Source organism: Parapedobacter composti (assembly GCF_900112315.1).
Lineage (GTDB): Bacteria > Bacteroidota > Bacteroidia > Sphingobacteriales > Sphingobacteriaceae > Parapedobacter > Parapedobacter composti.
Map to the genome: position 1 here is coordinate 1 of NZ_FOLL01000009.1, position 115,343 is coordinate 115,343.

At 48.6% G+C, this 115,343-nt stretch carries 96 protein-coding genes (1 of these 96 running past the window's edge); 35 read left to right on the forward strand and 61 right to left on the reverse strand.

Annotated elements, in window-relative coordinates; genetic code table 11:
- Positions 1-260: 260 nt before the first annotated feature.
- Positions 261-1,250, reverse strand: coding sequence for a hypothetical protein (locus BM030_RS10625; protein WP_090973583.1), 990 nt, complete (start codon positions 1,248-1,250; stop codon positions 261-263).
- Positions 1,251-1,272: 22 nt separating this feature from the next.
- Positions 1,273-2,616 (reverse strand): deoxyguanosinetriphosphate triphosphohydrolase, encoded by a 1,344-nt coding sequence (locus tag BM030_RS10630; protein WP_090973716.1) that lies wholly within the window; start codon positions 2,614-2,616, stop codon positions 1,273-1,275.
- 163 nt (positions 2,617-2,779) lie between these two features.
- Between BM030_RS10630 and galK the strand changes: the two genes are divergently transcribed.
- Genes galK through BM030_RS10660 form a run of 6 tightly spaced genes read left to right on the forward strand, consistent with a single transcriptional unit; the run spans position 2,780 to position 11,002 of the window.
- Positions 2,780-3,955, forward strand: coding sequence for a galactokinase (gene galK / locus BM030_RS10635; RefSeq protein WP_090973584.1), 1,176 nt, complete (start codon positions 2,780-2,782; stop codon positions 3,953-3,955).
- A gap of 7 nt (positions 3,956-3,962) precedes the next feature.
- Positions 3,963-5,036, forward strand: a complete 1,074-nt coding sequence (locus tag BM030_RS10640; protein ID WP_090973585.1) for an aldose epimerase family protein — start codon at positions 3,963-3,965, stop codon at positions 5,034-5,036.
- A 58-nt stretch (positions 5,037-5,094) separates the two neighbouring features.
- Positions 5,095-6,213 carry an ATP-binding response regulator gene (locus BM030_RS10645; protein WP_090973586.1) on the forward strand — a complete coding sequence of 373 codons (1,119 nt, stop codon included), beginning with the start codon at positions 5,095-5,097 and terminating at the stop codon, positions 6,211-6,213.
- A 33-nt stretch (positions 6,214-6,246) separates the two neighbouring features.
- The gene (locus BM030_RS10650) at positions 6,247-9,801 is read left to right on the forward strand and encodes a response regulator (RefSeq protein WP_090973587.1); all 3,555 of its coding nucleotides are present in this window, start codon (positions 6,247-6,249) and stop codon (positions 9,799-9,801) included.
- A 12-nt stretch (positions 9,802-9,813) separates the two neighbouring features.
- A complete protein-coding gene (locus BM030_RS10655) occupies positions 9,814-10,179 on the forward strand; it encodes a response regulator (protein ID WP_090973588.1) in 366 nt (121 codons plus the stop codon).
- Entirely contained in the window at positions 10,169-11,002 is an 834-nt protein-coding gene (locus tag BM030_RS10660; RefSeq protein WP_090973589.1) for a CheR family methyltransferase, read from the forward strand. Before BM030_RS10655 ends, BM030_RS10660 begins: the two co-directional genes overlap by 11 nt.
- Positions 11,003-11,007: 5 nt before the next feature.
- On the opposite strand, the gene argH is transcribed toward BM030_RS10660, so the two are convergent.
- Positions 11,008-12,339 carry an argininosuccinate lyase gene (gene argH / locus BM030_RS10665; RefSeq protein ID WP_090973590.1) on the reverse strand — a complete coding sequence of 444 codons (1,332 nt, stop codon included), beginning with the start codon at positions 12,337-12,339 and terminating at the stop codon, positions 11,008-11,010.
- Positions 12,340-12,718: 379 nt separating this feature from the next.
- Positions 12,719-13,306 (reverse strand): Crp/Fnr family transcriptional regulator, encoded by a 588-nt coding sequence (locus tag BM030_RS10670; protein ID WP_244518858.1) that lies wholly within the window; start codon positions 13,304-13,306, stop codon positions 12,719-12,721.
- 125 nt (positions 13,307-13,431) lie between these two features.
- Between BM030_RS10670 and BM030_RS10675 the strand changes: the two genes are divergently transcribed.
- Positions 13,432-14,370 (forward strand): ring-cleaving dioxygenase, encoded by a 939-nt coding sequence (locus tag BM030_RS10675; protein WP_090973592.1) that lies wholly within the window; start codon positions 13,432-13,434, stop codon positions 14,368-14,370.
- Between the two features lie 9 nt (positions 14,371-14,379).
- Entirely contained in the window at positions 14,380-15,003 is a 624-nt protein-coding gene (locus BM030_RS10680; RefSeq protein WP_090973593.1) for an alpha/beta hydrolase, read from the forward strand.
- Between the two features lie 3 nt (positions 15,004-15,006).
- Here the strand turns inward: BM030_RS10680 and bglX are convergent, their stop codons facing one another.
- From bglX to BM030_RS10735, 11 genes are all read right to left on the reverse strand, one after another.
- Positions 15,007-17,247 carry a beta-glucosidase BglX gene (gene bglX, locus BM030_RS10685; protein WP_211657583.1) on the reverse strand — a complete coding sequence of 747 codons (2,241 nt, stop codon included), beginning with the start codon at positions 17,245-17,247 and terminating at the stop codon, positions 15,007-15,009.
- A 97-nt stretch (positions 17,248-17,344) separates the two neighbouring features.
- Positions 17,345-19,075, reverse strand: a complete 1,731-nt coding sequence (locus tag BM030_RS10690) for a family 43 glycosylhydrolase (protein WP_090973594.1) — start codon at positions 19,073-19,075, stop codon at positions 17,345-17,347.
- Complete coding sequence (locus tag BM030_RS10695) at positions 19,075-20,568, reverse strand: sulfatase family protein (protein WP_090973595.1); 1,494 nt, start codon at positions 20,566-20,568, stop codon at positions 19,075-19,077. The genes BM030_RS10690 and BM030_RS10695 overlap by 1 nt, the downstream gene beginning before the upstream one ends.
- Positions 20,569-20,580: 12 nt before the next feature.
- The gene (locus tag BM030_RS10700; RefSeq protein WP_090973596.1) at positions 20,581-22,347 is read right to left on the reverse strand and encodes a family 43 glycosylhydrolase; all 1,767 of its coding nucleotides are present in this window, start codon (positions 22,345-22,347) and stop codon (positions 20,581-20,583) included.
- A gap of 102 nt (positions 22,348-22,449) precedes the next feature.
- Positions 22,450-23,808 carry a glucoamylase family protein gene (locus tag BM030_RS10705; protein WP_090973597.1) on the reverse strand — a complete coding sequence of 453 codons (1,359 nt, stop codon included), beginning with the start codon at positions 23,806-23,808 and terminating at the stop codon, positions 22,450-22,452.
- A 58-nt stretch (positions 23,809-23,866) separates the two neighbouring features.
- Positions 23,867-24,859: a metallophosphoesterase gene (locus BM030_RS10710; RefSeq protein ID WP_090973598.1), complete on the reverse strand. Its 993-nt coding sequence runs from the start codon at positions 24,857-24,859 to the stop codon at positions 23,867-23,869.
- A gap of 54 nt (positions 24,860-24,913) precedes the next feature.
- Entirely contained in the window at positions 24,914-26,440 is a 1,527-nt protein-coding gene (locus BM030_RS10715; protein WP_090973599.1) for a RagB/SusD family nutrient uptake outer membrane protein, read from the reverse strand.
- 20 nt (positions 26,441-26,460) lie between these two features.
- A complete protein-coding gene (locus BM030_RS10720; protein WP_090973600.1) occupies positions 26,461-29,541 on the reverse strand; it encodes a SusC/RagA family TonB-linked outer membrane protein in 3,081 nt (1,026 codons plus the stop codon).
- A gap of 139 nt (positions 29,542-29,680) precedes the next feature.
- Positions 29,681-31,165, reverse strand: coding sequence for a DUF4886 domain-containing protein (locus BM030_RS10725; RefSeq protein ID WP_090973601.1), 1,485 nt, complete (start codon positions 31,163-31,165; stop codon positions 29,681-29,683).
- A gap of 11 nt (positions 31,166-31,176) precedes the next feature.
- The gene (locus BM030_RS10730) at positions 31,177-32,676 is read right to left on the reverse strand and encodes a RagB/SusD family nutrient uptake outer membrane protein (protein ID WP_090973602.1); all 1,500 of its coding nucleotides are present in this window, start codon (positions 32,674-32,676) and stop codon (positions 31,177-31,179) included.
- A gap of 18 nt (positions 32,677-32,694) precedes the next feature.
- Positions 32,695-35,703: a SusC/RagA family TonB-linked outer membrane protein gene (locus BM030_RS10735; protein ID WP_090973603.1), complete on the reverse strand. Its 3,009-nt coding sequence runs from the start codon at positions 35,701-35,703 to the stop codon at positions 32,695-32,697.
- A 526-nt stretch (positions 35,704-36,229) separates the two neighbouring features.
- On the opposite strand from BM030_RS10735, the gene BM030_RS10740 reads away from it, so the two are divergent.
- On the forward strand, positions 36,230-36,934 hold the full coding sequence (locus BM030_RS10740; RefSeq protein ID WP_211657574.1) for a mechanosensitive ion channel family protein: 705 nt from the start codon (positions 36,230-36,232) through the stop codon (positions 36,932-36,934).
- Here BM030_RS10740 and BM030_RS10745 read toward each other — a convergent pair.
- From BM030_RS10745 to BM030_RS10760, 4 genes are all read right to left on the reverse strand, one after another.
- Positions 36,931-39,786 (reverse strand): triple tyrosine motif-containing protein, encoded by a 2,856-nt coding sequence (locus BM030_RS10745; RefSeq protein ID WP_170845703.1) that lies wholly within the window; start codon positions 39,784-39,786, stop codon positions 36,931-36,933. The two genes, BM030_RS10740 and BM030_RS10745, sit on opposite strands and share 4 nt — an antisense overlap.
- A 97-nt stretch (positions 39,787-39,883) precedes the next feature.
- Positions 39,884-42,310, reverse strand: a complete 2,427-nt coding sequence (locus BM030_RS10750; RefSeq protein ID WP_090973605.1) for a TonB-dependent receptor — start codon at positions 42,308-42,310, stop codon at positions 39,884-39,886.
- A gap of 81 nt (positions 42,311-42,391) precedes the next feature.
- A complete protein-coding gene (locus tag BM030_RS10755; RefSeq protein ID WP_090973606.1) occupies positions 42,392-44,044 on the reverse strand; it encodes a PspC domain-containing protein in 1,653 nt (550 codons plus the stop codon).
- A 28-nt stretch (positions 44,045-44,072) separates the two neighbouring features.
- Positions 44,073-44,441, reverse strand: coding sequence for a PadR family transcriptional regulator (locus tag BM030_RS10760; protein WP_090973607.1), 369 nt, complete (start codon positions 44,439-44,441; stop codon positions 44,073-44,075).
- 772 nt (positions 44,442-45,213) lie between these two features.
- Here BM030_RS10760 and BM030_RS10770 point away from each other — a divergent pair.
- Positions 45,214-45,585 (forward strand): hypothetical protein, encoded by a 372-nt coding sequence (locus BM030_RS10770; RefSeq protein WP_090973609.1) that lies wholly within the window; start codon positions 45,214-45,216, stop codon positions 45,583-45,585.
- Positions 45,586-45,970: 385 nt separating this feature from the next.
- Here the strand turns inward: BM030_RS10770 and BM030_RS10775 are convergent, their stop codons facing one another.
- The 4 genes from BM030_RS10775 to map all read right to left on the reverse strand — a co-directional run bounded on the left by BM030_RS10775 (position 45,971) and on the right by map (position 49,731).
- Positions 45,971-46,435, reverse strand: coding sequence for a gliding motility lipoprotein GldH (locus BM030_RS10775; protein ID WP_090973610.1), 465 nt, complete (start codon positions 46,433-46,435; stop codon positions 45,971-45,973).
- A gap of 3 nt (positions 46,436-46,438) precedes the next feature.
- Positions 46,439-47,719 (reverse strand): PSP1 domain-containing protein, encoded by a 1,281-nt coding sequence (locus BM030_RS10780; protein ID WP_244518862.1) that lies wholly within the window; start codon positions 47,717-47,719, stop codon positions 46,439-46,441.
- A 64-nt stretch (positions 47,720-47,783) separates the two neighbouring features.
- Positions 47,784-48,947, reverse strand: a complete 1,164-nt coding sequence (locus BM030_RS10785; RefSeq protein WP_090973612.1) for a DNA polymerase III subunit — start codon at positions 48,945-48,947, stop codon at positions 47,784-47,786.
- A 19-nt stretch (positions 48,948-48,966) separates the two neighbouring features.
- Entirely contained in the window at positions 48,967-49,731 is a 765-nt protein-coding gene (gene map, locus BM030_RS10790; RefSeq protein WP_090973613.1) for a type I methionyl aminopeptidase, read from the reverse strand.
- Between the two features lie 183 nt (positions 49,732-49,914).
- Between map and BM030_RS10795 the strand changes: the two genes are divergently transcribed.
- From BM030_RS10795 to BM030_RS10810, 4 genes are all read left to right on the forward strand, one after another.
- A complete protein-coding gene (locus BM030_RS10795) occupies positions 49,915-51,612 on the forward strand; it encodes a GAF domain-containing sensor histidine kinase (RefSeq protein ID WP_090973614.1) in 1,698 nt (565 codons plus the stop codon).
- 211 nt (positions 51,613-51,823) lie between these two features.
- On the forward strand, positions 51,824-52,168 hold the full coding sequence (locus BM030_RS10800) for a single-stranded DNA-binding protein (protein ID WP_090973615.1): 345 nt from the start codon (positions 51,824-51,826) through the stop codon (positions 52,166-52,168).
- Between the two features lie 77 nt (positions 52,169-52,245).
- On the forward strand, positions 52,246-53,325 hold the full coding sequence (gcvT, locus tag BM030_RS10805) for a glycine cleavage system aminomethyltransferase GcvT (protein WP_170845712.1): 1,080 nt from the start codon (positions 52,246-52,248) through the stop codon (positions 53,323-53,325).
- Between the two features lies 1 nt (position 53,326).
- Positions 53,327-54,073 carry a 2-phosphosulfolactate phosphatase gene (locus tag BM030_RS10810; protein WP_090973617.1) on the forward strand — a complete coding sequence of 249 codons (747 nt, stop codon included), beginning with the start codon at positions 53,327-53,329 and terminating at the stop codon, positions 54,071-54,073.
- A 14-nt stretch (positions 54,074-54,087) separates the two neighbouring features.
- Here the strand turns inward: BM030_RS10810 and BM030_RS10815 are convergent, their stop codons facing one another.
- Together BM030_RS10815 and BM030_RS10820 are read right to left on the reverse strand one after the other, a co-directional pair.
- Positions 54,088-54,276, reverse strand: a complete 189-nt coding sequence (locus BM030_RS10815) for a DUF6358 family protein (RefSeq protein ID WP_090973618.1) — start codon at positions 54,274-54,276, stop codon at positions 54,088-54,090.
- Positions 54,277-54,291: 15 nt separating this feature from the next.
- Positions 54,292-54,606: a rhodanese-like domain-containing protein gene (locus BM030_RS10820; protein WP_090973619.1), complete on the reverse strand. Its 315-nt coding sequence runs from the start codon at positions 54,604-54,606 to the stop codon at positions 54,292-54,294.
- Positions 54,607-54,790: 184 nt separating this feature from the next.
- Between BM030_RS10820 and BM030_RS10825 the strand changes: the two genes are divergently transcribed.
- From BM030_RS10825 to BM030_RS10835, 3 genes are all read left to right on the forward strand, one after another.
- Complete coding sequence (locus BM030_RS10825) at positions 54,791-56,092, forward strand: M20/M25/M40 family metallo-hydrolase (protein ID WP_090973620.1); 1,302 nt, start codon at positions 54,791-54,793, stop codon at positions 56,090-56,092.
- A 72-nt stretch (positions 56,093-56,164) separates the two neighbouring features.
- Positions 56,165-56,380, forward strand: a complete 216-nt coding sequence (locus BM030_RS10830) for a hypothetical protein (RefSeq protein ID WP_090973621.1) — start codon at positions 56,165-56,167, stop codon at positions 56,378-56,380.
- A 26-nt stretch (positions 56,381-56,406) separates the two neighbouring features.
- On the forward strand, positions 56,407-56,685 hold the full coding sequence (locus BM030_RS10835; RefSeq protein ID WP_090973622.1) for a hypothetical protein: 279 nt from the start codon (positions 56,407-56,409) through the stop codon (positions 56,683-56,685).
- Positions 56,686-56,706: 21 nt separating this feature from the next.
- Here the strand turns inward: BM030_RS10835 and BM030_RS10840 are convergent, their stop codons facing one another.
- Together BM030_RS10840 and BM030_RS10845 are read right to left on the reverse strand one after the other, a co-directional pair.
- Positions 56,707-57,396 (reverse strand): YetF domain-containing protein, encoded by a 690-nt coding sequence (locus BM030_RS10840; protein WP_090973623.1) that lies wholly within the window; start codon positions 57,394-57,396, stop codon positions 56,707-56,709.
- Between the two features lie 2 nt (positions 57,397-57,398).
- On the reverse strand, positions 57,399-58,094 hold the full coding sequence (locus BM030_RS10845; RefSeq protein ID WP_090973719.1) for a DUF421 domain-containing protein: 696 nt from the start codon (positions 58,092-58,094) through the stop codon (positions 57,399-57,401).
- 218 nt (positions 58,095-58,312) lie between these two features.
- On the opposite strand from BM030_RS10845, the gene treZ reads away from it, so the two are divergent.
- The 4 genes from treZ to BM030_RS10870 all read left to right on the forward strand — a co-directional run bounded on the left by treZ (position 58,313) and on the right by BM030_RS10870 (position 62,730).
- Entirely contained in the window at positions 58,313-60,139 is a 1,827-nt protein-coding gene (treZ, locus tag BM030_RS10855; protein ID WP_090973625.1) for a malto-oligosyltrehalose trehalohydrolase, read from the forward strand.
- 12 nt (positions 60,140-60,151) lie between these two features.
- Entirely contained in the window at positions 60,152-60,331 is a 180-nt protein-coding gene (locus tag BM030_RS19655) for a hypothetical protein (RefSeq protein WP_139215879.1), read from the forward strand.
- Between the two features lie 26 nt (positions 60,332-60,357).
- Positions 60,358-61,962, forward strand: a complete 1,605-nt coding sequence (locus tag BM030_RS10860) for an alpha-amylase family glycosyl hydrolase (protein ID WP_211657575.1) — start codon at positions 60,358-60,360, stop codon at positions 61,960-61,962.
- A gap of 369 nt (positions 61,963-62,331) precedes the next feature.
- The gene (locus BM030_RS10870) at positions 62,332-62,730 is read left to right on the forward strand and encodes an SPW repeat domain-containing protein (RefSeq protein ID WP_090973627.1); all 399 of its coding nucleotides are present in this window, start codon (positions 62,332-62,334) and stop codon (positions 62,728-62,730) included.
- A 3-nt stretch (positions 62,731-62,733) separates the two neighbouring features.
- On the opposite strand, the gene glgX is transcribed toward BM030_RS10870, so the two are convergent.
- On the reverse strand, positions 62,734-64,863 hold the full coding sequence (gene glgX / locus BM030_RS10875; RefSeq protein ID WP_090973628.1) for a glycogen debranching protein GlgX: 2,130 nt from the start codon (positions 64,861-64,863) through the stop codon (positions 62,734-62,736).
- 60 nt (positions 64,864-64,923) lie between these two features.
- Entirely contained in the window at positions 64,924-69,006 is a 4,083-nt protein-coding gene (gene treY / locus BM030_RS10880; RefSeq protein ID WP_090973629.1) for a malto-oligosyltrehalose synthase, read from the reverse strand.
- A 128-nt stretch (positions 69,007-69,134) separates the two neighbouring features.
- On the opposite strand from treY, the gene BM030_RS10885 reads away from it, so the two are divergent.
- Positions 69,135-69,404 carry a hypothetical protein gene (locus tag BM030_RS10885; RefSeq protein WP_090973630.1) on the forward strand — a complete coding sequence of 90 codons (270 nt, stop codon included), beginning with the start codon at positions 69,135-69,137 and terminating at the stop codon, positions 69,402-69,404.
- Positions 69,405-69,429: 25 nt separating this feature from the next.
- Here BM030_RS10885 and BM030_RS10890 read toward each other — a convergent pair whose 3' ends face one another.
- From BM030_RS10890 to BM030_RS10905, 4 genes are all read right to left on the reverse strand, one after another.
- Positions 69,430-70,605, reverse strand: a complete 1,176-nt coding sequence (locus BM030_RS10890) for a zinc-dependent alcohol dehydrogenase (RefSeq protein WP_090973631.1) — start codon at positions 70,603-70,605, stop codon at positions 69,430-69,432.
- Positions 70,606-70,612: 7 nt separating this feature from the next.
- Positions 70,613-71,299, reverse strand: coding sequence for an SRPBCC family protein (locus BM030_RS10895; protein ID WP_090973632.1), 687 nt, complete (start codon positions 71,297-71,299; stop codon positions 70,613-70,615).
- Between the two features lie 32 nt (positions 71,300-71,331).
- On the reverse strand, positions 71,332-71,856 hold the full coding sequence (locus BM030_RS10900) for a DUF4142 domain-containing protein (protein ID WP_170845704.1): 525 nt from the start codon (positions 71,854-71,856) through the stop codon (positions 71,332-71,334).
- Between the two features lie 94 nt (positions 71,857-71,950).
- Complete coding sequence (locus BM030_RS10905) at positions 71,951-72,415, reverse strand: PA2169 family four-helix-bundle protein (protein WP_170845705.1); 465 nt, start codon at positions 72,413-72,415, stop codon at positions 71,951-71,953.
- Between the two features lie 302 nt (positions 72,416-72,717).
- Between BM030_RS10905 and BM030_RS10910 the strand changes: the two genes are divergently transcribed.
- The 4 genes from BM030_RS10910 (at position 72,718) to BM030_RS10925 (ending at position 75,127) form a co-directional block, all read left to right on the forward strand.
- Positions 72,718-73,116 carry an SPW repeat protein gene (locus BM030_RS10910; RefSeq protein ID WP_090973635.1) on the forward strand — a complete coding sequence of 133 codons (399 nt, stop codon included), beginning with the start codon at positions 72,718-72,720 and terminating at the stop codon, positions 73,114-73,116.
- A gap of 74 nt (positions 73,117-73,190) precedes the next feature.
- Positions 73,191-74,159: a S66 family peptidase gene (locus BM030_RS10915; protein WP_090973636.1), complete on the forward strand. Its 969-nt coding sequence runs from the start codon at positions 73,191-73,193 to the stop codon at positions 74,157-74,159.
- 102 nt (positions 74,160-74,261) lie between these two features.
- Complete coding sequence (locus tag BM030_RS10920; protein ID WP_211657576.1) at positions 74,262-74,426, forward strand: hypothetical protein; 165 nt, start codon at positions 74,262-74,264, stop codon at positions 74,424-74,426.
- 32 nt (positions 74,427-74,458) lie between these two features.
- Positions 74,459-75,127, forward strand: a complete 669-nt coding sequence (locus BM030_RS10925) for a hypothetical protein (protein ID WP_211657577.1) — start codon at positions 74,459-74,461, stop codon at positions 75,125-75,127.
- Here BM030_RS10925 and BM030_RS10930 read toward each other — a convergent pair.
- From BM030_RS10930 to BM030_RS10970, 8 genes are all read right to left on the reverse strand, one after another.
- Positions 75,104-76,021 carry a manganese catalase family protein gene (locus tag BM030_RS10930; protein WP_090973638.1) on the reverse strand — a complete coding sequence of 306 codons (918 nt, stop codon included), beginning with the start codon at positions 76,019-76,021 and terminating at the stop codon, positions 75,104-75,106. The genes BM030_RS10925 and BM030_RS10930 overlap by 24 nt on opposite strands.
- Before the next feature lie 191 nt (positions 76,022-76,212).
- Entirely contained in the window at positions 76,213-76,584 is a 372-nt protein-coding gene (locus tag BM030_RS10935) for a SpoIIAA family protein (protein ID WP_170845707.1), read from the reverse strand.
- A gap of 595 nt (positions 76,585-77,179) precedes the next feature.
- Positions 77,180-77,533: a hypothetical protein gene (locus BM030_RS10945; RefSeq protein ID WP_090973641.1), complete on the reverse strand. Its 354-nt coding sequence runs from the start codon at positions 77,531-77,533 to the stop codon at positions 77,180-77,182.
- 62 nt (positions 77,534-77,595) lie between these two features.
- The gene (locus BM030_RS10950) at positions 77,596-78,360 is read right to left on the reverse strand and encodes an SDR family oxidoreductase (RefSeq protein WP_090973642.1); all 765 of its coding nucleotides are present in this window, start codon (positions 78,358-78,360) and stop codon (positions 77,596-77,598) included.
- 34 nt (positions 78,361-78,394) lie between these two features.
- Positions 78,395-80,608, reverse strand: a complete 2,214-nt coding sequence (locus tag BM030_RS10955; RefSeq protein WP_090973643.1) for a hypothetical protein — start codon at positions 80,606-80,608, stop codon at positions 78,395-78,397.
- Positions 80,609-80,848: 240 nt separating this feature from the next.
- Positions 80,849-81,103, reverse strand: a complete 255-nt coding sequence (locus tag BM030_RS10960) for a hypothetical protein (protein ID WP_139215880.1) — start codon at positions 81,101-81,103, stop codon at positions 80,849-80,851.
- 49 nt (positions 81,104-81,152) lie between these two features.
- Positions 81,153-82,454, reverse strand: a complete 1,302-nt coding sequence (locus BM030_RS10965; protein WP_090973721.1) for a glycoside hydrolase family 88 protein — start codon at positions 82,452-82,454, stop codon at positions 81,153-81,155.
- 22 nt (positions 82,455-82,476) lie between these two features.
- Positions 82,477-84,594, reverse strand: coding sequence for a polysaccharide lyase family 8 super-sandwich domain-containing protein (locus BM030_RS10970; protein WP_090973645.1), 2,118 nt, complete (start codon positions 84,592-84,594; stop codon positions 82,477-82,479).
- Positions 84,595-84,857: 263 nt separating this feature from the next.
- Here BM030_RS10970 and BM030_RS10975 point away from each other — a divergent pair, with 263 nt between their 5' ends.
- On the forward strand, positions 84,858-85,241 hold the full coding sequence (locus BM030_RS10975) for a hypothetical protein (protein WP_090973646.1): 384 nt from the start codon (positions 84,858-84,860) through the stop codon (positions 85,239-85,241).
- A gap of 86 nt (positions 85,242-85,327) precedes the next feature.
- Here the strand turns inward: BM030_RS10975 and BM030_RS10980 are convergent, their stop codons facing one another.
- Entirely contained in the window at positions 85,328-86,503 is a 1,176-nt protein-coding gene (locus BM030_RS10980) for a Gfo/Idh/MocA family protein (protein ID WP_090973722.1), read from the reverse strand.
- Positions 86,504-86,780: 277 nt separating this feature from the next.
- Between BM030_RS10980 and BM030_RS10985 the strand changes: the two genes are divergently transcribed.
- Positions 86,781-87,290 (forward strand): RNA polymerase sigma factor, encoded by a 510-nt coding sequence (locus BM030_RS10985; protein ID WP_090973647.1) that lies wholly within the window; start codon positions 86,781-86,783, stop codon positions 87,288-87,290.
- A gap of 6 nt (positions 87,291-87,296) precedes the next feature.
- Here the strand turns inward: BM030_RS10985 and BM030_RS10990 are convergent, their stop codons facing one another.
- The 3 genes from BM030_RS10990 to BM030_RS11000 are packed head-to-tail and all read right to left on the reverse strand — an operon-like array spanning position 87,297 to position 90,312.
- Positions 87,297-89,003 carry an alpha-amylase family protein gene (locus BM030_RS10990; protein ID WP_211657578.1) on the reverse strand — a complete coding sequence of 569 codons (1,707 nt, stop codon included), beginning with the start codon at positions 89,001-89,003 and terminating at the stop codon, positions 87,297-87,299.
- Positions 89,004-89,031: 28 nt separating this feature from the next.
- Positions 89,032-89,844, reverse strand: coding sequence for a cytochrome c oxidase assembly protein (locus BM030_RS10995; RefSeq protein ID WP_090973648.1), 813 nt, complete (start codon positions 89,842-89,844; stop codon positions 89,032-89,034).
- A gap of 9 nt (positions 89,845-89,853) precedes the next feature.
- Entirely contained in the window at positions 89,854-90,312 is a 459-nt protein-coding gene (locus tag BM030_RS11000; protein WP_090973649.1) for a DUF2243 domain-containing protein, read from the reverse strand.
- Positions 90,313-90,529: 217 nt separating this feature from the next.
- On the opposite strand from BM030_RS11000, the gene BM030_RS11005 reads away from it, so the two are divergent.
- Positions 90,530-91,282 carry a YciE/YciF ferroxidase family protein gene (locus BM030_RS11005; protein ID WP_090973650.1) on the forward strand — a complete coding sequence of 251 codons (753 nt, stop codon included), beginning with the start codon at positions 90,530-90,532 and terminating at the stop codon, positions 91,280-91,282.
- A gap of 33 nt (positions 91,283-91,315) precedes the next feature.
- Here BM030_RS11005 and BM030_RS11010 read toward each other — a convergent pair whose 3' ends face one another.
- From BM030_RS11010 to BM030_RS11025, 4 genes are read right to left on the reverse strand one after another with little or no spacing between them, the layout of a single operon-like run.
- Entirely contained in the window at positions 91,316-91,819 is a 504-nt protein-coding gene (locus tag BM030_RS11010) for a hypothetical protein (protein WP_090973651.1), read from the reverse strand.
- A gap of 16 nt (positions 91,820-91,835) precedes the next feature.
- Positions 91,836-92,981 (reverse strand): zinc-dependent alcohol dehydrogenase, encoded by a 1,146-nt coding sequence (locus BM030_RS11015; RefSeq protein ID WP_244518864.1) that lies wholly within the window; start codon positions 92,979-92,981, stop codon positions 91,836-91,838.
- Between the two features lie 53 nt (positions 92,982-93,034).
- Positions 93,035-93,484 carry a DUF421 domain-containing protein gene (locus BM030_RS11020; RefSeq protein ID WP_090973653.1) on the reverse strand — a complete coding sequence of 150 codons (450 nt, stop codon included), beginning with the start codon at positions 93,482-93,484 and terminating at the stop codon, positions 93,035-93,037.
- Position 93,485: 1 nt separating this feature from the next.
- Positions 93,486-93,983 carry a hypothetical protein gene (locus BM030_RS11025; protein WP_090973654.1) on the reverse strand — a complete coding sequence of 166 codons (498 nt, stop codon included), beginning with the start codon at positions 93,981-93,983 and terminating at the stop codon, positions 93,486-93,488.
- Positions 93,984-94,161: 178 nt separating this feature from the next.
- Here BM030_RS11025 and BM030_RS11030 point away from each other — a divergent pair, with 178 nt between their 5' ends.
- The 4 genes from BM030_RS11030 to BM030_RS11045 are packed head-to-tail and all read left to right on the forward strand — an operon-like array spanning position 94,162 to position 98,588.
- Entirely contained in the window at positions 94,162-94,953 is a 792-nt protein-coding gene (locus tag BM030_RS11030; protein WP_090973655.1) for an SDR family NAD(P)-dependent oxidoreductase, read from the forward strand.
- A gap of 19 nt (positions 94,954-94,972) precedes the next feature.
- Entirely contained in the window at positions 94,973-96,604 is a 1,632-nt protein-coding gene (locus BM030_RS11035; protein WP_090973656.1) for an alpha-amylase family protein, read from the forward strand.
- A gap of 3 nt (positions 96,605-96,607) precedes the next feature.
- Positions 96,608-97,573, forward strand: a complete 966-nt coding sequence (locus tag BM030_RS11040; RefSeq protein WP_090973657.1) for a TIGR03885 family FMN-dependent LLM class oxidoreductase — start codon at positions 96,608-96,610, stop codon at positions 97,571-97,573.
- Between the two features lie 49 nt (positions 97,574-97,622).
- Positions 97,623-98,588, forward strand: a complete 966-nt coding sequence (locus BM030_RS11045; protein ID WP_211657579.1) for an MBL fold metallo-hydrolase — start codon at positions 97,623-97,625, stop codon at positions 98,586-98,588.
- 8 nt (positions 98,589-98,596) lie between these two features.
- On the opposite strand, the gene BM030_RS11050 is transcribed toward BM030_RS11045, so the two are convergent.
- Positions 98,597-99,373: an SDR family NAD(P)-dependent oxidoreductase gene (locus BM030_RS11050; protein WP_090973658.1), complete on the reverse strand. Its 777-nt coding sequence runs from the start codon at positions 99,371-99,373 to the stop codon at positions 98,597-98,599.
- A gap of 112 nt (positions 99,374-99,485) precedes the next feature.
- Here BM030_RS11050 and BM030_RS11055 point away from each other — a divergent pair, with 112 nt between their 5' ends.
- Positions 99,486-99,692 (forward strand): KTSC domain-containing protein, encoded by a 207-nt coding sequence (locus BM030_RS11055; protein WP_090973725.1) that lies wholly within the window; start codon positions 99,486-99,488, stop codon positions 99,690-99,692.
- A 5-nt stretch (positions 99,693-99,697) separates the two neighbouring features.
- Here the strand turns inward: BM030_RS11055 and BM030_RS11060 are convergent, their stop codons facing one another.
- Positions 99,698-100,828, reverse strand: a complete 1,131-nt coding sequence (locus tag BM030_RS11060; RefSeq protein ID WP_139215881.1) for an AsmA family protein — start codon at positions 100,826-100,828, stop codon at positions 99,698-99,700.
- Positions 100,829-100,842: 14 nt separating this feature from the next.
- Complete coding sequence (locus tag BM030_RS11065) at positions 100,843-102,408, reverse strand: FAD-dependent oxidoreductase (RefSeq protein WP_090973660.1); 1,566 nt, start codon at positions 102,406-102,408, stop codon at positions 100,843-100,845.
- A gap of 228 nt (positions 102,409-102,636) precedes the next feature.
- Here BM030_RS11065 and BM030_RS11070 point away from each other — a divergent pair, with 228 nt between their 5' ends.
- Positions 102,637-104,826 carry a bifunctional alpha,alpha-trehalose-phosphate synthase (UDP-forming)/trehalose-phosphatase gene (locus BM030_RS11070; RefSeq protein WP_090973661.1) on the forward strand — a complete coding sequence of 730 codons (2,190 nt, stop codon included), beginning with the start codon at positions 102,637-102,639 and terminating at the stop codon, positions 104,824-104,826.
- Here the strand turns inward: BM030_RS11070 and BM030_RS11075 are convergent.
- The 9 genes from BM030_RS11075 to BM030_RS11115 form a co-directional block, all read right to left on the reverse strand.
- Positions 104,823-106,610 carry a glycoside hydrolase family 15 protein gene (locus BM030_RS11075; RefSeq protein ID WP_090973662.1) on the reverse strand — a complete coding sequence of 596 codons (1,788 nt, stop codon included), beginning with the start codon at positions 106,608-106,610 and terminating at the stop codon, positions 104,823-104,825. The two genes, BM030_RS11070 and BM030_RS11075, sit on opposite strands and share 4 nt — an antisense overlap.
- A 90-nt stretch (positions 106,611-106,700) precedes the next feature.
- On the reverse strand, positions 106,701-107,474 hold the full coding sequence (locus tag BM030_RS11080) for a metallophosphoesterase family protein (protein ID WP_244518866.1): 774 nt from the start codon (positions 107,472-107,474) through the stop codon (positions 106,701-106,703).
- A gap of 2 nt (positions 107,475-107,476) precedes the next feature.
- A complete protein-coding gene (locus BM030_RS11085) occupies positions 107,477-108,205 on the reverse strand; it encodes a nucleotidyltransferase (RefSeq protein WP_090973664.1) in 729 nt (242 codons plus the stop codon).
- 55 nt (positions 108,206-108,260) lie between these two features.
- On the reverse strand, positions 108,261-108,758 hold the full coding sequence (locus BM030_RS11090; protein ID WP_090973665.1) for a GNAT family N-acetyltransferase: 498 nt from the start codon (positions 108,756-108,758) through the stop codon (positions 108,261-108,263).
- Positions 108,755-109,318: a hypothetical protein gene (locus tag BM030_RS11095; RefSeq protein ID WP_090973666.1), complete on the reverse strand. Its 564-nt coding sequence runs from the start codon at positions 109,316-109,318 to the stop codon at positions 108,755-108,757. The genes BM030_RS11090 and BM030_RS11095 overlap by 4 nt, the downstream gene beginning before the upstream one ends.
- Before the next feature lie 11 nt (positions 109,319-109,329).
- On the reverse strand, positions 109,330-110,514 hold the full coding sequence (locus BM030_RS11100) for a M20 metallopeptidase family protein (protein ID WP_090973667.1): 1,185 nt from the start codon (positions 110,512-110,514) through the stop codon (positions 109,330-109,332).
- 5 nt (positions 110,515-110,519) lie between these two features.
- On the reverse strand, positions 110,520-110,963 hold the full coding sequence (locus BM030_RS11105; RefSeq protein WP_090973668.1) for an SPOR domain-containing protein: 444 nt from the start codon (positions 110,961-110,963) through the stop codon (positions 110,520-110,522).
- A gap of 26 nt (positions 110,964-110,989) precedes the next feature.
- Entirely contained in the window at positions 110,990-114,286 is a 3,297-nt protein-coding gene (secA, locus tag BM030_RS11110) for a preprotein translocase subunit SecA (RefSeq protein WP_090973669.1), read from the reverse strand.
- Between the two features lie 149 nt (positions 114,287-114,435).
- Positions 114,436-115,343: the 3' portion of a 1,4-dihydroxy-6-naphtoate synthase gene (locus tag BM030_RS11115; RefSeq protein ID WP_090973670.1), read on the reverse strand. It continues 37 nt past the right edge of the window; the window shows 908 of its 945 coding nt (coding positions 38-945); its start codon lies beyond the right edge, outside the window; the stop codon is at positions 114,436-114,438.

The following is a 115,343-nucleotide window of genomic DNA, read 5'->3' on the forward strand; positions in this document are numbered from 1 at the left end:
CAATCCGACCCAAAAACCCAAACAAACAACCGGAAAAAAAACCTCAACGAACAACCGCCTCCTCCGAAACGGGACGCAAAGGTAGAAAGGTTATCTTAAAATTCAAACAATAAATTGAAAAAAATCAACTAACCACTGATTATCAGTGCTATTGTTCGTTTACTAACCAAATATCTTCTTAATGAACGATCCCTACAAGAATGCAGGGCAACAAAGATACACAGAATCGAAGCAACGCTCCAAATAAATGTTATTTTTTATTAACCCTTGGATAAATTTATGGCTTCAGCCGGCAACGGATGACCTTCGGCGTCCAAGAGAAATGATATCGGATGTTCCGGATTCTTGATTATTTCAAACAACGTGAGCCCCCATGGCGCCCAAAAGTTTTCGAGCACTTGCCCAAACGTCTTGACCTGCCAATGGTCAAAGATTGGCTTCATGCTCATATCGGCCAACGGCATCGGCTCAACGTATATACTGTCGTCTGTGGACATCACCGTATATTCGGGCAACCGATTAAACAAGTACGCCGAATAAAAAAAGCGTGCACACAATTCCTCAAATTGAACGGGGTGCAGCACCCGACCATGAAGCTTTTCTAAATATTCCTTGTGGTAAACCTTATTCGTTCCGTTATCTTGAAGGCAAACGATCAGTCCGATGTCATTTATCTGGAGAGAGTACACCAGTGTATTAATTTCATCACGGTAATTGAACGTCTCCTTCGGGTTCTCTACCGGAACCACCACCACCGTAAACGGAAGTGCCCCCTCAAACTCCATCGGTACTATCAAGGATTGTAGCATCAAGTGCAGGTTTTTAAACTTATGCGCCAACACTTGAGAGAAGTTCATCGGTTCACCACTGATGGCCTGTTGCCGTATCCCTGCTTGTATTTCATTCACAATAACTCCATATACCATACGGCCAACCCATTGGAATAACGTGACCTGACTGAGCTCCTTTACGGCTGCGTATCCCACGGAAAACGCTTTTTCAGTCTGTTCATCCAATTCGTATATCTTTCCGGCCACTGCGGCCGCACAGGGCAATTGCAATTGTTTATATGTCCGGATACTATCATCCAGCAACTTGAACGGTTTATCTTCAAGGGCATACTTATGCATTAACCAACGCGGAAACACCGATACGCGATCGTCTGCCGAACTCAAGGGCTGTCCGCTCAGAAAACACGTATTATTATCAAAACGGAAGTCGTTAAAAGGATCGTACAATGTGTGAGCCATAGAAAAGATATAATAGGGTCTTTTAATCCAATGATGGGAACGAAATTCCCTTAATTTTACGGTACAATTCAACGGCATAAAGATCGGTCATCCCCGAGACGAAATCAAGCACCGACCGGATTTTCGCGTAAATGCTTTCCTGTTCTGTATGGAACTGTTTAGGCATCAGCGCTACTAGCTTGGCGTCATATTTCGTTTTCTTCGACTTAAGGTATGCCGGAATAAACTCCTCCAGCAGGCCATTCATCACCTTATATCCCGCTACCTCTATCTGTACTACGGCAGGTGCATTGTATATTCTGCTGACTGAAACCTCAGCTATACGCCGCATGGCTATACGCAACCGTTCATCTATAGCATCGATCAGCGGCCGATCAAAACGACCTTGCAGAATACGCCATTGCTCCTTCACAAAAACATCAGCACAAGCAACAATCAAGGTGTTGATCGCCTTGGCCCGCAACAAACTCACCCGGCTGTCCAGATCTTCCAGTTGTGCCAGCCTGCTACCTAACTTCTCATCCCGGCAAAGCGGCAGCAGTAATTGAACGACCTCATCGTATGACAGAATATTCAGCCGGTGCGCATCTTCCAGGTCAATAATATTATAACAGATATCATCCGCAGCTTCCACCAAGTAAACCAACGGATGCCTTTTATATACAGCCGGGTTCTCCGCATCCCGAAGCAGCCCCAACTCTCGGGCAATCTTATCAAAGACATGCCGTTCGGACTGGAAGAAGCCGTATTTCTTCCGATGATGATGTGGCATATGCCCATCCGGCGATGAGCAGGGATACTTTACGATGGCCGCTAATGTGCTGTAGGTTAAGGCATATCCATTTTTATCCTTTCCTGTAAACGGATGGGTAAGTATACGCAGAGCGTTGGCGTTCCCTTCAAAGTGGATCAGGTCGGCCCACTCGGCTGGTGTCACCTGCCTGCTGTACTCACTTCCGGCGCCATCCGTAAAATAATTGGAAATAGCGGCTTCGCCGGAATGGCCGAAAGCGGGATTCCCCAAATCATGAGACAAGCATGCGGCTGATACGATGTTCCCTACTTCTTGCAGATATGGTAGCTCATTGTCTATATCCGGATTCATTTTGCGCATCTCATTATAAAAAATACGCCCCAACGAACGCCCAACACTGGCAACCTCTAAACTATGTGTAAGCCGATTATGCACAAACACGCTCCCTGGTAACGGAAATACTTGCGTCTTATTCTGAAGCCTTCGGAACGGTGACGAGAAAATCAGCCGATCATAGTCGCGCTGAAACTCCGAACGTGCGTCATGCTGATCGTCGATGCTACGGGATTCATACCCCCATCTTTTGGCTGCGAGCAGCTGTTGCCAACTCATTGTTTCCATAGTCGTGCAAAGGTAAGATATCCATATTAAAGACCGACGGGTTATAAACTTACTTATATAATAATTTGGTAGCGTCTCTTACCCCCACTTACTATCAAGGCTTGTGGCATCCTGTTTTTTATCGTATTTTAGGCGCTCGAATTATATACCGCGAATGGAAACGACAATGGCTGTGGTGCTGCAAGACTCAGTACGGACAAAATTTCAAGAACTTTTCAATGACACCCCTTTGCTTATCCGTTCGCCCGGACGTGTGAACCTCATCGGCGAACATACAGACTATAATGGAGGCTTGGTACTTCCCGCCGCAATAGACAAAAACATCGTGTTGGCGATCGGGAAACGGGATGACGATTCGGTACAACTTTACTCGTTGGATCAGCAACAAACGCATCAGGCCACCCTTCATACCCTAGACCGTGCTCCGCAGCTATGGCCGGATTACATCCTGGGCGTTGTGCAGCAACTTCAAAAACGAGGATTTGCGCTCCAAGGGTTCAACCTCGTTTTCGGTGGGGATATTCCCCAAGGGGCAGGACTTTCATCGTCTGCTGCACTGGAATGCGCCACGGCGTTTGCCCTCAATGAACTTTTCGGGTTCGGCATTGCGCGGCTCGATCTTGCACTTATCGGCCAAGCGGCAGAAAACGAGTTTGTCGGCGTGAAATGTGGACTGATGGATCAGTTTGCCAGTGTATTTGGACAAGCGCAGCAGCTCATTAAACTAGATTGCCGGGACTTCAGCTACGAATACATCCCCTTCAACACCCCGGACCTACGAATTGTTCTGTTTGACACACAGGTAAAGCATTCACTGGCTTCGTCGGCTTATAATGAGCGCCGTGAGCAATGTGAATATGGGGTTTCTCTTATTCAACGGCACCATCCGCAGGTAACAAGCTTACGTGATGCAACGCTTGAACAGGTTGAGCGCTACGTTAAGCCAGAGAATGAAGTGGTCTACAACCGCTGCCACTACGTTGTTGCCGAAATCCAGCGGCTGCAAGATGCCTGCGAGGATCTCAGACGCGATGATTTCGTTGCGTTCGGCAAACGTATGTTCGAAACACACGCCGGTCTTCAACATCAATATGAAGTGAGCTGTGCAGAATTAGATGTGCTTGTAGACCTGGTTCGGGACGACGATGCTGTATTAGGTGCTCGGATGATGGGCGGCGGTTTCGGCGGATGCACTATCAATTTGGTAAAAGCCGACCAAACGCAGCGCGTCATAGATACCGTTGTCCGACTGTATGCCGAAAAAACAGATAAACATGCCCAAGCATATGTGGCCAACATTGCTGAAGGCACCGCTATCATAAACCATTAACAAACATATGACCAGTTATCGATTGCCAGACCCGAAAAACTTCGAGCACCGTATTTCCGGCAAAAACACACACCTACTGGTTTTGGAAAATGCCCGAGGGATGGCTGTTGCCGTTTCGGACTTTGGCGCCCGTATTGTTAGTTTATTCGTGCCGGATAAGCACGGCACACCGACCGATGTAGTACTGGGGTTCAATACCATACAGGAGTATTTGAAAGCTGAGGAACAATATCATGGTGTTACCGTGGGACGATTTGCCAACCGCATTGCCAACGGCCGATTTACGATTGATGGGGAAACCTATTATATCCAGCCTAACAATGGACCAAATGCTCTCCACGGCGGTGCAGAGGGTTTTCATAGCCGACTTTGGGACAGACGGGTAGCGTATCGCGAAAGTGTTGATTTTTATTACGTATCCGCTGATGGAGAAGAAGGGTTTCCAGGGGAACTTGCCACAACAGTCAAATACCGGCTTACAGACGATAACGAGCTCGTTATCAGCTACCGCGCCGAAACAGACAAACCAACGGTGGTTAACCTCACCAACCACGCTTATTTCAATTTGAATGGCGAGGGTAACGGCAACGTGCTCAACCACCTATTACAAGTACACGCAGACAACTATCTACCCGTTGATAAGCACCAGATACCGACCGGTTCGCCTATGCCGGTTGCGGGCACACCGTTCGATTTCAGCGTGGCTAAGCCGATCGGGCAAGACATTAATATGCCGGATGAGCAACTGATTGGTGCCAATATGGGATACGATCACAATTTTGTGCTTAACCATCGAACTTTGTCAGAAAAATTGCCAGTGGCCATGGCATACTCGCCACAAACAGGTATCCGGTTGGAGGTTTTGACCACCGAACCCGGACTTCAATTTTATACGGGAAATTTCCTGACCGGAACGGACAAGGGCAAACGGGGGATTCCATACGGAAAACACGATGCTTTCTGCCTAGAAACACAGCATTTTCCGAATTCACCGAACCGGATGGATTTTCCCAGTACCGTACTGATGCCGGGCGGTGTTTTTCAGTCGGAAACGGTATACCGTTTTTCGGTAGTTAAGTAAACAGGCGGCAAAGTTTGATTCTTCGTTAAAAAGGTCTATTTTTAGCAACCGCTTAACGATGATATTGATTGTAGACGACAAAATTGAAAACATTACTGCGCTAAAAAAGATTTTAGCGTCTCAAGGTTTACCTGTGGACACGGCGCTTTCGGGCGAGGAAGCACTTAAGAAAGTGCTAAAACGTGAATATCAACTGGTAGTGCTTGACGTGCAGATGCCGGGCATGGATGGGTTTGAAGTTGCCGAGGCAATCTCGGGAATCAGTAAAACGAGTGACCTGCCTATTATATTTCTATCTGCCGTAAATGTTAGCAAAGCTTTTATCACGAAGGGGTACACGTCCGGTGGGCATGATTATCTCGTAAAGCCGGTAGACCCGGATATTTTGGTGCTCAAGATTAAGATGTTTATCAAGCTCCAGGAACAGGCAAAGGAGTTAGCCCGCACCCAAGAAGAGCTGCGCAATGAAATCGAGCAACGCAAACGCTTGGAAGAAAAAAAAGATGAGTTTATCGGCATGGTAAGCCATGAAGTGAAAACTCCGTTGACATCGGTTAAAGCTTACATACAGTTGGCCGGTGCCGCAATACAAGACAACAAGATAAACAGGGCATTGCAGTTTGTCACGAAGGCCAACAATCAAGTGGATAAGCTCAACCAAATGATGACCGAGTTGCTCGACATTGCCAAAATGGAATCCGGTGTATTGGACTATAACCTCTCAGAGTTCAACTTCTCCCAGCTACTGGACGACGTGCTGGATATCTTTAAGCAAAGCCATCCTGAACGCTCGGTCGTACTCACGGGAAACACGAATATTACCATACGAGGCGATGCATTACGGCTGGAACAGGTGTTACTGAACTACCTCTCCAACGCAGCTAAGTACTCTCCTGAAACCGAAAAGATATATGTAAACGTAGCGCAATCAGCAGGTGATATGGTCAAGATCTGTGTGAGAGACAACGGTATCGGTATTGAAAAAGAAGAACAGGATAAACTTTTCAACAAGTTTTACCGGACCAAGCAATCCAGCGCCAAATACCGAGGATTAGGCATGGGGTTATACCTATGCGCTGAAATCATTAAATTCCATGGTGGTGAATATGGTGTAACAAGTGAATTAAAGAAGGGCTCAACATTTTATTTTACGCTACCGGTTATGCCCTCTGCATAACCCGCTGCTCAAAGAACGATAAGATTTATGCTGATGAATATTAAAACGAACACGAATCTAAAGGTAGGTTTCGGGCTTTCGATTCTATTGCTAATCTTAAGCTCCGTTATTGCTTATATCTGCATCGATCGGCTACTCAGCAGTTCAGTGTTAGTTCGCGAGACCAACGAAATAACACGTACGCTGGAGCAAGTCGTATCCAGCGTGCAGGAGGCAGAAACATCGCAAAGAGGTTTTTTACTGACCAGCAATGTGCTGTATCTCCAGCCATTTACGGCAGCATGCGACCGGGCCCACCAATTGCTTGATCAGGTGGTACTTAAAACCAAGGACAATCCGGTACAGCTGAAAACCGGGCAGCAATTGAAGGAAGCACTCAGTATGCGAGTGGAGCGTATGAACGCCATGATAGACAGGAAACGCGAGGTAGGCTCCATCAATGAAGGTGATATGGAAACCGGCCGGATTTACATGGAAAACATCCGCACACTGTCAAACCAAATGATTGCCGAAGCCAATGCCCAGCTCGAAGCGCGGATAGCCATACGGGATAGGTTTGCCAAGTTTACCCCCGGCGTTATTGTATTGACCACACTGCTTGCCATATTGATTTCCGTGGTTTTCTATTTACGGATTGTCAAAGATATGGCTGAACGGACGGCATTGCACCAGGCCTTAGAACGGAAAGATAAGGAGGTGCAACAGCGCATCGATGTCATTCAAGGCATCGCGTCCCAGATTTCATCAGGCAACTACACCGTCCGAGTCAAAGACGACGAAAAAGACACACTGGGCAGCTTAGCTGGCTCATTAAACCAAATGGCCGAATCGTTGGCGATATCCTTTGGGCGACTGGCCAATAACGAATGGTTACAGAGTGGCGTTGCCGCATTAAACGAAAAAATGGTGGGTGAAAAGCAGGTCGACGCGATCTGCCACGATATCATTAACTTCCTTGCTGAATACACAGACAGCAAAACCGGCGCGCTATACTTACTTGAAGGGAACGAGCTGGAGTTGCAAAGCGGATACGCGCTTCAACCCGATAAAGCACTGAAAATCGCGCCGGGACAGGGAATTGTAGGGCAGTGTTTCATCGACGGCAAAGCAATCCTGCTGGAAGACATCAGTGGCGACGCGATCATCGTGTCATATGCAACCGGTTCAATCCGTCCGAAGGGTATTATCGTATTCCCGATATTCCACGAACGAAATTGTATCGGTGTTATTGAATTAGCGGCGTTAGATCCGTTTACGGATATCGAACAGGAATTCCTCAGCGTTGCAGCCCAAAACATTGGCACGGCCATTTACGGAGCCCAAAGCCGCAGGAAGCTGCAAGAATTATTGGAAGAAACACAAACGCAGGCCGAAGAACTCCAAGCGCAGCACAACGAGCTGGAAAACCTGAATGCTGAACTGGAGGCACATACGCAGAAACTCCAAGCATCTGAAGAAGAACTACGTGTACAACAGGAAGAACTACAGCAAAGCAACGTCGAATTAGAAGAACGCAACCGCCTGATCCGTGAGCGCAATGCGGAAATCATGGAGAAAGCCAAGCAATTGGAGCAAAGCACCCGGTATAAATCAGAGTTCATGGCTAATATGTCACATGAACTGCGCACGCCGCTCAATTCCATCCTACTGTTATCGCGCTACTTGGCTGAGAACAGCGAGCAAAACCTCACAGAAGATCAGAAAGAATCGGCAACAGTAATCTATAATTCGGGAAATGGTCTATTGCAGCTAATCGACGAATTGCTTGATCTTTCCAAAATTGAAGCCGGCAAAATGGATGTAGAATATACAGAAGTTTCGATAGCTGAAATACTAAGCTCCGTCGAGAGTACCTTTATGCCCGTTGCGCAAGATAAAAAATTGGCATTGATCTTCGAAAACACCGTGCCCAGTGATATGGTGGTAAGCACGGATAAAATGAAACTGGAACAGATTCTGAAAAACCTAATATCCAACGCCTTAAAATTCACAGCCGAAGGGCATGTAAAATTAACGGTAAAAACAAAATCAAGCGGGAAAGACCGGTTGGAATTCGTGATCGCTGATACCGGCATCGGCATACCAGCCGACAAGCTCGGTCAGGTATTTGAGGCATTCACACAGGCCGACGGTTCAACCAAACGGAAATATGGGGGAACCGGACTTGGCCTTTCGATAAGCAGGCAGTTGGCCCGTTTACTGGGGGGAGAAATCACAGTAACCAGCGAACTCAATGTAGGCAGTGAATTCACCTTAACGATACCAGTGACCCAGCCACAGCAGGCTGCTTCATCTGAGCTCCCATCCTATGGGCCTGCAGAAAGCCAACAGGCACCTATTTCTGAGCATGTGGTAACAGTCATTCCCCCTCCTGTCGCAGATGACAGGGATGATATCAGCCCCGATGATAACGTGCTCCTTATCGTGGAAGACGACACTGTTTTTGCCAGAGAACTGCTTCAATTTGCCAGGAAAAAGAAGTATAAAGGCATTGTAGGCGTGCGAGGCGATGAAGTTATGAACCTTGCGCTGCAGTACAAACCGCTCGCTATACTGCTGGATATCAAACTGCCAGTGAAAGACGGCTGGCAGGTTATGGAAGAATTAAAATCAAACACTGCAACACGGCATATTCCCGTACATATCATTTCATCGTTAGAGGCCAAAAAAGAGAGCCGCAAACAAGGTGCGGCAGACTTTTTCAGAAAACCGCTGGCGATTGAGCATATGCAAGATATGTTCCAGAAAATTGAAGCAGCGTTGGCAAAAGGCCCTAAGAAGGTCCTTATTGTGGAAGAAAATACGAAACATGCGCAAGCATTATCCTACTTTCTGGAATCTTTTGAGGTTTCTTCGAGCGTAAAGCACTCCATTAATGAAAGTGTAGACAGTCTACTGAACGGCGAGGCCGATTGCGTTATCCTGGACATGGGTGTACCGGATAAGAATGCCTACGACTTGTTGGACACCGTGAAACAGCACCCCGGTCTTGAGGACGTACCAATCATTGTGTTCACCGGCAAAAACCTGTCTCCTGCAGAGGAATTCCGGCTCAAACAATATGCCGACTCGATCGTTGTCAAAACAGCGTACTCGTACCAACGGCTCATGGATGAGGTTGCTATCTTTCTGCATCTGGTTGAAAAGCAACGGGAAGAGGGCGTGCCGACCGAGTCGAAATTACAGCTTACGGTTAGTGACGTATTAAAAGGGAAGACGGTATTGATCACTGACGACGACGTCCGCAACATCTTTTCGCTGACCAAAACCTTGGAAAAGTTAGGGATGAACGTCATATCAGCAACCGACGGATTGGAAGCCCTGCAGATGCTTGAACAGCATCCAGAGACAAACATTGTGTTAATGGACATGATGATGCCGCATATGGACGGTTACGAAAGCACCGCAAAAATAAGGCAACAGCCTAAGTTCCGGAACCTGCCTATAATTGCCGTTACAGCAAAGGCTATGCTTGGCGACCGTGAGAAGTGCATAACGGCAGGGGCATCTGACTATATTTCCAAGCCCGTTGATCTGGACCAACTGGTGTCTTTGCTCCGCGTGTGGTTATATGACAGCAACAGTTGATTTGTGTATACCATGAAGAAACCCATTCTTATTATTGATGACGATCCGAGAAACATTTTTGCACTGGCACTTACGCTGAAAACGAAGGGTTACCGCTGCTTGTCAGCTACCAATGCAGCCGACGGTCTGAAACTACTAAAAGATGAACAGATAGGCCTCGTATTATTGGACATGATGATGCCTGATTTGGACGGGTACCATACCATTGCTATTATTAAAAAGGACGACCGCAACGCTCAATTGCCCATCATTGCCGTAACGGCCCAAGCCATGCCCGGTGACCGTGAAAAATGCCTTGCCGCCGGCGCAAATGACTATATCTCTAAGCCGATTGATGTTGATGCGTTACTAGGGTTACTCAGAAAATATGGATACTAACGAAGCGATACCGCCGATAACAGACGAAGATCTTGAGCTGCTGCTTGGTGACATCGTTGAGGCGTATGGCTATGATTTCAGTGCTTATGCATGGGCATCGCTCAAACGACGGGTGACGCGTCTATTTTCAATAGGCCGCTTTGCCAGCTTCGCGGAGCTCCGCCACCGTATCCGTACAGACCGGGAATACCTGCCCCGTTTTATTGAAGAGATAACGGTGAATGTAACCGAAATGTTCCGCGATCCTTCATTTTTCCGTGCCTTGAAGCAAGAGATCTTCCCTGCTCTTTCGACTTATCCGTTCATACGTATCTGGCATGCCGGATGTTCCACAGGAGAAGAGGTGTATTCCATGGCTATTATGCTACATGAGGCCAATTTATTACATAGAGCCGTCATATACGCTACGGATATCAGCCCTGCTGCAGTAAAACAGGCCGCGAGTGGCTTGGTTCCGATAAGGCATATGAAACAATATGCCAGAAATTATATTGAGGCAGGAGGTATCAATGACTTCTCTGCTTACTATACGGCAAGTAATAATCAAGTATTATTCAGGGATGAGCTACGGAAGCATATGGTGTTTTCGACACATAACCTCGCATCCGAGACATCATTCAATCAATTTCAGCTGATTTGTTGCCGCAATGTGCTCATTTACTTCAATAGCGCACTACAGGAACGGGTATTCAATCTGTTTGATCAGAGCCTTGAACGGTTCGGATTTTTGGCATTAGGTTCCAAAGAGTCCATGAGGGCTGCCCAATGCTATAACCGGTATAAGCAAATCAGTAAGCAAAAAATATGGCGAAAAATAGCTTAATGTTTTTACTCCAGCAGCTTATTTAAGGCTTTATTTACGCGCTCAAAATCAAACGCGGCTACCAAACGGTCAAACGCCTGACGGATGTCTGCATTGCATAAATTGCCAATACTGCCCTCATGGGTATGCTGAACGTCCTTCTGCGGTTTAAAGGTTCCCGACTCAATTGCTAATCCAATATTACGATAAGCTTCCCTGAATGGCACGCCTTTGAGCACTTCATCATTTACCACCTCAACGCTGAAAAGGTAATCATATTTCGGATCGTCCAGGATATTCTCCTTGATACGGATGTGTTCCAACATAAACGCCGTCATCTCCAAGCATTCATGCAGTGACTGAAATGCCGGGAAAAGGTTCTCCTTAAGCAATTGTAAATCACGATGATAACCCGAAGGTAGATTTGCTGTCATTAAGGCAATCTCGTTTGGCAACGCCTGTATCTTATTGCAACGCGCCCGCACCAGCTCAAATACATCTGGGTTTTTCTTATGGGGCATGATGCTTGAACCGGTCGTAAGATGATCAGGGAACGAAATGAATCCGAAATTCTGGTTCATGTACAGGCATACATCCATTGCGAACTTGGCAAGCGTGGCCGCAACGGCACTCATTCCCTGCGCCAGTATACGTTCTGTTTTGCCCCTGCCCATTTGAGCGTACACCACATTATAGTTCAGGTCGTCGAATCCCAACAGCTCGGTAGTCATCCTCCGATTCAGTGGAAAGGAAGACCCGTATCCGGCGGCAGAACCCAGCGGGTTTTTGTTACACACTTTCCATGCCGCCTTCAACAACTCCAAGTCATCCACCAAGCTTTCCGCGTAAGCGCCAAACCATAGGCCAAAAGACGAAGGCATCGCGATTTGCAAATGTGTATAGCCCGGCATCAGCACTGACTGGTGGGCGTCACTCAGCTGAATAAGCCGATTAAACAATACCGTCGTACGCTTAACCAGTTCAGCTATCTCCATACGGAAAAAGAGCTTCAGGTCCACCAGTACCTGGTCATTCCGTGAGCGACCGCTATGTATCTTCTTTCCAGCTTCACCGATGCGCTCGGTAAGCAATAACTCAACCTGAGAATGCACATCTTCCACACCTTCGCCTATATGAAACTGGCCCTGTACGGCTTCCGTATACAGCTCCTTAAGCCCCCGCTGGACCGAAGCCAAATCGTCGTTGCTCAATAAGCCTACGCTATTGAGCATCCGGGTATGTGCCAGCGATCCAAGGATATCCGCTACGGCGAGTTGCAGATCCAGTATACGATCGTTGCCTACCGTAAACGCTTCCACAAAGGCGTTTACGTCTGTGTTTTTCTGCCAAATCTTCATTTCAACGCCAAAAATACAAATCGCTTTTATATTCCCCACATTTTTAGCTTATCATGCCGGCCAATTAATTGCTAAAAGGATAAAGCTAAATTAACGTGAGTGTTTACTCACTTATTTTTAAAAAAACCTTTTGTAGTAATTATTTATATTCATACGTTTGTAGCCATAAGAGGGGAAAATGGTAGAGATTCAGTTGCTTTTTAACACACTCTGTCTAAAGGTGAGTGAATCATAAATTACTCGATATTGTAAACATAAATGATGATAGACCTCCATGTCTTAAAACTGGAAACAACGAATTGCTAACCAATTATAAACCTATTTGTTTATTTTTATTTGACAAGAAGCGGCGTAAAGTGTGGGAAACTTTACGCCGTTTCTAATTTTTCTTAGTGGCCAGTCTCCGCCTCACTTTACTTAAAAATTCAGGCGTCATACCTAGATATGCTGCAATGTAATGCTGTGGCACTCGCATGGCGATACCAGGGTATTGCTTCATGAAATCTATATACCGTTCCTCCGCTGTTTTGGCCATGGTACGGAAAAGCCGTTGCTGCATTGCCGAAACGTGCCTTTGCACCATCAGACGAAACATGCGCTCAAATTGAGGGACGCGGGCCAACAGTGCTTCCTTCCGGACGGGATTGAGGGTTAACAATTCGCTGTCTTCCATTGCCTCGATGTACAATAAGCTGGGTTTACGTTCATGGAAGCTTCCGATGTCACTGACCCACCAATCTTCCACAGCGAACTGAAGAATTACTTCGCTACCGCTTTCATCGATATAATAATTGCGTATGCAGCCTTTTATAATGTACGCTTCAAAATCGCATATTTCTCCTTCCCTGAGCAATAGCTGCCTTTTTTTTACCGATCTGGGCTTCAACAGGCTATCAAAGAATGCCAGATCTTCGGATGAAAAGTTACCGTAACGGTTGGCGTATTCATTAATGGGCGCAAACATCATATCAACTTTTATTAACAAACATACCGATTTTTTTAAAAAAGGATCTGAACCATTTCTTGTCATAGATTAATGTACAGCGGAACCATAGCCCATACTTTTGTGTTGATAAAAGAAAGGAACAGATTATGGACAACAAAATCTTGGGCATACATCACATTACCGCCATTGCGGGAGATGCCAAACGGAACCATGATTTTTATACCCGTGTGATGGGGCTGCGTTTGGTAAAAAAAACAGTCAATTTCGATGATCCGGAAACCTATCACTTCTATTTTGGTGATGAGGTGGGTACACCGGGAACTATCCTAACCTTTTTTCCTTGGGGCGATCGTGTGAGGCAGGGGCGGCGGGGCACACAACAAGTGACGGAAATCGGTTACGCCGTACCGGCAGGAAGCCTGGATTTCTGGAAAAAGCGCTTTGAAGACGCAGGAGCCATTCATAATAATGTTGCGGAAAAATTCGGCGAACAGTACCTGACAGTGCTTGACCCGGATGGATTAAAACTGGAACTTACCGTACCTCAAGTTCCGGATGCACGTAAGCCTTGGGTAACCGATGAAGTAAGCGCCGAATTCGCTCCCCGTGGATTTCACCACATCACCATCACCACCAATAAAATGGACGCAACGGCGCAGATATTGACGGATGTTTTCGGCTATCGGTTGTTGCAGCAGGAAGTGAACCGCTTCCGGTTTATTACAGATGCGGTGAGTGAAGCGGCATTGGTAGATTTGGTAGAAGCGCCCGGAGAGTCCATCGGACTCGTTGCCGGCGGTTCTGTCCACCACGTGGCCTTCCGGGTAAAAGACGAAGCTTCCCTAATGAAGTTCCGGGAAAAAATTATGTCACGCCGACTCAATATTACAGAGAAAATAGACCGCAATTACTTCTATTCCGTGTATTTCCGGGAACCCGGCGGGGTGCTGTTCGAAATCGCAACCGATAATCCCGGGTTTGCGACCGACGAGACCGTAGCGGAACTAGGCAATGCGCTGAAATTGCCGCCGCAATACGAAGGCTACAGGAAACGCATAGAAAGTGTTTTACCTCGATTAGATTAATCATTTGCCATGTACACACACGAAAAACAATTTATTCAGGCTGGCAAATTAGCTGCACATGCCAAGAAAGCCGTGATCTTGCTCCATGGACGGGGCAGCACAGCACAAAGCATATTGTCATTGCAGCGCCATCTGCAATTAGAGGATGTGCTATTGCTGGCACCCCAAGCCAACAACAACTCGTGGTATCCCTATACCTTCCTGGCTCCGGTACCCAATAACCAACCGGCATTAGACTCCGCGTTGGAACTGGTAGATGCAGCGGTATCGGAAGCCATCAAACAGGGGGTACCAGCAGCGCAAATTTACTTTGTTGGCTTTTCGCAGGGTGCCTGCCTTACCTTGGAATACGTCGCTCGCCACGCGAAACGCTATGGCGGGGTGGTTGCTTTCACGGGCGGGCTAATCGGAGCGGAACTCGATACTGCAAATTATCAGGGCGATTTCGCCGGCACTCGGATTTTGATTACGGCAGGCGACTATGATCCACACGTTCCGCTGCAACGGATAGAGGGTAGTGCAGTCATCCTCCGTGAAATGGGTGCTGACGTGAAGGTGGAGATTTATCCCGATAAGCCCCACAGCATCAGTGCGGACGAAACCCTACTTGCGAATGAATTCATATTCGGTTGATGTTTAATCAACCAATATGAATTTCTTCTCTTGTACATCTCTTGAATTAGGGCCTACGAATACCGAAAATTCCCCAGGCTCAGCCACGTAGTTTAACTCCGCATCATAAAATTTAAGGTCTTCTGCTGTGATATCAAAAACAACCTGCTGTGACTCACCAGGTTCCAAACGGATCTTCCGGAATCCTTTCAGTTCCTTAACAGGCCGTGTTACTGAACCGACTAAATCACGAATATATAGCTGCACAACCTCTTCACCGGCATACTTACCCGTATTTTTCACTGTTACGCGCACCTGAAGGCTTCCCGCCTGGTGGAGCTGTTCAGCGCTGAGCTCCATCTGATCGTATGTAAACGTGGTATAACTTAGGCCATAGCCAAAAGGATAAAGCGGATCGTTGCTCACGTCTAGGTAATTAGAGCGAAATTTTTGAAACCACTGCCCATCTGCCAATGGCCGTCCCGTGTTTTTATGACTATAGTACAAAGGCACTTGTCCCACGTGCTGCGGAAACGTGGCCGGCAATTTTCCCGATGGGTTTACATCCCCAAAGAGCACATCAGCCACGGCCTTTCCGGTTTCCGTACCCCCGAACCACACATTCAGGATGGCGGGCACATGCTCATTTTCCCAGGTAAGCGTAAGTGGCCGTCCTGTGAACAGCACCAGCACCACCGGCTTGCCGGTCTCCAGCAACTTGGCCAATAACCGTTGCTGTACAGTAGGAATGCCGATATCGGTACGGCTGGAGCTCTCGCCGCTCATCTCCGAACTTTCTCCCAAGGCCGCAATGATCACATCCGCCTGTCCGGCGACTGCCAAAGCCTCGGCGATCACCTCCTGCTCCGGCCGTTCATCGCGGGGTATGGTACGCCCGAACATCGTGGCCCGCTCTTGATACGCTGCATCCTCCAGCAGGTTCGACCCGTGGTGATGGACAATCTTCACCTGGTTACCCAACGCATCACGCATTCCCTCCAGCAGGGAAGGCGTGTTTTCCAGATCAGCGCTCACACTCCACGTGCCCGGCATGTTAGTGCCGGTATTAGCCAGTGGCCCGATCAGTGCTACCGTTCCCTGCTTTTTAAGAGGCAGCACCTGTCTGTCGTTTTTCAACAGCACAAATGACTTACCTGCTGCCTCACGCGCTTTGGCCAGGTGCGCCGAATTGAGGATCACTTCCCTCGCCCGGCTATCATCGCAATAACGGAACGGATCTTCAAACAGTCCGAGTTTATACTTTGCCTCTAATACGAGCCGGCAGGCACGATCAATATCGGCCACGCTTACTTTACCTTCTTCCACTGACCTTTTTAACGTCGTGAGAAACCCTTCGCCCACCATATCCATCTCCACGCCTGCTTTGAGCGACCGCGCCGATACTTCCTGTAGATCGCCAAGGCCATGGTCGATGAGTTCATTGACTGCTGTGTAATCCGTCACGACAAACCCGGTAAACCCCCATTGATTGCGCAACACATCCGTCATCAACCATTTATTGGCTGTAGCGGGCACCCCGTTGATGTCATTGAAAGCGGTCATCACACTACCAGCCCCTGCATCGATAGCCGCTTTGTACGGAGGCAAGTATTCGTTATACATACGGTGCAGGCTCATATCCGTCGTATTATAGTCGCGCCCTGCCTCAGCAGCCCCATATAGCGCAAAATGCTTAACACACGCCATCAACGTGTTATGAGCGGCGAGGTCGTCACCCTGATAGCCCCGTACCATCGCCTCAGCAATGCGCGACCCAAGGTAGGTGTCTTCGCCGCTACCTTCGGATATCCGCCCCCAGCGTGCGTCACGCGAGATATCTACCATGGGTGAGAATGTCCAGTTCAACCCGTCAGCTGAAGCCTCCATGGCAGCAATGCGTGCAGTCTCCTGGATAAGTTCCATATCCCAGGAAGCCGCAAGGCCCAGCGGAATCGGAAACATCGTTTTATAACCATGAATAACATCCATTCCGAAAATGATGGGAATTTTCAGTCTTGAGTGATTGACCGCCAGTTCCTGTGCAGCACGGATACGCTGCGGGGTGCTCATGCTGAAGATCCCGCCGATCTTTCCTTCTTTGATTTTGGATTCCACGTCGGTACTGACCACTGATCCGGTCACCGCCTCTCCCGCAGTGACCAAATTGAGCTGTCCGATTTTCTCTTCGATGGTCATCCGGCTCATCAGTTCGCTGACAAAGCGGTCCATATCGTTATGAGCTTGTTGGGCGCACACTGGTTTCATAGCCAGCGACAGGTATATCAGGCCTATACAAAAACGAAACTGTTGACTATATAATATTTTCATGGTTGCCATGTATTAACAAATTTTATATTATTCGCTACTCTACCGCTTTTACGGCTGTTTGTCCAGAAATTCCGTTTTCATTAAATGCTTCCACGGTGAAATAATACGACTGATCCACCGTCAGCCCTTTGATCTCCAAGGCATGCTGCCCGTACAGCATCCAAGCACTATACAGCTTATCGGGCGCGATACCCCATCTGACCGTGTAGCCCTGCACGTTTTCCTGCGCATCCCAGGTCAGCTGTGCATCCCGCCGGTCGGTGTCACGCACCACCTCGAGGTTTTTGACGGTGACCGGCTTCTTGCCGCTACCGACGCCGAATATCCGCAGCCCGGAAATGGAAAGGTAAGGCGTAGGCACATGGATGTTGCGATACCGGATATACCGCAGGTGCGCCGGGTTCTCCAATTCTACGTAGTCATTCGGTACATCGCGGAAGCTGTTTTGCCGGTCTACCAGCAGTCGCCAGTCCTGCCCATTTTCCGATCCTTCAATCGCATAACGGTGAAAAAGCCCTTCGGGCTTCCCGTAAAGGTCCGATTGATAGTCGTTGAAGTTGACCTGTATGGCATGCACCTCCGCCACGCGCTGGAGATCGATCTGGAGCCATTGCGTATCGCCGTTGTCTTCGGCCACCCAAAATGTTTTCACCTGTTCGTCGGTGACGTGCTCCGGCCCATAGCTCCCCAGCTGGGAAGATGCCGTTACCGGCTTTTGGTACGACAGCAGCATCCAGCCGGTAAATGTTCCCATCTTGCCCGGAATATGCGGCGCATAATGCGGATAGTCTCCGTAGGCGGTGTTGGCGTGCATCAACCCATCCGCGTCGAAATAAGTGGGAAACATCCCGATACGCCGTTCCCAGCCGATATTGACATCCACAGCCATCGTACTGAAATGCCAGTAATGTCCAGCCGGACCTTCCACCGTACTTCCATGGCCGGCCCCGTTGATAAAGCCGCCCGGTTTATACGAAAAAGGATTGTTGGACGCATACCTATATGGGCCGAGCGGCGCGTCGGCGATGTATACCCCATCGCCGTACACGTCAAACTGGGTGCCTGGCGCTGCGTATTGCAAATAATACTTACCGCCCCTTTTCAACATGGACGCTCCTTCTATATAACCCCGGAGCACCGTATCGCTGTGATTGTGTCCGAAACGTTCCCACCCATGCCGCTCTCCATCCAGGTTGAACAATTCATATACCTCCTTTGACATCGGAATGAAGCGGTTGGTTCGATCGAGCTTCTTAGCCCGGATCGGAAACTTATTGGATGAACCCCAGAACATGTACGCCTGACCGTCATCATCTATAAACAAGTCAGGGTCCTGCAACTGCGTCAATACGGAAGGTACAGCCTTCCAGTCGCCCCGCTTGGGGTTATCGGTATACAAGATGGCCATCGCGCCGACGGGGTTACCCGTCACGTACAAAACCGAGTCTTTATAATTATGCGCGGTGGGGGCGTTAGACCCCTCAAAATACCATTTCTCCGGGCGGACAAACGTCCAGTTGTGCAGGTCGGGCGAGTACCAGTAGCCCATGGAGCGGGTTACAAACATATAGTAATCACCACGGAATTCCACCACGGTGGGATCTGCGCCCGAGCGGTATGACAGACTGTCAAACCGCGTGGCGTATGCATAGTCCAGATTCAGCGGATTGCAGTACGTCCGCTGCAGCAACGCCTGCGCCGACACACCGTGAGAGGCGACAGATAGGACTCCGGCACAAGCCACTATGAGAATTGTCCGCTTCATCAGTAAGTCCCCCTATACAGGTGATCGATGCGCTTCTGATAAATTTTTTTCAGCGGAATCTGCATCCCGCCGGTTGATTCCAGCCAGTCCCAAAGCTCTTTCTTCAACTGACCGGCAATCTCCTGCGACTGGGGATCGCGGATCAGGTTGTTCATTTCATACGGATCATTCTCCAGATCATACAGCTCATTGGCATCCCATAGCCCGTGGTTAAAAATGTATTTGTATCGGTCGGTGCGTACGGCAAAGATAGTGGGCGTTTGCGGGAATGCCCATTCCCAATAATATTCGTAATACACCTTATCGCGCCACCCTTCGATAGACTTACCCTGCAGTAACGGCAGGAAAGAGTAGCCCTGCATCTGCTCCGGTTTTTCCATACCGATCAAGTCGAGGACGGTAGGACCGATATCGACATTCATCACCATCTGGCTGATTTTCGTTTGCGGCTTGACCAATTTCGGCGACCAGGCCAGCAGCGGTACCCGCATAGATGCCTCGTACGCGTTCCGCTTGTCTATCAGGCCATGTTCACCGAAAAGGAACCCATTGTCACCCATGTAAACCACCAGTGTATTTTCGGCGAGGCCCCGCTCCTCAAGCCAGGCGATAACAGCGCCGATGCTCTCATCAACGCTGCGGAGCGTCTCGCAGTACTGGCGATAGAAATCCTCAAATACGATCGCTCCATCGTACATATAATCCACGCCATGCCAGCTGTATCGTTGTTTGCGCACCCATTCCGGTATATCTTCCCGGTTCACCGGGCCATCGTAAGGCGTTTCGGTACCCACCCGCATGCTACTGTCTGTCGCGGTCAGGTACATGGAAGGCGGGGTCACAACCGGCATGTCTTTATAAGTCCCCCGGTGCCTTTCAGCAGGCTCGAACTCAGCATGCACGCCCTTGTGAGATAGGTACAGGAAAAACGGCTGCTCGCTGTCTAAGCTGTTAAGCCAGTCGATGGCATATTCGGTCAGCAGATCGGTCGTGTAGCTTCCTTCGGGCTGCTTCACTTCCTCCCCGTTGATATTGAACGTCGGCGAATAGTATACCCCCTGCCCCCTGAAGCTCACCCACTGGTCGAACCCGGGCTGTTTACCCGCACCTTCATTACCCATATGCCACTTGCCGAAAAACCCGGTTTTATACCCCTTTTGCTGCATATACTGCGGAAAGAAGGTGAGCCCTTCGGGCATGGGCGCATTGTTATCTACAATGGTATGCGTATGCGCATATTGACCGGTAAGAATAGACGCCCGGCTTGGCGAACAAAGGGAAGTGGAAACAAAAGCATTCTCCAGATGCGCCCCTTCCCGTGCCATGCGGTCCATATGGGGTGTTTCCAGATGGGGCACCTTGTCCATGAATCCCATGAAGTCATACCGGTGGTCATCGCTCAAGATGAACACTACATTATATGGTTTGCCGGGCTGGGCATATCCTAAAATCACAGCTCCCCAAACACCTAAAAATAAAAAAATCCTTTTCATCAGTCGTTTATTCTAATCAACACGTTTTACTTCACTCCTCGCGGACACCCCGTTTTCATTGATCGCCTCGATGGCAAAGTAGTAAGACTTTTGGCTGTCCATCGCCTTGTAATAATACTCGTTGGCACCATGCACCATGATGCAGTTGTACAGCTTATCCGGTGCCAGGCCGGTATAGATGTTGTACGCATACGCGTCGTCTACGGGGCTCCACTTGATCCACGCACTACGCTTATCTTTTTCCGTGCGCACGACGATAAAATCCTCCACCGAATCAGGCTTGCGGCCCTGCCCCCTCCCAAACACGCGAAGGCCGCTGATGGCAAATTTGCCGGTAGGCATGTGTATGTTTTCCAGCCGGATATACCGCGCTTGTACCGGAGCCTCAAGTTCCACGTAATCATGCGGGACATCCGTATCATTTTGGCTCTTATCTACCAGTACCTTCCAGCGTTTGCCGTCCTCCGAGTAAGACAGGATGTATTGGTGATATATGCCCTGCATCTTGCCCAGAAACGCGCTATCGGCATCCTGGTCAGCGTAGTTGACTTGCACGGCGTGTACGGTGCTGACAGCACCAAGATCGCTTTGTATCCATTCACCCTTATCACCGCTGGCGGCGCTCCAATAGGTCTTCATGCTCTCATCCACGGCATGGTTTGCCGGATACGCCGCGCCAAGGGTGGAAGACACTTGCACCGGCTTGTTGTAATTGAGCAGCATCCAGCCCGTAAACCTGCTCCGCAGATGATCAGTAGGTCCGTCGGGCAGATAATGCGGATAATCGCCAAAAGCGGTGTTACAATACATCACACCGTCAGCATCGAACCCCGCGGGCCACATGCCTAGCCTCCGTTCGAAATTATTTTTTACGCCTAAGACAACGGTTGCCACATGCCAATAGTTGCCATCGTTATCCTGGAATGTCGCCCCATGTCCCGCGCCCCGCGCAAAGCCACCAGGTTTATAGCTCAGTGGGTCAGACTGTGTTGCAAACGGACCCAGGGGGCTGTCACCAACAGCCACCCCATCGGCATACCCGCTGAACTCAGTGCCCGGGGCTGCATATTGCAGATAATACTTACCGTTGTGCTTGGTCATGTGCGCCCCCTCGATAAACGGGTCGAGAAAAGTGTTATCCATATACTCGCCGAAACGCTGCCAGCCGTAGCGCCAGTCTTCCAGCAGATATAGCTCCTTACGGGTGCCTATCGGTTCCATGGTCTGCCGGTTCAATTCGATGCCGTAAAGCGGATAACGGTTGCTGCTACCATTATACATGTAGAAGCGGCCGTCATCATCTGTAAAAAAATCCGGGTCCCAGCCGCCTATGGCGAACGAGTCGACCAGCGGCTGCCACTCGTTGGCCTTGGGGTTGGTACTCATCCAGATGGTAAACTTGTCCGTATAGGTAGAGCCAAATACAAGCATGGTATCGCCCACGATTCCCACAGCCGGTGCACAGAGCTCATCATACACATCCCCGTTCCACGGACGCAAAAATTTCTTGGACACAAAGTTCCATTTTGACAGGTCGCTGCTCCACCAATAGCCCCACTGATTTGTGCTAAAGAGATAGTAGTCGCCCTTGTAGTTCACAATAACGGGATCAGCCGTGGCGCGATGCCGCCCCCATTCCGAAAAATTAGGAATCGGTGTATAACCATAGTCAATATTTATCGGATTGCAGTACGTGCGCGGTACCTGGGCGCGGATGGTTCCGCTGCATAGCAACCAAGCTCCAATAACCAACCAACCATATTTCCAACGATGTTTCATGCTTTTTATGCTGTATGCATTATGCCTATAGCTTACGGCGGTCCCACCATTCAATTCTGCTCACCGACCATTCACCACCGATCACGGATCACCAACCACCCATTAAATCTCCGGGCTTTCGAATCCCAGCTTTTTCAATCCTTCTTTAATTTCTGGTGCCCCCATAAACAGTTTCCAGAACAACCCACTGCGGTGGTTTTCAATCATGACCACAATAGGTCCTTGATCAATAGCCAGGTAACGCTGTGGAAACCAATTTTCTGTTTCGCTGTACGCATCGTAGAAGCCGTATTCACCCCACACCTTATCGCCCAGCTCTTCATACAGGTAGCGCATCATATCCAAGCTCTGCTTAGGCGTATATGGAATGGAAGATAAGGCAGCGGTAGGTGAAATTACACCCAGATCGTTACCGGGATAATGAGCAGAATACCCGTTGACTGAATAGCTGGCAGTAAGCCCCCATGCACTGGGCCCGTACCCCTTATATCCTTTGGGATTTTCTACACAGTAGTCGTAATGGATCAGGGCATGGCTGGTGTTGAGTGTCCAGTAATCGGCATACTTATCCTTTAATCCCTTTGGGTTCAAACCCAAGTATGAATAATGCGACCAAAACAGCGGGCCTACGCCATTTGCTTCAGTCACATTATGTTTCAGCTCGATAGAACGTCCGTAGCGCTCGGCATCAGACTTGATGGCTCCTCCGCGGGCCCACCCCTCATGGTATACTTCGGCTGGTACCCCATGTGTGGGCGAGGATGCAGCTAACACATAGGTGATGAGGCACTCGTCATAACCACGGATAGGATGATTAGCAGCCCACCCTGCCGTCGGGCTCCAATGCCAATACAGCACGTTCTGATCCCCTTGGCGGTACCAATCCCATTCAATAGTCTTCCAGAGGGCATCGGCGCGTGCAGCCAATTGCTTTTCCTGTTCACCACCTTGCTGGAAATATTCCCTGACACAAATCAATGCCTGCGCCATAAAGGCCGTTTCTACGAGATCGCCACCGTTATCATTCTTGCTGAAAGGCTTCACCTCGCCCGTGGGGCCGTGTATCCAATGCGACCACGCCCCGTGAAAACGATCCACCTTTTCGAGGAAGCTGAGAGCTTTGTCAAATCGCTCAAGTGCTTGTTCTCGGGTTATGAATCCGCGTTCTATGCCAGCGATAATGGCCATTAGCCCAAAGCCACTGCCGCCTATGGTCACCACATCACGGTCGTTCTGCGGGTATTCTCCATCGATGTGTATCCGTTCGCGGGCTAGGCCCGACATGGGCTCAGCCCCATCCCAGAAATACCGGAAGGTTTGATGCTGTACGCGGGTGAGTAGGGAGTCATCGGAAAGCGTCCGCTCAGTCGGTACCGAGCCGCTTTGCGAAGTTTTGTTTTGATGACATCCAGTAATGCCGACGACTGAAAAGGTTAATAGCACGATGCCGACCTTAAACATGGGAATTTTCGTTCTTTTGATTGATTTACTGTACACGCTTAATAGGGTTTTATATGACTTAATATCCGGTTTTCAGATAAGGATATCGGATTTGAAACTGATGAGCTTCCTCTTCACGGTAAGCATTTACATACGGAGAATACGTCGTAATAAATAAGTTATTTTCCTTCGGATTGACTTTAAGTATCCTCAACCAACCGTTGCCGCCGTTGACCGTTCCTGTTACGCCTTCTTGAAAATTAGCAAGAAACTGATATACCGGAAAACCGGCTTCGTTGATACTTACCAATGTCCCCACCCCGCTATTCAGCACGTGGCCGGAAAACACGAATCGGATATTGGGATGTTTCTTCACTAACTTCTGCCAGATCTGCTCGCCGTCGTTTACCGCATGCGTTGCCGTATCCTTACCTATACCATAACCCTGTGGCCGCCAATAATCGCCGTGACCTTGCCTCGTACTGTCGGAGTACATATAGCTATGTGTATTGAGTATGACCAGCCGGTCGGGATGATCGGCCACAACATCGTTGGCCCAAACCAACACCGATTCGCGCGGGCCAAATTCCAGGGAAAGCACCAACCATTTATAATCACCAGTTTCCAACAGATAGTATGCATTGTCAAGCCGCCCTTCTTCGAATATTCCGCCAAAAGCAGGTAGCTTGGCCATGTGCGCAACAGGAAAGAAGGTGTTGAATAGCGTTGTATTACGAACATCGGCAAACTTACCCGGCTCACTGCCCATATCATGGTTCCCTACGGCTAATACGTAGGGAACCTTATCGTCAAGGCGCCGAAAAGCGTTGCGCACCAATTGCCACTCTTCTTCGTTGTTGTTTTGCGTCAGATCGCCTTGCTGAATCACCATCGCGATGTTCGCTGCTTCTTGTTCAATCCAATTGATCTGTGCATCGAGGATATCGGGATATTTTTCAGCATATGTCTGCGTGTCCGGCAATAGCACAAAAGTGATCTCTTCTTCAGCTTTTGGAGTACATGCATTTATCAGTATACCGAATAAGCCTAACAGCAATATTCTGGGCGTCATTTGATTATTTTATGATTCTCTTACTTACTTTATAGCCCAATATATAAATCTCAATTACCTATTCCATTCCCTTAGCTGTGGCAAAATATCGATTTGCTGCAATGGATAAGGGACAAACCGATGTTCAATGGGCTGGTATACCTTCCCCTCATGGGTCAATTCATCCGCCCGTTCGTACCGCGCCAGATCGTAAAACCGAATACCCCATTCCATGGCAAATTCTGCGTACTTCTCATTCAGCACATCATCAAGGGTTACATTGCTGAGATCGTTCAACCCAGCCCTGTTTCTCACCTCGTTCACAGCGGCATCAGCGGAGATTGAGCTAGCGGCGCCGTTGACCAAAGCCTCGGCATGCATCAGTAACACCTCCGCATAGCGGATGATGATTAAATTTTTGTTTTCTCCATAGGTTGTCCGGCCCGGCGTTATTTGCGTGGAAGGGAGGTAGTGCTTGCCACTTAGAAATAAGTATCTTGGATGGTTATTAAAGACATCCCCTTCTGGCGTCTCGTTAGCCACCCAATCCGGCAACTCAGCGTAATTTGGGTCGTCCTGGATCCGCGCTATACCGTCTGGCGTAAACAGCACCGAGGTTCGCAACCGTGTATAGTCTCCGCGGTCCAACATAAACTTGATGTATTTAACGGTCGGCTCAAAAAATCCCCACCCGCCACCGATACCCTCACGGGCAGGCGTCCAACTTGAAGGCCCATAAACCTCAAAGCTGAATCGGTTGGATGTCCCGGTTCCTGTGCCGTAATCCGAATACTGAAACTCCAACAGATTTTCGTCGTTGAGCTTACCGGGGATTTTGAACAGCTGATAGTAATCTTCCTCGAGGCTGAAAAGGCCACTGCCCATAATCTGCTCGGTTGCGTCGGCTACAGCTTGGTAATTTTTCAGTTCTAGGTTGGCCATAGCCTTTATTGCCAACGCCGTATAGCTGGTCACCCCTCCGCGCACGTCGCTGCGCTGGTTGGGGCGTACATTAGGCAACTGAGGAATCGCCTCATCCATTAGATCGGAAATGTATTGCATCACGTCTTCAAAGCGTGACACTTCTACATCAAACAGTGCAGCAGGCGCCGAATTATTGGGAATGAGAATATCTCCCCAAAGGCGGGCCAATTGTAGCAACTGCAGCGCCTGCATCACCTTAATTTCAGCGATGTACTGCTGTGCGGTATTTTCGGGAGCTCCGGCTTCCTGGTACTTTTGAATCTCCTCAATAGCACCATGCCAATGCAGGATATCGGAGTAAAGGTTGAGCCATACTGAGTTATATATCCAAAAATTACGGTCATACCGAAAGGCATCGGTCTGAATCAGTGGGTCCTGATCACCGGCGGCATTGACGTCATCGCCGCGTACGGCGAGGGTTGGATAGGTTTCCCACTGCGTAGCATACAGCTCCGCATAGGCACCGTGCAGCATCAATACCATATTTTCCGTTTGCGTATAGTCGGTTTCTTCCGCGATCTGTTCGTTTTCCAACGGCTGTTCAAGGCTGCATGAAGCACCAAACAACAGGGCCAATCCCATCATCAGGCTGTAGCAGATATATCGTAGCGATTTCATAGCATTTCTTCGTTTATGTATTAAAGACTGATTGATAATCCCAACGTATAGACTGCAGGAACAGGATATACTTCTCGGTCTACGCCATTGGGCACTTCGGGGTTGAAGCCGTTGTATCTGAAAACAGTAAGTGGCCGTTCTGCGGTGAAAGTGAGCCGGGTACGCGGGAGCATTGCCCCACCTTGGGTTTCCCTGCCAAAGAACGAATAGGAAAGACGTACATTCTGTACCCGGAAATACGATCCATCCTCCACATAATAGCTGCTCATCGGCTGGTTCCAACTCCGGCGCAGCCCTGATGCAGACGGGTAGCTGTTGGAAGTTCCCGGCCCACGCCATAGGTTGGCGGCTAAATCAGCATCAATATTCGTATCATTGGTAAAGATTAGCTCTCCCCTTTTCCGGTTAAGAATGCTGTAGCCCGATTGTCCCTGAAGCAACGCGGAAAAATCAAACCGCTTATAGCTGAACCCTAAGTTGAGACCCCACGTAAACTTTGGCAGGTAAGAGCCGAGTACCACACGGTCTTCATCGTCAATAACGCCATCGCCATTGACATCACGAAAGATAAGGTCGCCTGCCTGCAACTGCCTAGCGGCGATGAACTCGGGATTATAACCACTTACCTGTGCCATTTGCGCTATATCCGCCGCGCTGCTGAAGTGCCCTTCCTGAAAAACCCCCACTACATCATATCCAAAAAAGGCCTGATACGGTTGGCCGATGATCGAGCGCTGGCGGAACTCACTGCTTCCTGCGTCAAGGTATCCTGCGCCACCGAGCCCCCTAACGGTATTCTTCAGGGTAGCGATGTTGCCCCCAATGCTATACGAGAAATCCTCCGAAAGCTGATCGCGCCAATTCAAGTTCAGTTCAACTCCCGTGTTACGGATTTCGCCCACACTGCGGCGTTCACTGGCCCGTATCACGGGAGGAACAATGCCTACAGCCAAGCTACGTGTGTCACGGATGAAATAATCGGCTTCAAGTGAGAGACGGCTGTTTAAGAATTGCGCATCCAAACCGAAATTGGTTTCCACCGTTGTTTCCCACTCGGTGATTAGGTCATAGGTCGGATCTAAGCGCCGGCCTACTACCCGGGTATCGTTGATAGCACCGCTGTTTTCCACCAATGTAGGCGCGCCCACGGCAGGGCTGATCGCGTCGTTGCCCAACTGCCCCCACGATGCCCGCAGCTTCAGGAAGTCAATGCCGCCTACATCAAAGAACTCTTCTGAGGAGATAATCCAGCCCAAGCCAACCGTTGCAAAATTACCCCATTTCTTTTGGAACTTATTATTGCCGTCGCGGCGAAATGTCGTATAAAACAGGTAGCGCTCGTCATAGTTGTATGCGGCACGGCCAAAAAAGGAGAGGAAACGCAGGTTGGCATTAAGGGTATTTTCATTTGCATCGCCGACGTCATCCAAGTCGAAGTCTGTGGCGTTCCGCAAATACCAATACTGCTCCGCTGCGCGCGACGGCGCGGGACTGATGGCCGTACCTCGTGCGTATAGCAACTCGCTGTACTCACTGCGAAACGATTGTCCAAGCACCACATTTAGATTATGCTTCCCGAAGTTATCATCGTATGTCAGGAAATTATCCCATACCTGATCATAGTCCGAAGTGTTTTCCCGACGAATAGCCGATTGATGCCGGGTTACCCCGTCGTTATATTCGAAATCTACGCGCCTCCGGTTGATGAAACTCAAACCATAGTTGTACTGCGTGCGGAATTTCAGCTTGCTTTCAATGATGTTAGCCTCTAAGTGGAAATTGCCAAGCAATTTGGCAATATGATGCCGGTTGTCGACATAATAGAGCGGAAAAAAAGGATTCTGGCTACCACGATATCCGAGTAACTGCGCATTGGCAAGCCTGTGGGGCGCGGCAGCCGTGTTGTTTTCGTCAAAAACCGGCAAAATCGGTACGGAAAAATAAGACCGAAACCAAGCGGTATTCTCTCCAATATACTGGCGGGCCATGCTTGCGTTGAAGTTGCCGCCCACACTCAGCCAATCCTTTACCCTGCTGTCCACCTTGACGCGGAAGTTCATCCGCCTGTAGTTATTGCGATGCTCGTTCAGCAATCCCTCTTGATCGAAATAACTGCCACCGATGGAATAACGAGTGTTCTCGCCTCCGCCGTTAAATGTCAGGTTATGGTTTTGAATAGGCGCCGGGCTCATCACCTCATTGTACCAGTTGGTATTTACGTTGGGCAAGTTCGGGTTGCTCGGATGTGCGCCGAAACGCGCTATGGCGTTTTGCACAAAAGTATTATCTGCGGAGGCTCCGGTTTCCTGAACATATTGGACAAACTGTTCGGTATTGGCCATCTGCAGCACATTCTGGGGGTTCTGTATCCCATAGTACGCATCATATTCGATAGTTCCCTGCTGGTTGTAAGCACCCGACTTCGTTTCGATCAGCACGACACCATTTCCCGCGCGCACCCCATATATTGCCGCCGCAGAAGCATCTTTCAAAACTGAAATCGTTTCAATGTCATTCGGGTTAAGAAAGTCGATATTGTCAAAGAACATGCCATCAACCACGTAAAGCGGCGCTGCCCCGCCTTCAAACGAACCGATCCCTCGCAGTCGCACGGTTGGCGATGCACCTGGAGCTCCGCTGCTTACAATTTGTACGCCCGCCACCCGGCCTTGTAACGACTGCATGGCCGTTGCAGCGGGCGTCCGTACAATCTCTTCGGCGCGCACAGTGGACACCGCCGTGGTCAGCTCACGCTGCCGCTGTGTACCGTACCCGATCACTACCACCTCTTCCAACTCTGTGCCCTGGTCCTCCAACACAACGTCAACCGTTGTACGGTTGTCCACAGCGATTTCCTGTGGGGCAAAACCTAAAGATCGGAACACCAACGTATCGGTCAGTGCCGCTTCTATGGAATAATTACCTGCCGCATCCGTCTGGGTCGCTACGGATGTTCCTTTCACCATAACGGTCACCCCCGGTATACCGTTGGCCGTCAGTGCATCGGTCACCTTGCCACTTACCCTGCCTTCCTGCGCATACACAGCGCCGCACCACAAGAGGCACAGGCCCCAAAAGCAGTTTCTCAATGTGTTTTTCATGTCCACTTCATTTAATTGATTTTTGTACGCTTACTCATAGCACTTCTACCACAATTAACTGGTTGGTTACATGGAAACCATTGACACTTAGTATATGTTTTTATAAAAATCAATTCCTATCCACCGCAGCCCGTTGGAATCAGCGCACCCTAGGCGAAACCCGCATCGCCGTGATATAGTAGAACCCGTTCCCATTGTTATTGTTCGGGCCTGCAGTAATGGTCACCCGGATCACACCCTCAGCATCGGGCTGTATACCATTCGTACATGCCACATCCGTTTTATTGTTTGAGGTGTTAATCACCGCTGTAGCCTCGTTTGCGCCCTGCGCGGTATAGGCCGTTTCACGGTTATCGCCCACACCGCCCCGTGACCCGAAATAACATAGATCATAAGTTTTATCCGTATCCAGTCCGGCAATGGTGAGCACACTCTGTTCTACCACCATGTTATTGAAGGGCGTTTTTGAGTTCCCAAAAAATGAATTTTTGGCTACGTTTTCCGGCATATTAAATGCAGTAGCGTCGAGTTCTCCATTTGTATTAATGCCGTTAAACCGTTCTTCAACCCTGAGCGTTACACCGGTAAAGTCACCGTTCATATCTTTAAGATTAAGTATAGATGCACCGGCTAGATAACCTGAAAGCGTGTTCCAGCCTTCAGCGCCGCCTACGCCACCAAAATCAATGAATGCCGGATGCAGAAATTCGAACGATCCGCCCCAGTCTTTATAGTCAACCATATCGGTCACCTGATTGGGTTGTTGAATAGCCAAATGGGCAGCCTGTTGAGCAATTTCAGCTTCATAATCAGACAGTGCTTCTGGCTTAAAGGGGTTCCCCACTACACTTTCGCCAAAAATCGCCTCAAACCAAGCACAGGCTGCCGTGTACCGGCCGATGTTGTTGTCCAGGTGATAGCCGTCACGCGTAAAATTATCACCGATGATACTGGTCCGGCCGTTTTGTATGGCGGTTCCAGCCGGCACAATAAGATCGATATCCACCAAGTTTTTGGCCCGGTTCACCGCATCCACTATTGCCGAATACATTGTCATTTGATCATTTCCATAGTTAGGGAATGCCGCGTGGGTAGAATTTTGTGCGTAAGCCCAAGTCTGATGCAGCATGAATTTAACTTCAGGATGCCTCGCACGAGGTGACACGTAATTATATACGGTAGAAAGCGATGCTTCCCATGTTTCGTATTGTCCCGAATAATCGCTTACTTGCTGGAAACTGATATGTGTCCATTTTTCATCGGCCATGGCTTCCGCGATAGACGTGTTGGCCACGGTCGTTTTCTTGCCGTCTCGACCAATCTTTCGATAACTGTAAGCCTTCTCGTTGTTCGAAACATTCCTTGCATGCAATTCAAGTGAAGCCCCTCCGATATACAGGTTCCCAATAATTACGGGAATATCCTTCGCTGCGGCCAATTCATACAAATAATTTTCGATTGCATCTTCCGAGAAACTATTTCCGATAGCCAGGATTCTTATTGTCCCGTCGTCAGGTGGATCGGGAATGATATTCATTTCCGGCCGTTCCATTTTTTGGCAACCGGCCGTCATCAATCCAGCGAAACTCACCAATGCAGCTATTGTATAGAAAAAATTTTTCATGACTAATTGTATTATTGATAATCTGGATTTTGTATCAACACTCCACCGGACCGATCTACCTCCTTCTGAGGTATTGGGAAATAGCGGTTGCGTTGCTGGTAACCGACATGGCCTGCACCGTGCATGGTTTCTACATCAATTCCCCACCGTACCAGGTCAAAAAAACGTTCGTTTTCCATACCCAGCTCTACTTGCCGTTCGTGGCGGATGGCCTGCCGGAGCTCCGCCTGATTTCTTGTTGTTACAGGTGGTAAAATTCCACTATTGCCGCCACGTGCGCGTGCGCGTACTTGTTCCAGGTAGTCCAAGGCCAAGTCGATATTTGCATCGCCCCCCAGTTCGTTGGCGGCCTCAGCGGCCAGCAACACGATATCCGCATAGCGGATGATACGAACGTTGAACCAACGGCCGAAATTATTGCCCAACTGCCTGCGGATTGCCGGATCGGTATACGCTTTCTTGTTCCACTGCGCCCGCGGCAGATTATCGGGTAACACATTGCCGAACCCATCGTCTTTACCGGAATAAAGGACAGTGGCTTCGTGCCGGGGATCGTTCGGTTCGAACGCATCAATTAACCGCTGGTTCGGGATGTTCCATCCCCACCCCAGGTTCCATTCACCTGAACCACGCACGCCCTGCCTGCTTGCCCATGTTACGCCAAAATCCTGTACACCGTCAAAAAGTGCCTGTATCTCAAAAATGGACTCTTTACTATTTTCACGTTCTTCGCGGAAAATCTGATGGTAGGGTACACTGAGATCGTATACGCCAGACGAGATAATTGCCTGGGCCGAAGCCAACGCCTGAGCATACAGTTGGCGTGCCATGTATGTCTTGGTCTGTACGGCCAACGCCGCGCCCCGAGTTGCCCGTCCTGGATAACCGTCCCACTGTTCGGGCAGCATGGCTACCGCTTCTGCGATATCGGCGTCAATGAAACGATAGATCGCATCAATGGTAGATTTCGGCCGTATTGCAGATGCTTGGTCAGTAATACGGAAATCAATAATGGGCACCTCTCCAAACGTACGGACCAAATTGAAATAAGCCCATCCCCGCAAAAACTTAGCTTCAGCCACGTTTACCAATGTACCCGTGCTTGGTTCGGCAATGGAATCCAACGCCGTAATCACATTGTTAGTCAGATTAATCAAAGCGTAATGGCCATCCCAGTAACTATCTGTAAGCCAGTGCGACAACGAATAATTGAATTCGTCATAAATTGGTCCTGCCTGTGCATAGTCGCCCGAATTACTACCCAGATGAGCATCGTCAGACCGGATGTTGTGCACTGCCGCATACGGCAGTCCACTTGTCGCTTCGCTCCGGAGGCCCGAATAGGCCGCAAATACCCTTCCTTCCAAAGAGCCGGCCGGCAGGTCTTCTTCGGTGAAGCGCCCCTTGGGTTTAATCTCCAACCAATCAGTGCCACAACCTGCCAATAGCCATACGGTTAAATAAGCTATCGCTAATCGCTTGATGTCTGCTGTTATTATTTTCGTCTTCATCGTTTTCGATTCTTTACGTTAAAAGTTGAGGTTAATACCAAACGTATATATCGCCGGTACGGGATAAGTACCGTTGTCTACGCCAAACGACACGGCACTTCCGCCTATTTCCGGTGTAAAACCTGTATTGTTGGCCAGCGTAAACACATTCTGCGCGTTGAAAAATAGCCGCAGCGATTTCAGGTTCATCCGGGCAATGGTTTCCTGCGGAAAAGTATAACCAAGCGTCACGTCTCTGAGTCGAAAGAAACTACCGTCCTCAATGAAATATGTTGAATGTTGACGGTTATTGGCCCTACCTTCATCAAGTATCGGTTCCCAATTACTGGTTCCCACTCCGTTCCAACGCCCCATGCGATCACGCAGAAAGTTGTAGGTTGCAAACTGGCTTTGATTCCAAGTACGCATAATTTCATTGCCATATACGCCCTGGAATTCCAGATTGAGGTCAAAATTCCGGTAAGAAGTATTCAGCGAAATCCCATAGAAAAAATCCGGTGTCGGATTGCCAATCATCGTACGGTCATTCACGTCAATACGCCCATCTCCATTCACGTCGCGGAAGCGGATATCTCCCGGCCGGAAACGACCGCTGCCGAGACCATTTTCGGGAGCTTGTGCAATCTCTGCCTCAGTTTGGAAAATGCCGTCATGGATATATCCCCAGAAATAACCAATAGGATACCCGGCAATCGTGCGCGAGGGGCCGTCGATGATATTGTAACCATCTGTGGACAATGCTATCACGTTGTTCTTCACTGTAGTGATATTACCGCCGATGGAAAAACGCCAGTCATCCGTCATCCGTTGGTTCCAACGTGTAGACAACTCTAGCCCCTTGTTTTCAATCTCCCCTAAGTTGCCCAATCCCGGCAAGCTGCCAAAAATACCAGGTATCCGAACCAATACACCATCGGTATTTTTATGATAATACACCGCTTCAAGATCAAACCGATTATTGAATGCACTCAACTCAAATCCTGCCTCCCATGCCTTTACCACTTCCCACCGTAAATTAGGGTCTGGGATATACTCAGGCCCATAAGCAGGTACCAACCGGTTACCAAAAACGGTAGAATTACCTGCTACCAACTGCGGATACATGGGATATCTGTTGCCCCCTACGTCTTGGTTCCCCAAGCTACCCCATGAGCCACGGATTTTCAGCAAATTTACCCACGTCTGGTCTTGCATAAAATTTTCGCGCGTGAGCACCCATGCACCTCCTACAGCATAGAAGTTTTGCCACGGATTTCCTTTGGCGAACGCAGAACTCCCATCCCTCCGGAAAGAAGCATTGAGCAGATACTTTCCGTCGTAATTATATAATGCGCGGGCCAAGTACGACAGCGTCCGGTATTCCCATGCCGTACCACCACCCCTTTGCGTATTCACATCCCCTATACCCACATACCAATAGTCAGGGTCGTTCGGTATTTCCAGCCCTTCGCCCTGCGTCCGTCGCGCAGTGGTGGCTTCAAATCCCTGCATATAAGTCGTAAAACCACCCATGGCTGTCAGGTTGTGCAATCCGAAGCTCTTCTTGTAATTCAGCAACCAATCCGTTTGGTACTTGTAATATTTATTTTGTTCTTGCTCTACAGAAGTCAGCTGATTATCTATCAGCTCTGCCTTGTTTTCGCCAGACATATCCGGGTTATACACCCGCACCAGTCCCTGATATGTACGAAACTGGTTAAACCCGTAATCGGCAGAAAGGTTCACCCTAAAGTTGAAGTCCTGCAAAAAATCCACTTCGGCAAACGCATTGGTCACCGCCCGGTAGTTTAACCTAATTTGTGAATTTTTACGCTCTTCTATGGGCACGAGCGGGTTATTGACCTGAGCCCGCTGAAAATCGGGCATTGAATGGTAGAGACCATATTCCTCGTTGAATACCGGGGCGATGGGCGCCGCCAAAATAGCGCCGAACACCCCACGCTCCACCGGCAATTGCGCCCTATAGCCATTGAATACGATACCTGTGCGGAAGTTATCTGTGATTTTAAGTTCGTCGCTTACATTCAATGTGAGTTGCCTGTGACGCTCGTTTCTAATAATGCCCTCATCATGCGAATAGCCTACTCCCATACGGAAACTATTACGTTCGGTAGCCCCGCTTACACTCAGGTTGTTGTAATTCAACAAACCATTGGTAAAAATTTCATCCTGCCAATCTGTGTTGGCTTGCCAATGGGTATAGTCATATGGCGCATCCCCCTGATTAAAGCGCTGTTCCTCGTACAATTCACGAAATTGCGCTGCATCGGTCAGTTTCATCCGATGCGCGACATCCTTAATCCCTAAACGAGAACTAAACTCAAAGTTCAGTTGTCCCGCCCTTGCTCGTTTGGTAGTGATGGCTATCACACCATTGGCTCCGCGCACGCCGAAAATAGCTAATGAAGAAGGATCTTTAAGCACTTCGATGCTTTCGATATCTGCAGGGTTTAAGAAATTGATATTATCATTCAATAACCCATCAACCACATAAAGCGGTTTAACTCCGTTTATCGAATTTGTACCTCGGATACGGATGTCTGGTTCCTGTCCGGGCCTACCCGAATTGGTTACCTGCAAACCCGACACTTTCCCTTGAAGGTTTGCAACGGGATTTGTTCCTGGCCGATCAACTATTTCAGCTCCCTTTACCTGTGCGATAGACCCCGTCAAATCCCTTTTTTGCGCCGTACCATAGCCGATTACCACGACCTCGCCCAACTCCGTGCTGTCGTCTTCCATTATCGCATCAATCACCGTACGGCCTCTCACGGCGATTTCCTGTGTGGCAAATCCCAGCGAACGGAATATCAGCGTGTCTGCCGTTCCTACCTCAATGGAATAATTTCCAGCCGCATCCGTTTGCGTTGCGATTGACGTACCTTTTACCGTCACCGTAACGCCAGGGAGACCAACTGAAGTAATCGCATCGGTTACCTTTCCGCTTACCTTCGTATCCTGTGCATAGGTGGTGCCGGCCCAAACAATACACAGCCATAAAAAACAGCTTGTAAATAGATTTCTCATGTGTCTCAATTTAAATTGGCTTAATTAAATGTGCATATCCTTCGTCAGTTTACGCTGACTATAGGAGCAATGTGTTTACAAAAATGACCATGTATTGTTTGAAAGACGAATTTAGCACCTATACATTGCTACATCTGGCAAAAAATACTTGCTCAATCCAACCGTCAGAAATATCACAACAATCTATAAACCATCTATTTATAAAAAAAACACCAAATTCGTCGATTGCTCTATTGGTGTAAAACATACACACTTCCAGATGTGAGGTAATGATGTAGTGATTAAGAAGCCCTGTTTTTGATAACTCCTCAAGAACCCTTACATTTGATGACATTCAATAATTAACTATTAATTACAAAAACGCTCTGTTATGCAAAACGAAGGATTAAGTGCAAACATGGAGAACATCAGTAACTACTGGGAAAAATTTTGGACGGCAGCAATTGAATGGGGGCCCCGGATAGCTCTTTCATTGGTCTCATCGCTTTTGATCTTGTTGATTGGTTCATGGTTAATCAAAATGATCATGAGATACCTAACCGGCATGTTTGAGCGGCGTAACGTAGATCTTTCTTTAAGGAAATTTCTGAGCACCCTCGTGCGCTGGGCACTCAACATTATACTGTTCATTCTGATTATTACGCAACTGGGCGTACAAACGTCGGCTTTCGTAGCGATGATCGGGGCTGCTGGACTGGCCATCGGTTTAGCATTGCAAGGATCGCTTGGCAACTTTGCCGGCGGTATTCTTATTCTAACATTAAAACCATTCCGGGTCGGCGATTTCATTCAATCCAGCAATGGCGAATCCGGCACAGTAAAGGAAATCGATATCTTCGCCACCAAATTGCATACTCCCCAAAACCAATTGGTGGTGGTGCCGAACGGAAGTTTGTCAAACAGCAGTATCACTAACTTTACCCAATTGGGCACACGTCGGACTTGGTTCGACATCCGTGTATCATATAGCGCAGACCTCCGGCTTGCCAAGCAGGTATTGCTGGAAGTAATAGCGAAAAACGAACATGCCTTTACCGATCCGGCCCCTCAGATTATGGTTACCCAGTTGGGCGACAGTGCGGTAAACCTTTCGGTGCGCGTTACCACCAGCAATGACAAATTCTGGGAAATGCAGGAACAGCTTATCATCGATTGCAAAGCTGCATTGGATAAGGCGGGCATTGAAATCCCCTTTCCTCAACGCGACATACATATCCGGACGAAGGGCTAAACTTCCATAAGGAATTCCGTGAGATTCTTACTGTGTGGCACATTTAGCTTTTTACGCAGACGATAACGCCGGATTTCGACACCCCTTGTGGTGATGTTGAGCAACGAAGCGATTTCCTTGCTGCTCATGTTCATGCGTAGATAAGCACATAGCTTTAGATCATTAGGCACCAGCCCCGGATAGTCGGCTTTGAGCTTTTTGAAAAAGTTTTCATGAGCTTCGTTAAAGCTTTCTTCAAAAATATTCCAATCACGCTCATCGCTCCGCGCGTCTTCAATGATTTTATTAATTTTCCGGAGTTGATCGCTGGATAACTTACGTCCTTCACCATCCCGGAGTTGAAGCAGTTCTTCATGCACGTTATTAAGCAATTCGTTTTTATACACTATACTCATGGCGGTGTTGGCCAGTTCGCGGTTTTTGCTGGCTAACTCACGTTCCAACTGTTCATTTTTGAGTTTCATCAGCCGTCGCGCGTTTTCTTCTGTTTCTTTCGCCAGTATTTCCTGTTGTTTTTTGGCCATATTAGCATGTATTTGCTCTCGGTGTTTATGAATTTTCCGACGGTACCATGCCCGGCCTGCGCCCAACAGCAGCGCTGCCATCACGGCATACACGGCTAAGGCTATCCATGATAGGTACCAGGGCGGCAAGACGGTGAACCGGTAGGTGGCAATCCCAGACACGGTGCCGTCCGGAGCCATGGCCCTAACCTTGAAGGCGTAGTCTCCCTGCCTTAGATTGGTGAATTCCTTCTGTGCGGCTTCGCCCCATTCAGACCACGTACGGGAGTAACCTTCCAAGTAATATTGGTAGCGCAACGGTATCGCGCTATACCAGGGGGCTGCATAACTGATTCGGATATTATTATGCCGGTATGGGATTTGGGGGTTTTCTCCCATCATATGCCATAAATCCGGCAAGCTATCGGTAATATTACTTACTGTACGGATCAATGGCACGGGCAACCGGGTATTGTTTACCGCAGTATCCATTGCCTGGTAAATCGCAAAACCGTCATCGAGGCTTATTAGATACTTATCTTCGACACGATTAATGCTCTCGTAAAACTTCATCATGCGGCCATTAAGCATGGCAAATTGCGTAGAATCTATCTGCAGCGCTCCTTTGGCACCCAAATTAACCAACGCTATACGGGCCCGGTTAATAAACCAATACTGGTTGGCTACGGCGTGAATAATTTTGTTGGAAAAGGCAAAAGATCCCAACTGCTCGTTGAGTTGATCATATCGATAAAACCGATCCGTAATATCGTCATATCGATAAAATCCACTATCGGTGGCGAATACCGGACGTCCGGCCAATCTGAATACATTTATGAATGTACTTTGAGGGAGGCCGTTTGCCGTATCATACAAATGAACCTGTTCAACCTGCTCTAATTTACTGTCCAGTGTAAGCAATCGCAGTCCTTTGTAACCGCTTGCCCATACCGTCGCAGTTGATATGGGCTCGATAAACTGTGTGGGATCGCTATACCCCTTGACGCGATTTGAAAAAGTCCAACCCTGCCCGGTTTTTTGAAAAACAGCTAAACCGGTATAAGTGCCCTGCAACAAGATGTTTGGCTTGTTAGCTAACTGCTGAAGCGTCCATCCGCCGGTCACGCTTGAAAGCTTGGTCAGTTTGCTTCCCAACACCTTGAATGTTCCGTCGTTATGACCGCAAAGCAATTCACCGTCAGCCACGGTCAGGTTCCATACCTGTCCCTGTGAACCTTCCACCAGCTTAAACTCAAAGAGTCGGTAACTATCTCCTGACGGCCAAGGGCTATAAAACAATCCTTGGTTAGTGCCCAGATAAATATGGCCGCCGAATATACGCGCCGCATAAACCGTACCTATACTACCGCTGTTATCGGTATAATAATGCAATGGTGCACTAATTTCGATACGGTCTATGCCGTTGTCCAGACCTGCCCATATATTCTGCTGTCGGTCCATATTCATGCTTAGCACGGTATTGTTTTGCAACCCATTGGCCTTATGTATGTGTTGCACAACGTTGCCCTCTTCATCTATAATAATCACTCCTTGCAGTATCGTGCCAAACGCATAGAAACCCTTCCGTACCCGTAGCCCATTATTTAACTGTGCGGCCTGCAGCAGCGCATCGGCGGCGTTATGCCACTTTCTTATGGACAACGTGCTATCCATGAGAAATAGGCCGGACTTAGCCGTGCCGATGAGTACTTGCCCGTTTTTGAATGGTAGCATGGCAAGCACATTAGCGCCGCCCAACATCTCTTTATCATTCAGCGGAACCAATTCATCGCCGCTTAACTCATGCAAGCCGGACGGTATAAGTTCGATAAATGTGCGGCCATGCACCCGGTGCAAGAAAAGAAACGGCTGGCCTCCCCCTTTAATAATCTGAATATTGTTGTTTTCGTAGCTGTATACCGTTGAGAACGACTGGAATAGAACACGATCTCCATCAATAACGATTTTCCAGATTTCATCCTTTATTCGTTTGTCATCATCCAGGAGTTGGCTTACCGATTGGTAACGCATCCTTCCGAACCCTACGTTTTCCCAATAGCCAAACTCTGCCAAGCCGCCTACATAAATTCTTCCCGTACTGTCAACGGCAACGCTTCTCAAGGTACCTTTGTTGGGAAGGCGGTGCAACGTCCAGTATTGGCCGTCGAAAACCATTAATCCGTCGGCATTGGCTATGTACATTACCCCATCCCGGCCTGTAGCAACGGCCCAATTCTGATTGCCTGCCCGGTAATCCGATTTGGTGTATTGCTGTACCAATGGCGAGCCAATACGCTGAAACTCCTGCGCATCTACCCTGATGGCAGCCAGAAGACAAACAACATACAAATAAACTGGTGGTTTACACATACCCGGCAGCGACATGAACACACGCAAACATAATCATTTCGGGTGTGAACAAAAAACCGCCCAAGCACGTATCAGGTCAGGGCATACTTATACGGCTTTTTTCCTCACTTTGGGTATCGTTACGGCGCGCGCCGTTTTTCATGTTTCCAAAGTTATAGGTAAGGGTGAGCCGCGCAATCCGTGTTTCATTCTTCTGGTTCACAATCGCGTTCATGTTATTGTAGCGGGTACGCACATCTTGGATGCGGGTATCGAAAATGTCGCTTACAGAAAGCTTAAGGTTTGCTTTCTTATCAAGAAATGATTTGTTCAGCCCAGCGTCGATAGACCACTGCGCTGCGATGTGATATACACTATATATCAATGAAGATTGGTAGTTAGCCGATGCCTCTGCCGTAAGGTTAGGTACGATAGTGAATGTATGGTTGCTGCGCAACTGCCAGGCAAATTGTCCCTGCCGGAGGTAATCGCCATTCAGCGGTCCCTCAAATCCCATATAAAAGGCATTAAAATTGGTGTTGCTATTCCAGAACTTCGTGATTTTAACCGGCACATTAAGGTTGGCATACCATATGTTTTGCTTTGCTAGGTTGTCGCGCGTTACCCACGTACGTTTGGTTACCTCGTCTTGATTCATGGATTCGGCGATTACATCGTTTGTACGGTTATAACCAGCACTCAGGTGATACCGTTGCATCAATGTATACGAAAAATCAAAAGCGTGGGTGTACTCCGGTCTAAGATAGGGGTTACCCTGTTCAAAGGTATATTGGTCAAGGAAATACTCAAATGGATTCAGATTGCCATAGTTAGGTCTGTTTATACGCTTGCTATAAGATAAACCGGTCTGATGATTGTCCGAAATGCTATAATTCACAAAAACGCTTGGAAAAAAATCTAAGTAGTCGCGTTGTATGCGGTTGGCCAAGGTGATGGAATTACCATCGGAAACTGTGTATTCGCTGCGTAATCCTGCTTGGACACCCCATTTACCCCATTGCGTACTGTAATTGACGTAAGCGGCAGCTACCTGTTCGTCATAGACAAAATGGTTAGTACGGCCTGCATCGTTCTGCCAAACGTCCTCCTCCAGATTCTCGAACCGCATATCATTGTCTGAAACAACATTGCTGTACTTTAAACCGGCTTCCAGCTTTTTGCCCTTGCCCATGGGATGCGTATAATCAACTTTAGCCACCCGGATATCGATAATCGTCGGCATGTCGCTACGGGAGAGCAACGGCTGACCTTTCATATCGCCCGACGGCAAATAAAACGTGTTGTCATAATGCGCTTTGTTACGGTTTGAAAACCTTGAGATATCCACATCGGCCACCAGTTTCCGGCCTGTACTGTCTATCGTAAACTGATTATTTGCATTGACGGTTATACTTGTATAGTTTCCGTCGAACACGGACGTTGTCGATAGCGTTGAATCAGGGAATGCGACATTCCTCCCGATAAACGTGTTGCTTGAGTTGTCATTGTCATTACCGCTTGCATATCCGCTCACCAGCAAGCCCACAACGTTGCGCTCAGAAGTATTGTAGTCGACACCCGCCCGGTAATTGTGACTCCGGTTTTTCCGGTTAAAATCCGTATACTGCTGGAAATCGGTATAATCATTGCCGTGCACCACGGATCGGAAAATATCGAATTCATTACCACCCCTATTATTAAGGTAGCTGTACGTACCGAAGACGTTTGTCCGGCCTGTTTTATGATTCAGATTTAAAGATGTGTTTGCCTTATGGCCGACTCCATAGCCTGTACCAAGCGAAAGCGTGCCATTCGTTCCGGCCAATCGGTTTTTTTTAAGTACGATGTTAATCATGCCGGCTGTGCCTGAAGCATCGTATTTTGATGAAGGATTGGTGATCAGTTCGATGGACTTTATCATATTACCGTCTGTATTGCGCAGGAAATTGGCGAGTTGCTCCGCAGAAAGGTAGGTTTGTTTCCCATCAATCATTACTGTCACTCCTTGTTTACCCATAAGGCTGATGTTATCATCTTTATCTACCGTCACGCCAGGCGAACGTTCGAGGATGTCCATAGCCGTGTTGCCGGCTGCCAGGGCGGAGTTCTCCACATTAACAACCAGCATGTCTGGCCTGCGCTCCACCAATGGACGCTGCACGGTAACAGCCACTTCTGCCAACAGCTTATTGGTTGCTTTCAACACGATAGCCGGAAGACTTTTTGCCGGTGTTGCCGGCGTAATGGTGATCGGGCTGATGGCATCTTCATAGCCTACCAGCATGACCGATAAAAGGAATTCTCCGGGGGCAATATCTGACAATTCGAAATACCCCTGTCCATCCGGAAAACCAGTCTTAACTACCGTAGAATCGTTTGCCAGCAATAAGGTCACCGTAGCTAAATCAAGTGGATTATTATCTTCATCTATCACTCTTCCAGCAATAGTTGCCTGTTGCGCGTAAGCAAAATCAAATCCGGCAACAACCAAAAGAGATACAAGGATATGGGTAACAGTTTTCATATTTGCGGTTATTATGACGCATCAAGCTGTACGAAAGTTGCACGTCATGCCGATTTTTTTGTGAAATAGCTGAACGACACGTTATGGTTTCCCAACGCCTGGCACCTCAATGCTGTCTGATACAATTCCTGTTGGTACCGTATCTATAATCTCCCTATCTTCAACAGGAGGAGGCATCGCTGTGCATTTCAAGCCGGATTCGGTCATTATCCATTCCGTTTTATCGGGTCGGTTGCCATCAGGATAACCGTGGTTCTTTTCACACTGATTAAAAGGCAAATCCAAGATATGTCGCTGGAGATCGCGATCAATAACCAGCTTGGTACCCACTGGTATATTAAGCTTCAGGTACAGGCGCTGGTCTCGCATAAGATCGCCGCGCTGCAGATTGAAATGGCTATCAAACGCCAATGCCGCACCTCGCTGTTCCATGCGATAGTCAATTCTGCCCGCCCTGTCAGCCGCCAGCTCATAAGTGGCACCCCGCGCCGAATATTCATAGGTAATGGATGGTGCCTGTGTTGTATCAATCCTGACAACGCGCATATACATGCGGTTTTGTCCTTCCGACAGGTGGTTGTTGCGCACTAACGCGCGTTGCCGTATACGGGATAGGCGATCAAGGCTATCGTTTTGCAGGCGGATTACCGTAAGGTCATTGCGGGATAGCTGATATACCTCGTTTTGCTCCAGGGGTCGTTCTTCAACCACCGTGCTTTCTTCCCGGAAATCATTCAACGTACGGGTGCCATATACCGTGGTGAATCCTACCGCGATCAACCATGCGACCAATAAGGTAAAGCCCGTGTATCTCCCGATGACATTTTTATTGAATAAAATCCGGATAACTAACCCTACCAATGCAAGAAAAGGGATAATCGCCACAAAAAGTGCGCTGATGAGCATCGGCGTGCGGAAACCAGGTTCAATCACGTTAAGGGGAAACATAGCCATATCCGTATCCGAGCCGAAAAAACCAAAACTGGCAACAATAGCAATGGCCAAAACCACAAACCCGACGCATAACCCCATGATAAAAAGAACCCCGATGATCTTCGCGAGAATAATAAATGTCCGAACCACGAAATTACCGGCCGAGTTCAGCCCTTTTCTAAGGCCTTCCTCGGCCCCGGTAAAATTTGAACGGAGGCCCTCCATCTCCTCCTGAAAGCTCCGTTTGAAGTTCTGCAAATTAGGTGTTTCTCCGCGCATGGCCATCCGGTCGGCACGAGTAGTAGCCAGCGGCATTACGATCCATAAAATAATATAAAGCAAAAATCCGGCACCTCCGAAAATAAAAAGCAATACCAGGAAGAGCCGTATCCAACGCGCTTCGATACCGAAATAATGTCCCAACCCGCTGCATACCCCACCGAACACTTTATCGTCGGGGTCACGCATGAGCTTACGCTGCCCGCTGATGGGAGGTACATCATAAAACGCTTCGGAAGAGCTATCGTCCACTTCCGCGCCTTCGAAATCGCTTACCTGCCCCATCTGTGTGATTACCTCGTTCACATCCGCCATCGTTATGACCTCTTTCCTTCCCTGTACAATGCGTTCGCCGAACATTTCGGCAATGCGGTTTTCGATGTCTTCAACGATTTCCTGGCTGTCCGCAGTGTTTCCGAAGTGCCTTTTCACATCGATCATATATGCGCGCAGTACCTCATAAGCATCTTCCTCGATATGGAATACAATGCCGTTTATATTAATGATGATTGTCTTGTTCATGACTATTGTTTTTTTATATACTTATCTGTTAGTTGATGTCTGATTTATCGTCTGCTTTGGGCTGCTCCGGCCGGCCCTCCATGGATGTCTGCACAGCAAAGGCCAGTTCTTCCCATGTTGCATCGAGTTTGCGGAGCACTTCCAAGCCAGCAGGTGTAATCTGGTAATATTTGCGCGGAGGACCGGAAGTCGATTCTTTCCAGTTGTAGCTCAGCAGGCCATTGTTTTTCAACCGCGTGAGCAGCGGATACAGAGTACCCTCTACCACCAGCAGCCGCGCCTTCTTGAGTTCGCTGATGATGTCTGAGGCATATATCTCGCCTCGCGAGATAATCGAAAGGATACAGTACTCCAATATCCCTTTCCTCATCTGGGTTTGCGTATTATCAACTATCATAATGCAAAGATATATGTTTTATTTTGTACTATGCAATACATAGTATTATATTTTTGTAAAAAGCCATAGCACACTCCTGTCTGGGCGTCTAGCTGCTGCTAAACTCCTTTGTACCAGTCCGTTCCCATATAGCATGACGATAGCAGCCGTATACTCATAGGTTCCGTTCATTACGGTGTCCTGCCTAAGGTTTTAAAGAACAGGTAAGGAAAGTAAAAGTATAAATACAATAAATATTAAACCGGCGAAAAGCCTTTGTAGGTCGAGTACTTTACTCATTAGTATAAGCATAATATACTTCAAAAGGGTTAACTTTGACAACTGTGTCAATAGTGACGTTTATTTCTAATGGAAAATCATTATAAAAGGCTGACCTTCCTTATATTTTCGCTTTTAACATTTGGTCTTCGGGATGTATGTGCGCAATTGTCCCTCCAAGTGGATGAATCACGGAATTTTGTATATTTCTATTCGGATTCAGTCTTGTATGCCAACCGGGTCCGGATGCGGACGGACATGCTGAACCAACTTGTGCTAAAGGCAGATTCAAGACGGATTCCATTGCGCCAAGTGAAGTTTCTTAATACAGACGAAGGCTTTTTTGCAACAACGCGACGCCTACCAGGATTAGCCAAAGAACAACTGTCGGAACGGGTAGTGGAAGGACGGATTAATATTTTTCAAGAACGGCCGGACCAATTATTGGGACCATCGGAGACAGTATAGGTACGGTGAGCGTTATCGGAGTACCAACACCAGTATTAATATGCGCATGTACTTTAATAAAGGATATGATGACCTCAAAAAAGTGAATTACGCTAACCTCAAGCTCGCCATGGCAGATAATGCGGAAAGCATCAATCTATTGAAAGATTACCACAAGAGGAAGTCAAAAAGCAAAGCGTTATACATCAGTGCCGGGGCAAGCATCGGCGCAGCATTGGTATCATTTTTAATAACAGCTAACCGAAACCACGCAGATTTCGACTTACAGCACGGATTTTCGCGCGAACCTGCAATGCCCAGGTTCACCGCCAGCTACATTTTACTGGGCGCCGGTACCGGCTTGGCTATCGGCGGCTATTTGGTTCAATTCACCGGCTTAAGGAGGCTCGAGGCTGCGATAGACCATTATAATCGATGAAAAGCCGCAAGTGATCACTTGAACTGGGCAGGATACGCGCGTGCAATCGGCCCAGCTTACGGGAATTTGACGAAAACCTGGAAGAAGGGGGATCCGAAAAAAATATATTTTTTTTGCTAAGTGTGATAAATACACTATCTTTGTAGCATCATAATTTAGGTTTATAATTGGTTAGTAAAGGTTTCCATTCTCCCCGTTTGGAAACCTTTCTTTTTTTCACGGCAGCTATACAGCATTGCTGGCAGTGTTCGTTGCTAGAGCACCAAAAAGAAACCCGTTACCTCAAAGATAACGGGAATCCGCCCCAAAGGGTTAGGGGCTATCAACTTAAATCTGATAAAAGATACATCTTCATTTTGGCATGTGAGGAATTTCCTGGATGCGGTTATTCCGTTGGTTCAATCCGCATACCCACATGGGTAACCTCACGCAACGGATTCTCGCGCATGTGTTGTTCTAAGGTAAAAACATAAGTTCCCGTATCCGGGAATCGCACGCCTTCTTTAATGAGCACTTGATGAGTATAAACGCTCCCCCCACCTTTTCCCAGCCACCGGCCATCGGATAGTGCAAGAGGCAGTTCTATGCGTTCAGTAGTATCCCGGCCATCGGGCAACGTTTGATGCAGCAGCACGTAAACGTTGGCATACTTGTAATCCGGGGTATGCCTGAAATTCAAGTATATGTGATAGGGCTGGACGGTATCGGTAATCCGGGCTACGATTTCCGGCTTTTCGTGATAATCCCAGGCATTGCCGGGTATTGCCAGATATTGATCAAGCAATGCCGAGTCCGTACAGGATACGGTCAAAAAAATCGCTCCTAAAAATGCTGCACTGAACCGATACATCTGTTAACCGTCCTGTGGTTTAGTTTGCTGCTGCCCGCCCGCTTTTCCCTTTCTTTGCCGGCCAGGTGAGCGCTTTCTGGCTTTAGCCGGCTTTCCGTTGCCCGTACCGGGTGCTTCGGCACCTTGCTTTGGTGCAGCCTGCTTTTGCCCGCTGACTTTGGCCTCTCTGCCCGAAGCCTCCGGCGCGGCTGCCTCTTTCGTTTCTTTTTTGCCCCCCCCTTTTCGTTTGCTCTTATTTGAGCGCTTTTTTTTCTTATTCCGTTCGTCCAATCGGGTCAAGCTGTCCTGCCCCACCACATTCTCATAATCATAACTAACAGGTTTTTCCTCCACAGTCTCGATCACCACCGCCCCGATATCGTCGGGCCGTACACCTTCTTTATTTAATTGGTGAATTTCCTTAACCCGATCAGTGGTAAGCGGAATCCAGTTTTCTTCACCGGGATAACTAAACCACATCAACTTTTTGAAAATATCGGTTTTCTGCAGGAATGCGGTTCCTTTCTGGGTTTCAATGCGTTCTATGTTATTCGGGATGTCTTTTAGCGCATCCATATAACTATCCAGCTCATAATTTAAACAACACTTGAGCTTTCCGCATTGTCCGGCAAGCTTCAAGGTGTTCAGCGAAAGGTTCTGGTATCGTGCTGCGGACGTAGATACGGTCTTGAAATCAGTGAGCCATGTAGAGCAGCACAGTTCCCTGCCGCAGGATCCGATACCACCAAGCCTGCTTGCTTCCTGCCGCATACCAATCTGCCGCATTTCTATCCGCACGCGGAACGCCTCCGCCATCCGCTTGATAAGCTCCCGGAAATCGACGCGGCCGTCGGCCGTGTAATAAAACGTAGCCTTTGATTTATCGCCCTGGAAATCTACATCGCTAATCTTCATAGACAGCCCCAAATCAAGGGCCATCTTTCTGGCTTTATGCATGGTTTCCCACTCCAGATCTTTAGCAGCCTGCCACTTTTTAATATCGGCATCGGTCACTTTCCGGTAAACCTTTTTGGACACCGCAGATGGATCTACATTGTTCTTTTTCAGTTGCAGCCTGACCAGCTCGCCTGTCATTGAAACATGTCCAATGTCATATCCCCCCGTATTAGGCTCTACAGCCACCATCTCACCCATTTCAAGGTACAGGTTATCCGGATTGACATAAAAATCCTTCCTTGAACCTTTGAATCTTACCTCTACGATGTTAAAGGGTTTATAGTTTGTTGGCATGTCCATATCGGCCAGCCAATCATATACATCCAATTTATTGCATCCGCTCGTCATGCAAGCACCATTGTTTTGGCAGCCTGCAGGTGTCGTTCCACACCCTCCGCCGGATGAGCAATTGCTACACCCCATAGTTGTCTATATATATTGAGTCCGCCCTGCGACGGAACGTGTGATATTTATATATTAAAACCAATTGCAAAGATAAATCTAAAAATAATATTTTCGGGTTGGCATTACGCTCAATGTGATAATGAGCTTCTTCGAACAGCCGGATGGCTTCTTCAATCTGTTCTAAGCGGTAATGTTTACTGAATTTCTGAGCAAAGTCCAGCTCTGTCTCCGGTAAATGAACCAGTTGCGACATCCCTGCCTTCAGCAGCACGGCCTGCCGCATGGTATTGACCGCATAAAGCAAAAAGCTCTTTTGATTTTCGCGGCCTAACTTGGCGAGCTCTTCATCACAGGTTTTGACGAGCTGTGAACCTGCATCCGTCACACAATACCGTAGCCAACGAATCAGAAGATCAAAATGGCCTTTACCGCCTTCGCCCAATACATCAATGGCCCGTTGAATATTCCCGTCACTGATAAAGGCTATCTCTTCAGCCTGTTGTCCGTCCAGTTGATAGGCATCTATCAAATATTTGGCAACGCTCGTATCATCAAGCCGGTTAATCTTAACCAGCTGCGTACGCGATATAATGGTATTCAGTATTTTATCCTGATTTTCAGCCACCAGGAGGAATAATGTTTTTGCCGGCGGCTCTTCTATCAGCTTCAGCAAAGCGTTGCCCTGAGACTCTAGGTATTCCGGAAGCCACATAATCAGCACCTTATATTCCGCTTCGAAAGCTTTGAGACTGAGCTTTTTTATAATATGATGAGCCTCGGCGATGTTAATGTTGGCCTGCTTATTTTCTGCCTCTAGCTGGTTACGCCAATAATCAAGGCTCAAATAAGGATTGCTCAGAAAGGCTCTTCGCCATTCCTCTGCATATGTAGTAGCCGTGTCTTCTTTATGCTTAGCAAAAAACGGATAAGAGAAATGTAAATCTGGATGGATTAACTTGCCGTATTTCCGGCAAGAAATACACGTTCCGCAACTATCGTGCGCCTGCCTGTCTTCACAATTGATGTATTGAGCATAAGCAACCGCAAGGGCCAAGCTGCCGCTACCTTCCGGGCCCAGAAAAAGCTGGGCATGGCTTACCCGGTTTTCTTTTACCGTATTGATGAGGTGCCGCTTTACACTATCCTGTCCGATAATTTCTTGAAACAGCATAATTCGCTATCGTTTACTTTTACTCCCAAATGCCGTTACGGGCGGTTAAGATAATGGGCTCTCCGTCTGTTACCACTATAGTATGTTCATGTTGCGCTACAAACCCACCACGATTACCCACCAATGTCCACCCGTCTTTTTGTGTATATGCGAGGGTAGAATGCGTAGATATAAACGTTTCTATTGCCACTACCGTATGCTTTTTAAACCGGGCCCGGTTAAAGCGGTCATAGTAATTTGCTACTTCATGCGGTTCCTCGTGCAAACTACGGCCCACCCCATGCCCTGCAAGATTTTTGATGACAGTGTAACCTGATTTCCTCGCTAGACCTTCAATAAGCCTCCCGATATCAGCGATACGAACTCCACCGCGGATTTGACCGATGGCTTTCTTCAGGATGCTTTTAGACGCGTTCACCAACGGTTGATGGCGGTACAGATCCTGTCCTACGACAAAAGAACAGCCGTTATCCGCCCAATATCCGTCCAGTTCAGCAGACACATCAACATTCACCAGATCACCTTCCTGAATGACCCGATTAACCGCCGGTATACCATGCGCTATTTCTCCGTTCAAACTGATACAGGTACAACCTGGAAAACCGTAGGTAAGCGCCGGCGCAGGCTTAGCACCCTGCTTTTCAAGAAGTTGCTTGCCGAAATCATCCAATTGCTTGGTGGTTATGCCCGGCTTGGCATACTCCTGCATGGATTTCAACGTTGTAGCCACCGCTTCGCTGGCTTTCCTGATTCCTATCCAATCAGATTCACTGCTAATAGACATATCTGCATTCCATCGCTTATTCCAGCTTATGGACAATTTTCCATAAGCAAACTTTCCAAATGTACGAATATCTTGGAGATATCGGAATTAATCCATTCAACCGCTACATTACGGCGGCCAACGCCGCAAAAAGGGATCACTTATTGCAGAAGAAAAGGTGGGCAGAAGTAGTTCACAGATACTATGGAAAAACGTAACGCACCCCAACACGAACACAGACTGGCTACGGCACTATCCGGTGTGAAAAAACTGCAAGAGATTAGCACCCGCTTAGTAACGGAGAACAACATAAATCAATTATACAACGATATTCTTGATGCTGCCGTTAATCTCATGGAGGCTGATATGGGCAGCATACAGCTTTTCGTTCCGGAAAGCGATGAACTGGTACTTCTTGCCCATAAGGGATTAGACGGCCGGACGGTCGAATGTTGGCAAACAGTAAAGGTGCCCGCATGCACTGCCTTTGAAACGGTGCCAACCATGAAGCGTCGGGTGTTTATAGCCGATATTGAACATTGCGAGTCCGTTACTGAAGACGATCGGGAGCCCTTCCGTTGGTCAGCCATCCGCTCCATACAGACAACTCCGCTGGTATCACGGGACGGTAAAGTCGCAGGAGTGCTTTCTACCTACTGGAACTGCATTCATCAACCAACGGAGTATAACCTATGGTTGATAGATATCCTGGCTCGTCAGGCAGCAGACCTCATTGAAAGGAGCAAAGCCGAAAAGACACTTCGCGAGTCGGAAGAACGGTTACGTTCAGCGGTTCTTGCCGCGGAACTCGGCACCTTCATCTGGGACCTAGAAAAAGACGAGATAAAGCCCGACGAACAGATGCTAAACCTGCTCGAAGCACCTGCAGCTACAGCCGACTTAGCCGTACTTTTCCGATCAATCCTTCATCCTGACGATGCTAACCGGTATGAGAGCGCGGTTGAAAAAGCCAGAGCACCCGGAGGCCCGGGATTAATACAGGAAGATATCCGTATAGTTCTACCCAGGGGCGGTCAACGCTGGCTTGCGTTCTACGCCCGTATGTACTCTTTAACAGCCGGCACAACTGAATACATGGCCGGCTGTGTCATGGACATCACGCACAAGAAAACGCTTGAACAACATAAAAGTGAATTTATCGCAATAGCCGGCCATGAGTTGAAAACACCCGTTACAGGTATCAAGGCCTATGCCCAACTATTGACGGATCGGTTTTATGAAAACTCGGAAGAAACCAATTTCCTCATTATCAAGAAACTGGGAAAACTCACTAACCGCCTTACCAAACTGCTGAACAAGCTATTGGATTCGACCAAAGTCATGGACGGCCCCTTAGAACTGAATCTTGAAAAGGCGGATCTGAATCTGTTGATCGGAGAATGCGTCGATGACCTGCAGTCACTTACACGGATTCACCGCATTATATTCCATTCGGCAGACCGGCAGACGGTACTGGTAGACAGAGAAAGGATCACACAGGTGTTGACAAACCTGATTTTAAACGCAATAAAGTACTCGCCGGACGGTGGTGATATCCACGTTACATCAGAAACCACCAACGATGGGCAAATCAAAGTCAGCATTAAGGATTTAGGCATCGGAATTGCCGATGGGCTGAAAGGCCGGATATTCGATCGCTTTTTCAGGACAGATGACAGTGACATGCAACGGCTTCTTGGAATGGGGTTGGGGCTTTATATCTGCGACGCCATTATCCAGCAACACGGCGGCAAGATAGGCGTAAAAAGCAATGGGCAAAAAGGCACGACTTTTTACTTCTTATTGCCACATCCCGAGACAGCAGTGGTCACCATGTCCAAATCACCGGACATCAAGCATACGCTCCGCCAAAGCGACAACGAGCATAACCAGACGGCCTGATCCGTCAGAAGCGTTTTTATTACCTGTACTCCGGATAGGTTGGATTATTCCTACGGCTGACATACTATCCATGTCTAAACGTTTATAAACGGATATACTCGTTTATCATCCGGCTGATACAATGCTGTTTACCCATTTTCGCCCTTGCCGATGGCCGAGGGAAGCCGCGGTATTCATTTGTTGTATTATTGTCTTAATTTATTTACGTACCATGAACAGATTAAAGAACAGCGTGCGCTTAACAGGATTCTTAGGAAGCAATCCGGAAACAAAAGTATTGGATAATAACAGAAGCCTTGCCCGTGTATCCATAGCAACTAATGAACGGTATCGGAATGCCCACGGCGATTGGGTTACAGACACCCAGTGGCACAACTTGGTTTTCTGGGGCAGCCAAGCCGTTTTCGCACAAAAAAGCCTGACCAAAGGCTCCGAAATATGCGTCGAAGGCAAATTGGTAAACCGGCAATATGTGGATAAGGACGGTGTAACCCGTTACGTCACGGAGATCAATGTCAATGAAGTGTTGCAACTGAACCGCAAACCCGAAAAATGATGCGATGGTGGTGCCATAACATTTTCATGGCACCGCCATTTTCCTTAGCTTTGCCCAACCAAAGAATTGCACTTATGATCAAAAACACTGCTCTATCTGATATGCACATCGCAATGGGAGCCAAGATGGTACCTTTTGCAGGCTTCAACATGCCCGTACAATATACAGGGATCAATGATGAACATGAAACTGTGCGCAAAGGAGTTGGGGTTTTCGATGTAAGCCACATGGGCGAATTTATCCTAAAAGGCGCCCACGCACTGGATTTGGTGCAGAAAATCAGCTCCAATGATGCGGCTAAACTTTATGATGGCAAAGTACAATATGCCTACATCCCTAATGAAACGGGTGGAATTGTGGATGATTTCCTCATATACCGCATCGATGAAAAAACGTATTTTTTAGTAGTCAACGCCGGTAATATCCAGAAAGATTGGGATTGGATTTCGAAATACAACACCTACGGGGTTACCATGAAAGATATTTCGAACGAAACTTCATTGTTCGCTGTCCAGGGCCCTAAGGCCACAGACGCATTGGCCAGCCTAACGGACATGGATTTGAGTACCATGGAATACTATACATTCAAGAAAGGAGTGTTTGCCGGCGTGGAAAACGTACTGGTATCAGCTACTGGCTATACGGGAGCCGGGGGGTTTGAAATCTATGTAGCCAACAAAGACGCCAAAAAAGTGTGGGAAGCGATATTGGATGCCGGCGCACCTTATGGCATCAAACCCATCGGCCTCGGCGCGAGAGACACTTTGCGGCTCGAAATGGGCTTCTGCCTCTACGGGAATGACATAGACGATACTACGTCGCCGCTGGAAGCTGGTTTGGGATGGGTAACCAAATTCAATAAAGAGTTTGTCAATGCCGAAGGCTTGAAAAAACAGAAAGAAGCTGGATTACAAAACAAGTTGGTCGGGTTTGAAATGATCGACAGGGGTATTCCACGCCATGGATATACGATAGTTGACGTAAGCGGCCAACCCATCGGCCGTGTTACATCCGGAACACAGTCTCCTACGCTGCGCAAATCTATCGGGCTGGGCTACGTTACCATGGGTCATGCTAAGGAGGGTTCTGAAATTTATATAGACATCCGCAATAATCACTTAAAAGCCAAAGTAGTTAAACCGCCTTTTGTAAAATAACATGGCAATCACTGGACCCAAAAGTATACAGGTCTGCCTAAGTCCTGCCCTATTGCCCTACTATCATCTGGATGATACCGTTGCGGTTGTCATCGATATTTTTCGGGCAACATCATCCATGTGTTATGGATTGGCAAACGGTGCCAAAGCGATTATCCCCGTTGCAGAAGTAGAAGAATGTTTGGCCTACCGCAAACATGGATATTTATTGGCCGCAGAACGCAACGGCGAAGTCGTAAAAGGTTTTGACTTTGGCAACTCGCCGTTCTCCTATACTCGGGATCGGGTTGAAGGCAAAACCATTGTGCTGACCACAACTAACGGCACACGCGCCATCCGGCACTGCGCCGGAGCCACGGCGGTCGCCATCGGATCATTTCTGAATATCGGCGCACTTTCCAACTGGCTAAACAAACAGAACCGTCATATCCTGTTGGTCTGCGCAGGCTGGAAAAACCATGTAAACCTGGAGGATACCGTTTTCGCCGGCGGTGTGATCAGCAGGATATCACATGACGACATTGAAATGGATGATTCTGCTCAAGTTGCCTTAGCGATGTTTCGTCAAGCACAGGGAGATTTGGCCGGCTTCCTTAGCAGGGCGTCCCATGCAAAGCGCATGCAGCACCTGCACATTGAGCAAGATATAGCCTTTTGTCTGCAAACAGATACGATTGCCGTTGTTCCGGTTTTGCAAAACGATGCATTGGTTTGCCTTAACGAAGACCAATATGTATCATTACCGTAGTGACCACGCCACGGTTATTTACGCCTAGTCATTTGCCGCACCTGCTTCAATAAGCGGTATTTGAGATACCCTAGTACGCCGATAATCGCCATCGAAACAACCAAAGCCAGATATTGGCGGCTCTGAAATGCTGCCACTGCACTAAGCGTCATCAAAATAAGCCCGATATTCAGCAGGGTATTGTATAGAAAGTGTCTTTTCATACCCTTTCTCTGGAATTAATATACCGGCATATCGGGTTCGAACGCATCGCGCCAAGCCAGAATACCACCTTGAAGGTTATATAAATTATCAAATCCTTCCTGTTCCAATATATGGATAGCTTGGGCACTCCGTTTGCCACTACGGCAATGGACCACAACCGGCTTGTCTTTGGCAATCTTGTCCTGTTCAAGGACAACTTCTGCTAACGGAATATTCTCGCCGTTGATATTCGAGGTTTCGTACTCAAATGGTTCACGCACATCAATCAGTTGGAAATCCTCATTGGTGTCTATCTTAGCTTTTAGCTCTTCAACCGTTATTTCTTTCATGCTGTCTTCTTTTCAACGTCAAACTTATACAAATTGCCTTTAATATGCAAGTTGTAGAGGGGATATGAAGGCACGTATCAACCGGCTCCATCTGTGCTCGGCATAAAATTACCCGCGTTCTTGATATGATACTCGCGAATACCACGTATTTTGATTATGTTTGGCTACGATAAAAGGCGAAGCTATGTTAAAGACAATACTTTATAGCATCCTGCTGTCCTGCTTTTTGGCTGCATGTGCCATCCGTCAATCTTCTGATCGAATCGTCGATACCATGGAGGTAACCCGGTTGTTGAGAACCTTGGCTGCAGACGACATGGCTGGCCGGGCTTCCTTTACACCAGGGGCAGAGCGCGCCGCTGATTTCATAGCCGGTGAATTCAAAAAAATAGGTTTAGCCCCCTTTGCGGAAGAGAATTACCGACAAACGTTCCACGTTACACGAATCAGCCCTGCAACATGGGAGATTGTATTTGACGGAGCAGAAATTCCTGAAGATCATGTTATCATATCAAGCAATAGTCCCGGCATAAACTGGAACACAGATCCCGGAGTGGCCGTCATCCAGATTAAGGCCGGCGAAGATTTCGCCCGACGTTTCAGGGAAGTAGCTGTAGGAGGAAGAGACGCTGTTGTGGTGGTTGACACCAGTTTTGCGACGCTTTTCAAGCGCTACAAGGGATATTTGATGCAAGGAAGAATCATGCAGCAAAACGCAGCACCCAGCCCATCCATCGCCTATGTATTGGCTGACTCTTTGCCGACATCGTTTCGCGTCAGCTTTACCAATACCATAGAGGAATTGCCGCTCTTTAACGTTGCCGGCATGCTGCCAGGCAAATCAAAACCTGACGAGTATGTTATTTTTTCTGCACATTACGACCATATTGGCATCATCGAGCCTGTTGGTCAGGACTCCATTGCAAACGGGGCCGACGATGATGCATCAGGCGTGTCGGCTGTAATTAGCTTGGCCCGTTACTTTAAAAACCGAAACGATAATGAGCGTACCCTCCTGTTTGTTGCGTTTACAGCTGAAGAAATCGGCCTGGTCGGTTCTAAATATTTTTCCCAGCAGTTGGACCCCGATGATGTCATAGCCATGATTAATATTGAAATGATTGGAAAGGACTCCCGTTTCGGGCCTAATGCTTTGTACGTAACAGGTTACAATCAGTCAGATTTAGCTGAAATTATGCAAGCCAACGTACAAGGCACCCCGTTTACATTCCATCCCGATCCTTATCCTACGCAAAACCTGTTTTACCGAAGCGACAATGCATCTTTAGCGGCGCTCGGCGTACCAGCCCACACGTTTTCCACGGTACAAATTGAGAAAGATCAGTATTACCATACGGTAAAGGATGAGGTTGAAACGCTTAACGTGGAAAACATCGTTTCCTCCATCAAGGCCATTGCGTTAGGAACAAGGGGTATCGTGGCCGGCAAAGATACACCACGCAGGGTTGCTAAACTGACGCCATAGCACCGTCAGCTTCTGCGGCAGATGGATATGCATTTTTTCTAAACATACGAAATCGTGGATTGTTAGTATGGTATGGGAACAGATCGACATGAAAATGACATCAAACGGAAAGGGCGCCCGTCCGGAAAAGGAAAAAGCGGAAACAACCTTAGGGACGCATTTGCTGTAAATGAACTGGGGCAGGAAGATAAAACAGCGGAAAAGTACTTAGAGGCAGGGGAAGAACCCGCAGAGAATGTCCGGCTTAAAAACCCCAACCGGAATCCGAATAAGGGCAACCAAGAGTAAATGGAACTTATCTAACATCAGTAGACATGAGTGCATCCAAACAAACCCATGATCATGAAGAAATAAAACGGTGGGCGTCTGCGCGTGGCGGCGTTCCTGCTAAGGTTAAAGGTACCGGCAATACGAACGACGAAGGTGTATTGCGTATCCATTTTCCGGAAAACAGTGAAAACAAGGACGATTTAGAAGAGATTCCGTGGGAAGATTTCTTCGAGAAATTTGACGAAGAGCAATTAGACTTCCTTTACCAAGAGAAGAAAGCCGATGGCGAGGTGAGTACATTCCATAAATTTGTTAACCGCTGACAATGAAACGGACACTTGTCTTCACTTAATGGCGACTGTCCATTCGTTGGCCCGACCGCAGTTCGGACACGTGAGAGGCTGTTCGCTTTTCGTTACGGTTTTTCCACAACGCCCGCATGCAACGGCCTCCTCATCTTGCTCCATCGTTGACAAGAATTCCTGATCCCACTCCGGCATAATGGACAGCCCCGGCCTTGCTTCAGGATTGAGCTTCAAACTGAAAGTGCCATTGGCTTCCAAGAAAAGCCTATCTACCATTCCCAAATGGCTTACCTGCATCGATCGCAGTTGTGCAAACAGTCGATTTCTTGACAACCTGCTCCGTTCCATTCCCTCCAAATTGAGGATTGAATCTGTTATCAACAATTCAATATTTCCCTGGCTTATCCGTTCAAATCGTTGATCGATAGCTGCACGCCGTGTAATTAAGCTTTGAAAAAACATGACAATTAATGCAATAACGATAACGGGCAGGAGCCCTCGGCTCGGGTCCTGCAACGGAACTCCGATAGCTGCAGCCAATGACACCATGGCAGCCATTTCGTTCCGACCGATCTGCGATGCCATCCGTTTTCCCATCACCCGCATACTTATCATCAACACCAAATAGATTATAAGTATCCTGAAAATCACCTCCACATAAAATTCGCCGGGCACTTCCCCGAAGAGGATACGGGAAACATCGGAAAGCTTGATATCTTGTTTCTCCATAACTAATTTACCGCTTTAATCCATGTCAAGCTACCGCAATTCGAACAGGCTTTTTGCTCTCCTGCAATATTGGCTTCAGCCAAGAATCCACAGGTATTGCACACGTGCGGATCGTCTTCTGCCGTTGTCGCTGAATCGAAAGATGACTCATTCAGTTCATAGGTCGTTGACATTCCCGGCCTTGGATGCTCAAAATAGAAGATGGAAAACATTCCACTGGCTTCCAGATAAACCCGTCTCACTTCACCCAAATTAAAAATCCCTTTATTCCGCAACGCGGCAAACAGCTGTTGCCTGGATATCTTGTTAGCTCTCAACGATGCCAGCTGCAATACACCATCCTTAACTAAAAGGCTCTCGCGTCCTTCAGCTAACCATTCTGCTTGTTTGCTATGAACCTGCCAAAGGTTAATGCCTTGATGAAACAACAGGGCACACACCAAGACCAGCAGTCCCAATAATACGCCCCGGTCAGCCAACTGCATAGGTACCGATACGATTGCGCCCAATGTAATCATTACAGCCATTTCAGCCATCGACAGCTGTCCGGTCATCCGCTTTCCCATAAACCTAAGCGCAACCAATAGCGCGCAGTACACTACAATGGTCCTTAAGAAAACTTCCACCAAGAATACCATCGGGGTATCACCAAAAAGAATACGTTGCCAATCCGTTATCTTAATATCTTCCTTATCCATGGCTTTTCTCATATGAGATCCGGCCTCCCGGACGCTTCTTCACTCCCTAATGATGTGCCAAAAAGTGAAACGGGTAGATTTGGACCCCGCATTATCAGGAAGTTTAGCGAAGCTGACAGTAAAACCAAAAAAAAGGACAGTGCCGTCATGCAAGTATACATATCAAACCGCCTTAACCGCATTACTGAATCAGGCATGGAAAATGATGATAAGCCATCATGCAACAATTATTTTCAATAATTGCGGGTCCGCAGTTTCAAACGGATGGACGATGCCTGTTCAGGGTATGGGCGCCGCAGCAGCAGCACATCACGTTACAACTGGTTTCACCAGAAGAACGCGTTATTCCCATGACGTTAAAGACAGATGGTTATTTCGAAGCGGTACTAGAAGATTGCTCCCCTTTAACTCGTTATTATTACCAGCTAGACAGTGGAAATTGGTACCCTGATCCCGGTTCTCACTTTCAACCAGAAGGTGTTCATGGGCCGTCAGCACCGATCAACCATGACACGTTTGTTTGGTCAGACGACACTTGGGAACCTCCCCCCATAAATGAACTGGTTATATATGAATTGCATATTGGCACCTTTACTGAATTAGGTACGTTCGACGCCGTTATTCCCCGTTTGGACGACCTGCTTGACATCGGCGTTAATGCCATTGAAGTTATGCCCGTCGCGCAATTCCCCGGAGCTCGAAATTGGGGATATGATGGCGTGTTTCCTTACGCAGTCCAACATTCCTACGGCGGACCGGAGGGGTTGAAGAGATTGGTGGACGCCTGTCATCGGAAAGGCATAGCGGTCATTTTGGATGTTGTTTACAACCATTTGGGGCCCGAAGGCAACTATTTAGGCCATTTTGCCCCTTACTTCACAAAGGCGTATCAAACACCCTGGGGAGAGGCACTGAACTTCGATGGCCCTTGGTCTGACGGCGTACGGGATTTTTTTGCCGGCAATGCACTGCATTGGTTCCATCATTACCATATCGATGGACTACGGCTTGATGCTATCCATGCAATACTGGATAATGGCGCAGTACATGTGCTCCATTATATTAATGAGCACGCAGACCAATACACGCAACAGACCGGGAAACCGGTATATATGATTGCGGAGAGCGATCTCAATGCTCCGCGGGTGATTCAGAACTTCAAGACGGGCGGCTATGGTTTCGATGCGCAATGGCTTGATGATTTCCATCACGCCCTGTTTGTATTGTTATATCCCGAGGGCAAGCAACGCTATGAAGATTTCGGGTCGTTGGAACAATTGGCTAAGGCCTATACCGAGGGCTTCGTACACAGCGGCGAATATGTTAAGGCCCGTAAGCGGAAATACGGCGCGTCTTCGGCCGGTATACCAGGCTTCAAATTCATTGTGTTTAATCAAAACCATGACCAGATAGGCAATCATAAAAACGGTGAACGTTTAGCCACATTGGTGCCTGATAATCACCTGCGTATTGCCGCTGCGGCCCTTCTTCTTTCTCCTTATATCCCCATGCTGTTTATGGGAGAAGAGTACGGAGAAGAACGGCCGTTCCTCTATTTTACAAGCCATACCGATCCGCAGCTGGTCGCGCAAGTGAGGGAAGGCCGGAAGCAGGAATTCGAACATTTTCTTGGCGATGAGGATCCACCTGATCCACAAGCGGAACCGACGTTCCTGTCTTGCATACTTGATTGGCCAAAGCGCAACCAAGGCCGGCACCGTCAATTGCTGACATGGTATAAAGCCTTAACCGCGTTGCGCCGGTCACATGCCGCACTACGGAATTTCAATAAATTGGACACACAGATCCATATTATCGGTACAGGCGCTTGGGCGCTATGGAGAAAAGACGAATCTGGGCTCTCACAGCTATTGGCTTTGTTTAATTTGTCTGACCAAAACCTGCCGTATACACTTCCGCAAAACACAAGGTGGACGTGTTTGTTAAACTCAACAGCGGCGGATATCGCTCATACAGCAGCAGTGAGCCCTTCAGCGCTTGCCATACCGCCCGTCAGCGTACTTGTATTTACCTCAACAGCATAAAAAATATTCGTTATGAAAACACTACTGTTATTTGCTTTCTTTTGTGCCGCCACCCTTGCTTGCAATCCACCAAGAAGCGGCAACGACCCCGTAAGAAGGGACAGTATAGGCGATCCGATCCACCCAACAGATACCAGCGTAACCCGGCTGGATCCCGACTCCGTCACGGATACACCCGAAGTCAGGTTTTAACAATGGCCGTGCGTATGGATCAAATCATGTCAAATATACCATGGTGGAAAACTTCTGTCATCTACCAGATCTATCCCCGGTCATTCCAAGATACCAATGGCGATGGCATCGGTGATCTGCGGGGGATAATCGACCGAATCGACTATTTGCAGTGGCTCGGAATCGGCGCCATCTGGATTTCTCCGATATATCCTTCACCAATGGTTGACTTCGGCTATGATGTAGCTGATTATACGGACATTAATACCATCTTCGGGTCTATGGCTGATTTTGACGAACTGCTATTGCAGGCGCATCAGCGCAATATTAAGGTCATCATGGATTTTGTGCCCAATCATACGTCCGACTGCCACCCGTGGTTCGTTGAGTCAAGACGTGCTACGTCATCGCCAAAGCGCGACTGGTATATTTGGAAAGACGCGAAGCCCGATGGTAGTCCTCCGAACAATTGGCGGAGTGTATTTGGCGGAAGTGGTTGGGAATGGGATGCCCCTACCCGCCAGTTTTACTTCCATGCTTTTCACAAGGCGCAACCGGATCTTAATTGGCGGAACAATGACGTGCAGGAGGCCATGTTTAACGTGATGCGCTTTTGGTTGGATAGAGGTGTCGACGGGTTCCGCGTAGACGTCATGTGGCATATCATTAAAGATGAGCTGTTCCGCGACAATCCGCCTAATCCGGAATATAAAGAGAGCCAGCCTCCGTATGACCAGCTTTTGCCTGTATATTCAACCGACCAGCCGGAAGTTCACGACATCGTGGCACAAATGCGGCAGATTGCCGATGGATATGGAGACAGGGTAATTATCGGTGAAGTATACCTTCCAATCCAAAAACTAATGGAATATTACGGGCCGAATAACGAAGGGGCCCACATGCCTTTCAACTTCTTGATGCTACGCCTTCCATGGCATGCTCCGGAGATCGCGGCAGCTATTGATCAATATGAAGGCGCACTCCCCACAGAAGGGTGGCCTAACTGGGTATTGAGCAATCATGACAATCCGCGGATTGCGAGCCGTGTGGGCGAAGCGCAAGCCCGCATAGCAGCGATGTTGCTCCTTACGCTGCGCGGAACGCCTACCATCTATTATGGCGATGAAATCGGTATGCGCGACGTGGCAATTCCGCTGGAAGAGCAGCAGGATCCCCAAGGCCTTAATATGCCTGAAAAAAATTTGAGCCGCGACCCATGCCGTACACCGATGCAGTGGTCTGCCGATGAATATGCCGGTTTTTCAAAAGTACAACCATGGCTCAGGGTGGATAAAAAATACCCGCGAATTAATGTTCAGCAACAACAGAACGATGCTTACTCCATGTTAACGTTGTACCGCAAACTTGTTCAGCTAAGGAATGACGAACCCGCATTGAACCATGGCACGTATACGCCTGTTTATTCGAACGATCAATTCATTGCTTACCGGCGAGATGCACCGGGCGCTGATAGTTTCTTTATCATGCTCAATTTGACGTCCCGGCCCTGCCGGTACAGCCAGCCTCCTTCTGACACCTTGAAAGGGCAGGTGATTATCGCGACGGCACCAGAAGCTGAGGGGATGGACATTGAGAAAGACATCTATCTGAATGGCGACGAAGGCATTGTAATACGCCTTACTGCACCTTAATATCATTCATAAACTTTATATCATGGAAGATACCATACAATCGTTGCTGCAAAAAACTTGGCACTGTGCATTGATGTGCGAGAACTGCGCTGCCGCAAGTATTAAGACGGAACAAAACGGACAGTTTGCCGATTGCATACAGCTAAGTTTGGATTGCGCTGAAGTGTGCATGCTACTCTCCAAGGCCATTAAACGGCAATCGATGCTGCTGCAGCCCCTCTTAGACCTCTGCCACTGGATTTGCCAACAGTGTGCGGAAGTATGCGGCAAACACGAAGAAGACCATTGTCAGCAATGTGCAGCTGCTTGCTTATTATGCAGCGAGGCCTGCCTATTAGCGAAAAGTAAAAACCGATAACGCATCAACACATGACTATACGAATCATCAGCAGACCCTTGCATGCCGTTCTTGACTACGTTTCTGGCGCCGTGATGTTGGCAAGCCCTTGGATATTAGGCTTTACCGGGGTCGATGCGGCAAGGAACGTGATGATAGGTTTGGGCGCCACCGTGCTGGCCATGTCCATGCTGACCAACTACGAAGGGGGGATTTTCAAAAAAATCGCCATGTCGACGCACCTGTGGGGCGACTTATTTATTGGTATTTTTTTAGCTGCAGCCCCTTGGCTGCTCTTTTTTGACAACGAAGTGTATATCCCTCATCTGGTAATAGGCTTGTTTTCAATTACGGCAAGCTTGTTGACAGTGAATACATCGCAGGTTAAGCGGCATAGGTCCATCGATTTTGTTGAGGGTAACCTTTGGTAACCGCTATTTTTGTTGTTGCTTACACCGGTATACCTGTACAGAACGCCCTTCAACCTGAATATGGCTGCCCGCAACAAGTCGGTCGGGCCAGCTATCCACCTCGGCACTGACCGTGTCGATAACCTTAACCCAAGACTCGCCATAGCGTTTATCTTTTGGCAACACAAAATCCAGCGAATCATGATAGGCATTAAAAATAAGATAAAAACTATCATCGACAATGCGTTGTCCTTTTTCATCCACCGAACGGATGCCATGCCCATTGAGGAATACAGCAAGCGAACGAGCAAAGTCGTGATCCCAGTTTTCATCCGGCATTTCCCTGCCATCTGGAAGAAACCAAGCGATATCTTCCACGCCTACACCTTTGATAGGCTGCCCGGTAAACCACTTTCTGCGGCAGAATACTGGATGTGACCGCCGCAGCGCTATAAGTTTACGGGTAAATTGCAGTAATGTATGATCGGCTTTTTCCCAATGCAACCACGAAATTTCGTTGTCTTGGCAATACGCGTTGTTGTTTCCCTTTTGGGTCCGACTCAATTCATCACCGGCCAACAGCATCGGCACCCCCTGCGACAACAGAAGCGTCGTCATGAAATTCCGTTTCTGCCGCGCACGCAATGTATTGACAGTTTCATCGTCTGACGGCCCCTCCGTTCCGCAGTTCCATGAACGGTTATGATCTTCTCCGTCTTTGTTATCCTCCTTATTGGCTTCATTATGTTTATGGTTATAAGACACCAAATCATGTAACGTGAAGCCATCATGGGCAGTTACGAAATTTATGCTTGCCGTAGGCCTTCGATAGTCATCTTGATACAAATCCGAGCTTCCGGTAAAGCGCTCGGCAAACTCAGACAGCATGCTGTCTGCACCCCGCCAATAGTCGCGCACGCAATCGCGGTATTTACCATTCCATTCCGCCCAGCCCGGCGGAAAATTACCTACCTGATATCCGCCCTCGCCCAGATCCCAAGGTTCAGCAATAAGTTTAACTTGTGAGATCACCGGATCTTGGTGAATAATATCGAAGAATGCGCTCAGCCGGTTTACCTCATGCAGCTCACGAGCTAACGTAGCAGCCAAATCAAACCGAAAGCCATCCACATGCATCTCGGTAATCCAATACCGCAGGCTGTCCATAATCAATCTTAGCACATTGGGCAGATTGGCATTCAATGTGTTGCCAGTTCCGGTATAGTCCATGTAATAACGCCTGTCATCTGCCAGTCTATAATAGTTTGCATTATCAATGCCCTTGAAACTCATGGTGGGCCCCATATGATTGCCTTCGGCGGTGTGGTTATATACCACATCTAGAATTACCTCAATGCCGGCTGCGTGCAACGCTTTTACCATGGTTTTGAATTCCTGGACTTGCTGCCCCATTGTTCCCGATGAAGCATAGCGCGCCTCCGGCGCAAAAAACCCGATAGAGTTGTATCCCCAGTAGTTGGATAGCCCGTCACCTTGCCGGTCGTTAACAAATTGGTGTACAGGCATAAGCTCAACCGCTGTAATACCCAAACTTTTAAGGTAGCTAATCGTATCGGGATGCGCAAGGCCAGCATAAGTGCCCCGTAAGTGGGCTGGAATTTTCTTATTCAGTTTAGTAAATCCCTTAACGTGTGTCTCATAGATGATGGTTTTATGGAAGGGGATATTTAATTGCTTATCGCCGTCCCACTCAAATGATGGGTTTATAACCACAGATTTTGGCATATACGGAGCGCTGTCTATTTTACTGAATGTCAGGTCACCATCGGCATGACCCAATTCATAACCCAGATGGGCTTCATGCGCATTCAATACCCCAGATATGGCTTTAGCATAAGGATCCAGCAGCAATTTATGTGGGTTATACCGATGGCCGGCCTGCGGCTCAAAAGGGCCGTGCACGCGGTAACCATACCGTTGACCTGGCCGTATTCCAGGCACATAACCATGCCAAACTTGATGCGTTCGTTCGGTCAGCGTGATTACTTTCTCCGTAACATTGTCACCTTCGCCATCAAATAAACACAGTTGAACCTCCGTAGCGTTTTCTGCGTAAATGGAAAAGTTCACCCCTTTTCCGTCCCAAGTGGCGCCGAGCGGATAAGGCCGGCCGGGATAAATAGTTTGCGTCATAGTTGCTCTTTCTATTCCAGACAACCGATTGACAACCATTTTGTTTTTTACCGCTGAACATTACCGGCCATACACTGCCACCCATTCCGCCAGCCGGCGATGTACACGTGAAGTCAAAAGTCTGGCGTCCAGCCTCCATTTCCAGTTAGCGTCCGGTTTTGCAGGAATATTCATCCGGGCTTCACGCCCCAATTTAAGCACATCCTGCAAAGGCAATATTGCCAAAGAAGCAGGGGAGGCGTAAGCCATCCGGCAAAGGGTCTCGCTGGTCCGCCGTGGCGTAAGGCTGCGCATCCCTAAATATGCCTGCAATTGCCGTTTTCCCTCTGCCGTTAGGTCATCACCGTACCAGCCGGCAACGGTGTTATTATCATGCGTACCGGTAAATACTACATCATTCTGTGAATGATGATGCGGCGCATGGATGTTTGTACCTACGTCTCCGCCGAAGGCAAATTGTAGGACTTTCATTCCGGGAATTCCTAGTTCATCCCGGAACTGGTAAATGCCTTCATGTATATCGCCGAGGTCTTCGGCTACAAAAGGCAAGTTACCCATAACTGCCTTCACCGCATTAAACAAGGCCATGCCGGGTCCCTCCTTCCAGCGCCCTTCTTTGGCAGTTTTAGCGCCTTTGGGAATCTCCCAATAGTCGTAAAAGGCACGAAAGTGGTCAAGCCGCAGGATATCATACATCGCTAGATTCTTCTCTATCCGTTGAACCCACCACGCGAATCCCTGCTTGACATGGTTTTCCCAGCGGTATACGGGCATCCCCCATGACTGCCCGTCGGCATTGAAATAATCCGGCGGCACGCCGGCCATACCCGCTAGCTGTCCTGTACCGTCTAAACAAAACAACTCAGGGTGTGCCCATACGTCCGCTGCGTCATGATTCACGTAAAAAGGCAAATCGCCCATCAAATGTATCCCCAGGTGCTGACAATGGGCTTTAAGCGCGCTCCACTGCTGATAGAACTGATACTGTAACCATTTGACCTTCTGGATCTCGTAACCATGAGAAACGCTGAGCTCCTCAATAGCTTGCTTGTCACGGCTGCGATAAGGCCGCGGCCAGGTATACCAGGGCTGGTCTTGGTGAATGTCTTTCAAGACAACATAATGTGCATAATCATCGAGCCATTGGGTCTCACGCTCACAAAACGCTTTAAAACCGGCATCTTCCATCCCTTCCCATTGCCGCAGATAATTGCGAAAAGCGATTCCGAAGAAGAAACTCTTCACTGCTAAAGCACTGTCGTAACTCACCTCTAATGCCGCCGGCAGCCGGTGCTTATCTAAATCACCTGAAATAAGCCACCCTTGTTCTGCAAACGCTTCAAGACTAATCAGCAATGTATTGCCGGCGAAAGCCGATCGGGCGCTATATGGTGAATAAGCTACACCACTGTCGGTAGGATTATGTGGAAGCATTAGCCAATATCGTTGTCCTGCCCGCTGTAAAAAATCCGCAAACCAATAAGCTCCAGATCCAAGATCGCCCATACCGAAATCAGCCGGCAACGAAAACAATGGAAGCAATACTCCCGCGGCCCGGCCCGTTGACCGCTTCGTTTCTGTGGCTACCCATACCCCCATTGGAAATTGGCGCAAACGCGTGCTTAAGAGCAAATCATCTGTAATATAGCACTCCTCGTCTGTGATGATATTACGCCATCGTTTCGGTGCTCCTTGAGGCAGTGGTATACGAGTATCTTTCCAGTCGATGTGTTCCATATTGACGGCATCATCCATTATATTCTGCCCAATACACCGTGGCACAGCCACCAGCAGCCAATCATCGGCTAACCGCCGGACGAACGAAAGGATGTGCTTGCGATACTTGCCCGCCACTGCCAAAGGTTCATAAATTCCAGACAAAAACAATTCCCGATGTGATAACCGCAATTGGGCTAATCTTTCCATCACGAAATATTTCAGCTGTCCATCGGTACGGCTTCTCCATAAGTCGCCCACCACGTCTTTAAACTGATCCGTCCTTAAAGATGCCTCTTGCCAACGATGCCGGGTTTCAAAGTCAACAGGCCGCCGATTGTCCGGATCCACAAACGAGAGATCCCATCCTTCACTTCCCTGGTAAATATCCGGAACACCCGGGCAAGTAAACTTCAGCACTACCTGCGCCAAAGAGTTCCAAATAGCCCCATCAAGCAATGAAGCATGCAAAGCACGGAAGTGTTTCAGAAACGGCGCATCTGCCCGTAACATACGCCGTATAAAACGGATCACCGCTTTCTCGTAGGCTGGGTTCGGATTAACCCAGTTGGTATGCCGCTTAGCCTCCCGCAAGGCTTTCACCAGATACGCTTCTAAACGGTTTCGATATGGAGTAAGTGATTGCCCGGGCATGGGAAATGTGCCCCATAACGTTTGATAGATGAAATATTCATCATTTACATCAGGCATATCGCGCGTTTTAAAGGGCGCATTCCACTTTCTCCAGTTTTTTACTGCTGCATCCCAGAGGCGGGGAAATGCTGTAATAACCTGCAAACGCGCCCGCACATCTTCGCCCCGTTTAGTGTCGTGTGTAGCAGTGGCATTCAACGAAAGCGGCCAGTGCCGCTGCCGATACTTCATAAACCGGTGAAAATCCTCTACAGAGCAGCCAAAAGCAGCCGGGGTACTTCCTACCTCATTTGCTCCAATATAACGGTTATAGGTATACATAAGCGTATCTTCCAACCCTTTAGCCATCAGCGCTCCACTAAGCTGCATACAACGCCGGTAAAATTCACTGATATGCCCTACCCACCGTTTGGATCCGGTGAGCGTCGGCGGAACCAATAAGCGCTCTAAAACCGTAAGCTCCTTCCGCAGTTCCGGTGTTTCCACCGCTGCGCGTTGCAGCGTTTCCCTCACTGCATCCGCTTCGGTGTCCGTAAGCGGGAACGTACGGCCGTACCAACGGTATACAGGACAATGGATAACCAATAATGCAATGGCAGATTTCAATGCCGATTCGTCAATAGTTTCCTCCGGCGCGCCATCTGTTAGTACCGAGTTACAGAAAAAAGCGGCAAGGTTATTCAATTCACCAGACATGGAGCCATACAATTGGTCATGTTTGGCCTGCCATAGCGCAGCGGACATCGAACTGTTCTGCCTCACTATACGTTGGTAAAACCGCGAAAACTGCCTTTCACTTCGCATGTCTGTCAGTACACCATTGGCCATAGCCAAAAATTCGTATCCGGTGGTTCCCTGAACAGGCCACCCGAGCGGCAAACTCTCGTCGTGCTGAAGAATTTTCTCAACAATCACATAGGTGTTTTCACCAACGAGCTTCCGCAGCCGTAACAAATATCCGGTCGGATCTGACAATCCATCCACGTGGTCTATCCGCAGCCCCGTAAATATGCCGGACTTCACCAATTCGGCTATAAACCGGTGCATGCGGCGAAAGACCCGGTTATCTTGCACATTCGTGGCGATCAGGCCATTTACCGTAAAAAAACGCCTGTAGTTTATCCGACTATTGGTTTCCCGCCAGCTGCATGGCTCGTAATATTGTAGGCCAACCAGCTCATGAATGAGCGCTTTATCCGCATTCAGCCGGGCCGGCGTTACGCTAGGCTGCCTATGGATCAGGGCTAATCCTGCGGCATTAATGGGCCAGGATTGTCCGGCAAATTCCAATACATACCGGTCATTCACCTTTCCCACTGTCACACCGTCGTCGTTAATTGCCTCTTCCAACGGCGCATCAAGTACAGGCAACATCGGTCGCTCACCAAAATAGTCGGATGCAGCGTAATGCATGTCAAAAAAATGCCTAAACTGCGAATCCGGGCCCTTCTCCAGCACATCCCACAGCCAGCGATTATCGGGATGAAGCGCCATATGGTTCGGAACGATATCCTGTATCCAGCCGATGCCTGCCGCGGATAACTTCTGTGCCACACGCTTCAATTCCCCCAGTGTTCCCAATTCCGGATTAATCTGTAGCGGATCAGTCTGATCGTAACCGTGCATGCTGCCCGGTACCGCTTTGAAAACCGGCGAAGCATAGATTGCGTCTATGCCCAGGCGTATCAGGTATGGAATCTGCCGCTCCAAATCGGCAAAAGTGAACTGCTTATGGAATTGTATCCTATACGTTGTCGTCGGTGCATTCTTCATACCATCAACTGTTTAATCGTTTCCAAATCAACCCGCCAATACTACATTTGTTCGCTAAAATGGCATGTTATTTATTCCCCGACATCAAACAACCGTGCACTTAATTTGTTGGCGTTCAAAACAACACGATGAAAACACTTGACAGATATCAACTGGAATCAATGGGATTCCTGCCTCCCGAAGGCCCATGCCTGTCCGGCGATGGCCGGTTGTTGCGGTTTTTCATTTGGCGGAACAAACCTTGGCTGGGTGTGGAAGAATATTTGCCTGCCAATATGCCAACTGATTTAAGCGCGGAAAACAAAAGCGAAGTCTATGCTGTTAATTATGGCACACATCGAGTGGAGCCGGTCAATACACTGGAGGAGATACAGGCGTTTCTGTTTAACCAATATTGACAAAGCGCGAAGGTTGCCAAGGCGCTTAGGCATGCGGAGTAATGACTGCCCGGATGCAACCATCAGCCCGCTTGTTAAATAATTCATATGCTTTGGCTCCCCTGCTTATTGGCATTGGATGAGTAAGCATGAACGCCGGATCGATTTTTCCTTCGCGGATCAGATCGAACAACAAGGGAACGTACCGTTGACCGTGCATCTGCCCACCTCGCATGGTAAGCCCTTTATTAAGGAAAAGCCCCATGGGTATTTTGTCGGCAAATCCGGCATAAACGCCTACTACAGCTACCGTTCCCCCTTTCCGGCAAGCGGCTATGGCCTGTCTCAATACGGCGGGTCTATCAGTTTCCAACTTCAATGCCTGTTTCGCACGGTCATAATAATGTTCCACGCCTTTACTATTTGCCTCCATCCCAACCGCGTCAATACAGCAGTCTGGCCCGCGGCCGCCTGTCGCCTCCTTAAGCACTTCAAGCACATCGGTATCTTCATAGTTAATAACTTCCGCATTGCTATGGCTGGCCGCTGCGGCTAGCCGGTAATCAATGCTGTCTATGACGATAACCCGTTCAGCCCCTAAATGATAGGCGCTTTGAACAGCCATCTGCCCAACACCGCCCGCACCCCATACCGCAACGATATCGCCAGGCTTCACGCCCGCCATTTCAGCAGCCATGTACCCCGTAGGCATGCCGTCGGATACAAATACCGCTTTTTCATCCGGAATATCCTCTGGGATTTTAAAGGCGCCATGATCAGCAAATGGAACACGGATATACTCGGCATGACTGCCGGCATACCCCCCGAAAAGGTGGGAATAACCGAAAATACCGGCCGTGGGATATTGGAATATTTTTTCCTGAAGCACCCCATTGGGATTCGAGTTATCGCATAGCGACCATAGTTGCTCTTTACAGTAAGTACATTCGCCGCAGCCAATGATAGACACCACCACCACGCGGTCGCCTATGGCCAACTGGTGCACCTCTGGCCCGACCTCTACGATTTCCCCAATAAATTCATGCCCCAGAATGTCGCCAGCCTGCATGGATGGAATAAATCCGTTAATCAGATGAAGATCTGAGCCGCACACGGAACTCATGGTTACCTTTACAATGGCATCGCGGGGGTTCAGGATTTTCGGGTCATCCACCCTTTCTACCCTTAAATCCCTTACTCCGTTCCAACATAATGCTTTCATAACAGAATTATATGAGCTTAAATTTTCCTGTTCGCACGCCAGCCGGTTGGCCTACCGTAGTAGGAATTTCACCCGCTTCAATAACCCGTTTGAAATTGCGTATTTCATCTTCGATAACCCCTTTAAACAACGGATTCAGCAATTTGGCAATCCCTACTCCCACTCCCCCCGCCGGGGGATGATAACTGAAAATAACCCGTACCTCTGTTCCTTGTTTTGGTGCATCAAAAAACTGTACCTTCCCAGCGTTCCTAATGATGGCCCCATCCGTAGATTGCCATCCGATGAGCCGTTGCGGTTCGTCTTTGACAATTTCTGCTTCCCATTCGATAATACCGTCCGTACCGGGTACTTTGGCTACCCAACGGGAATGTTTTTCGTCTTTCTCCTCTACCTCTTGAAGATGAGCCATGAATGAAGGTAAGTTGCGTAATGTACGCCAATATTGATATACCATTTCCCGTGGTTTGCTCACGGTCATAACCACTTTGATGTTAATGGCGGGGTTATGTATATTTTTTTTGCCTATCCAATGGCTAAGGGGGCAATACCCCAAGCTGCCCCGAACAATAAGGTAGCCCCCCGCCAGCAGCGGAATGGGGCGTCCCTTGCTTCTTCGCCATGTTTTACCCAGCAGGAATGCTCCTGCTGCCACGGATAAAAGGCGTTCGGTAATTCCAACGTTTTTTATCATTTTTTTAATCTACTTGCGCCTGGAACATTAAGTTAAGGATTGATCTGCTCGTCCAGTTCCCTGGCCTCTTCCAGGTGTTCTCGCAATGTGGGCAGTTTACCGGCAGCCCATGCGCGCAAATCATCATCGAACACACCATCTTGTCCTGAAGCACGTTCAAACAGTGCAACTGCCTGTTCATGTGATGTGACCATCATCCGGGCAAACGCTCTGTCAAACGCAGCACCTTCCAGTGTCATGAGTTCTTCCAGCATTTCCCGTTCCCGTTCGAGCATGTCATCTGGTATATTCCATCCTTTAGCGGTCGCCAATACCGTTAATTGCGTTGCCGCTGCACCATGATCCATCACCATGTGGTTTCCAAACGCGATAACGCGTTCATCGGCACCCTGCTCACTCGCCAGTTCCCCCGCCTCGATCTCAAACCGATTGCTGCTCGCCGCCATCGTTACAAACTCTTGGTTTTGCATACGCTCCCTTCCGTTGCCATCATCGTCATTACAAGACATCGTGAACACCGCACATGGCAACATCAGCCACACTACATTCATTCTCATTCGCTTTTCCATCGTCATAAACATTAAGGATAAAATTACATTTACTCTATTAACTGTTAACGTGGAGGCCTGTGCCAAGTCCGTTCCAAAATCGTTAGGCCTCTGTTTTTTCCTCATCCCGGAGTTCCTTAATCAAATCATGTGAGGCCAGCAATTTTACCTTCTGATTGGTAATTAAGGCACGCGAAGTAGGGAGGATATCCGGCTCTTGCTCTGCAGCCCTGTATGCCTTTTGCGCGGCATCTTCGCCATATTCACAGGCTTCCAAAAGTGCTTTTCGGTCATTAACTGCAAAAATGACCTTGAAATCCATCCAAAGCCGGTATATTCTACCTGGAAGTGTTGTTTTTGAATCGGATTTGCCGTCCCACCCACCAAGATGTTCCTGCAATTCGGCCTTCAATTCTTCACTTTGTATCATAAGCCGGTTAAATAATTTGCGCAAATCTGCATCAATCTCAGATAAATTGTCAATCGCTTTCTTATAACCCGCGATACGATCATTATTAATCTTCACTAAATCATTGAGTACCTCTACCGTTTTTTCCAGATTTTCCATATTACCTCCTGATAAAATAAAATATAACATATTGATTTATAACACCTTTATGCATTAAGACAAAACCATAGACACTTTGTTTTGAAATTGTGATTACAACGAATAGTAAAGGCTTTCAATCGCCGCAGCACTGTTTTAAGAAACGGGAATTACCATCGTCAAAAGCAAACAACAGGTTGGTTATTTAGGACACTCCATGTGAGCCATACTGTAATACAGCTGCGCTGCGCGTTTGGCCTGAATTTTCGCTGCGTATAGTAAGAGCAGGATACATTCAAGTTACACACCAAAAACAAAACATTATGAGATTCATTGGCAGAAAATTCCATGCAGTGTTGGATTATACGGCAGGAATAGTACTTATCGCGGCCCCTTGGCTGCTGGGCTTTGCTCCCATCGCTGGGGCAGCGTGGGTGGCCGTAATTGTTGGTATCGCCCTTATCGGGATGTCATTGCTTACGGATTATGAGGGAGGAGCCCTTAAAATAGTTCCGATGTCTACCCATTTGACGATCGATGTCGTTGCAGGGCTGATATTGGCGGCCTCACCCTGGCTGTTTGGGTTTTATGAACAGGTTTACGCACCTCATTTGATTTTAGGCATACTGGAGATAGGTGCCGGCTTATTCACGGTATCGAGCTCTCAGCATACCACAAAGCACCGGCATAATCGCGCAGGCCAATTGCGAGGAGCACATTAACCATTAACGTGAAATACTAATGCTGACATTACCGCGGCGCCTGTCTTCAGGCGCCCTTTTTTAGCTGATAGACTGTGGTTCCCGACAAATTAACCCTGGATGACCAGATTCGCGTCATCGCCCCGGCACAAAGCCTTTTACCGAAGTTGACCCTGGACAAACGCCTCCGGGCCATTGAACGACTTGAGCAGATCGGTTTACGGGTCAGTTTCGGCGATTATATTTCTGAAGTCGATGAATTCCATTCCACCAGCGTGGAACATCGCTTGAACGACCTGCATAACGCACTGCGGGACCCGGCTGTCAAGGCCATATTGGCGGTGGCGGGGGGTACGACTTCTAATCAACTGTTACCCCACATCAATTACAACCTGATTAACGACAATCCGAAAATTATTTGTGGCATTTCAGACATCACTGCCTTAAACAATGCCCTTTTTGCGAAAACCGGGCTGGTTACTTATTATGGCCCCCATTTCAATATTTTCGGGGCCAGTGAAGACATTTCTTATACGCTGGAGTATTTTAAGAGGTGCCTTTTCAGCAGTGCTCCGTTTGCATTATCTCCTCCGCACGTGTTTTATAATTCCCCATGGGAAGAAGAACCGGTTAACAACACCGGATACTGGGTAATCAACGAAGGGGAATGCAAAGGGAAAATCCTTGGAGGTAACTTTTTAACGTTTAGCTTACTGAACGGAAGTGAATACATGCCCGATATCCGCGGCGCGGTACTTTTCCTGGAAGACAATGGCCCTGAAAGTGCCGGAAATATGCAAAATCAGCTACAGTCGCTAATTAATCACTCCGACTTCGACCACGTACAGGGATTAGTTATCGGCAGATTTAAGCAAGAATCCGGCATAACCCGCAAACTACTTACAAAAATCATTAAAACCAAGGAACCGCTGTCCAGGATTCCGGTAGTGGCTAACGTAGACTTCGGACACACAACCCCAATGATTACGTTCCCAATTGGTGGATATGTACGCATACAGGCACACAAGGATAATATATATATTGAAATCAGTGATCATGAATAGCACAAAACCAACGGCTATGAATTTAGGTGATGGCATATTACGTATTTTAAACAAACAATACGCACCCAATACCCTGGTAGAAAGAGCATATAAAATCTGGATTTGGCCTTTAAAACGGATGAAACCGGTACGCCAATACTGCTGTTTTTGGGAAAAAAAGACGGACAGGGACAAATAAAGGGCGAGCGGTACGCCAGACGGCTGAAGAAAACGGCAGACGGAATCGTACTGAAAGATCATTGGGATCACAAAGGTAAAGCTACCTGATATATAGATAAATTATTTCATTAACGTAAAAAATGAGTATTATGAAAACCACATCGTTATGCAGCCTGATAATCATAGTTACTATGGTATTAGGCGCCTGCAGTACATCTACCCGAATCACGGGTTCATGGAAGGATCCTGCTATTGAAGCTAGTACAGGAGAACACAAGCGTGTCCTTGTCGTAGCAATGACCCGAAACATCGAGGTGCGCACCAAGCTGGAAAATGCACTGGCCGACAAAGCAGCCCAGCGCGGCATCAGTGTAGTTAAAAGCTCGGACATTTTTACTCCGGATTTCTTTCATCAGATTCCACCTCGCGATGAACTGTTCAGCAGAATAGGAGAAACGGGGGTGGATGCCATCCTTACCGTATCACTCATTGACAGGGAGAGCAATACCCGGTATGTGCGGGGCACTACCCGGTACGCTCCTTTTCCGATGTATAACTGGTACGGCGGATTTTACTCGTATTTCAATTACTGGCATCCGATCATGTACGATCCCGGCTATTACGTGACGGATAAAACATACTTCCTGGAGACCAATCTTTACAGTACAGAAACCGACAGACTGATTTGGTCAGCCCAGTCCGAAACAGTAAATCCAGCAAGTATAGATGCGTTTGCCGAGGAGTATCCCGATGTCCTGTTATCGCAAATGGTAAAAGATGGATTATTATTGGTTTCCCAAGCCGACTGAAGAAAGCGTTCCGCCCCGGTTGCTTTCTCTGGGGCGGAACGCTGCAATTAAGGTTGGGGGGGCTGTGTCCATCTGCTCCTTCTGAGCATAACCTTCTTTAGTGGGAGGAGACAGCGAGGGCTCATTTCCCATGGCCCGTATATGTTCGAACTTAAACTCGCCCTTTCCGTCCATGGACGTACCCATGCTCCACCGGGCATCTGGATTCTCCGGACGCTCGATGTTTGTTGAAACGAAGGAATAGTTGACTTCCTGGTTTTCCAATTCCCGCGGAAAGCTGTTCGGTATGGGGTGTACCCCTGTTACACCGCCCAGTTCTTCCAACACCGCCAACCATTGATTTTGGTGCATCGTATCCCGGGCAATCAAAAAAGCAAGCATGTCTTTCATACCCGGATCAGAGGTTGACTGCCACAGTCTCGTTGCTAAGGTGCGCCCTGTTGATTCTGCCATCACGTTGGCATACATGTCGGCGGCCAAGTTGCCACTAGCTACCACCCACGACCCGTTGAAAGGAACTCCATTGGCATCGGTTGCCATTGCCGCCAACCCCGCCGACAGGTAATGCCTGGGGTCCATACCGCCCATGATTTGTTCGACTACCGGATTTTCAGCAACCACCCCATCTATCACATCGCCTTTAGCTCCCTCAAGGTTAAGCGCCACGGCGGTGCACAGCATTTCAATGTGGGAAATCTCCTCGGTACCCGTTTCCAGCAACATGTCGCGGTATTTAACCGGGCCACGGGCGCCCCATGCTTGGAACAAGTACTGCAAGCACACCCTGATTTCGCCTTCGATACCACCAATAGCTTGCTGTAACAAACGGGCGAACTGCGGATCGGGCTTATCTACCCGTACCTGATACTGCAGTTTTTTTTCGTGATAAAACATAATAACTCATTTAAAGATGAAACGTTAATACATTACTCCACCCAACGCTAAACAACCACCATTCCATAGGCCGCTTGGTCCTTCAGATGAGCGGTAACCCACTTCTGCATTTTGCAGTGTACGGAAAAGCGCATAAGTTGTTCACTATAACCGATACGATGGTAGTCGAGCGACACAATTCTTGCTTCTGCTCACGGCAGAGGTTTGGAGACCCAATCGGTTGCCTTTATTGATGCTGCTAACGGATAACAGCGGATTTCGCCGCGTACTATTAAATTTAATGCCCGGTACAGTGTCCTAAGCCAACGTTGGTCAGGCACAATAGCCATGCGGTTCCACTTGCTGAAATGCTTAAAACTGATTTTCAGATAATCGAAAAGCGCCATCAAGCTATAGTTTTCCATGCCCGTTTCCAAGAAAACAATGAAATTGATTTTACCATAACGAGCGGCTACTTCATTCACGCGGGCCATCACCACACGTTCATACTCACCTTGTGTTACCTTCCCTGCGGCCCGGTACGCAACCACATGATCAGGGTAACCATCCATTAATGCTACCATAGTGCTTTTCTTTGCTTTAACAATAATTCCATACCAACTTCGCAAGTTGGGTTGACCCTTTGGCATGGCTATGGCCTATAGTTACAAAATAGCGTAACATGAACCGCCAATCACTATTGCACATTGCCCTCGCCGGCTTTCTCGGCACCAGTGTCATGACAGTGTTCAGCTATATTCTTTCCCACCTGAGCGCCGACAATTTCAGGGAACCGCAGTTACTGGGCAAACTCCTTCAAGGTACATTATTGCCCATAAACAGCCCAATAAGTCGGCCGGCGGGCTGGGTATGTCATTATTCATTCGGCCTAGGTCTGGCAACCGTCTTTCACAATAGCTGGAAACACAGAGAGAATGCAACGCCCCTATTATCCGGCCTGATTGCGGGCGCTTGCAGCGGCACAGCAGCTGTTATTTGGTGGCACAACGCGTTCAGATTGCACCCTCATCCCCCTCTCCTCAGGCATGACCGCTTTTACCTGCAGTTATTCATAGCGCATATGCTCTATAGCATAACGGTGGCCGAAACAATAAAAGAACGTTGAACGCAGCGATGGAGACATGAGAAATCAACGGCAGTACAGCCATCGCCACGCCGTCAATTTCTACTGTTGTAATTTGTCAGCACATAATGCGCGAGCGCCGCTGCAAAAAAGCCGAGATGGAAAGCGAGCGCACGTCTATTTTTCCGAATCATGGAAGAAGCTGTCAGCAAGGATAGTCCTAACAAATACGAAATATCGGCCTTTTGGTGCCCCTTAAAGGAAATTACCGGTTTCAGGCCCACAGGTGTATCAGTGAACGCATTAACGGCTGCAAATCCCGTACCCAGGGCCTGATAGGTTTTCCTGACATTCCCGTTTATACCCAATAAAGACGGGCCCAGCAATTGCACGCCCGTAAACGCGTAATCTATAATTCCATGCCTTTTGGCGTCGATTGGCTTTTTCATTTGAATAATTGTTTTTATTTAAAAATGAAACTAGAATAAACTACTCATGTCTATGGCAATAATTATATCGGCTGCCGATGTGGGCGAATCTGCATTTCTACCACATCGCATCTGAGCGGAGTAGAAAGACAATAATAGATAGCCACGGCGATATCCTCCGCTTTTAGCATTTCCAGCTTATCCTCCTTTTCGGCTTGGCCTTCTCGGGGCTGCATATCGGTGCCTACGGCCCCCGGCTCGATGAGGGTTACCTTGATGCCCAAATCGTTCACTTCTTTACGGAGCGACTCAGAAAACCCTTGGATACCCGACTTGGTTGCTACGTAAACCGAACTGTCCTTTTCCCGGACATCTGCACTCATCGAACCGATGTTAACGATGTGTCCCGCTCCCTCAGAACGCATCCGATCGATTGCCTGCCGGCTGCATGCAAGGTAACCCAACAAGTTCGTTTTCAGGATATACTCCCAGTCACGGTACTCCCCTTCAAGGACGCTGTTAAAGGCCAGTCCAGCATTATTGATGAGCACATCCAGTTGACCGAATGTCTCGTCTACGTAATTAAAGAGCTTCTCAATGGCTTGCGAACTGGACAAATCCCCAAGTTTGCCAACCAGCTTCCCATCGGGATAATCCTGCTGCCGAAACCCCTGAAGCGCTTCGTCCATTTCTGGTTGATGCCTGCCTACAATCATCACTTGGTTCTCCCGCGCCAGTAAATAGGCCGTTGCACGTCCGATGCCTGTCGTTCCACCCGTAATCAAAATCCGCTTACCCTTCACGGGTTGGATCAATTTTTCTTCATAGATTGCTTTCACTGCTTCCATAACACGCTGCGTTTATAGAGTTAATAGTTGTTAATTACCATTCAATTACCACTTGTTGTTCGCCCTGCACCTCATACCAACAGGTGGTTGAATCCACCTCATGTGAAGCGAGCGGGCCCTCTCGCTTTCCCGTGATTCTGAGTCCAGACAGCGCGCTATCGGCTGTTTTGAACGCATACAATTTGCAAGACATCCTCCCATCACCCAAAACCTTGAAGGCCGCCTGCCTACTCCCTATGGTCATTTCCGCCGTCGGATACTCAATAAACAGCAGATATGCTCCACCGGCTATTTTGATATAGTGTCTTGGCACAACTGCAAACGGGAATCCCGCCCCATATACCTCCTGTCCTACTTCGCCTGATTTTTCCCAACCGGGATTAATATCTTCTAATGGAACCCAAAGGCTGCCATCTATCTCTCCGGTTTTCACCTCATCCGCGAGCATCTCCCTTGGTAGTACAGTAGGATAATAATAAACCATGCGATGCAGCGAATAGCGGACAAACTCGGCAAGAAGCAAAGCGTACGACCGCGATAATGGTGTGTCATCCGCTTGGGCCAAAAAATCATGAATAGCTGCAAATACTTCTATTTCTTCGTAGACCGCCGTATATGGAGCATCGTTCAGGGGGAATACGGCAAAGAACAATGGGAAGTGCGTTCCGTATCCATACCGGCAATCCCATAATGCTACGTTCTTGAAAATATTCGCCATGAGCAAATAACCTAAATTGAGGTAGCGGTTATCCTGCGTCTCTTTCCAGAGTCTTAGCATCGCACCGGCTGCGAACGCCGTATTATTCGCTTGGTAAAACAAATCAAACCCGCCTTCCATTAAAGAGTCGGCCGCCCGTTTGGCTTCATCAAAGTACTTACGTTCACCGGTAAACTCCCACGCTTGCAGCAGCAGGTGGGCGTAGATACCGGCTACATCCTTTTCTCCCCCTGCCCCCGGTTTGGCTTCCGCTTTAATCACTTCCAACGTATCCATTTTGTAAAAAATGGGCCATTTGTAGTCGAAATGATGAGCTACCTTGATAACATAATTAAGCGATTTCAAAAGCAGATCACCGGCCACCGCGTCGCCATGCAACGCCATACGGGAAAGGTTCAATAATGGATGGTGCAAATACCAAGAATCCATGATTAATGGCTTCTTATGTTCTTCGCTGCCATCAAGCTGATGCTGGGCCGATGGTAACCACCGATGAACCGTCCCTAAGTCTTCGTCATAAAAAGCAACAAGTCCCTTCTCTATTTCAGCCAACAACGGTATGGAATCCCCTGCCCATTCCTCGTATTCCTTCAGCGGCAGCAGCACCGCCAGTTGAACCATGATTTCAGGAGGGGTCTTGTAATCACACACATAAGCATTGAGGTAATTGTGCCCCTGATGATGTGACCAACACCCTTTGTGGTCAGCGAGTTCACGCCATGCCTTTACCGCAATATCGTGATAATCGTGATACACGGTCGGCGGTTTGGGTAGGTTTATATAAACGTGCGCCAGCAAGTCAATAAACTGCGTCGCTACTTCGAACTGGTCTTGAGGCGCTTTATCGGCATAAACCACAAAAGCGTCGGTAACGGTATATTCCTTGCCACCCCGCATTGGCTTGTCGACAGCGGCCGGCAATGCAAAGCCGAACTCCGGCCATTGGCCGTTTACAGTGTCTGCTACTGAAGTACCGGTATCTGCACAATAACCGTTTACTGCAGTAAGGTTTTGAAAATACAGCAAAGCGCCAGTCCCAGGATTTTTAACGCTCAAATAAATCATTCCGCTACGAATCCCTTGCTGTTCTACATGGATTTCAGCATCCGTACCGCCGAAACCACCGGCCGCGTTAAGTGCCAGAATATCTTTTGGCCAATATGGAAGATAAAAATCTTCGCTTGGCGTAAAGTAAGCGGTATAGTGCAGAAGCGGGCCATCATCGTTCTCTGCCACTTCAATGGCGACACGATAACTACCCAGTAACGACGTAAGCATGTACTCTTCCTTTGCACCCGCTGATTTGCTGTTTTCCAGTGAGAAATCTCCCGCCGGCGTGTAAGCCGCCCGGAACACGAACGTTACAGCGTCCGGTTTATTCACCGTGATAACCAACGAATCATCGGTAAGCACCACATTCATCGTTCGCTGCGCAAGCTTCCTTTCCATTAACATTGTTGCCCTTTGGCTGATGAGTTGATGGGACAGGTGCGCTGCCCAGGGTGACGCAACGTAATTCAGTTTCTTCATAGACCATCGGTTAAGCAATGTGACGTTGGACATTTTTCTCAGGCGTCCATTTACGTTCATACATAAATCAAACCAACTGCTATAAAGTGCGCTCCGTCCGATACCGCAGTAGCACTGTATACGCTCCATGCGTATACCTGTTTCAAAAACCGAATAAATCGTCCTATTTAATAAACGCTGGGATGCTTGATATCTAACCCCACAGCATCCGCGGCGAAGGTGTTACCCACAAATACGGCGTTAAGCGCCGGCCAATCGGATCTTCAGTGTGTCCCCATCTTTTGCCATCGTCCAGCGAGGAATACGCAATTCGATACGTTTGAGTCCTTTAATGCCTGTCCAATTCGAGTGGTGCTGGGTGCCAGGCATATTGATTCTCCGAAGCATTTCGCGCGATACGCCAAAAAGTCGGCGGCCGATCTGTTTTCGCTCCAGCAACGGCTCACCATGAATGGCCGCGGCATCCCTCCGGATAGCCTGATACATATTTTGCACAACAGGGTCTGCCTTTAGCTGCTGCTTAAGCTGTTTTTCAATATCGCTGTTAAGTACCAAGCGCGGCTGCGACTTCCGCAGGTGTTTTTTTCAAGTAAGCTACGTTTACCGGATTCTGCAACTTTGGGCCATTCGCTGCTTGGGTAATACCCGCGGAGCCGTCTAACAGTTGTTTGTATCGAATCAGTGCCTCTACGTAGTAATAGTCTGCATAAGACAACGGTACATCGATTTCGCTGTTTCCCGGCAGGTGCCCGGTGGAATGTTCCAATATGAAGCCGCCATTTGTGCCAATCGAGGCCTTATAGTCTGGCGATGAAAGACTTGTCAGCATCTTTTCTGCGGCCTTAAGGTAGCGCTCGCTTTCCGGCCCGCTTACATATCCCGACAACTCCAGTAGGGCCGATGCTGTGATAGCTGCAGCCGATGCATCACGCGGTGCATTGGGATCAGACACACTGAAATCCCAGTATGGTATGCCATCATCAGGAAGGTTGGGATGATCCAAAATGAAAGCAGCGATTTTCCGTGCTTGACTTAAGTATGCGTTGTCCTTGAGGTCTCTATACATGAGCGTATATCCGTACAATCCCCAAGCCTGCCCCCTGGCCCATGCGGATTCATGGCCGGCGCCTTGATGTGTGTGCTTATTGCGCACAGCGCCGGTTTCCGGATCATAGTCGATAACGTGGTATGAACTGTTGTCGGGACGGAAATGATTTTCAAGGGTAGTGTTCGCATGTGTCTTCGAAATATTCACGTATTTAGTATTGCCCGATACGCGTGATGCCCAGTTCAGGAACTCAAGGTTCATCATGTTATCGATGATGACCGGAAACTTCCATTTGTCACCGTTATGATCCCATGATCGTATGCAACCTACGGTTGGGTTGAAGCGGGAGGCCAAGGATTCTGCTCCGGTAAGCAAAACGTCCCGGTAGCGCGTGTTACCGGTAAGTCGGAGCGCATTGCCAAAACTGCAATACAACATAAATCCTAAGTCATGGGTGCCTCTATTGTCTTTTTCCCGCTCTAAAAGTTGAAGCCGCTTCTCTGCTTCCTTCAGCAAGTCAGCTTCCCGGCTGTATTCATAGAGGTACAATAACGTGCCCGGATAAAAACCGGATATCCATGACCTACTTTTAGCGGTAACCAATGAATCATTTTCCTTTATATAAGTGCGGGGCAGTACGCCTTCGGGCACCCGGCCCATCAGCGTACGGTATTGTACGGCTGCATCCCTGAGGTTTTTGTCTACAAATGTGTTGGTCAATGCTAACTTGTTTGCGTGCTGCGCACTCGCTACTGTAGTTATCAGCAGCATGAATCCTAAACTCAAGGTTCTTCTCATTTTTTGTTTTGTTATCATCTCGTTAATTGTCATTTATCTTTTGGAGTTTACTTTCGTTTAAAGGCTCAAGAACAACTGATTTCCCCGCGCGCTGACCCGTCGGTAAATTTACCGTAATAGTATCCTCTCCAGAAGGCAGCCGTAGCCGAAATGTAACGGATTTTCGCTTGCACGTAGGATCCGCCACGGCGATTCGTGCTATACCTGTGGTTGATGATTTCAACATAAACAATGCGGGTTGATGGGCAGCCAATTGGATCCCATTGCTAAAGGTAACTTCTCCCGGTTCGTAAAACACGGCAAAATGAATACCCGACTTATTGTGCGACACGGCTTGCAGCTTTTTTGAATTGCTTATCACTTGCACCGGCTGCTGCCGCAGGTAGGCCCTCGTTTCAGCCGCGGTTATCGCCGGCAGCACCATATAAGCATATGTGGCATCTCGTGGCTTTACGCCATGATCAATGGCCAACGTGAAAGTTTGTTGCGTAACGGGTTCATCCGTCGCAGAGGCCTGATGGGTAATACTTCGCCAGGTTCCGGTAGACCTGCCCTGTCGAAGCCAGATTCTACTCCCATCCAGGATAATGTATCCGATACTATCGTGATTAACCCATGCAGGACCTTGTAGCCATTGCTCACGCTCTCGGGTTTCACGTTTACCTTTTACCCAAACCGGGCCATACAATAACGACTGGTTCAGCGTGGTCATCACCGGTTGAGCCTCAGCTGCTGTGATACCGGCACCGACGCACACGATCTCGTCGTCAAAGAAAAACCACGATTTACGGGCCATCAATCCCGAGTGAGGGCTCAATAGATCAAAGGCAGTGGCGCCGTATTCGCCATCCGAAACGCCACCAACAAAAGATGTGGTGCCTTTTTTGACAATCTCCTCCCAATGCGGGAAAGTATCTACCTGCACCACGGTGGTACCGGGAATTTTACGCCAATCCCACGACGGGTAGATGTTAAAGTATTCATGGCCCGTACGGGAGATAAACTGACTGCCGTCTGCATAGAAGTGATTTTTAAGTCCTTCTTCATTGTAGGGCGATTCAATGTTGTTGGAGCGGTTGGAGTACATCCGTACCGATGCAAAATACAATGGCCGTTGGTGGGAGTGATAATGCGAATACCAGAAATATTGGTTGCTACGCAGGTTAGGCTGTTCCAGCTCGTCTTTCCGATAATCCGTGATGCGTACCAACAGTTTAGCGATATGATCATCCCGCTGGATCGAAACGGATCGCCTGGAGACGTCGCGATTCTTGATACCGGGGTCATCGAAACGTCCGAAAGGCATGGCTTTGCGCATCCCATCGAGGTAATAATCTACAACCAGTTTAACCGCGCTCGGTTCAAACGCAAATCGGGTGCCACGCAACATGTTACCCCAATAGGCAAAAGAACTAACGTATTGACGACCGTAAGACAGCGTTGAGGGCACACCGTCTGTCCGGTGATGGAAACTCATATCGGGTTTGATACCGCGATCTTCCGTAACATAAATTTGGTCGCTCATGGTCTTTATGGCCCGTGAAAACGCTGCCGTATCCTGCCGTACCAATTCGGTCACTGCATTAATGGCAGCCATTTTGATGAAGTCGCCCCCTGGGCGGGCGCCGAAGGCGTCAAAGTTTGAACGACCAGCGATGGCCAGCCCGGCAGTGAGCTCATCAGCGTCCAACGCTTCGCACATCAATAACAGGATATTCGCCATGGCATCTGGCGTACCTATCTCATTCCACCACCAGTTCTCGCATCGATAATCTTTGCGTAGCCAATGATGCAGTGCTTTTTTGAATACCGATAGTAACGACTTATCGCGGTAATATGCGCCCTCGGTCTGTTGATAGGCTTTGGCCATCATGAGAAGGTTCCGCAGATGGATTTGGTGGCCGAATCCGGTCCTACTGGTGTCACTGTAATTGATATGAGGCCACGTCCCGTTCTCAGCCATGTCGGCAACAATGCCCCGCAGTACTCCAGCATCCACGGGTTCCGCCAGCAGCGCGCCCTTCAAGCGATTGCTTATCATTTCAAAATCAGTGTCGGATTGGGCCTTAACCGAAACAATGATTAGTGCGCTGAAAAGCCAAGCAGCTATCCACTTACCGTACTGGGGTCTTGCAGTCATTTAAACAGTATTTCAAACTGCATTCATTGATGCTTATTCATAATTGGAGTTTATAATTCAATACTTACGATGATACAAACGCACGCCGAAACATGCAATCGTTTACACAATTAAATTTACGAAAACGTTGTAGTCTGCGTTTTTTGCATCGGCAGCGGTGCCGCATCCGGCGGCCGCTGCATCATCAATGAATGCCGCTGCACTGCCGAAACTTATCGTATACCAAAAAACCAACAAATAACATCTACACCTGTTAATCACATATGAAGAGAGGAGGGGATACCATGCGATTTGAAATTCCTGATTTTACGATCTTATCCGATATCAAGCCAGGCACGGTTTCATTGAAAGGCAGAGTCGTCATTTTCCATTATCCCACTCATACGATTTTAGAGCTTCTGCAATCGGAGGACCCGATATTGAAAACGATAAGCCCCCGTTATGAGTGGGAGCGCATTAATAAATACGGTGAAATTGACCGCTTCACCTTTATCGTACACCGGTATATTACCGATAACTTGATGGACGTATTCGAAAGCGCGGCAGCATGGTACCAACATATAATGGACTGGTTGGACATGAGTGAGGATGCTCTGGACGACTTCCTAGGCGAGTGGAAACCCGGCTCCGACGACTTGCCAAATTAGACGCCCTCCGGTAATGGAATGCTTGGCTACCGCCGTACCCCGCATAGATTAGTCGCACAACGAGTATGCTATCAGCCAAGGGATACTTAGCTGATTTCGATCCGCTGTCCTGTTTCCATCGCGCGGTAAATAGCTTGTAAGATCTTGACATCCTGCCGCCCCATTTCGCCGGGGACCGGGGTAGCCCGGCTGTCTTTGATTGCCTTGGCGAAATCGTCCATCTGAAGCGCTTGTTGATTCACTTCCATGCAGTCCATTTCGCCGTCTGATGTCTCTCCGTTAATTCCTTTGTAGGCATATGCCGGCGATAACGCAGCCCAGCCGTGTTCGGCCTCAGCTCGAAGTATATCCATATTTTCTGAATAACTCGTTTTGCATAATGCTGTGATTCCACCCGGGAACTCCATTTGCCAAGTCAGTGATTCTTCCACATTTTTAAACTTCTCCGGATCAGTTTTTGGCCCTTCTTGTGCGGTAACCGCTATCGGCTCCATTCCTAAAGTATAACGTGCCGCCTGCACACAATAGATTCCCACATCCATTAACGGGCCGCCACCCGCAAGTGCTTTATCCAAGCGCCACCCGTCAACGTCTCCCATTCCATTCTCGGCAATGATATGCTTAATTGTACCCTTGCGTTTTTCTTGACCAAAACGCATCATCTCAATGTTATGGGGTTCAAAGTGTAAGCGGTAACCTATAGAAAGCAGTTTGCCTGCCTCCCTTGCGGCGCCGATCATCCGATCGCACTCCTCCACCGTTACGGCCATGGGCTTCTCACAAATCACATGCTTGCCTGCCTGTAAGGCACGGATGGTATACTCGGCGTGCATTGCGTTGGGCAATACGACATAAACAATGTCGATATCCGGATTTTCCCGGATGGCATCAAAGTTTTCGTAATTGTAAACATTTGATTCCGGTATATCATATTTGCGCCGCCATTTGGGTATTTTACTGGGCGTACCTGTCACTATCCCCGCCAGGTAACAATGTGTTGTCTCTTCAAGCGCCGGCGCCAGTTGGCCCTCACTGTATTGGCCCAACCCCACCAAAGCGATTCCCAGCCTTTGCTCCCCTTCCGCCGCCGTTTGCCCATCGGCCACCTGCTCCTCAGCTTGATTGCTATTCCGTGATGCGCAGCCTCCCACAACGGGCAAAGCGGCATAGGCTAAACCACCAATGCCAGCCCATGAAAGCCGGCAAACAAACTGTCTCCGTGTATAGATGCCCGTAGCTGAAAAAATATGCCTCTTCTCCATAGACATTTTATTTTAGTGTATTCAAGATGACAGACAGGCCTTTAAATTGTTGGGATTAATTTTAAAACACACCTCCCGCCGTCTTTTTTAAAATAATTAAAACAATTTTAGCCCATTTTTTGTCAATCTCTCTGCCAGAGACGCTAAGGGGAACTTAAATGCTTAATCAAAACCGGGAAACCGGCACGTTGCATTTAGCTGTCATTGTAAAACGCGTTAGGCTTGGTGCGCTCTTTCTATCTTTTATAAGACGAAAATCTATCTAATTAAGCAAGTTATGAATAAGATTGAATTTAGCAACAAAGTGGTTCAAGAAGTAGGTTCATTAAACAGTTACGCACGTTATTTCACAAGGGATCCAGAAAATGCAAGTGATTTGGTTCAAGACACGATGCTAAAGGCATTTTCTTATTACAACAAGTTCAGAGAAGGCACTAATTTACAAGCTTGGTTGTATACCATATTGAAAAACACATTCATTAATTATTACCGCAGAAAGGTCAAAACCAATGCGATAATGGTGAAGACCGAAACGATCTCTTCCTCCGATTTATACAAAAGTTCATTGCGTAATAACGCCGAAGGAAAGTTTGTCATGAAAGACATTGAGCGGGCGTTATCCAAACTGTCTGACGACTATTATCTGCCATTTACCATGTATTATGAAGGGTACAAATACCATGAAATTGCCGAGCAATTCCAGATTCCGATAGGCACGGTCAAAACCCGCATCCACGTGGCCAGGCAACAGCTGAAGAAAAAGCTTAAACCCTATGCAAAATACTAAAAACGTTTAGGGTATCCGGTACCAAGCAAAGCCAAAGGCGGGGAGCTTCATACGTTCTCCGCCTTTTGTGCTGGGCCGGCCGGGTAACAACAAATCATGCAGTGGTTTACCAGCTATTGATTTTTCATTCAAGCGGAATTCTTGTGGCTTATTCGCAAAGTTATGTACGGTAAGCAGTGCTTGGTCGCCGCCCTGGTAAAGCATAGCAACCACATGCTTTGAACCGGTATTGAGTATTGCAAAATCACCCGATCCGATTTGAGGATATACCTTTCGTATATTGATCAACCGCTTGATATGATTTAACAGCGACGCCGAATCTGCCAACTGCCGCTGCACATTTACACGGCGGTATCCATAAATTTCGTTATCAATAACTTTACGGAAAGCCGTATCGCCCGTGGTAAAACCGCCATGCGGAGCAGCGCTCCATTGCATAGGTGTCCGTACGGCTAGTCGCTCCTTTAACGAAAGGTCATCACCCATGCCTATCTCCTCCCCATAACGGATAACGGGCGTTCCAGGCAAAGCAAACAACAAGCTATAAGCCATGCGAAGCTGATCAGGATTGGAAAGCATCGGTGCCAGACGCCTACGGATGCCCCGATCATAAAGCTGCATGGAGGTATCGGGACCAAACTGTGCATACACCTTTTCCCTTCGGCGCTTACCTAATCTGTCCAGGTCAATTTCGTCGTGATTCCTCAAAAAATACGCCCACTGTGCTGTTTCCGGCTTTTCCTTGGTGGCTTGCATAGCTTTTGCCAATGGACGCACATCCTGAATAGCCAGCGCGTAAAAAAGAAACTGGTTAACGTAAAAATTGAACATCATTTGCATGCCGCTGTTGTCTTCGCCAAAATAATCTTTGTTCTCCTCCGGAGCGAGATTCGCTTCACCCAACATGAGCGCATCGTGCTTGACACCTCTCATCACATTACGCATGGTCGGCACCAATTCCATCATCCGGACAGGTTTGTCACTTCCCGTCTCGGGTACGTCAATGATAAAAGGCACAGCATCCAGTCGATAACCGTCCATGCCCTGCCGCAACCAGAACTCCAGGATATCGAAGGCTTTTTGCTGTACCTCCGGGTTGGTATAGTTTAAGTCCGGCTGAAAAGGATAGAAACGATGGAAATAATATAAGTTGGCAAGCGAGTCGTACGACCAAGTCGTCTGTTGAACACCGGGAAACACCATGCCTTTATCGGCATCGTCGGGCAATTCTTCAGCCCAGACATACCATTTCCGGTACGGCGATTGCGGATCCTGCCGTGCAGATTCATACCAAGGATGTTTAATCGAGGTATGGTTAAGTACGACATCTGAAATTACCCTGATTTTCCTTTTCTTAGCTTCAGCGATAAATTGCCGGAAATCGTCCATCGTTCCATATTTCGGATTAACAGTGTAGTAATCCGTCACGTCATAGCCGTCATCCCATCCGGGCGACGGGTTGAAAGGCGCCAACCAGATGGCATCTATACCCAAGCTATCCAGGTATCCCAACTTCTGGATGAGCCCTTGGAAGTCACCTATCCCGTCTCCATCGCTATCTTTAAAGGTGCCCACCTCCAGACTGTAAATGATGCTTTCTTTGTACCATAGCCCTTCTGTAGCCCGTTGTTGGGCGGCCGCAAAAAAGGCTGACGCCACCAAGCCCATCATCATCGCTACGGCATACCAAGTTGTCCGGTTCATTTTCATCATGTTTCAAATTTTTATAATAACGCGCTTCCTATCGTAACAACATCATCGCATTCAATACGCGTTGCTTCTGTACAGTATACGAGCCCAAGGCAATATCCCAGAAAAAAAAGGCAGCCAAAATCAACTCAGCAAGATCGCCCCAATAATACATTGCTTTAGCGGCCTCTCGGATGGCCGTGCCACTAAACGGCGTGCCGTCAGGCAGGATATTGGCGTACATGTATTTGCCCAGAAACGCATGGGCTGCAATCCCGACAAACAGCACCCACGCGCGCAACGGTACACTCGGACGCTTCCCAATGACCTCCTGTCCGGCTATGGACCAGCAAAAAAGATATCCGGCCATAAAAAAATGGACATGCACGAAATGATGAACAAAAGTATTGGAAAGGCTCAACGCATAAAGCGGGGTGAGATATAATAAATACATTCCCCCGATATTCAGCAGCAATGCTGCTATAGGGTGACTAATTGCCCCAACCGCATCATTCCTTAATATCCCCACAACATACCGGGCTTTCGCTGCGGATAGCGACTTCAATAGCAAGGTAAGGGGCACACCCCGCACCAAAAAGACAGGAGCAAACATGCCAATGAGCAGATGCTGCGCCATATGCCCAAGGATGTCATGGTGAGCCCACATCATCATCGGCGGAAGACCGGCAACGGCTAACATCCCCATACCCATTAAAAAGAAAAGCGATCGGTGTTTCGGCCATTTGTTACCCCGGGATGTGAGCGCCCTTGCTGCCGCTCTAAGGTATAATATGGAAATAATGGCAGCAATGGTAACCGGAATCACCCACCCCCATACGGTCTGATGTTCTATGTGTTCGTGCATAGACTTATACTAAGTGGTTGATTCATTGGTCCGATGCCCCGCCTGCTTCATTAACCAGGCACCAACAGCCAGCAATGCTAAAGCCGCCGCATTCCACGCGAGATCATACGGCAGAATATTATCGACATACCGTATTTGATGCAGACGTAGCACCTTATGGTTAACTAATCCATCGAATAGCTGAAAACCACCGGCACCCAAGAAAAAGCCTGCCACCGAATGGTGCTTTGACAATTTGCCGGCCCGGCTCAAATGCAACAACATAAAGAAACCGGCAGTAATTGCTAGGAGCTCAGCAGCATGCAGCAGACCATCCGCCATCAGTCCCACATCCGTTGTAGACTGATCGTAAAAGTGGTGCCAGGCAAGCAGTTGATGAAATATGATTTCATCCACAGCAGCCATAATGCCTATACCCAGCAACATACCTGCCCGTAAAGAACGTGTATGCGAATATCTCGTGTCCATGCTGATTGATTGTCCATGCTATTATCCGCTATACTAGTTACAAGAACCTTTCCCAGGATGCAAATCGGCCGTTATTAAGCCCTACACAATATATCCACGGCGCCCACTGTACTATATATTGGCCGAAAAGTTCAATAAAGTGTATAGCGTTGACTATTTAATAAATTTTAAAACTCGCACCGACCGATATTGTTATTCTTTACATAGCGGAACAAATATGGAAACACAAGCTGAAAAACAAACCGTGTCTGGATTAGAACTTTTTTTCCAGACCATGCTGCAGGAAATTTACTGGTGTGAATTACACCTGCGAGACGTATTGGAGAACATGGAAGAACGAGCAAGCACGGAAGAGCTGAAGTCGGCCTTTCGCAATCACCGGGCCGAAACCAACGACCATGTAGCCAGACTCGAAAAAATTTTTTACCTGAAAGGTATGGGCGCGCAACCCCTATTTTGTGTAGGTATGCAGGGGCTGTTCGACGAAGGATGGCAAGTAATCGATGAAACCGAAGAGGGTTCTGCACACCGCGATTCAGCACTTATTGTGGCTGCCCAGAAAGTGGAACACTATGAGATCGCCACGTACGGCAGTTTGAGCACGCTGGCCAAGACCTTAGGGCTGCACCAGGCGTCAGAATTGCTGGAACAGACACTGGCCGAAGAAAAAAATGCAGACAGCACGCTCACCCAAGTGGCTGAAAAAGGGGTTAATTCCGAAGCCAGTGTCGAACCTGCTTCAGAAGAACAGCTTCCGCTTCCTGATACCGGTGCCATCAGCACAGAATCGGATCCTGCTATAGAAGCAATGAAAGAGGCCACCACCGGTATGGACGCTGGCGCCGGTTCAAAAAGCACACGCGATGGTACAGAAGCAAGCGCCCCCGGATCTGCGGACGCTTTGTTGATGGACGACTCCGGCCAGCCGAAAGGAAAAAAGCGGTCGTCCCGCAAAAAAGCCAACGCCTGATCCCCAAGATCGAAGAAAGTTAGAAGAAGCGCGTCATAAGCGCTTCTTCTTATGATTCATTATCCACCAAGCAGCCACGATGAATGATACCGCAGCCGCTCGCATTGCCAATTTCTTTACAACACCCTTCCTATCGTATTTCCATGCAGATTTCCATCCTTTCTCGGCCAAAACATTTGGTATATACCCCCGCTTTAGGTCGTCAAACAGTCCTTCAACAACATTAATCCGGTCTGCCAACAATAACGGCAGCCAGTGATTGAAGCTGGATTCGCTGTATTTGAAAGCATACCTCCGGATGGCTCCGCTCAACCCGGCTGGAGGCAGTGTGGTACCGAAAACTGCTGATATCGCGGGCCTTTCGTTGGAATGCAACACTTCAACAGCTTCCAGTTGCTGTAACGGGCGCTCCCAATTGAGCCTACGATGGTCGTCCCCCGTATACCGTTTCATTGGATAAGTGGGTTCATTACGTGGATCAGCATCAACGCCCCAACCTTTGATATGGTTGTATTTTATTGATTGATTATTTTCCATGAGATTCTCCTTTCGTTTAATTTCTAGCTGATGGCGGTATCAATACTGGTTTAATGCAATTATTCAGTTTAGCAGAAAAAATGTGGTAAGCATCGGCCACTTCTTCCAGCGGCACGCGATGTGTAATCATTGCTTTCGGATCAATATAACCATCTTGTATGTGCTTGATCAGTCGCGGAAGCAAGCGCTTCACGGAGGCTTGGTTGGCGCGTATGGTGATGCCCTTGTTGACGACATTCCCAATGGGAATTAGGTTGCCGGTGGGACCATATACCCCAACAATAGACACAATTCCGCCCTTTTTTACGGAATTGATCGCCCAATGGAGTGCTATAGCGGCTCCGGCTTGGATCATGAGCTTTTTTCCGGTAATGGTATGTAGTGCACTCCCCGCCGCATCCGCGCCAACCGCATCAATACAGACATCAGCGCCGAGCCAGCCCGTTTCCTTTTTTAAGAATAATACCGGGTCTTCAAGCGATCGAAAATTATAAGCCTCGCATGGACCATAGTTACGGGCAAATTCCAACCGATATTCCACGTGGTCAATAATGATTACCCGTCCTGCTCCGAAAAGCCACGCGCAGCGGGCAGCCATGATACCCACCGGGCCTGCACCGAAAATCACCACCGTATCGCCTTCTTTTATGCCTCCCATTTCGGCTGCCTGATAACCCGTCGGCACGACGTCCGTGAGCAGTACGGCATCATCAGGATCCATTCCAGTCGGTATAACAAGAGGGCCAACATCGGCATAGGGCACACGTACATATTCCGCCTGTCCGCCATCGTAACCGCCGGCGGTATGCGAATAGCCAAATATTCCGCCTACGGCAGTAGCTTCCGGATTGGATTCATGGCAATTGCCATATAATTCCTGTTTGCAGAATGCACACGTACCACAGGCAATATTAAAAGGTACAATGACGTGGTCGCCCTTCTTTAGCTTTTGGACACCCGGACCGGTTTCTTCCACGATACCGATGAATTCATGTCCAAACGTACTGCCCACGCGGGTATCCGGCACCATACCATGATAAAGATGCAGATCTGACCCACAGATGCAGGAACGGGTTACTCGAATAATCGCATCTCCGGGATGCAAGATTTCTGGGTAAGGTTTATGATCCACGCGCACACGGCGCGGCCCCCTATAATTCATGGCTAACATAACATGCTAATTAATGGTTAAACTTCTGTTTCATCGCTATCAAACTAATCGGACGATGAAGGTATGATCGAGATCTGTCCATCGCGTTCCAATACCGCATATTTGATTTGTTTCATCTGTTCGAGTCCGTGACTTAACCGGGCGGCCTCCATAATATCCTCTGTATCCACCCGGGCCTCCTTCATCCTGCCCTTCAATGGTTTCCCGTGTTCCACTAAAATCAATGGGGTACCCTCCAGCAGCCTATCTAATTTTTTGTACCTGCCTTTCAGCTTGGAAAAGACCATATCTATTCCCATCAGCACCGTAATTAATACCAACGCGTTGGTTACGGAAAAATCATTTCCCAGAAGTGCCTGTTGCGTGGCTTCCCCTATAATTAAAAGCAATACGAAATCAAACGTGGTGGTCTCCGCCAAACTGCGTTTACCCAGGATGCGGAAAACCAGCAGCAGAAATAGATATATGGCCACGCCACGCAGAAACAATTCCATATTACGGATAGATAAAATGTGCTATTTCAAAACTTTGACCGTTCACCTTCCAAACATCCACCATTGTACCTGCTTTTTTGGGGGTCAAGTAAAACCGGATAGCCGTCTCACCTGTACTGACTTTAAAAGTATAACCGATATAGCCATCGGCGAGAATTGTCTCATAGTTATCAGGAACTATCTTTTCTACTTTAAATTTGTTCAGGTACTGTTGGGGTATTAAAAAATTGATCCTATCTTGTCCACGTACCAGCCAGCCAATGGTGGTTTCATTCTCATATCGCAAGAACCGCTCATATTGCACCACCATATTATTTTTTTTCACTTCCCGCTCACTCAGTATCCCGCTGCCGAACAGACCCAGCGCCGTAAACACAATCAGGATGAGCAACAGCACTCCACAAATCCGCTGCACTTTCCAGCCCTTAATTTGATGATCCAGCTTTTCCTCCAGTTCGAGGGAATGATCAACTCGTTCTATCGTATCGCGTGCCTGCATAACTCACCTATTGCAAGAATCTCTCCGCGATGAATACTTGACCTTAAACCCCGCCCGCATCCGCATATTGTATTGTTTTTTGGCCTTCCTGTTTACAAAAGTGGATTCTGCTTTTCACCCTGCTGCTCTTTATGCGCTGGTGTGGGATTTGCGTAGTTAACTCGTAACGGAGGCAACTATGAATACGAAAAACTATGCATTGGTAACGGGCGGAACCAGCGGAATCGGATTGGAATTGGCTAAGCTGCTGGCGGCAGACCACTATAACTTGGTGATTGTTGCGCGCAACCGGCAGGAACTGGATAACGTAAGTCATGAACTTACTCGGCAATACCCGGTTGAGGTCACCACGATTCAGAAAGATCTGTTTAACCCCCAGGCTCCAAGGGAGATCATCGAAGCCCTGAACGCAAAAAACATGGTTATCGATGTGTTAATTAACAATGCCGGCCAAGGGGTATACGGCAAATTTCTGGACACAGACTTAGACCGGGAGCTTGCTATTGTCCAATTGAATATCAATGCCTGCATTGCGCTTACGAAATACGTTTTAAAAGATATGGTGGCACGCGGTTCCGGGAAAATCTTAAACGTATCTTCCATTGCAGGCAAAGTTCCCGGACCCTATCAGGCCGTATACCATGGCACCAAAGCCTTCATCCATTTCTTCAGCGAAGCCATCCGTAATGAGGTACGGGAAACTGATGTGACGATCACATCGCTCCTGCCCGGCGCTACGGCTACAGACTTTTTCAACAAAGCTGACATGGAAGCAGCGAAAATTGTGCAGGAAGGAGATCTGGCTGACCCGGCGGTGGTGGCCAGAGATGGGTATAAAGCCCTGATGGAAGGAAAAGACATGGTCATTTCAGGCTTTAAAAACAAAGTGCAGGTTGCAATGAGCAACGTCATGCCTGATGACAAAGCAACAGACATGATGCGCAAACAGCAAGAACCCGTTAATAAATAGTCTATAGCAATATAACCGTATGCAAAAACCCGATTGGTTAAAAGCAGCAACCGTCTATTCGCTCGACTTCCGCAGTTTTTATGACGGGAATGACGATGGTTTGGGAGATATCGCCGGATTAATATCTAAATTCGATTACTTGGTGGAACTGGGGGTCAATTGCATTTGGTTGGCGCCATTTTATTGCTCTCCACGACATGATGATGGCTACGATGTGGTCGACTACTTCCGCATCGATCCCCAAATCGGAACCATGGACGACTTCCGCGCGCTTGTCGCAACAGCGAAGGCACATGATATAAGAATCCTGCTGGACTTAGTGGTAAATCATACCAGCATAGACCACCCTTGGTTCAAAAAAGCACTGGAAGATCCTACTTCCGCATATTACGAGTATTATATATGGAAAAAGCAGAAACCGGAAGACGACAAAGATGACCTCATGTTTGAAGGTGTTGAGGAAAGCAACTGGGATTATGAGCCCAGCGTATCGGCTTACTTTTATCACACATTTTACAAGCATCAGCCTGATTTAAACGTCGCTAACCCTCAGGTCCAGAACGAAATCCTGCGCATCCTCGACTTCTGGATGAGCACGGGGATTGACGGTTTCCGCATAGACGCCGTACCGCATATTCTGCGCAACAAGGGCGACTGCCATTTCAAAGGTGATCCGTATCAGTTGTTGGAAGTATGGCGTAGCGCCGTGTTGAAGCATAACGAACATGCTGTTCTAATCGGTGAGGCAGACGTTGAGCCAGAAGAATACCGGGATTTTTTAAATCGGGGACAATTGACTGGATTATTTAATTTTTACATTAATAATTACACGTTTCTCGCTTTAGCCACGGAAAAAGGGACGCCGTTAGTTAATGCAATCCGGCGGTTACCGTTGGCTGATGGCCGACGCTACCTCAACTTCATCCGTAATCATGATGAACTTGACCTGGGGCGGCTCACCGAAGAGGAACGGCACCAAGTGTTTGAGCGGTTCGCGCCAGAACCATCGATGATTGTTTACAATCGGGGAATCCGAAGGCGACTGGCTTCAATGGTGCACCATAACAATCGGCAGATGGAGCTAACCTTGAGCCTGCTATTCAGTTTGCCCGGAATCCCCGTACTCCGATACGGGGAAGAAATCGGCATGGGGGACGACCTGAATCTGCCCGAACGGAAAAGTGTCCGCACCGCGATGCAATGGTCCGATCAGCGCAACGGCGGCTTTTCGGAAATGCCGCCGCAAGCCTTGAAGTATCCATTGATACAAGAAGGCCCCGCATCCTACAAACGTATCAACGTCGCGTCGCAACAGGCGGACCCTACATCGCTGCTGCAGGTAACGAAAAAGCTGATTCGCTTGCACGAAGGAAATGGTCACTTTTTTTTTGACGGCAGCTTCGAGCTGTTAGACACTAACCATAGTGCCATTCTTGCTTTCAGCTACCAAATCGGAAGTGAGCGGCTTGTTACCGTTCACAACTTTTCAAGGCAGGGTATATCAGCGATAATCATGCTACCGCACCAAACCGGTGCCAGAATTAGTGTGCTTGTCAATTCTCATCAAGTTACATCCTCCGACGGAAGGTTATCGCTCCAACTGCCCGGCTACGGATACAGTTGGTTTATCGTGCATGACACCATCGCTTAACATATGAAACCAATCGCCTTTCACGCATCCCACGAACAGTTCAGTCCATCGGCATTGTTACGTTATGCACTACTGGCACAACAAGCCGGATTCAACGCGATCCATTCATCAGATCACTTTCAGCCGTGGAGTCATCGCCAAGGGCAAAGCGGCCATGCCTTCAGTTGGCTTGGCGCCGCTATGCAGCAATGCTCCCTTCCCTTCGGGTTGATATGTGCGCCCGGACCGCGCCACCATCCAGCAATAGTAGCACAATCCATCGCTACGCTAACGGAGTTATTTCCAGATCGGCTTTGGGTAGCACTCGGCAGCGGAGAAGCGATAAACGAGCGAATCACGGGACAACCCTGGCCATCCAAAACGCAACGCAACGAACGGCTGCTCGAGTGTTTTGACATTATCCATCGGTTGTTAGACGGCCAGACGGTTACTCACCGCGGCCGGGTCTGCGCAGAAGAAGCTCGGCTATATACGTTGCCGCGCGAGCGTCCGAGGCTATTGGGTGCAGCAATAACCGAAGAAACCGCCCATTGGATGGGAAGCTGGGCTGAAGGCTTATTAACAATAAGCCAACCGCCGGAAACGCTCGATCGGGTTATCACCCGGTTCCGCGATGGCGGCGGGGTGGATAAACCGGTATATGTTAAAGTGCAGTTATCTTATGCCCGAGATAAAGCCCAAGCCGTGGCCGGTGCATTTGATCAATGGCGTACAAACATTTTCGACAGCTCCATACTGGCAGACCTTTGGAGGCCTGAACAATTTGAAAGCCTGGCAGCGTTCGTCAAACAATCGGATCTCGAGCAATCCGTTCACATTTCAAACGATATCAACCAGCATGCAGAATGGCTTAACCAATACCTATCCATGGGCGTTGACGGTCTTATCCTGCACAACGTAAACCGTGAGCAAGAGGCATTTATTGAAGATTTCGGCCAATCGGTCATCCCTCAACTGAAAACGGCTTAATGTTTTAAAAACAAACCCATATATAGGTGGTTAAATTCTAAAAGTAGATATGATGGCACAAGCGGATAAACGGACAAACGTGGCGGCAGACGGCGCTTCCGGCGTAGAACAGATCACAAACGGTGTTTGGAGATTGCGGATTTTGTTTGTAAACGTATATTTTATTGCGGCCGACGACGGACAATGGGTCTTGGTTGATGCAGGGCTCAAAGGCTCATCACGAAAAATCACCGAAGCTGCTGCCATACTTTTCGGCCATAACCGGCCACCCGCTGCGATTATTCTTACCCACGGGCATTTTGACCATATCGGCGCGTTGCCCCGTTTATTGCAACGATGGGACTCGCCGGTATACGCCCATCCCTTGGAGTTGCCCTACCTTACCGGCCAAGCCGCCTACCCGCCAGCCGACCCGTTTGCCGGAGGCGGTATGATGAGCTGGGTATCCTTTTTATATCCCAATGAACCGATCAACTTGGGCAACCGGGTCGAAGCGCTATCGAAAGAAGGCAGTTTGCCTGTGCTATCGAGATGGCGGTATATCCATACGCCCGGCCACGCCCCGGGGCACATCTCACTATTTCGCGATACCGACGGCATTCTTATCGCCGGCGATGCCTTCGTCACCACCCGCCAGGAATCAGCGTTCTCAGTGCTGCTACAGAAAAAACAGGTGTCCGGTCCGCCGAGATATTTCACCTATGATTGGGAAGAAGCCGCAGCGTCCGTTAAAAAACTACAGCAACTCAATCCGCTTGTAGCCGTCACAGGTCATGGAAAACCCGTGAAGGGCAACGAACTGACCGATGGCCTCGCACACCTTGTCAGGCATTTCGACCGTATTGCGGTGCCAAAAGCAGGCCGATATGTAGATACCCCTCCAACCGTAAACCGGCGGGGAATCGTTCGGTTGCCCGCAAACAAACATACTAGCCGGAATCGCCTGGTACTGGCATCGATAGGTATTGCTGTTGCCGCTGGATTAGCGCTTCTTTGGAAAGACCGTTTAAAGTAGTGATGGCTTCAGGCTCCTTGCCCCAAATGAATCATTAAGCCGCCGTCTACCGCATACGTCGCACCGGTCACATAGCCGCTGTCGGAAGAGGCTAAGAAGACAGCTACATTTGCCACGTCCTGTGGTTTGCCCGCCCGTTTCATCGGAATATGCTGTTCTTTCTCACGCCGCACAGCGTCATCCTCCACTGCTTCTTGGTTCATTTCGGTAAGTATCATCCCAGGCGCAATATTGTTTACCCGCACCTGTCGTTCAGCCAACTCCAGCGCCAAGCTGCGGCTAAAGTTTTTAATACCTGCTTTGGATGCGTTGTAATCAGCATTCCCAGCGGTGTTGACATCTTCGTGGATGGAACTGATGAAAATAATACTTCCCGCTGTTGACGAATCACTCCTTCTTCGAAGATACTCGCGGCAACAAAAGAACGGTCCATACAAGTTTGTTTTAATGCACCGGTCAAAAGTTTCCGTGTCCAGATCCGCGACCGGTATATTGCTCCCGTTGACACCCGCGTTATTTACTAAAATGTCCACACGTCCGTAGGCTTCGATAATCCGGTCAAACGCCCGGATCACCTGCGCTTCGTCGGTCACATCCAGTTGCAGGCAGATCGCCTCACCGCCCTGCGCCCTGATGTCTTCGGTGGTGCGCCTTCCCCCGTCCTCATCACTTCGATAAGTAACCACCACTTTGGCCCCTTCACCCGCATAAGCGAGTGCGATAGCCCGTCCGATACCTGAATCCGAACCAGTAATTAATGCAACTTTGTCCTTTAACTTATCCATTGCTGTTTTTTTTCTCGTTGATACGCTAAAAATAAACAGGAGACGACTCCCTTTGTTTGCGGCAAACAAAGGCCACTTATTGCGGTTAATTAAACATACCCCATTTTATGATATGCCTTCCAGTGTTATCAGATATTTCGATTACCATGAAGTCCGCCATGAGCTGGTCATCACGTTTCAAACAGGAGCCGTTTATAAGTACCATGACGTACCCGAAGAAATTTACATCGGACTTCAGAAAGCCCGGTCAAAAGGTAAATATTTCAACAAGCGCATCTCCGGCACATTTTCATTTGAACGGCTCTCACCTCCGGATTAGTTGGGTTAATCCGGCTTGAAAATCCCCTGCCTACCTGTCACTTCCTTCGGCGAATCGATGTTTATCTGATGATCCACACTCGGCATTAATGCCTCGATGAACGCATTCTTGATTAATTGCCATACGGCCTCCCATACCAATACGTTGGTTTCACCAAAGCTGCCTTCTATAGGTACACGTGTAGCCACCTGTTCGGCTTTCGGGTTTTCCAACAGCTGGGTTACCGCTTCCACGACAGCTTCTTTCGCTCGCTGGAAAAAGCCATCTTTCCGGTCTTCGGTTCCCATCACTTCCAGACCTTTGATAATCGGCTTAACATAACCCTTATACCGGCCGCCATCAGCGGCAAACTCGGAATACAGACCGAAGGTACCCTGGCTAACATCAAACTTTCCATACGCAATAAAAAAGTCATTAAGCTCCGGAAGATTTGCACCCTCGATTTCTGCAGTCAGATCGAACGTGGGCCGCCGTGCCAATGCATCCAGTTCCATATAAAGAGTCAGCGTTCCGCCGTAAGCCTGGGCTTCCGCTTGCAGATTGGAAGGTAATTTTTCTCCTTTCCGGGCGGTATTTTTCAGATTTTCTGCAACGATATGTGCTTTCTCCAAAGCGATATCAACAATAGGCGACGTATTGCTGTCGATATAACGGATGCTCCCATTCCTGACCTCAAACCGGTTTACGCGCAGCGGCATGAAATCTCTGAGCAGCTGCCGGAAATCGTTAGTATCTCTCGCAACCGCATCCAGCTCTGCTTTATCCTTCGTAAAAATCAATTCAGGAGATTCAAATACCAACTCCCCCACAAGCGCTCCCCGAAACAAGGATCGCCATTCAATAGACAGATCCGCCCGGTTTACACGGAAAAATTGAGCTTGATCGCCCGAAGCGGAGTCCACTTTGTTCAGGTAAAACTGGTTCAGTTGGTACGCGCCACGATACAAAGCAATATCAATATCAGCTACTTGTCCGTAGTATCCGTCCAGATTGGCCAAAGTGTTGTTGGCATACCGTAATACCATGGTGGGCAGCAGCAGCCGGAACACAATCAATAATAGCGCGATACCGGCCACAATACTGTATGCCCGTTTCCATTTGAAGTTTTTAGTGCTGCGTTGGTTATCCCTGTTCATATGTATACCGATGCTCAATCGTGCACCAACGAAATGGGCTGCAAACCCTTCCTCGGCGGCCCGCTGAGCACGTTGCCGCGTACATCGTAACGCCCCCCATGGCAGGGGCAGTCCCAGCTTTTTTCCGCATCGTTCCAAGCTACGATACACCCCGCATGTGTACACACCGGGCTCAAAGCAATTACCTCCCCCTCATAGGATTTATATACTGCGATCTGTTGCTTTTCATAGTTTACAACCGTACCCGTTCCCGATGGCAGTTCAGCCAATTCGTTCAGTTGATTGATATGCACCCGATCAGCAACAAATCGGTAAGCCACATCTGCATTTTCCTTCAAAAAACTAGCAAAACCAGCAATCGGCTTTATGCGTGAGGGGGAAAACAGCTTTTCGTAGGGATTTTCCGCTCCCAAGATGACGTCCGTCAACAACATGCCCGAAAAACTGCCCAATACGATGCCATTGCCACTGAATCCCGTAGCTACATAAGTGTCTTCATCGCCACCCGGCAGTTTGCCGATGTACGGCAAACCATCGGTAGGTTCAAAGTACTGTGCGGACCAGCGGTATTCAACCGATGACACTTTGAAATGCTTCCGGACATAAGCCTCCAACTCGCGGAACGCCGCGTGAGCATCGCCATGGCCGGTTTTATGATCAGCTCCTCCAACGATAAGGTAAGGCACCCCGTCAATGGTGTGTGTCCGGAAATAATGATAAGGGTCTTTCATATCGTAGACCAGATCATCAGGATAATTGCCATTTTCAATCCGCACAGCCAGCACATAACTCCGGTAAGGTGCACACCGCAGATGCAAAATATTCAGTCCCGGAGGTACATGGGTGGCATATACCAACCGACGAGCCCGTAGCAAGCCATTACTGGTTTGGACACGGTGATACCCATCGTCATAAGCAGTATCTTCTACATGGGTGTTTTCCAACAAGATTCCACCACGCATCACAAACCGATCGGCCAGTCCGTATACATACTTGAGCGGATGCATCTGCGCTTGCCGGTGAAATACGATGGCTTTGTGGAAATGGAGGGGTATGGACAGGCTTGCGGTCGGAGCAACGTCCACCCCTGCCCGTTGGGCCGCTGAAAAGATCTTGTCCAATAGCTCGGCCTCCTGCTCTGTCTCAGCAAACAATACACCATCTTTGTATTCAAAATCACAGTCGAGCTGATACGTAGCCACATTTCGGGCAACGGTGTCTATACCAACGCGCGTAGCCGCCGCCACCAACCGTGCACCGTCTTCGCCAAAATCACTTTCAATGGTATGGTATGGAGTATCCAGCATCGTGTTGATATGAGCGGTAGTACCCCCTGTTGTACCAAAACCAACCTGGTGTGCCTCAGCAACAACGCAATCCAGCCCTGCTTCCTGTAAACGCAGTGCGGTAGTTAGCCCTGTGATGCCGGCACCTACCACAATGACATCCCATAACTGGTCGGTCGCATCGGCGATGGTGGCCTGTGGCCTCGCCCCACTTAATTGTTGCCATACGCTGGGCAAGGCGCCGTCTCTGGGCGATGTGCCTGCGGTAGAATCGCTGTTGTGAATAGTCGCCATAGTTCGTTCGTTTCTTTGATAACATGGAGCGATGGAGATTGTTTAGCATCGTTTTTCCAAAACTTTTGGCCGTTTCATTGTTTATCCATATATTGGGAAACATAAGCGCAGACTAGCGCAGCCCTAATAATGCCACAGACCTCCTGCATTTGTCAGGCATTCACATTGCTATAGACAGGTTGTTTGCCCACATGCGGGATGGCGCGCGGCCATACTAATTGAGGTAACGTGAGTAAAACTATCATTGTATCAAACCGCCTGCCAATTAAGATCAAAGATGAAGGTGAGGGCTATGCCTTGCAACCCAGTGAAGGCGGGCTGGCCACCGGACTCGCTTCCATCCATGCACAAGGTGAAAACAGTTGGATTGGCTGGCCGGGCGTTTCCATTGACGACGAGGAGCAACAAATCTTTTTCCGATCCAAATTGAAGGAAAGCCGGCTGGTTCCGATTTTTTTGAGCGACAGAGAAATCAAGGGGTTCTACGAAGGCTTTTCAAATGAAGTACTGTGGCCCATTTTTCACTACATTCCACCTTATGCCAATTACGACCTGACCAATTGGGAAATTTACACGCGGGTCAATGAAAAGTTCCGCGACGTGGTACTTGAGCATGCTGATCCGGAAGATACCATTTGGATACATGACTATCAATTATTACTGCTACCGGGGCTACTTCGCGAAGCGCTTCCAGACGCGTCGATTGGCTTTTTCCAGCACATCCCTTTCCCTTCCCAGGAGCTTTTCAGGTTGATTCCTTGGCGCAGAGAGTTGCTGCAAGGTATGCTGGGGGCAGATCTGTTGGGTTTTCATACCTTTGACGATGTCCGCCATTTCATCAGTTCCGCCACCCGCCTTACGGCCACCAACAACAATTCCAACCGGCTTGAAGTTGAAGATCGAACGGTCTTTGCTGAACCGTTTCCCATGGGTATCGACAGCAGGCGGTTTTCGGCTTTGTCTTCAGATGAACGGGTATTGAAACGTGTGTCAGAGCTAAAGGCAACCTTCAAAGAACAAAAAATCGTACTCTCGATCGATAGGCTTGACTACAGCAAGGGCATTCTGCAACGGCTGGAAGCATTTGAACTATTCCTGCAGCAGCATCCGCAATTCCACAAACAGGTTACGCTCTATATGGTGGTCGTCCCCTCTCGGGATACCGTACCCCAATACCGCGAACTGAAAGATCAGATAGATCGGGTCGTAGGCCATATCAATGGCCAATACGGGCAGTACGACTGGTATCCCGTTGCCTATTTCTACCACGGATATCCGGTTGAGGAAATCGCTGCGCTATACAACGCCGCAGACATCTGTCTGGTTACACCCATGCGCGACGGAATGAACCTGGTCAGCAAAGAGTATATCGCCAGCCGGAACGATGAAAACGGCGTGTTGGTCCTGAGTGAGATGGCTGGTGCAGCCAAAGAACTGATTGACGCGTTAATTGTAAATCCCAATAATATCCATGATATTAGCAATGCCTTATTTACGGCACTAAACATGCCTCCTGCGGAGATGAAACGGCGTATGGCCTCCATGCGCAAAATCGTGTTTAAGTTTAATGTACAGCATTGGGCAGCATTATTTATGAGTAGACTACAGGAAATAAAAAACGTACAATCGGCTACCCGGGCACGGCTTGTTGGTACCAGTATAGAGGCCGACATCGTCAACCGGTACCGCAATGCCAGCAGCAGGCTGCTGCTGCTGGACTATGACGGCACGTTGGTGGGCTTTCAGGATGATATCGATAAGGCGTCACCTGATGACGAACTCTACGAATTGCTTGACGCACTCGAAGCCGATATCCATAACGACCTGGTCATTATTAGCGGCCGGAAGCATAGTACCCTCGAAAAATGGTTCCAAGGCCGACCATACAGTTTGGTTGCAGAGCATGGTGTTTGGACAAAGGAACCCGGTACCGACTGGCGCCTTAAAAGTGGGCTTTCCAACGCGTGGAAGGAGGAGGTAAGTACACTGATGGAATCGTATGCCGACCGCACACCGGGAGCGTTCGTCGAAGAAAAGAGTTTTTCGCTGGCTTGGCATTATCGCCGGGTGCAGCGAGATTTGGGCGCATTGCGCGCGCACGAATTAATAGATAGCCTGCGTGACTATTCCGCGGCATACGGGCTGCAGTTACTCGATGGCGATAAGGTGGTGGAGATACGCAGCGCCGAGGTCAACAAAGGCCGGGCTACCTTGGACATCCTCCACGAGAACCGGTATGATTTCATCCTTTCCATTGGTGATGACCGCACCGATGAAGATACTTTCCAGGCACTCCCTCCCGATGCCTTTACCATCAAGGTGGGCACAGAAGTGTCAGCCGCCAAATACTACCTGAAACAGCAACAGGATGTCAGGCGCTTGCTTCGCAATTTGGTTACTATCTCACAGAGCCATTAACCGATAAAAATCGGGCGATCCAGTTTCATTGATATACGGTAAGCCGCATTCATCAGCCCCACGTGGCTGTACGCTTGGGGGAAATTCCCCCATTGGCTTCCGTTGGTTTCGTCCACATCTTCACTGAATAACATCAGGTGGTTGGCATAAGTCAGCAGCTTTTCAAAAGTTTCTACGGCCTCATCAAGGCGCCCCACGCAGGCCAACGCCTCCACATACCAGAAAGCGCAAATCAGAAAGGTCGATTTGGGCAACCCGAAATCATCGAAATGCAGGTAACGGTAAAAAAGCCCCTGTGAGGTTTTTAATTCGGCTTCCAATGCCGCAAGGTGGTTTTTTGCGCGTTCCGACGCCGGATCCAGGTAATGCATCATAATCAATTGTAACGTACTGGCATCCAAATGCTTGCTTCCAACTGCGTTGGTGTATACTTTCCGTTCAGCATCATAGCACGCTTCAATATAATAAGCTGCCCGCTCCATAAGCGCCTCAGCCCGCTCCACCAATTGCTTATCGCCAATCAACCGGCCGATTTTGCATGCTGCCGAACTGCCGGCCCACTGAAAAAGGTTCGAGTAACAGTGGTGGTTGGCAAAGTTCCGGAACTCCCATATACCGGCATCTTTCTCATCAATGGTTTTCTCGATTTTCCGCAGGATATAATCCACCCACCGCCCGGCGTCAGACCGTTCCCTAAACACGAAACGGTAGTCGGTATACAACGGCAGCAACGCAATCATGGCTTGGCCGTAAACATCGTTTTGGATATGCTCAAAGGCTTGGTTTCCAATCCGGACAGGTTTATTTCCCTGGTAGCCTTCTAAGTCATCAAGAATGTGTTCAGTAAGCGTTAGCTGGCCGTTTATACCATAAAGCGGCTGCAACCTACCGGCATCTGCGTGGGTGATATTGGTAATGTAGTTGGCATAAAGCTCCATTTCCTCAAACTGGCCAATATAATTCAACGCCGTTATCACATAATAACTATCCCGTAGCCAACAGAATCGGTAATCCCAGTTGCGCCCGCTGCCCGGGTGCTCAGGGAGACTGGTGGTACTGGCGGCAATGATGGCGCCGGTATCCTCATACTGATGGATTTTCAAGGCCAGTGCTGAGCGGATCACCGCCTGCTGATGGAAAGGCGCAATCGTCGCGTGCCTGATCCACGTGCGCCAATATCCTACCGTTTCCCGCAGAAAATGCTCCACCGTACGTTCAAGCGGTGCTTCGAGGGGTTCGCCATACGTCAATACCAAATACTTGGTTTCGCTCAAAACAAAAGACCCCTCACCGAAAAAATGGCTCACCGGTACATTCGTCGTTAGCCGCATCTGCTCTTCGCCATTGCTGAATGTAACATGGTTACTTCCCCGGAACTTATCGAATGAACGCCGGCCGTAGTCGCCTACCGGTTCACAGACCACCCGGATACGCGGCCTGTTATCCAGCGGTTCAATTTTTCGAATCAGCATCAGCGGTTTGAAATAACGTTCGTATTGCCTGAACCGGGGTGCAAAATCCGTTATCCGGTAACTGCCGTCCGCCGTGGTAATCTCGGTCCGTAATACATTGGTATTTTCGATATAATATTGTTTACTGGTAAACTCGCCCACGGGCTGTATAGCAAAGCGGCCACCTTTTTGCGTATCCAGTAAGCTTCCAAACACAAAGGGACTGTCAAAAGAAGGCCAGCACAGCCACGAAATATTGGTATCGGTTTGGACGTGGGCAAGGTAGGCGCAGTTGCCGATAATTCCACTGTTGTAGACGTGTTTTTTTTCCATACGTTAAGCAGTTTATATTAAAACGGAATTGCTGTTTATCCCAAAAATGGGAAAAATAAGACGGATTCCCAAGTTTCAGGGTAATTACCGTTATTTGATGGGTATCCTGTCTGATTCTTGGCTGCTCACCTCCACCTCCATCAGGTGGAATGGATATTCCATTCCCTGTTTGGCCAATACCGGCAATGAAACGTTCCATACCTTGATGCCTTCGGGTGTTTGCCCCTCGTATTGTCCACGATGCGCATGCCCATGGAAAACGGCCATCACTTCGGTACGCTGGAGCGGCTCCAGCAGTCTGGAAGAACCCAGAAAAGGATAAATTTCCAATGGTTCACCGGTTATCGTATCGGTAATCGGCGCATAATGCATGATGGCAATTTTGCGGATTTCCCCTTCGTGCTGACCTAATCTGGATAACGCGCGTTCCAGCTTCAGCCCTTCATCCACCGCTTCTTGCACAAACGCCTTCATCATGTCTTCTCCGAACCGGGATAACATACGCGGACCAAACCCGCCGCCAAATCCTTTGATACCCGCAAATCCAATGCCTTTGATGACTGTCGACTCACCATCCAGCACCTGCATATTGGCCTGCTGCAACACCTCTTTGATTGCCTTATGACGCCCCTTTTCGTAATCATGATTCCCTAACACACCAACCAGCGGAATGGTAACACCTTTCAATTCCTCGGCCAACAATATGGCTTCGTCTTCATCGCCCGTATCTGTGATGTCGCCCGCGATAACCAAAACATCCGCCCGTTGGCCTATAACCGCAAAATAATCTTTCCACTTACCGCGGTCGGTTTCCCGTACATGCAGATCGCCTATCGCTGCTATCCGTAGTTGTTTCTTTTCCACGCTTATACTGTCTTTATCGTATACGCTTTATAGTTCCAAATTTTGATGTCCACTTCGTATTGTGTCTGATCGATGAGCGGCCCCCTGCAAACTTTTTCCAGCGAAGGCGGCAAATCATACTGTTCCTTTGCACGGCTGAGCAGATCGTGGAACAACCAATCCGGTATGATGTTCCGGTAGTCAGCCGGATACACAAACTGGAAAATCAGCAACTGCGCCAACAGCAAGTGCCAGTGGGCATCCAACCGTTTCCAGAGCCTTGCCCAATCCAGCCGATGGCCCACTTTCAGCAGCAGGTGATTGATGTCGGCGCTATCGTTCCGTTCACGGTTTTGCACATAAATTTTACACCAAATCAGCTCCTCCGGCGGAACAAATTTGACAGGTATACCGTAGAAGTCGCCTTCTTCTGCATGCGCAAACCAAGTGTCGTCAACCTTGCAGATGTTATTTACTGTATCGAATATAATATCGATAAAATGCTCGCCATCAAACACTTTAGCTAACCAACGGGAGTCGGTCAATTCCGTACGGTACCCCTTATCTGCAAAGCATTTGAGTATCTTCGGGTATTCCTGCGCCTGGCAAAATAGATCTAAATCCTTAGTTGCCCGCTGCACACCTGTGTAGTGCACAATCGCATATCCTCCGCCGATTAAGAAATCGCACTGATGTTCCTGTAACAGGGCCAGTGCTTCGCGGTAAATGGTGACTATCTTTTCGTTTATCATCCCTGTTAAGAGACAATCATCACGATAGCATTGTTTGGAATTACGCTAAAAAAGGTTAGAGCGCCTTCTGCATTACGTAATCATCCAGAATATAACCATGAAAAGGAATTTCAACCGTCTCAACCACCACGAATCCTTGCCGCTCGTAAAATGCCCGAGCGGGATTATGCCGATACACATTGAGTTCCAGGAGACGCATCCCGGCGGCAAGCGCGATGGCTGCGGCGTGGTTAATCAACAGCTTTCCAGTCCCTTTCCCTTGCTCAGCCGGCAGGATGTAAAGTTTTTCAATCCGCATGGTGCCCGTTGCAGACGGCTTGGGGCGAAAGCCAATAAAACCCACGGAAATATCCTCGCGCAGGGCTAAAGCAAACTCCTGTCCGGATGCCATCTGTTCTTCCAGCGCTGCTATGGAGTACAGATGATGAAGCATCACCTCAATCTGGCCGTGTGGCAAGAGCTCCTTGTATGCAGGCCACCAGATTTCGTGGGCCAACCGGTGTATAATAGGCGCATCACCTGTTGTCGCCGTCCGTATGGCTATCCCGTTCATAACTGTTCCCCCACTACGCCGCGGCCTTCCTTAAAACGAATGGAGTAAAACCCGTCCGCTTCCGTTATGTAGTGCCCCTCCTGCTGGGGTTTCAGCCCTACAACGGTATGCGGTACATTACCATATACGTATATCGACTCCCCTTGGGCTTTCCATTTACTGAATCCGGACCTGGCAACGAATATCCGTCTGCCGCGGCCCAACAGTGCGGCATTGATGGCATCGGCATATTGAAGCAATGCTACCGGATCAGCCTGGTCGGAAAGAATATTCGCTGCCCCATACCCTTGGGCTATTAAATATCGTATGGCCGCATCCAGAAACGAACCCGACAACGGAAACACGGACACATGATCCTGCAATGACATTATCGGTTCATTGGTTAACAGAACATCCACCTTTATTCCGCGGCCGGCAGCCACCGTAAAGCTGCTCTTATTGGCAATGACAGTAGGGCTCCATTCCAATAATTGCCCCACCAACGATGGGGGGATGCTCTGAATATCTTCGATAACTAAAGCCGGTTCTTGGTCTTCCCGTACGATGTGATGTGAAGACATGGTATTGGCGGTTAGTTTCCCAGCTTCCGCAAGGCAATATAAGCCATCAATCCCGTGCTTTGGGCCAACGCTTCTTCGTCAATGTCAAACGTAGGGGTATGCACTGCTGAAGTAATTCCTTTGGCCTGGCTACCCGTGCCCAACCGATAGAAGCAGGCATCTGTCTCTTGCGAATAATAGGCAAAATCCTCCGCTGCCAGCCAAAGGTCAAGATCCAGCACATTTTCCTTACCCAAGAACTCTTCGGCAAAACCACGCACCTCAGCTGTCAATTGCTCCTCATTGATAAGGAACGGATACCCCACACGCACCTCGAAGTCGCACGCTCCCCCCATACTTTCAGCGATGCCTATTGCCATCTTTTTCATCCGTACATGGGCTTCCTTACGCCAGTCCTCATCAAATGTCCGGAAAGTCCCTTCCAGGTAAACCTCATTCGGTATCACATTGGTAGCTCCGTTTGCAATTACTTTTCCAATAGACAATACACTGGGCATTTTCGGATCTGCCATACGGCTTACCACTTGCTGCAACGCCGTAATAATATGGGCGGTAATGACTACCGGGTCGATGTTCTGCTGTGGTTGCGCCCCATGGCCGCCCTTTCCACTTACCGTGATGTAGAGCTCATCGGTAGACGCCATGTACTTACCTGCACGGAAACCTACCTTACCGGCGGGTATTAGCGGCATCACGTGCTGACCAACGATAGCTTGGGGGGCAGGGTTTTGCAGCACTCCCTCCTTAATCATCAAGCTGGCTCCCCCAGGCAACTTTTCTTCGCCGGGCTGAAAAATCAGTTTTACCGTGCCGCCGAAGTCTGCCTTTAACGCCTGCAGGATACGTGCGGTACCTAACAGCGAAGCCGTATGCGCATCATGCCCGCAAGCATGCATTACACCGGCATTCATAGAACCATACGGACGGCCAGCCACTTCTTGGATAGGCAGCGCATCCATATCGGCACGCAGAGCGATCACCCGATCCGAACGTAGGTCGCCCTGAATATGCGCCACTACGCCGGTATTTGCCATCGTCCGGTAAGGAATACCCAAACTATCTAATTCGGCCCTTACAAAGGCCGACGTTTGATATTCCTCAAACGACAACTCGGGGTGTTGATGCAAATGCCTTCTTATTGCTACCGTATTATCGTAAACTTGGCTCGCCAACGCGCTGATTCTTTCCTTTAACATGGTTCTTACTGGTATACGAAGATCTTTTCGGTGAAGATAAATACGTTGTTGAATTGTTTCTTCAGCCCCTGCATCAAACGTTGCGCTTCCGTACGGCTCCTGAAATCGCCTACCTTTACCCGGTAATTCGGTTGTTCGTAACTCACATAGGTGTCGATATCTTTATATAATTTTTTAAAGCGTGCTTGTTCGGCATACGCTTCCGAACGGCTTGGGCCGGAATAAATTTGAACCCGGAATCCCATGGCTTCGATGCGTGTTGCATTTTTTTTATCAACTACCGGTTTAGCATCAGCGGTCGCCGTGATATTGGTTCCCATTCGGTTCCGTTGCATTAGGCCGATCAGCGGATCGGCCACAATTTCCACACTGCCTTTCTGCTGGGCGTATCCACTCAAACACGCCAGGCACAGTAACAAACCAACAAGTCCAAAACCTTTCTTAACCATGGCTATTACCTATTAAACGCTCCCTATTATGCTCCGTGACAATTCTTATATTTCTTTCCACTACCGCAAGGGCAGGGGTCATTTCGTCCCACTTTATGATCGTTGCGGATGGGTTGTGTGCGTTGGATTTCGCGGGTATCCTCCACTGGCACCGGCGCGGCTGCTCCTGAAGCTACCAATTCCGGCTTAGAAGTCTTTACCCGTGCTTCTTGGCGCGGCAACGGCCTCGCCTCGCGCACATCCTGCGGCTGCTGATTGGGTATCTCTCCTTTGAAAAGAAAGCCAACCACGTCTTTGTTCATATTGATTAGCATCTGCTTGAACAGGTTAAATGCCTCCATCTTGTAAATGATGATAGGGTCTTTCTGCTCGTATACCGCATTTTGTACCGATTGCTTCAGCTCATCCATATCCCTCAGGTGCTCTTTCCAAGCCTCATCAATCAACGCCAGCACGACACCTTTCTCGAACGATTTGAACACCTCTTTGCCACCAGACTCCACAGCCTTCTTCAAATTAGTGGCAACCTGTATCCCCCGAAGCCCGTCAGAAAACGGCACCACGATGTTTTCGATTTGGGCACCCCTGGTTGCAAACACGTCCGTCAGTACCGGCAACGTTTGTTGCGCAATCCGTTCGGCCTTTCCGTGGTAATATGTAATCACCTGATTGAACAGGGTGTCGGTCAGCGAGGCAATATTCCCCTGAGCAAATGCATCAGCGTCAATTTCCGGATCCAGCGAGAATATACGGATCACCTCCAGCTGGAAGTCTTCATAGGTACCCGATTCTTTGTAGGTGGCCACCACATCCTCTACCACATCGAAGATGGTATTGTTCAGATCAACGTCCAATCGGTCACCGAACAGGGCATTCTTGCGTTTGGCATAAATGACGGTACGCTGCGAGTTCATCACGTCGTCGTATTCCAACAAGCGCTTCCGTATGCCGAAGTTATTCTCCTCTACTTTTTTCTGCGCCCGTTCAATGGATTTGGTGAGCATGCTATGCTGCATTACCTCGCCCTCTTTCACCCCCATCCGTACCATGATGTTGGAAATCCGCTCGGAGGCGAACAGCCGCATCAACGGATCTTCCAGCGATACGAAAAACTGGGAAGAACCAGGGTCACCTTGCCGTCCAGCCCGTCCGCGCAGCTGCCGGTCTACCCGGCGCGATTCGTGCCGTTCTGTACCGATAATGGCCAATCCGCCGGCCTCTCTTACCCCAGGGCCCAGCTTGATGTCTGTACCCCGCCCCGCCATATTGGTGGCAATGGTAACCGTTCCGGCCTGCCCGGCTTCAGCAACGATGTCCGCCTCGCGTTGGTGCAACTTGGCGTTCAGCACGTTGTGTTTCACGCCACGGAGTTTAAGCATCCGGCTTAACAGTTCCGATATCTCCACGGAAGTTGTTCCCACCAATACAGGTCGACCTTCTTGAGTAAGCCGTTGTATTTCATCCGCAACCGCATTGTACTTTTCGCGTGCGGTGCGGTAAATCAGGTCATGGCGATCCTCGCGCTTTGTGGGTACATTGGTTGGTATTTCAACCACATCCAGCTTATAGATCTGCCAAAATTCGCCGGCCTCGGTAATGGCCGTACCGGTCATCCCCGCCAGTTTGTGATACATCCGGAAATAATTCTGCAACGTAATGGTAGCGTAGGTCTGCGTAGCATCCTCTACCTTTACGTTTTCCTTCGCCTCAATGGCCTGATGCAAACCATCGGAATAACGGCGGCCTTCCATGATACGTCCGGTCTGTTCATCCACAATCTTTACCTTGCCCTCATCAATGATATACTCGTCATCCCGTTCAAACAGCGTATAAGCCTTCAGCAATTGGTTTACAGAATGGATACGCTCAGATTTAACGGAGAAGTCACGCATCAGTTCCTCCTTTTTTGCGAGCTTTTCCTCTGCACTCAAATCGGATTTTTCAATCTCCGCCACTTCCGTACCTACATCAGGCAAGATAAAGAAATTGGGGTCTTCGCCCGATGAGGTGATGAGTTCGATACCTTTTTCGGTAAGTTCAACCTGATTGTTTTTCTCGTCGATTACAAAATATAGCTCAGCGTCTACCTTGGGCATGTTTTTGCTTTGCTCCTGCAGGTAGTAATTTTCCGTTTTGGCCAAGATCTGCCGGTTGCTGCCTTCACTGAGAAACTTAATCAGTGCCTTGTTCTTGGGTAACCCCCGGTGGGCACGCAGCAAAGCGAGCCCGCCGCCCTCAGTGCTTGTATCTCCGGCGGCGATGGCCTTTTTAGCTTCATTGAGCACGCCGTTGATGAAGGCCTTCTGCGCATTCACCAGCCGCTCGATACGTGGCTTCAGTTCATAAAATTCGTGTTGGTCACCTTTCGGTACCGGGCCCGAGATGATCAATGGCGTACGGGCGTCATCAATCAATACCGAGTCCACTTCATCCACCATGGCGAAATGCAGTTTCCGTTGCACCAGCGCATCGGGCGCCTGTGCCATGTTATCACGCAGATAGTCGAAACCAAATTCGTTATTCGTGCCGAAGACGATATCAGCAGTATACGCATTGCGCCGGGCCGGCGAATTCGGCTGGTGCTTGTCTATGCAATCCACCCGCAAGCCATGGAACTCAAACAAGGGCCCGTTCCATTCGGCATCACGCCGAGCCAGGTAGTCGTTCACCGTTACGATATGTACGCCCTGCCCGGATAATGCATTCAGGTATGCCGGCAGTGTACCCACCAGTGTTTTACCCTCACCCGTGGCCATTTCCGCAATTTTCCCTTCATGCAATACAATACCGCCGATAAGCTGCACATCGTAGTGTACCATATTCCATGTCACCTCCGTTCCTGCAGCCATCCAGGTATTTTTCCAGAGGGCTTTATCGCCCACAATCTGAACATTCGTCTTCTGTGCAGCAATTTCACGGTCAAAATCCGATGCTGTAACCTCCAGTTCCGGGTTTTCAGTAAAGCGGCGTGCAGTTTCCTTCACCACAGCAAATGCTTCTGGAAGCAACTGCATCAATACCTCTTCCAGCTTTTGGTCCCTATCTTTGCCCAACTTATCCACTTTATCATAAATAGCGGTTTTGTCGGCCATATCAACGCCTTCCTGTTCGGCTTCAGCTTTCAGATCCGCAATCTCTTTGTCGATATCACTAAGATACTCCGCTATGCGCTGTTTAAATACCTGTGTCTTCTCCCTAAGTTGATCGTTGGTTAAGGTGTTCAATTTTGCATATTCCGCCTTAATTTTCTCTACCAGCGGCTGAATATGCTTTATATCCCGTTCAGACTTGCTTCCGAATATTTTACTTAAAAATGTTAACATGATTGTCGTTTACTAAATCACATACCCATGGTCAATAATGACACCAAAGTCCCATTACCGCCAATATGGCATAATGGACAAAGTTACTCATTACATTTCTATCTATGAAACTTAATCTTTGGCAACTGGGAAGCAGCGCATCCAAGACATTACGCGGTCAGGAAAAGCTGCTTGGAGGTTTGGGGAATAAGGTTTAACGCCCTGGCCCGGTCAAAGAGAATCTGCACCGCCCGCCGGCCTTCATCACCCAGCGAAACAGAAAAACGATTAACATACAATTCAATATGTTTGTACATCACCGCTTCACTCATTGCCTGAGCATGGAAGCGGATGAATTCCAGGCCCGATTCGGGATTCGCCAACGCAAATTCCACACTTCTTCGGATCACTCGGTTTATTTTACGTTTGATGTCATCCGGCAATTCACGCTTGACAACGATTCCCCCCAGAGGAATCGGCGCCTCTGCCATTTTTTCCCAGTAGTCGCCCAAATCAATCACCTTGTGCAACCCCTTGTCTTGATAGGTAAACCGGTTTTCATGAATAATCAGCCCGAGATCTATCTGTCCGTCAAGCAGCGCCTGCTCAATATCCGAAAACAACAGTTCGGTCTTGTTTTTCAATTGCGGAAAGGCCAGCCCAAGCAGAAAATTCGCGGTGGTATATCTTCCCGGGATCCCCACTCTCAGCTCACCACCGATCACCGACCCCCGATCACCGATCACCGACCACCGATCACCGACCACCGACCCCCGATCACCGACCCCCGACCCCCGACCCCCGATCACCGCCCCCCCATCACCACCCACCAACTCCACCAATTCCGGCCGTTTGCAAATGAGCAGCGGACCTACACCAAACCCCAAGGCACTTCCCGCATCAAGCAACACATATGCTTCCACAGCATACGCATACGCATGATAGCTAAGTTTGGTGATGTCCAGTTCGCCCCGAAACGCCCGTTGGTTCAGGGTTTCCACGTCTTCGTAGTAGACCTCAACGTCCAATCCTTCGGTATCCACCTTGCCATGGATAAAGGCATCGAAAATGAACGTAT

Bases quoted from the DNA above. Each gene is read 5' to 3' on its own strand.
- BM030_RS11020 (WP_090973653.1), bottom strand. From the start codon at position 93,484: ATGGAATTGTTTCTGCGTGGCGTGGCCATATATCTATTTCTGCTGCTG.
- BM030_RS10905 (WP_170845705.1), bottom strand. From the start codon at position 72,415: ATGGAAAATCTGGAAAAAACGGTAGAGGTACTCAATGATTTAGTGAAG.
- BM030_RS10725 (WP_090973601.1), bottom strand. From the start codon at position 31,165: ATGAAAAATTTTTTCTATACAATAGCTGCATTGGTGAGTTTCGCTGGA.
- BM030_RS11025 (WP_090973654.1), bottom strand. From the start codon at position 93,983: ATGCAGGCACGCGATACGATAGAACGAGTTGATCATTCCCTCGAACTG.
- BM030_RS10830 (WP_090973621.1), top strand. From the start codon at position 56,165: ATGGGAACAGATCGACATGAAAATGACATCAAACGGAAAGGGCGCCCG.
- BM030_RS10680 (WP_090973593.1), top strand. From the start codon at position 14,380: ATGTACACACACGAAAAACAATTTATTCAGGCTGGCAAATTAGCTGCA.
- BM030_RS11085 (WP_090973664.1), bottom strand. From the start codon at position 108,205: ATGATAAACGAAAAGATAGTCACCATTTACCGCGAAGCACTGGCCCTG.
- BM030_RS10815 (WP_090973618.1), bottom strand. From the start codon at position 54,276: ATGAAAAGACACTTTCTATACAATACCCTGCTGAATATCGGGCTTATT.
- BM030_RS11005 (WP_090973650.1), top strand. From the start codon at position 90,530: ATGGAAACACAAGCTGAAAAACAAACCGTGTCTGGATTAGAACTTTTT.
- map (WP_090973613.1), bottom strand. From the start codon at position 49,731: ATGTCTATTAGCAGTGAATCTGATTGGATAGGAATCAGGAAAGCCAGC.
- BM030_RS11040 (WP_090973657.1), top strand. From the start codon at position 96,608: ATGAAACCAATCGCCTTTCACGCATCCCACGAACAGTTCAGTCCATCG.
- BM030_RS11090 (WP_090973665.1), bottom strand. From the start codon at position 108,758: ATGAACGGGATAGCCATACGGACGGCGACAACAGGTGATGCGCCTATT.
- glgX (WP_090973628.1), bottom strand. From the start codon at position 64,863: ATGACGCAAACTATTTATCCCGGCCGGCCTTATCCGCTCGGCGCCACT.
- treZ (WP_090973625.1), top strand. From the start codon at position 58,313: ATGCAACAATTATTTTCAATAATTGCGGGTCCGCAGTTTCAAACGGAT.
- BM030_RS10990 (WP_211657578.1), bottom strand. From the start codon at position 89,003: ATGATGAAAATGAACCGGACAACTTGGTATGCCGTAGCGATGATGATG.
- BM030_RS10670 (WP_244518858.1), bottom strand. From the start codon at position 13,306: ATGATGTTTGCGCCCATTAATGAATACGCCAACCGTTACGGTAACTTT.
- BM030_RS11035 (WP_090973656.1), top strand. From the start codon at position 94,973: ATGCAAAAACCCGATTGGTTAAAAGCAGCAACCGTCTATTCGCTCGAC.
- BM030_RS11050 (WP_090973658.1), bottom strand. From the start codon at position 99,373: ATGGATAAGTTAAAGGACAAAGTTGCATTAATTACTGGTTCGGATTCA.
- BM030_RS10720 (WP_090973600.1), bottom strand. From the start codon at position 29,541: ATGAAAAACACATTGAGAAACTGCTTTTGGGGCCTGTGCCTCTTGTGG.
- BM030_RS10965 (WP_090973721.1), bottom strand. From the start codon at position 82,454: ATGAGAAGAACCTTGAGTTTAGGATTCATGCTGCTGATAACTACAGTA.
- BM030_RS10690 (WP_090973594.1), bottom strand. From the start codon at position 19,075: ATGAAGCGGACAATTCTCATAGTGGCTTGTGCCGGAGTCCTATCTGTC.
- BM030_RS10825 (WP_090973620.1), top strand. From the start codon at position 54,791: ATGTTAAAGACAATACTTTATAGCATCCTGCTGTCCTGCTTTTTGGCT.
- BM030_RS11105 (WP_090973668.1), bottom strand. From the start codon at position 110,963: ATGGTTAAGAAAGGTTTTGGACTTGTTGGTTTGTTACTGTGCCTGGCG.
- BM030_RS10810 (WP_090973617.1), top strand. From the start codon at position 53,327: ATGGCAATCACTGGACCCAAAAGTATACAGGTCTGCCTAAGTCCTGCC.
- BM030_RS10835 (WP_090973622.1), top strand. From the start codon at position 56,407: ATGAGTGCATCCAAACAAACCCATGATCATGAAGAAATAAAACGGTGG.
- galK (WP_090973584.1), top strand. From the start codon at position 2,780: ATGGAAACGACAATGGCTGTGGTGCTGCAAGACTCAGTACGGACAAAA.
- BM030_RS19655 (WP_139215879.1), top strand. From the start codon at position 60,152: ATGAAAACACTACTGTTATTTGCTTTCTTTTGTGCCGCCACCCTTGCT.
- BM030_RS10955 (WP_090973643.1), bottom strand. From the start codon at position 80,608: ATGAAGAAACTGAATTACGTTGCGTCACCCTGGGCAGCGCACCTGTCC.
- BM030_RS11065 (WP_090973660.1), bottom strand. From the start codon at position 102,408: ATGGCGACTATTCACAACAGCGATTCTACCGCAGGCACATCGCCCAGA.
- BM030_RS10860 (WP_211657575.1), top strand. From the start codon at position 60,358: ATGTCAAATATACCATGGTGGAAAACTTCTGTCATCTACCAGATCTAT.
- BM030_RS10935 (WP_170845707.1), bottom strand. From the start codon at position 76,584: ATGGTAGCATTAATGGATGGTTACCCTGATCATGTGGTTGCGTACCGG.
- argH (WP_090973590.1), bottom strand. From the start codon at position 12,339: ATGAAGATTTGGCAGAAAAACACAGACGTAAACGCCTTTGTGGAAGCG.
- BM030_RS10885 (WP_090973630.1), top strand. From the start codon at position 69,135: ATGAAAACACTTGACAGATATCAACTGGAATCAATGGGATTCCTGCCT.
- BM030_RS11075 (WP_090973662.1), bottom strand. From the start codon at position 106,610: ATGGAAAAAAAACACGTCTACAACAGTGGAATTATCGGCAACTGCGCC.
- BM030_RS10820 (WP_090973619.1), bottom strand. From the start codon at position 54,606: ATGAAAGAAATAACGGTTGAAGAGCTAAAAGCTAAGATAGACACCAAT.
- BM030_RS10930 (WP_090973638.1), bottom strand. From the start codon at position 76,021: ATGTTTTATCACGAAAAAAAACTGCAGTATCAGGTACGGGTAGATAAG.
- BM030_RS10735 (WP_090973603.1), bottom strand. From the start codon at position 35,703: ATGAGAAATCTATTTACAAGCTGTTTTTTATGGCTGTGTATTGTTTGG.
- BM030_RS10675 (WP_090973592.1), top strand. From the start codon at position 13,432: ATGGACAACAAAATCTTGGGCATACATCACATTACCGCCATTGCGGGA.
- BM030_RS10645 (WP_090973586.1), top strand. From the start codon at position 5,095: ATGATATTGATTGTAGACGACAAAATTGAAAACATTACTGCGCTAAAA.
- BM030_RS10740 (WP_211657574.1), top strand. From the start codon at position 36,230: ATGAGATACCTAACCGGCATGTTTGAGCGGCGTAACGTAGATCTTTCT.
- BM030_RS11060 (WP_139215881.1), bottom strand. From the start codon at position 100,828: ATGAACAGGGATAACCAACGCAGCACTAAAAACTTCAAATGGAAACGG.
- BM030_RS10700 (WP_090973596.1), bottom strand. From the start codon at position 22,347: ATGAAACATCGTTGGAAATATGGTTGGTTGGTTATTGGAGCTTGGTTG.
- BM030_RS11030 (WP_090973655.1), top strand. From the start codon at position 94,162: ATGAATACGAAAAACTATGCATTGGTAACGGGCGGAACCAGCGGAATC.
- BM030_RS10800 (WP_090973615.1), top strand. From the start codon at position 51,824: ATGAACAGATTAAAGAACAGCGTGCGCTTAACAGGATTCTTAGGAAGC.
- BM030_RS10785 (WP_090973612.1), bottom strand. From the start codon at position 48,947: ATGCTGTTTCAAGAAATTATCGGACAGGATAGTGTAAAGCGGCACCTC.
- BM030_RS10900 (WP_170845704.1), bottom strand. From the start codon at position 71,856: ATGAGAATGAATGTAGTGTGGCTGATGTTGCCATGTGCGGTGTTCACG.
- BM030_RS10760 (WP_090973607.1), bottom strand. From the start codon at position 44,441: ATGATAGTTGATAATACGCAAACCCAGATGAGGAAAGGGATATTGGAG.
- BM030_RS10845 (WP_090973719.1), bottom strand. From the start codon at position 58,094: ATGGATAAGGAAGATATTAAGATAACGGATTGGCAACGTATTCTTTTT.
- BM030_RS10755 (WP_090973606.1), bottom strand. From the start codon at position 44,044: ATGAACAAGACAATCATCATTAATATAAACGGCATTGTATTCCATATC.
- secA (WP_090973669.1), bottom strand. From the start codon at position 114,286: ATGTTAACATTTTTAAGTAAAATATTCGGAAGCAAGTCTGAACGGGAT.
- BM030_RS10795 (WP_090973614.1), top strand. From the start codon at position 49,915: ATGGAAAAACGTAACGCACCCCAACACGAACACAGACTGGCTACGGCA.
- BM030_RS10710 (WP_090973598.1), bottom strand. From the start codon at position 24,859: ATGACGCCCAGAATATTGCTGTTAGGCTTATTCGGTATACTGATAAAT.
- BM030_RS10945 (WP_090973641.1), bottom strand. From the start codon at position 77,533: ATGAAAAAGCCAATCGACGCCAAAAGGCATGGAATTATAGATTACGCG.
- BM030_RS10640 (WP_090973585.1), top strand. From the start codon at position 3,963: ATGACCAGTTATCGATTGCCAGACCCGAAAAACTTCGAGCACCGTATT.
- BM030_RS11000 (WP_090973649.1), bottom strand. From the start codon at position 90,312: ATGGACACGAGATATTCGCATACACGTTCTTTACGGGCAGGTATGTTG.
- BM030_RS11100 (WP_090973667.1), bottom strand. From the start codon at position 110,514: ATGTTAAAGGAAAGAATCAGCGCGTTGGCGAGCCAAGTTTACGATAAT.
- BM030_RS10950 (WP_090973642.1), bottom strand. From the start codon at position 78,360: ATGGAAGCAGTGAAAGCAATCTATGAAGAAAAATTGATCCAACCCGTG.
- BM030_RS10910 (WP_090973635.1), top strand. From the start codon at position 72,718: ATGAGATTCATTGGCAGAAAATTCCATGCAGTGTTGGATTATACGGCA.
- BM030_RS10770 (WP_090973609.1), top strand. From the start codon at position 45,214: ATGTACTTTAATAAAGGATATGATGACCTCAAAAAAGTGAATTACGCT.
- BM030_RS10660 (WP_090973589.1), top strand. From the start codon at position 10,169: ATGGATACTAACGAAGCGATACCGCCGATAACAGACGAAGATCTTGAG.
- BM030_RS10980 (WP_090973722.1), bottom strand. From the start codon at position 86,503: ATGGAGAAGAGGCATATTTTTTCAGCTACGGGCATCTATACACGGAGA.
- BM030_RS10750 (WP_090973605.1), bottom strand. From the start codon at position 42,310: ATGAAAACTGTTACCCATATCCTTGTATCTCTTTTGGTTGTTGCCGGA.
- BM030_RS10775 (WP_090973610.1), bottom strand. From the start codon at position 46,435: ATGTATCGGTTCAGTGCAGCATTTTTAGGAGCGATTTTTTTGACCGTA.
- BM030_RS10970 (WP_090973645.1), bottom strand. From the start codon at position 84,594: ATGACTGCAAGACCCCAGTACGGTAAGTGGATAGCTGCTTGGCTTTTC.
- BM030_RS11015 (WP_244518864.1), bottom strand. From the start codon at position 92,981: ATGAATTATAGGGGGCCGCGCCGTGTGCGCGTGGATCATAAACCTTAC.
- BM030_RS11055 (WP_090973725.1), top strand. From the start codon at position 99,486: ATGCCTTCCAGTGTTATCAGATATTTCGATTACCATGAAGTCCGCCAT.
- BM030_RS10890 (WP_090973631.1), bottom strand. From the start codon at position 70,605: ATGAAAGCATTATGTTGGAACGGAGTAAGGGATTTAAGGGTAGAAAGG.
- BM030_RS10870 (WP_090973627.1), top strand. From the start codon at position 62,332: ATGACTATACGAATCATCAGCAGACCCTTGCATGCCGTTCTTGACTAC.
- BM030_RS10985 (WP_090973647.1), top strand. From the start codon at position 86,781: ATGAATAAGATTGAATTTAGCAACAAAGTGGTTCAAGAAGTAGGTTCA.
- BM030_RS10730 (WP_090973602.1), bottom strand. From the start codon at position 32,676: ATGAAGACGAAAATAATAACAGCAGACATCAAGCGATTAGCGATAGCT.
- bglX (WP_211657583.1), bottom strand. From the start codon at position 17,247: ATGAAACCAGTGTGCGCCCAACAAGCTCATAACGATATGGACCGCTTT.
- BM030_RS10630 (WP_090973716.1), bottom strand. From the start codon at position 2,616: ATGAGTTGGCAACAGCTGCTCGCAGCCAAAAGATGGGGGTATGAATCC.
- BM030_RS10625 (WP_090973583.1), bottom strand. From the start codon at position 1,250: ATGGCTCACACATTGTACGATCCTTTTAACGACTTCCGTTTTGATAAT.
- BM030_RS10895 (WP_090973632.1), bottom strand. From the start codon at position 71,299: ATGATAAAAAACGTTGGAATTACCGAACGCCTTTTATCCGTGGCAGCA.
- BM030_RS11010 (WP_090973651.1), bottom strand. From the start codon at position 91,819: ATGGAAAATAATCAATCAATAAAATACAACCATATCAAAGGTTGGGGC.
- BM030_RS11095 (WP_090973666.1), bottom strand. From the start codon at position 109,318: ATGTCTTCACATCACATCGTACGGGAAGACCAAGAACCGGCTTTAGTT.
- BM030_RS10695 (WP_090973595.1), bottom strand. From the start codon at position 20,568: ATGAAAAGGATTTTTTTATTTTTAGGTGTTTGGGGAGCTGTGATTTTA.
- treY (WP_090973629.1), bottom strand. From the start codon at position 69,006: ATGAAGAATGCACCGACGACAACGTATAGGATACAATTCCATAAGCAG.
- BM030_RS10975 (WP_090973646.1), top strand. From the start codon at position 84,858: ATGAAGAGAGGAGGGGATACCATGCGATTTGAAATTCCTGATTTTACG.
- BM030_RS10650 (WP_090973587.1), top strand. From the start codon at position 6,247: ATGAATATTAAAACGAACACGAATCTAAAGGTAGGTTTCGGGCTTTCG.
- BM030_RS10715 (WP_090973599.1), bottom strand. From the start codon at position 26,440: ATGAAATCGCTACGATATATCTGCTACAGCCTGATGATGGGATTGGCC.
- BM030_RS10655 (WP_090973588.1), top strand. From the start codon at position 9,814: ATGAAGAAACCCATTCTTATTATTGATGACGATCCGAGAAACATTTTT.
- BM030_RS10840 (WP_090973623.1), bottom strand. From the start codon at position 57,396: ATGGAGAAACAAGATATCAAGCTTTCCGATGTTTCCCGTATCCTCTTC.
- BM030_RS10780 (WP_244518862.1), bottom strand. From the start codon at position 47,719: ATGACGAGCGGATGCAATAAATTGGATGTATATGATTGGCTGGCCGAT.
- BM030_RS10705 (WP_090973597.1), bottom strand. From the start codon at position 23,808: ATGTTTAAGGTCGGCATCGTGCTATTAACCTTTTCAGTCGTCGGCATT.
- BM030_RS10995 (WP_090973648.1), bottom strand. From the start codon at position 89,844: ATGCACGAACACATAGAACATCAGACCGTATGGGGGTGGGTGATTCCG.
- BM030_RS10925 (WP_211657577.1), top strand. From the start codon at position 74,459: ATGAGTATTATGAAAACCACATCGTTATGCAGCCTGATAATCATAGTT.
- BM030_RS11045 (WP_211657579.1), top strand. From the start codon at position 97,623: ATGATGGCACAAGCGGATAAACGGACAAACGTGGCGGCAGACGGCGCT.